The following is a 111,208-nucleotide window of genomic DNA, read 5'->3' as shown; positions in this document are numbered from 1 at the left end:
GTAGGTGCCGTTGGCACCGCTATAGGCGACGCGATCGCCCTCGGCGAAACCCTCGACGCCACTTCCGACTGCAACGACGACACCCGCCCCTTCCTTGCCTGGCACGAAAGGAAACGACGGCGCCTTGTAGGTCCCATTGCGGAAGTAGACGTCAATGAAATTCAGACCCGCCGCGCTCTGCCGCACGCGAAGCTCGCCCGCCTTTGGCGCCCCGGGATCGTGCGGGCGCCACTGCATGGCGTCCGGCCCCCCGATGGCGTCGATCACCATGGCATGGGTCATGCGTAGGGCTCCTGTTCCGGTGATCGACCGCGCACACGATCGAGAAGCTGGAGAACGGCACCGATGGAGAAGAGGTAGATCGCCGACAGGAGGATGCCGGCGCGGACCCAGACTGGCGAATCGAACGCGTGGAAGAGGGCCAGAATGCCAAAGCCGCACCAAAGGCCGAGCACGGTCAGATTGAGGGCGCGCAGACGCGCGACGCGAACGGGATGCAGGAATTTGATCGGCAGGAACGTCGTGGCCGAGCAGAGGACCACGAAGAGAAACGCCATCCATTCGTTCGGCGTCGCCGCGAACAGGGTGAAGACCACCATGTTCCAGGTGACCGGGAAACCTCGAAAGAAGTTGTCCTTCGTCTTCATGCGCGTGTCGGCATAGTACACGGCGCTGGTGATGACGATCAGCGCCGCGGCGACGAACGACAGCGGCCGTCCGATCATGCCGGACTGGTAGAGCGCGAAGGCCGGGATCAGCACGTAGGTGGAATAGTCGATGATGGCGTCGAGCATGTCGCCCGACCAGTTCGGCAGGCGCCGCTTGATGTCGACGCGCCGCGCGAGCGGACCATCGATCCCATCGACGAACAAGGCGAGGCCTAGCCAGGCGAACATGTCGACCCAGTGCCGCTCCGCCGCCGCGATGATCGCCATGAACGCCCAGAAAGCGCCGCTGGCGGTCAGCAGATGGACGGTGAACGGACGCCACTGCCTGAAATCAAAACCTGCCACGCGCTTCGCTTCTTCCATCGCCATTCACGTCAAGTAACGCAGCCACTCCGCCATTGCCATCCGCGCGGCAGCGCGTATCTCCAGAATGTGTTGAAAGACGCCGCACGCGGCAACACCGGATGATCATGCCGAACGTGATGCCGCGCTCGATCTGGCCGGTTGAGAGACATCGCCGGAGACGCAAGTCGATCAAGGCTTTTCGGCAAGTGGCCGGGAACTTCAGGAGGGCGACGTTTGACCCCATCGCGACACGAGATCGGCATCGTCGGTGGCGGGCTGGCAGGCGCCAGCGCCGCGCTGGCCTTCGCGCGAGCCGGCTTCGACACGGTGCATATTGCCGCACCGCATCGCCACGACGGACGCTCGACGGCTCTGATCGGGCCGTCCGTGCGGTTCCTGGAAACGCTCGGGATCATTCGCGCGCTCGAAGGACGGGCGCAGCCGATGTTCGCCATGCGGCTCGTCGACGACACCGGCCGCCTGTTGCGCGCGGCGCCGGTCGAGTTTCGCGCGGCCGAGATCGACCTGCCCTACTTCGGACTGAACGTCCTCAACAGAGACCTCCTCGACACGGTGACGGAGGAGAGCGAAACGATCGCAACCCGTCTCGTGCGGGTCGAGGAACCCGTCGTGTCCGTCGACCTCGATGACGAGCGCGCGGTCGTCCGAACGGAAAGCGGCCGGACCATTTCGGTTCGCCTTCTCGTCGGCTCGGATGGGCGCCATTCCGTCGTCCGCGAGGCGATGGGGGTGCCGGTTTGGACCTGGTCCTACCCGCAGGTCGCGCTGGTGCTGAATTTCCGTCACCAGCGAGATCACGAGGGCATCTCGACCGAATTCCACACGCCGACCGGACCTTTCACGCAGGTGCCGCTGCCGGGACGACGCTCGTCGCTGGTCTGGGTCGAAACGCCGGACGAGGCGATGCGGCTGAAGGCTCTGCCGGTCGAGCAACTGTCGCGCGAAGTCGAACGACGCCTACACTCGATTCTCGGAGCGGTCGAGGTCGAGGAGCCGATCCAGAGCTTCCCGTTGTCGGGGGCATCGGTATCCCGCCTCTCGGGCCGGCGCTGCGCACTGGTCGGCGAGGCGGCCCATGTCTTTCCGCCGATCGGCGCGCAGGGCCTCAATCTCGGCATACGCGACGTGGAGGCCCTTCTCGCGTCGGCTCTGGAAAACCGCGACGAGCCCGGCGGCGCGGCGATGCTGGCGGCCTATGAGGCACGTCGACGGACCGATGTCGCGACGCGGACGGCAGCCGTCGACCTTCTCAATCGTTCGCTGTTGACCGGCTTTCTCCCGGTTCAGGCAGCGCGCGCACTCGGCCTCGGCGCGCTCGCGTCGGTGCCCGTGCTGCGTCACGCATTGATGCGCGAAGGCGTGGAGCCCGGTTCGGCGCTGGCGGGAATCGCGTCGCGCGTTCGCTCGCTCTTGCCGGGGCAGCGCGCTTCTGGGTAAGGGGCGCTTATGAGCCCCCGCCAATCCAAGACCGCCCGCTTCTCCATCGGACAGATCGTCCGCCACCGGTTCTTCCCGTTCCGGGGCGTGATCTTCGACGTCGACCCCGAATTCGACAACACGGAGGAATGGTACCAGTCCATTCCCGAGGAGATGCGGCCGCGCAAGGACCAGCCGTTCTATCACCTGCTCGCCGAGAACACCGAGACGGAGTACGTCGCCTATGTCTCGGAGCAGAACCTTCTACCGGACAGCGAAGGCGGTCCCGTACGGCATCCCCAGATCGCCGAGATCTTCGATGGCCCCGTGGATGGCGCCTACATCCTGAAGGAGACCAACCTGAACTGAGGTTCTTCGCCGGACATGAAAACGGCGGCCCGAGAGGCCGCCGCTTTCGATCTGGGTTGACGGCCGCGACTTACTGCGCAGCGGTTTCCTTGGCCTTGGTCTGCGCATCCTCGAAGCGCTGGCGGCGTGCTTCGGCCTGGCTCTGCAGCGCCTCGTTCAGCTGCTGCTGGCGCTGGGCAAGCTCGGGCTCGGCGCGCGCCGGGCCGTCGTAGGCGCCGGTGAAGCCCGACAGGGTGATCGTGATCGGGTTGGGCTGGCGCTGGAAGTTCACCGAGGTGACCTTCAGGTTGGTGCCCTTCTTCATCGAGGCGACCACGGCGTCGGACAGCTCGACCTCGGCGATGCAGCGGTCCGGGAAGCAGACCGAGTAGTTCAGCGTCTGCGGCTTGTTGGCGTCGATCTGGAGCTGGACGCCCGCCGGGATCACGCGGCCGGTCGGCACCACGGCCTGCAGGACCTTCTGCTTCACCTTGCCGTTGACGTTGATGAGGTTCACGGCGGTGATCAGCTGACGCGTGTCGGCGATCATCGTGTACTGCGTGTTGCAGATCTCGTTGTCGCCCTGCTTCGAGCAGACCTTGAACCACTCGGCCGGGACCTGCTGGGCCTGGGCCATCGCGCCCGTTGCCGGCACGGCGGCCAGGAGAGCGAGGCCGGCGATCGTGGCGGCGCGCTGGCGGGCGGAAAAGCGGGTTCTCACGGGTTGTGCATCCTTCTTTGGCGGAATGGCTCTGTCCGGTCGGCGCCTTCCATAGCGACCTGTGCGGTCGTCTGCAAATACGGCCGTTTGAAGACCTGCGCGAAGCTTGCGTCGAGCCTGCGGGAGGTAGGCAAGGCTTTGTGCTTTCGGTAGTTTCCCGCTCGAAATGGATGGAGTGCCCGCGACCATGATCTTCGGCCGAATGGCTTCGAACCGCCGTCTCCGGCTGATTTCCGCAGCCCTGTGTTTTATCGCGCTCGGCTGCTCCGTGCGCGAGGCGGCAGCCGAGCCGCGCCATGCCATCGCCATGCAGGGCGAGCCGAAACTGCCGGATGGGTTCGACCACTTCCCCTATGCCGATCCATCGGCGCCGAAGGGCGGACGAATGGTCTACGGCGTCTTCGGCGATTTCGACAATCTCAACCCGGTCAGCGTCCGCAGCGCCCTGACGACGGCGCGAGGCATCTTCGGCGACCAGGAGTTCGGCAACCTCGTCTACGAGCCGCTGATGCAGCGCTCGATGGATGAGGCGTTCACGCTCTACCCGCTGATCGCAAAAACCGTCGAGACCGATGACGAGCGGACCTTCGTCGAGTTTCAGCTCGATCCCGCGGCCCGCTTCTCCGACGGACGCCGGATCCGCCCGCAAGACGTGATCGCGACCGCCGATCTCCTGAAGGTCCAGGGCAGCGTCCGGCCGCAATACTCCAACTGGCTTTCGAAGGTCGCGAAGGTGGAGCTCGCCGGACCGAACGGGGTCCGCTTCACCTTCAACGAGAAGGCCGACCGCGAACTGCCGCTCCTCCTCGCTGGCCTGCCGGTACTGCCTGCGGACGCGTTCGACGCGACGACCATCACCCAGACGACGACGAAGCCGCCGATCGGCTCGGGCCCCTACCTCGTTGACCGCGTCGAGCCGGGTCAACGTATCACCTACCGCCGCAACCCCGATTACTGGGCGAAGGACCTCGCGACCAAGCGCGGGCTCGACAACTACGACGAGATCGTCGTCGAGTACTATCGCGACCAGAACGCCCAGTTCGAGGCGTTCAAGAAGGGCCTGTCGTCGGTCTATCTCTACCAGCAGCCGAACCCGCGACACTGGCGTACGGCCTACAATTTCCCGGCCGTGGCCGAGGGGAAGGTCATCAAGGACGTCTTCCCGAACGGCCGTCCCGCGAACTTGAACGCCTTCTTTTTCAATGCCCGGCGTCCGATCTTCGCCGACCCGCAGGTGAGACGCGCGCTCGGCATGGTGTTCGACTTCGAGTGGGCGAACGCCAACCTCTTCTACGACGCCTATACGCGCATGAGCGGCTATTTCGACAACTCCGAGCTTTCCAGCATCGGACGGCCGGCCGACGCGCTGGAGCGCGAGTTGCTGGCGCCCTACGCGAGCCGCATCGATCCCGCCGTAATGGACGGCCGTTTCCGCCAGCCGGTCGCCGACGGCACGGGCGCCGACCGCACGGTGCTGCGCGAGGCGTTCGATCTCCTCCAGTCGCGCGGCTATCGTCTTGAGGGAACCCGCATGGTGACGCCGGACGGCGCGCCGGTGGCGTTCGAGATTCTCGTCCAGTCGACCGACCAGCAGCGGATTTCGCTCGCCTGGGCGCGCACCCTGTCGCGCATCGGCGTGTCAGCGACCGTCCGGCAGGTGGACGACGCGCAGTACCAAAAGCGCAAGCAGAGCTTCGACTACGATGTCCTGATCTCGGCCTTCTCGGGCACGCTGTCGCCCGGCGCCGAGCAGATCAACCGCTGGGGCTCGGCGGCGGAGGATCGGCCGGGCTCGTTCAACTACGCCGGCGTCGCCGATCCGGCGATAGACGCGCTGATCGCCAAGATGGTCGCGGCACGCTCGCGCGAGGACTTCGTCTCCTCGGTGCGGGCCTACGACCGGATGCTGATTTCCGGCTTCTACGTCGTGCCGCTCTACTACGTGCCGGAGCAATGGATGGCGCGGTGGTCGAACGTGCACCATCCCGACGTCACGCCGCTGACCGGCTACTATCTGCCGGCGTTCTGGATCGCCGAAGAGAAGAGTTGAAGGCGGCGGCTCACGCCGCCTTCTTGAGCGTCTCGTCGGCGAAGCGGGCAAGCTGCGTGGCGACGGACGCCGCGCCGTTCAACCGCTGCTCCGGCTTCGACCAGTCCCGCATCAGGACGATGGATTGGTCGGGACGGATCTTCGCCGAGACCCCCTGCTCCGAGATGTAGCGCACCAGAGCGGCCGGGTTGGAGAAGCTCTTGTCGCGGAAGTGGATGACGATGCCCTTCGGCCCCGCGTCCAGCTTCTCGATGTTGGCGCGCCGGCATAGCGCCTTGATGAAGACGACCTTCAGAAGGTGCTCGACCTCGACCGGCATCGGCCCGAAGCGATCGATGAGTTCGGCACCGAACGCATCGATCTCGCGCGCCTCCGTCAGGTCCGCCAGACGCCGGTAGAGCGTCATGCGAAGCTGGAGGTCCGGGACGTAGCCCTCTGGAATCATGACGGCCGTGCCGAGCGTGATCTGCGGCGACCACGACCCGTCGTTCTCGACCTCGACCCCCTTCATTTCGGCGACCGCCTCTTCCAGCATCTGCTGGTAGAGTTCGAAACCGACTTCCTTGATGTGGCCGCTCTGCTCGTCGCCGAGCAGGTTGCCGGCCCCGCGCTGGTCGAGATCGTGGCTGGCGAGCTGGAAGCCGGCACCCAGCGTATCGAGCGACTGCAGCACCTTCAGCCGCCGGTCGGCACCTGCCGTCGGCGTCTTGTTGGCCGGGATCGTCATCAACGCATAAGCGCGCTGCTTCGATCGACCCACACGCCCACGCAGCTGATAGAGCTGAGCCAAACCGAACATGTCGGCCCGGTGGACGATCATCGTGTTGGCGGAAGGGATGTCGAGGCCCGACTCGACGATCGTCGTCGAGAGCAGCACGTCGTACTGCCCCTCGTAGAAGGCGTTCATGATGTCGTCGAGCTCGCCGGACGGCATCTGCCCGTGAGCGATCGCAACCTTCAGCTCCGGCACCTGCTCGTCGAGAAACTCCTTGATGCCCGCAAGGTCCGCCAGACGCGGCGCGACGTAGAAGCTCTGGCCGCCGCGATAGCGCTCGCGCAGCAGCGTCTCGCGCACCACCAGCGGGTCGAACGGGGCGATGAAGGTGCGAACGGCCATGCGGTCGACCGGCGCCGTCGTGATCAGCGAGAGTTCCCGCACGCCCGTCAGCGCCAATTGCAGCGTGCGCGGGATCGGCGTCGCCGAGAGCGTCAGGACGTGGATGTCGGACTTCAGCTCCTTCAGCCGCTCCTTGTGCTTGACGCCGAAGTGCTGCTCCTCGTCGATGATGAGGAGGCCGAGCTGCTTGAAGTCGACCGCCTTGCCGAGAAGGGCGTGGGTGCCGACGACGATATCGATCTGCCCTTCCTTCAGGCCCTTCTTCGTCTCGTTGAGCTCCTTCGTCGTCACCAGCCGCGAGGCCTGCGCGAGGTTCAGCGGCAGGCCGCGGAAGCGCTCGGAGAAGGTCTTGAAGTGCTGGCGCGCCAGAAGCGTCGTCGGCACGACGACGGCGACCTGCAGCCCGTTCATCGCGGCGATGAAGGCAGCCCGCAGCGCGACCTCCGTCTTGCCGAAGCCGACATCGCCGCAGACCAGCCGGTCCATCGGCTTGCCGGCCGACAGGTCGTCGGCCACCGCGTCGATCGCGTTCTGCTGGTCCTCGGTTTCCTCGTAGGGGAAGCGCGCCTGGAACTCGCCCCACAGCCCTTCCGGCGGAACGAGCTTCGGCGCGCCGCGCATCTCGCGCTCGGCGGCGATGCGGATGAGACCGCCCGCCATGTCGAGAAGGCGCTTCTTGAGCTTCGCCTTGCGCGCCTGCCAGGCACCGCCGCCGAGCTTGTCGAGGACCGCATCGGACCCTTCGCCGCCATAGCGCGACAGAAGCTCGATGTTCTCGACCGGCAGGAACAGCCTGTCGTCGTTGGAGTAGCGCAGTTCCAGGCAGTCGTGCGGCGCGCCCGCCGCCTCGATCTTGCGAAGACCGACGAAGCGACCGATGCCGTGGTCAACGTGCACGACGATGTCGCCTTCGTCGAGACCTGTCGCTTCCGAGATGAAGTCCGCGCCACGCTTTCTCTTGCGCCCGCGCCGGACGAGACGATCGCCGAGAATGTCCTGCTCGCCGACGACGGCGATCCGATCGGTCTCGAAGCCCGCCTCGATGCCGAGGACCGCCGTCGCGATGATGTTCTTGCCGACTTCAAGAGCGCGTGCGTAGCTCTCGACCGGCTTGATGTTGCCGAGCCCGTGTTCCTCGACGACCTGCGTCAGTCGCTCGCGCGACCCCTCGGACCATGCGGCGAGGATGACCTGCTTGCCGGCGGCGCGCAGGCGCGAGATGTGGTCGACCGCGACCTTGAAGACGTTGACGTCCTCGGCCTGCCGTTCGGCCGCGAAATTGCGTCCGCGGTGGACGTCGAGATTGACGACCTCTGCCTGGAAGCCCGCGTCGGTGATGGCGTAGGCCGACAGGCGCACGGGATCGGCGCCGGCGATCCGGCCGTTCAGTTCGTCGTCGGTGAGGTAGAGTTCCTGCGGACCCAGCGGATTGTAAGGGACCGACCCTGCGCTCGCCTCGGCGATGCCACGGCGGCGCGCCTCGTAATAGTCGAGGATCAGCTTTCGCCGTTCGCCGATCGCCTCCACCACAAGATGGTCGAGAACCATCGGAAATCCGTCGACATAGTCGAACAGCGTCTCGACGCTCTCGTAGAAGAGCGGTAGCCAGTGCTCCATGCCGCTGAACCGTCGGCCGTCGCTGATCGACGTGTAGAGCGCATCGTCGCGCGAAGGCGCGCCGAACCGCCGGACATAGTTAGTGCGGAAGCGCGAGATGGTCTCTTCCGTCAGCGTCACCTCGGAGACCGGAGCCAACTCGAAGCTCTTGCGCTGGCCGGTCGTACGCTGGCTGGCCGGATCGAAGCTGCGGATCGACTCCAGCGTGTCGCCGAAGAAATCGAGGCGAAGCGGCTCGTCGTCGCCGGGCGCGAACAGATCGAGGATGCCGCCGCGCACCGCGAAGTCGCCGCGCTCGCGCACTGTCGTCTGCCGCTCGAACCCGCCGCGCTGCAGAACGCGCACGATGTGGTCCATCGAGATGCGCCCGCTGGCCTTGGCCGAGATCGTCTCGTCCTGCAGGACCTGGAGCGGCGGCATCTTCTGGAGGAGCGCGTTGGCGCTGGTCAGGATGATGGCGCGGTGCGGATCCCGCCGCAGGGCACCGATCGCCGACATCGCCGACAGGCGACGCGCTGCGGCCTCGGACGACGGGCCGACGCGATCGTAGGGCAGACAGTCCCAGGCCGGCAGCGTCAGCACGGGAAGGTCTGGCGCGACGAAGCGCAGCGCGTCTTCCAGCTCACCCATCCGGTTGCCGTCGCGCATCACGAAGACGATGGGCTTTGAGCCGCCACGGTGGCGCGCGATCTCGGCCAGCAGGAACGGCTCGTAACCGTCCAGCACATTGCCGATGCGCAGGCCGCCGCCCTTCTTCAGCTGCTTCTGAAGGATCGCCGCCGAACTCACGCCTGCGCCTCGTCGTTCAGTTCGTAATACGATCGGATACGGCGGAAGACCGGCGTATCGTAGTTCGCCGGCGTGTCGGACGAGCCGGTCAGCCACGAGAAGAGATCGCGGTCGGGCGCTTCCATCAGGTGCTCGAACACGCCGAGCTCCTCGTCGTCGAGCTTGTCGATCTCGGCATCGGCGAAACGGCCGAGCACCAGATCCATTTCGCGCGTGCCCCGATGCCAGGACCGGAACAGCGCCTTGCGGCGGCGCGGGTCGAGGTCGGAAGAGGATCGCGTCGTGCCGGTCATCGCATCAGCCCGTCTTGTGAACACAGATCGGGCCGGACGCCTGTCGCACCCTTCCCGCTGCGACCCGATATAGGCGCCGGAGCGGGCGGTGTCAGCCTATGCGAGCGGGAGAACAGACGATAAACACCGCCCATGCGTCCTGCCGAACTCGATCCGCTCTTTGCCTCGGTCGCCACCGTGCCCGGTGTCGGACCCAAACTGTCGAAGCTCCTCGACGGGCTCGTCTCGCCGCCGGGAGCGCAGGACGGCGCCAAGGTGCGCGACCTCCTGTTCCACCTGCCAAGCGGCGTCATCGATCGTCGCCGGCGCGAGACCATCCGAGACGCGCCGGACGGCACGCTGGTGACGCTCGAGGTGCGGATCGACCGCTACCAGTTCCCCTCGCGCGAGGCGCGCAACCATCCGACGCGCGTCATCGCCTTCGACGCGACGGACGAGATCGCCCTCACCTATTTCCGCGCCCAGCCTCAGTGGCTGGAGAAGCTTCTGCCGCTCGGGGAGACGCTGCTCGTCTCGGGCAAGGTCGAGCGCTTCAACGGGCGCGCCTCGATGGTGCATCCCGACTTCGTCGGGCGGGCGGAGGATGCGGCCTCCCTGCCCTTGGTCGAGCCGGTCTACCCGCTCACTGCAGGTCTGTCGGGCAAGGTGCTGCGCCGGAGCGTCGACAGCGCGCTGGAGCGGCTGCCGTCGCTGCCCGAATGGATCGAGCCCGGTGTCTTCGCTCGCGAGAGGTTTCCGGGGTTCGCCGAAGCGCTGACGCAACTCCACCGCCCGGCCGATCCGAGCGACCTTCAACCCGATAAGCCGGCTTACAGACGCTTGGCCTACGATGAACTTCTCGCCAGCCAGATGGCTCTGGCGCTCGCCCGCGAACGGGCACGGCGCAAGCCCGGCCGCTCTCTCGGCGAAAACGGTGCGGTTCGGGCCAAGGCGGAAGCGGCACTTCCGTTCGCCCTGACCGACGGCCAGCGGCAGGTGCTCGGCGAAATCCATGCCGACATGGCCAAGCCCGTTCGCATGCTCCGCCTGCTGCAGGGTGACGTCGGCGCCGGCAAGACGGTCGTCGCGCTGCTCGCCATGGCAGCAGCCAAGGAGTCCGGCGCGCAGTCCGCGCTTCTCGCGCCCACCGAAATCCTTGCGCGTCAGCATTTCGCCGGCCTCGCCCGCTTTTGCGAGGCGGCCGGCCTGTCGATCGTGCTCCTGACGGGTCGCGACAACGGGCGCGTGCGCACGGCCAAGCTGAACGCGATCGCCAACGGCGAGGCCGATATCGTCGTCGGCACGCACGCTCTGTTCCAGGACGATGTCGCGTACCACGATCTCGGGCTAGTGGTGGTGGACGAGCAGCACCGCTTCGGCGTCCACCAGCGCCTCAGCCTGACGCGAAAGGGCCGCGCGCCGGACCTACTCGTCATGACCGCCACCCCCATCCCCCGCACGCTCGTGCTCGCCGCCTTCGGCGACATGGACGTGTCGCGCCTCCACGGGAAACCGGCCGGCCGCAAGCCGATCACCACGGTCGCCATCCCGTTCGAGCGTCTGGATGAGATCGTGTCGCGCGCCCGGCAGGCGATCGAGGAGGGCGACAAGCTCTACTGGGTCTGCCCGCTGATCGAGGAGAGCGACAAGAGCGAACTCACGGCGGCCGAAGAGCGCGCCGAGGTCCTGCGCCAGTTCTTCGGAGACCGGGTGGGCCTCGTTCATGGCCGGATGAACGCCGAGGAGAAGGACCGGGTGATGGCGGACTTCAAGTCCGGCGCAACGCGCATCGTCGTCGCGACGACGGTCATCGAGGTCGGCGTCGACGTTCCCGACGCCTCGATCATCGTCATCGAACACGCCGAGCGCTTCGGCCTGTCGCAGCTCCACCAGTTGCGTGGCCGAGTGGGGCGCGGCGACAAGGCGTCGTCCTGCGTGCTTCTCTACAAGGCGCCGCTCGGCGAAACGGCCAAGGCGCGTCTCGCCGTCATGCGCGAGAGCAACGATGGCTTCCGCATCGCGGAGGAAGACCTGCGCCTGCGCGGCGAAGGCGACCTTCTCGGCACCCGCCAGTCGGGCGTCCAGAGCTTTCGCATCGCCCGGCTCGAGGAGCACGCCGATCTGCTTGAGATCGCACGCGACGACGCGCGGCTGCTTCTCGCGACCGACAAGGAGCTCGCCTCGCCCCGCGGCCAGGCGATCCGCAACCTCCTCTACCTCTTCGGCAAGGACGATGCGATCCGCCTTTTGCGCGCGGGGTGAGCGCTACTCGACGGTGACGGACTTGGCGAGATTGCGCGGCTGATCGACGTCCGTCCCCATCTGCACGGCCGTGTGGTAGGCGAGAAGCTGAAGCGGCACGCTGTAGACGATCGGCGTCAGGATCTCCGGCATCTCGGGCAGCAGGATCGTGTGAGCGTTGACGCCTTTGCCGGCGTCCGCTCCGCGCTCGTCGGTGAAGAGGATGATCCGCCCGCCGCGCGCGGCGACCTCCTGCATGTTCGACACCGTCTTTTCGAAGACGCGGTCGTGGGGCGCCACGACGATCACCGGCATCGTCTCGTCGATCAACGCGATCGGACCATGCTTCAGCTCACCCGCCGCATAACCTTCGGCGTGAATGTAGCTGATTTCCTTGAGCTTCAGCGCACCCTCCATCGCTAGCGGGAAGGAGAAGCCCCGGCCGAGGAACAGCGCATGGCGATAGGTCGCCATCTCGCGCGCCAGCGCCTCGATTTCCTGCTCGACGTGGAGCGCGGCGTTGACCATGCGCGGCGCCTCCGCCAGCGCCTGCGTCAGTTCTGCTTCCTGCTCGGCGGACAGCACGCCGCGCTGAACGCCTGCGCGAACCGACAGGGCAGCCAGCGCGGTCAGCTGGCAGGTGAAGGCCTTGGTCGAAGCGACGCCGATCTCCGGGCCGGCGAGCGTCGGCAGCGCGGCGTCGGCCTCGCGCGCGATCGTCGACCCTTGCACGTTGACGATCGCCGCCGTCTTCAGCCCTTCGCCCTTGGCATAACGCAGCGAGGCCAGCGTATCGGCCGTTTCGCCGGACTGCGAGACGAAGAGCGACAGGTCGACGTCGCCAAGCGGGCTTTCGCGGTAGCGGAACTCGGAGGCCACATCGAGGTCGCAGGCGATCCGCCCGTAGCGCTCGAAATAGTATCGGCCGACCATGCCGGCATAAAAGCCGGTGCCGCAGGCGGAAATGGCCATCCGGCGGACGTCGGTGAAGTCGAGCTCGGCGCCGGCGGGTATGCGCGTGCGCCCCGTCGTCATGTCGACGAAGGCTCCGAGCGTATGCCCGATCACCTCGGGCTGCTCGTAGATTTCCTTCTGCATGAAATGGCGATGATTGCCCTTGTCGACATAGTGCTGCTTGCCGACCGATCGGCGTCGCGGGCGCTCCACCGGGCGGTTGTCGGCGTCGAAGACCTGGGCGCCCTCGCGGCCGATGACGGCCCAGTCGCCGTCCTCGAGATAGCTCACCTCGTCGGTGAAGGGCGAAAGCGCGATGGCGTCCGAGCCGAGGAACATCTCGCCCTCGCCGTAGCCGATCGCGAGCGGCGGCCCCGAGCGGGCGGCCATGACGGTGGACGGATCGTCCTCGAACATCACGGCGAGCGCATAGGCGCCGGTGATGGACTTCAGAAGCCTTTCCATCGCCTCGCGGCGACCCGCGCCCTCGCGGCGGTAGCGCGCCAGGAGATGGGCGACGACCTCCGTGTCGGTCTGGCTGGCGAAATGCGCCCCATCCGCCTGAAGGTCGCGCTTCAGCTCGGCGAAGTTCTCGATGATGCCGTTGTGGACGACGGCGACACCGTCGGCGAAATGCGGATGAGCGTTGGGCTCGTTGGGCACGCCATGCGTCGCCCAACGGGTGTGGCCGATGCCGATGGTGCCGCCGAGCGGCTCGTCGGCCAATCGAGCCTCGAGATTGCGCAACTTGCCTTCGGCGCGTCGCCGGTCGAGCCGGCCGCCGTCGAGAGTGGCGACGCCGGCCGAATCGTAGCCCCGGTATTCCAGCCGCTTCAGCGCCTCGACGAGGCGCTGCGCCACCGGCTCCCGACTGACGATCCCGATGATGCCGCACATAGCAAAAGCCCTCGCTTCGATCCGCCCCGAGCCCTAGCACGGCCGGGCCAAGTGGCACGTTAACGTGCCAGTGAAACCCCGATCCGGAAAGTCAGGACCGACCAGCCTTGCGAGCCGCGTTGCGCGCGTTGATCTCGGCGCCGCGACCAGCCTTCGTCACCTGCCGGCCGCGACCGATGGCCAGTGCCTCGTCCGGCACGTCCTCCGTGACCACGCTGCCCGACCCCACATAGGCGCCGTCGCCGATCACGAGAGGCGCCACCAGCGACGAGTTCGAGCCGATGAACGCGTCCGCGCCGATCGCGGTGCGGTATTTGTTGAAGCCGTCGTAGTTGCAGGTGATCGTGCCGGCGCCGATGTTCGAACGCGGACCGACGGACGCGTCGCCGAGATAGGTCAGGTGGTTCACCTTCGCGCCGGCCGCGAGCTTGGTGTTCTTGGTCTCGACGAAGTTGCCGACGCGCGCCTTGGTCTCGATCTCCGTGCCCGGCCGCAGGCGCGCGAACGGTCCGACCGAGACATCCGCGCCGATCCGTGCCCCTTCGACATGCGAGAAGGCATGGATCACCGTGCCGGCGGCGATCGAGACGCCCGGGCCGAAGACGACGTTCGGCTCCACGACGACATCGGCCTCGATCTGCGTATCCGCCGAAAAGAACACCGTGTGCGGCGCGACCAGCGTGACGCCGGCCGCCATCATCTCGGCGCGGCGTCGTTCCTGAAAGAGGTGTTCGATCCGGGCGAGATCGGCGCGGGTGTTGACGCCGAGCGTCTCGATCTCATCGGCCAGCACCACGCGAACGCCGAGGCCATCGGCCCGCGCGATCTCGACGACGTCGGTCAGATAGAATTCGCCCTTGGCATTCGCGTTGCCGACGCGCTCCAGGAGCGAGAGCGCGTGGCGGCCGTCGAGCGCCATCACGCCGCTGTTGCACAGCCGCACGCGCCGCTCTTCGGCGCTCGCATCCTTGTCCTCGCGGATGGCGAGAAGCTGCCCGCCGTCGAGTAGGAGACGCCCGTAGCCGGTCGGGTCGGCGGCCTCGAAACCGACGACGCAAACGGCGGCACCATCGGCGAGCTGGATGCGCGCGCGGCGCAGCGTCTCCGCCGACAGGAGCGGCGTGTCGCCGAAGAGGACGAGAATGTCGTCGTAGCCTTCCGCGATTGCCGCGCGCGCCGCGAGCACCGCATGGGCGGTGCCGAGACGCTCCGTCTGCTCGAAGCTCTCAGCTGGATGGCCGAGCGCCTGCCCCAAGGCTGTGACAGCCTCTGCGTCGCGTCCGACGACGAGCGCCACGGCGTCGGATCCCGCTTCCGCTGCGCTCGCCAGCACATGGGCGACCAGTGCCCGCCCGGCGACCTCGTGCAGGACCTTGGTCCGGCGCGACTTCATGCGGGTGCCCTCGCCAGCCGCCAGGACCACGGAAAGACAGGTTCTCGTCATCGATCGTTCTCCGGCCGGCCGAAGGGGGCCGACGTCGATTGGGTCAGCCGATTCGCTGAAAAGCGGGGAAGGTTTCGAGAAGCCAGAAGGCCATGGCCTGCATGCCCCCGGTCAGAAACAGGATGCCGGTGAGGACGAGGAGACCGCCCATCACCTTTTCGACGGTACCGAGATGGGACCGGAACCCCTGCAGCGCGCGCAGGAACGTGCCCGAGAAGACTGCTGCGAGAAGGAACGGGATGCCGAGCCCCAGCGAATAGACGGCCAGCAGCCCCGCACCGCTGCCGACGGTCTGCGTCGAGCCCGCGACCCCGAGGATCGCGCCGAGGACGGGCCCGATGCAGGGTGTCCAGCCGAAGGCGAAGGCAAGGCCCATCGCATAGGCGCCCAGAAGGCTCCCGCGCTCCGAAGGCGCCTGAAAACGCGCCTCGCGCGACAGGAAGGCGATGCGGAAGACGCCGAGGAAATTCAGGCCCATCGCGATGATCGCGAGCCCGGCCACGAAGCTCAACCAGTCGAGGTTGGTGCGCAGCAGATAGCCGATCGAACTCGCTCCGGCACCGAGCGCCACGAACACGGTCGAGAAGCCGAGGACGAAGAGGACCGCCGCCGCGACGATCCGTCCCTGCCCTCGCACGGACGCGCGCGACGTCTGCCGCAGATCGTCCACCGAGACGCCCGCCATGTAGCAGAGATACGGCGGCACGAGTGGCAGGACGCAGGGAGACAGGAACGACAGGGCGCCTGCCACGAGCGCGGCCGAGAATGTCGGATCGGGAAGCAAGGTCGTCGGCACTCGTCTCGTGTTGCGGCGGCGATTTGTCCTGTCCTATCGTAGCGGCGAAATGCGGGCAAATGCGGGTTCGGCCGGTTGACCCGCCGGGTCCACCTTTCTATGGTCCGCCAGCTTTCAGCCGCGATCTCGCATCGCGAGCGAGCGCGTAGCTCAGTTGGTAGAGCAACGGACTTTTAATCTGTAGGTCCTGGGTTCGAGTCCCAGCGCGCTCACCATTCCCCTCTCGGAAACATAGTCGCAGTCGACCACGCGTTCGTCACGCCGCATCGACGCCGGCGGCGGGCGCTGCCGAAGCCCGCGCCTCGGCCCGGCGCAGCGGCGCACGCTTTTTCCAGCGCTTGTAGGACGAACGCTTCAGCGGATGCGTCAGCTGGCCGAACGCGCCGGGCGCCATCGTGTCGGTCACGCCGAGCGGCGCGTCGCAGGGACCGGGAACGCGGTGGGTCCCGAACCAGACGTCGAAGAGCGAAAAGACGGTGGCGTAGTTCGTGTGGAACGCCTGCCGATCGAGCGCATGATGCCATCGGTGCATCGCCGGCGAGACGAAGATGCGTCCGAGCGGCCCGTAGGTCCACGGGAGATCGGCATGGACGAAATGCCCGTAGTAGTGTCGCACGAGCGCGTTGGCGACGACCGCATAGGGCGGGAAGCCCAGCATGGTGAGGAACGCGCCGTCGATGACCGTCGTCGTCACGCGATTGATCGGATGGAAACGCGACAGCGTCGTCCATGTCATTTCCGTATCGCTGTGGTGGACGGCATGAGAGGGCCAGAGCAGCCAGGAATGCTCCAGTCGATGACGCCAGTATCCGATGAAATCGCCGCAAAAGACGGCTAGGAACGCGACGACGAACGGCAGGCCGATCGCATCCCAGGCTCTGGCCGGAACGAGTTGCAGGCCATGGTTCGGTGCGAAATCGTGAAACCACACGACGAAGAAGGCCAAGAGCGGGCCGATCGTCAGCGCATCGAACAGATGGATGACGAGGTTGGTGCCCATTTCCGGACTGGCGCGAAATGCGTCCGCGACGGCTCTCCGCCGCTTGACCGCGAGGGATATCGCGGCGAACGCGAGCGTCGGCGGGATCAGGACGATCATCGAATCGAGAATGGCCGACGTGGCGGCGTCGATGAGATAACGTAAGGTGTCCATCAGCGTGCCCCGACAGCTTCGAACCTGCGCGCCAAGATGCGCTCGCGAGATTGCGGACTTGCTAAAGTGCCGTCGCCGGCCGCTCGATGGCCGAAGGCTTGGCTTGCTACACGAAGTGGTTCAGGAACAGGTCGTCATCGCTTCGCAACCCGGTACGTCCCCATGCAGCCTTCCCGCGACATCGCCCGGCTCGTCGAGATCATGGCGGCCCTCAGACAACCGGAGACGGGTTGCCCGTGGGATGTCGAGCAGACTTTCGATTCGATCATCCCCTACACGATCGAGGAAACCTACGAGGTCGTCGACGCGATCGAACGCCGAGATGCGCATGACCTGCGTGAAGAGCTCGGCGACCTTCTGCTTCAGGTCGTCTACTACGCACAGATGGCCGGCGAGCTTGGTCTCTTCACCTTCGAGGACGTGGTCGAGGGCATCACCGCGAAGATGATCCGGCGCCACCCGCATGTCTTCGGCGACGCCGAAGCCCGCTCCGCGCGGTCGGCCAAGGGTCAGTGGGAACGGATCAAGATGGAAGAGAAGCGAGAGCGGCGCGAAGCCCGGGAGAGGGCTCGTGCGGCGGCCGCGGCCGAGGGCGCGTCCGGCGAGTGGACGTCGAGCCGGGACGAGGCAGGCAGCGGTCTGCTTGATTCCGTGCCCGGCGCCCTGCCCGCCCTGACGCTCTCGCGCAAGATCCAGGAGAAGGCGGCAACCGTCGGTTTCGACTGGACGAAGCCCGAGCCGATCCTCGCCAAGCTGCGGGAGGAGACCGACGAGTTCGAGGCGGTGGCGCGGTCGGAAGATCGCGACGCGCAGGAGGCCGAACTCGGCGACATCCTCTTCACCGTGGTCAATCTCGCGCGCCGCTACGAGATCGATCCCGACGCCGCGCTGCGCCGCACGACCGTGAAATTCCGATCGCGGTTTGCCGCGATGGAAGTGCAGGCGGCGACCGAAGGCCGGACGCTCGCCGGCATGAGTCTCGACGATCAGGAAGCCCTCTGGCAGCGCGCCAAGGGCGTAGAAAACCGCTCGCTACGATGAAGGCGGGAGGCGCCAGGCGCTCTCCCGCCCGCGCCTGTCAGTCGTCGACCTCTTCCAGCGCCGGCAAACCCTCGATCTGCATGGTGGGATGCCGGTGCTTGAGCCGAAGAAGGTCGGAGCGCGCCGCCCGTGTCAGGTCGATGGACAACTGGACGCTGCCGTCCTCGAGATCCTCGCGCTCGCGCACGACGCTATTGTCGTAGACCCAAGGCAGGATGCCGAGGGCATCGGCCGGCACCGTCAGCGACACCGGCTCGGCAAGGCCCGCGATCCGCCCTTCGATATCGGCCAGGAGCGCCGGCACGTTCTCACCGGTCAGCGCCGAGACGATGTGGACCGCCTGCCCCCGCGGATGCGAAGCGGCCGAGAGTTCCACTTGCGCGCGCGCCTGCTCGTCCAGTCGGTCGGCCTTGTTCCAGACCTCGATGACGTGTTCCGGGTCGTCCGCGTCGATCTCGAGATCGGCGAGGATCTTGCGCACGTCCGCCGCCTGCGCCGCCGTGTCCGGGTTGGCGATGTCGCGCACGTGCAGCACGATGTCGGCCTCGACCACCTCCTCCAACGTGGCGCGGAAGGCGGCGACGAGGTGCGTGGGCAGGTCGGAAATGAAGCCGACCGTATCGGAGAAGATGACCTCGGTGCCGTGCGGCAGGTTGATCCGACGCAGGGTCGGATCGAGCGTCGCGAACAGAAGATCCTTCGCCAGGACCTCCGCGCCCGTGACCTTGTTGAACAGCGTCGACTTGCCGGCATTGGTGTAGCCGACGAGCGCGACGATCGGGTGCGGCGCCTTCTTGCGCTTGGCTCGGTGCAGGGAGCGCGTGCGGCGAACCTGATCCAGCTCCTTCTCCAGGCGCTTGATCTTCTCCTGCAGCTGACGCCTGTCGGACTCGATCTGCGTTTCACCGGGACCGCCGAGGAAGCCCGCACCGCCGCGCTGACGCTCAAGGTGGGTCCACGAGCGGACCAGACGGCCGCGCTGGTAGTTGAGATGGGCGAGTTCGACCTGAAGCCGGCCCTCCTTCGTGCGTGCGCGACGCCCGAAGATCTCGAGGATCAGGCCGGTCCGATCGAGAACCTTGGCATTCAGCTCTTTTTCGAGGTTGCGCTGCTGCACGGGCGTCAGCGGGTGATCGACGATGACGAGGCCGATCTTCTCGGCCGCAATCAGCCCGGCGAGTTCCTCGACCTTGCCCGAGCCGATCAATGTCGCAGGCTGGATTTTCGAGACCGGAATGATGCCGCGAGCGACCACGTCGAGTTCGATCGCGAGCGCCAGACCTTCCGCCTCGACCAGCCGCTCCTCGTCTCCGCGCCGGACGGCCTCCGACACGTCGTCGGCCGGATTGCGCTGGCGGACGACCGGCACGAAGACTGCGGCGCGCGTGGGAACGCGCTCGTGCTCGATCGGCGTACGGGGCTCGTGCTCGTGTTCTTCGGTATATTCGGTCAATCAGACCTTCCTGTCCTCGTCCCCGCCGTCGTTCATGTTGACGGGCTGGGACGGCATGATCGTGGAAATGGCGTGCTTGTAGACGAGCTGCGAATGGCCGTCGCGACGCAGGAGCACGCAGAAATTGTCAAACGAGGTCACGACCCCGGTCAGCTTGACCCCGTTCACGAGGAAGATCGTCAGCGAGATCTTCTGCTTGCGGACGGTGTTGAGAAAGAGATCCTGAAGGTTCTGCGCACGTTCGGCCATCGGGCTGTCCTGTTCTTGTTCTTGCCGTGCCCGCGCCACCAAGGCGCGAACGGACGGAAATCGCGGTCCACGAGGACGCGCCGCCGCCGAAGGTTGTCCTTCAGCGGGACGACGCGTTCAATACGGCTTGATCGTTCGGGTGAACCAAGCCGGAGATAGGTATCGCGGCGTTGCATCGCCACATCAGAAGAACTCGAGGCTGACGCGAAAAAACTGTTCCACCTGTCGCACGGTGTCGGATCGCACGAACAGCACGACCCGATCCTTCGGCCGGATGCGCGTCTGTCCCGTCGGACGGATGAAGACGCCGTTGCGGGTGATCGCACCGATTCGCATGCCGTCGGGGATATCGAGGTCGCGCAGCGGCTGCCCGACCAGCGGAGACGTCTCGAGCGCCTCGGCCTCGATCGCCTCGGCCATGCCGTTCTGGACCGAGTGAACGGCCCGGATGCGGCCCCGTCGGACGTGCTGGAGAATACGCGAGGTCGTCACCGATCGCGGATTCAGCACCGCATCGATGCCGAGGTGCTTGGCGAGATCCTGAAAGGTCGGACTGTTGATGAGGGCGAGATTCGACTTGGCCCCGAGCCGTTTGGCCATCGCCGAGCTCAGCACGTTGATCTGGTCGTCATTGGTCAGCGACACCATGAGGTCGGCGTCGCCGATCTCCGCCTCGCGCAGGATCGCAGGATCAAGCGCGCTGCCTTGAAGGACGATCGTGCGCTTCAGCTTGTCCGCGACGTTCAGCGCCCGCCCTGCATCCGCTTCGACGAGGCGCAGGCGCGACGCGAGATTGCGGCTCTCCATCTCCATCGCGACCGTCATGCCGACATTGCCGCCACCGGCGATGACGATCCGGCCGACCTCCGGCTCCTCGTGGCCGAAGATCGTCAGCGTCCGTCGAACCTGGGACTGCTCGACGATGACGTAGGCGAGATCACCCGCGTAAAGCATGTCGACAGCGTTGGGGATGAAGATCGCCCCGTCGCGTAGAATGCCGACCACGGTCGCACCGAGATCGGGGAAGAGTTCGGACAGCTGGCCGAGCGGCGTGCCCAGCACCGGACAATCCTCGCCGCATTCGATGGCGATGAGTGAGATCGCCCCTTCCGAAAACCGCACCGTGTCGACCGCGCCCGGCAGGGCGATACGCCGTAGGACCATCTGCGCGACCTCGACCTCGGGCGAGATCACGACGTCGATCGGCATGTGATCGGTCGAGAACAGGTCCTGCCAGTGCGGCTGGAGATAGGCCTGGCTACGGATGCGCGCGATCTTCGTCGGCACGTTGAATAGCGAATGGGCCACCTGGCAGGCGACCATATTCACCTCGTCGTGCAGCGTCACGGCGATCAGCATGTCGGCTTCCGCCGCGCCGGCCTCGGCCAGCGTATCGGGAAAGGCGCCATGGCCGACGATACCCTTGGCGTCGAGGTTTTCGCGGATATTGGCGATCAAGGTCTGCGAGGTGTCGATCACCGACACGTCGTTCTTCTCCGCCGAGAGACTTTCGGCGATGCCGTAGCCCACCTGACCGGCACCGCAGATCACGATCTTCATGGGCATGGCCGGCGCCGCCTAGATGCCGAGAGACTTCAGCTTCCGATGCAGCGCGGAGCGCTCCATGCCGACGAATTCGGCCGTGCGAGAGATGTTGCCGCCGAAGCGGTTGATCTGGGCGACGAGATATTCCTTCTCGAAGACCTCGCGCGCGTCCCGCAGCGGCAGCGCGAGAATGCGCCCGTCCGACTGGCTCGGCGTGCGCGGCAGCATGTCGCTGACCTCGTGCGGCAGCATGTCCGCCGAGATCGCCTCGGCGCCGTCCTGCCGCGACAGGATCATCAGCCGCTCGATGTTGTTGCGAAGTTGCCGGATGTTGCCCGGCCAGTCGCTCGACTGGAGAACCGCCAGCGCCTCGGCGCTCAGCGCCTTCGGGCGGATGCCCGTCTGCTCGCCGATCTGCTTCATGAAGGCATCGATCAGGATCGGAATGTCCGAGCGCCGGTCCGCCAGCGGCGGCACGGAAATCGGCACGACCGCGAGACGGTGGAACAGATCCTCGCGGAACGAGCCTTCCGCCATCAGCGATTCGAGGTTCTGCGACGTCGAGGAGATGATGCGCACGTCGACCTTGACGCGCTTGGCGCCGCCGACGCGCTCGAACGTCTGTTCGGTGAGGACGCGCAGAATCTTGTTCTGCGTCTCGCGCGGCATGTCGCCGACCTCGTCGAGATAGAGGACGCCGCCATGCGCCTCTTCCAGCGCGCCGACCTTGCGCTCCATGCCGGGCGGCGTCTCGGTGCCGAAGAGTTCGACCTCCATGCGATCCGGCGTGATGGCGGCCGCGTTCAGCGCGATGAACGGACCCTTGGCGCGCGCGGAGGCCGCGTGGATCGCGCGCGCGACCATCTCCTTGCCGGAGCCGGAGGGCCCGAGGATCATGACGCGGCTGTTGGTCGGCGCGACGCGCTCGATCGTGGCGCGAAGCTGGTTCATCGGGTGCGACTTGCCGAGAAGGTCCGGCGAGTCGCTCGAGCGGCGTTTCAGCTCCGACACCTCGCGCTTGAGCTTCGATGTCTCCAAAGCACGCTCGGCGATCAGGACCAGGCGATCGGCCTTGAACGGCTTCTCGATGTAGTCGTAGGCACCGCGCCGGATGGCCGAGACGGCGGTCTCGATGTTGCCGTGGCCGGAGATCATGACGACCGGAACTTCCGGGTGCTGGGCACGGATCGCGTCGAGGACGTCCAGCCCGTCGAGACGGCTGCCCTGCAACCAGATGTCGAGGAAGATCAGGCGGGGCACGCGGTCGGCGATCGCCTGCAGCGCTGCGTCCGAGTTGCTCGCCATGCGCGTCTCGTAGCCCTCGTCGTCGAGAAGGCCGGCGACGAGCTCGCGGATGTCGGCTTCGTCGTCAACGATGAGGATATCCGCTGCCATCAGTGTTCACCGTGTTCTTCTGAGTTCGTCGTCGGGGCGGTCTGGGATGTGTCGTCTGCCGGAAGGCGGATGCGGACCAGCGCGCCGTGGTCGAAGCCCGGCGCATCGTCGAGCGCGATCGTGCCACCGTGCTCCTCCACGATCTTTCGCACGATCGCGAGACCAAGCCCCGTCCCCTTTTCGCGGGTCGTCATATAGGGCTCGAGCAGGCGATCGCGATCCTCCTTGGGGAAGCCGAGACCATTATCTTCGATCTCGACGACGTTCATGCCGTCGCTTTGGAATGCGCGGACGATGATGCGGCCCGCATGGTTCTCCATCGGCTCCATTGCCTCGACCGCGTTCTTCACGAGGTTGCCGAAGGCCTGCGACAGGAGACGAAGGTCGTAGGAACCCATCAGCGGCTTGTCGCCGAACTCGCCCTCGATCGTGATACCCTGCGCGGCGAGCTCTCGCATGAAGACGGCCTCCCGCAGCGCCTCGCGCAGGTCCCGATCTTCCAGAGTCGGCTTGGGCATGCGCGCGAACTGCGAGAATTCGTCGACCATGCGCCCGATGTCGGCGACCTGCCGGATGATGGTATCGACGCATCGGTCGAAGATTTCGCGGTCGGTCTCGATGAACTTGCCGTAGCGGCGACGGATGCGCTCGGCCGATAGCTGGATCGGCGTCAGCGGGTTCTTGATCTCGTGCGCGATGCGACGCGCGACGTCGGCCCAGGCTGAGGAGCGCTGGGCATCGACGAGATCCGTGATGTCGTCGATGGTCACCACGCTCGCGCTGACGCCGGCCTCCTCCTCCTCCGAGGTCACTCGCACGTCGAGCGTCCGCTCACGGTCGCGCACCCGCTGCTTGATCTGCTCCTGATGCTCGCGGCGGCGCGAATGGCGGGCCGCGGCATAGACCTCGTTGAGGGCCGGCAGCACCTCCTCCAGCGGCCGCCCGACCACGTCGGCGCCGCGGATCGACAGGATATGCTCGGCGGACGGGTTCAGCATCGAGATCTCGCCGCGCCGGTCGACACCCATGACGCCCGCCGTGACGCCCGACAGCACGGCCTCGGTAAAGCGGCGCCGCTCATCGATCACGTCCTTCGCGTTGACGAGTTCGTGCCGCTGGCTGCGAAGCTGGCGGATCATGTTGTTGAACGTGTTGGAAAGGGAGCCGACGTCGCCATCCGACACGCGCACCGGCACCGAGACGCCGAGATTGCCCTCGCTGACCTCGTCGGCCGCCGAGATGAGAAGACGGATCGGCCGCACCAGACGGTCGGCCACGCCGATGCCGGTCCAGATGGCAGACAGGAGCACGATCAGTGTGATGCCGAGATAGAGAAGCGCAAACGCGATCTGAAGTCCGAAGCGGTTGTCGGCAAGGCTCGAATATTCCGCCGTGCGCTCGCGCATCAGACGCAGCGCGCCGATGACCTCGGGGTCCACGACCCGGATCGTGTAGAGGTAGACGTCGCCGAACTCGCGCAGGCGCATCACCGCACCGACGAGGTTCGTCACGCCCGGAGGAATGAAGACGAGATTTCCTTCGGCCGCCTGCTGCAGGGCATCGACCGGCGGCACCGGCAGCGGACGCTCGACGGGAATATCGGCCCGCAGGAACGGAGAGCCATCGGCATTGAGAAGCTGCGCCCCAAGCAGCGAGCGCCCCCTCGCCTGCTCCGTCAAGAGATCCTGAAAACCCGTCCGGTCGAGACTGAAGAGCTGACGCTGACCTCGCAGTTCCTGAGCCATCGACAGGGTCGAGCTTTGGAGGTTCCGCGCGTTCTCGTTGACGTAGGCTTCGGCGACGTTGATCGACGAGTCGATGATGGTTCGGGTCCGGATCTCGAACCAGCGGTCGAGACCGAGATCGAGCGTGATGCCGGCTACGATCGCCACAAGTAGAGCGGGCAGCGCGGCAACGATCGAGAAGAGAAGCACGATGCGAACGTGAAGGCGCGATGCAGCCTTCCCGTGGCGCCGGGCTTTCGTCATCCGCACGACCTCGCGTGCGATCAGGACGCACAGGAGCAGGACAAAGACGCCATTGACGAGCGTCGCGGTCTTCACCACCGCCCCGGTCGGCGCGATCGGTGTCAGGCCCATCAGCACGACGAAGGAGATCGCACCCGTCACCAAAGCGCCGATCACCGCTAGGATGCCCGGTACGAGCATGAACCGCCGGCGTTCGCCGAGTGCGGGAATCTCCCCGTCCATCATGGTCGTCTGCGCTGCCATCAGCCACCCGTGATCAGATCACGTGGCACTCTTGCAACGCAATGTGTCTAGAATGCAACGAGCATTTGCAGAAAATTAGCGGATCGACCGGACGATCGAAATGTCGAGATCGCGGATCTTCTTGCGGAGGGTATTGCGATTCACGCCGAGAAGATCGGCCGCCTTGACCTGATTGCCGCGTGTGGCGGCCAGTGCGGCGGCGATCAACGGATACTCCACCTCGCGCAGGATGCGGCCGTGCAGTCCCGGCGGGGGCAACTCGTTGCCGAACGAGCCGAAGTACTCGAACAGGTAGCGCTCGACAGCGGCCGAAAGGTCGATCGGCTTCGAACTGTCCCCGTCGCCGCCGATCGGCCTCGCTTGCTCGCTGGCCAGCTCGTGCTCGATGATCTCGGCGGTGATCTCGTCCTGCGGATACAGGGCGCTGAGGCGTCGAACGAGATTTTCCAGCTCGCGCACGTTGCCCGGCCAGGGGTAGCGACGCATCACGTCGAGAGCCCCGGAAGTCAGCGTCTTGCGCGAAAGACCTTCCTTCTGGACGAGGCCGAAGAAGTGGTTCGTCAGATCGACGAGGTCCTCGATGCGCTCGCGCAGCGGCGGCAGACGGAGCGGAACCACGTTCAGGCGGTAGAACAGGTCCTCGCGGAACAGGCCGCGCTGGATCAGCTGGCGAAGGTCCTTGTTCGTCGCCGAGACGATGCGAACGTCCGTTGCGATCGGCGTGCGTCCGCCGACGACCGTGTATTCGCCCTGCTGCAGCACGCGCAGTAGCCGCGTCTGCGCTTCCATCGGCATGTCGCCGATCTCGTCGAGGAAGAGCGTGCCGCCCTCCGCCTGCTCGAAGCGCCCGCTCGCCCTCGCCTGCGCCCCGGTGAAGGCGCCCTTCTCGTGCCCGAAGAGTTCGGACTCAATCAGATCGCGCGGGATCGCCGCCATGTTGATCGCGACGAAGGGCCCCTTACGACGCCGGCCGTAATCGTGAAGCGCGCGGGCGACGAGTTCCTTGCCGGTTCCGGACTCGCCGGTGATCGTCACCGTCAGATCCGTCTGCATCATGCGCGCGAGTGCGCGATAGATGTCCTGCATCGCCGGCGAGCGTCCGATCAGCGGGATCGTTTCGCCGCCGTCGTCCATCGCCTTGTTGCGCGCCTCGGCCTTCGGCTCGGCCAGCGCCCGGCGCACGATGCTGACGAGTTCGGTGAGGTCGAACGGCTTCGGAATGTAGTCGTAGGCGCCCTTTTCCGACGCCTGGATCGCCGTCATGAACGTGTTCTGCGCGCTCATGACGATGACCGGAAGATCGGGCCGGGTGTTGCGGATCTTCGGAAGAACGTCGAACACGTTGCCATCGGGCATCAGGACGTCGGTCACGACGAGGTCGCCGTCCCCCGCGCTGATCCAGCGCCAGAGCGTTGCGATGTTCGACGTGACGCGCACCTCGAAACCCGCCCGCATCAGGGCCTGCGAGATGACCGTGCGGATCGCCGCATCGTCGTCTGCAACGAGAATCTGGGAGGTGGCCATCAGCGCGTTCGCCTGCGTTTCGGGGTCGTTCCGTCCGTGTCGGGAGCGTCCGGCTCCGTCCAGGCCGGCATCAGCACACGGAAGATCGTATGGCCGGGATAGGAGTCGCACTCGATCACGCCGCCGTGGTCGCGCACGATCTTGGCGACCAGCGCGAGGCCGAGACCGGTGCCGTTCGGCTTGGTCGTGATGAACGGATCGAAGATGTTCTCGCGGATGTCGTCCGGCACGCCGCCGCCGTTGTCCTCGACGACGAACTCCAGCGGCAGTGTCATGCGCGTCCGCGCGCCCGGCACCGACAGGCGCACGCCCGGTTTGTAGGCCGTCGACAGCTTGATCTCGCCATCCGGCCGGCCACCGACCGCCTCGCTCGCGTTCTTCACCAGATTGATGAAGACCTGAACCAGCTGATCGCGATTGGCGAACACCGACGGTAGCGATGGATCGTAGGCTTCGGTGATGCGGATGTCGCGCGCGAAGCCGCTCTTGGCCAGCGTCTTCACATGCTCCAGAACGGAGTGGATGTTGACGGCTGAGCGCTCGACCGGGCGCTCGTCCGAGAACACCTCCATGCGGTCGACGAGCTTTACGATCCGCTCGCTCTCGTCCTGGATGAGCTGCGTGAGGATCCGATCGTCGTCGCTCGCCTCGGCTTCCAGAAGCTGCGCCGCGCCCTTGATACCCGACAGCGGGTTGCGGATCTCGTGCGCGAGCATGGCGGCGAGCCCCGTCACCGTGCGGGCCGCTGAGCGATGGGTCAGTTGCCGGTCCATCTTGTCCGCCATCGACCGCAGCTGGAACATGACGAGCACATGGCCGGGCGGATCGCTGAGACCCGAGACGTAGACATCGACCAGCCGATCCATGCCGAGACGCGGCGAGGACACGTCGACGCGATACTCGCTGATCCGCGAATTCTCGCTTTTTACCTGCTCGATCAGACCGAGCACCGGGCTGTCGTGCGGAACGAAGTCGGCGAGCCGCCGCTTGGCGAGATGCGAAGCGCTGGCCGAGAAGAACTGTTCGGCGTCGGAATTGGCGAACGTGAAGCGGCCGCTCTCGTCCAGCGCGACGACCGGATGCGGCAGCGCATTCAGAAGCGCGAACTGATCGAGAGGCGGCGTGGATGCAGAGGACGTCATCGATCAGGCAGCCTGGCGCAGGGACGTGGAAAGGTCCGGCTCGACGTCGCTCAGGGTCGCCGCCCCGAGAAGGCTTCGCAGGCGAGCACGGACGAGGGCGGGATCGGCCGCTCGCATCAGTTCGGCCCGGTCGCCCGCGAGGCGCGAGCCTGTGGCCGCCTCCCATCGATCGAGGTACCAGCCGAGATGCTTGCGGGCCTGACGCAGTCCGGCCTGCTGCCCATAGAACTCGAGCATCGAATCGTAATGTGCGACCACGAGATCGCCGAAGGATTGTCGCATCCGGTCGCGGTCGAGGTGACCACCGACGAGGGCCGGGAACCACGGCCGGCCGCAGGCGCCCCGCCCGATCATCGCGGCATCGGCCTCGCTCGCCTGCAGCATCGTGGCGAGATCGGCGACGGACTGGAGATCACCATTCGCGACCACCGGGATCGAGACGGCACGTGAGACGGCGGCGATCGCGGCCCAGTCCGCCGCGCCCTCATAGAATTGGTCCCGTGTCCGCCCGTGGACCGTGACAAGCCTGATACCCGCCCCCTCGGCCCGCACGGCGAGGTCGGGCGCGTTGAGGCTCGACCGGTCCCAGCCGAGGCGCATCTTAAGGGTCACCGGCACCGAGCCGGCGCCAGCCACCGTCGCCTCGATCAGACGCAGCGCCTGATCCAGATCGCGCATCAGCGCCGAACCCGACAACCCGCCGACGACCTTCTTCGCCGGGCACCCCATGTTGATATCGATGACGTCGGCCCCTTCGGCCGCCACGATCTCGGCCGCCCGGCGCATCGCGACCGCCTCACGACCCGCCAGCTGAACGGCGTGAAGGCCGAGCCCATCCGCGCCCGCCCGCTGCCGGCTCTCGGCGTCGTTGCGGATCAACTCTCCGCTGGCCACCATCTCGGAATAGACCACCTCCGTTCCGAACGACCGGACGAGACGTCGAAATGGCACGTCCGTGATTCCGGAGAGTGGCGCGAGGAAAACGCGCGAGCGGATGGCAAGACTGCCCAGCGACAGGTCATCGGGACGCGCCGAAAGGCGACCGTCGAATGTCGGGAGATCATCCAGAGAGCACATTGAAACAGCATATCGCCATGTGCTCAAAAGACAATCAAAATGAGTGTGCAAAGCAACGCCATGCTGCATTGCACTTGGAGCGGGGCTACGCTCTTGCCCCTTGCAGTCGGATGTGCTGACCACTGTCGGTGGAACGGTTCGAAATCGGGTGGTGAATGAAAGTCGCAGCGATCCTTGTCGCCGCTGGCCGCGGGTCGCGCGCGGGGCTCACGCCCTATGGACCGAAGCAATATTTCGACCTCGGCGGACGTCCGGTCCTCTGGCGAACGGTCGAGCGTTTTCTCGCGACGCCGGGGGTCGGCCCGGTGATCGTCGTGATCCATCCCGACGATCATGCCATCGCCGGCCGGGCGCTCGACGGACTGCTCGATCGCGTGCAACTGGTCGAGGGCGGCGCGACCCGACAGGCGTCGGTGCGCTGCGGCCTCGAGGCTCTCGCGGCGCTTAACCCCGAGATCGTCCTCATTCATGACGCCGTGCGCCCGTTCGTGTCGTCCGACGCGATCCTGCGGGTCGTTGCGGACATCGATCCCCAAACGGGGGCGATCCTTGCCCTCCCGGTCGCCGATACCTTGAAGCGTTCGGACGGCGATCGCATCGACGCGACGGTCGATCGGTCGGGTCTCTTCGGGGCCCAGACACCACAGGGATTTCCCTACGGCCTGATTCGCGAGGCGCATGCGAAGGCCTCGCGTGAGACGAGGACGGCCTTCACGGACGATGCCTCGATCGCCGAATGGGCCGGCATCCCGGTTCGGTTGGTCGCTGGCGATCCGGAGAACGTCAAACTGACGCTGGCGCGTGAACTGACCCTCGCTGCCGAACGCTTTCGAGGAGAACCGGCGATGATCGACGTGCGCACCGGTAACGGATACGACGTGCACAAGCTGGTGCCGGGCGACGGGGTCACGCTTTGCGGCGTCTGGATCGAACACGATCAGGCCCTTCTCGGCCATTCCGATGCCGATGTCGGCTTCCATGCTCTGACCGACGCGCTGCTTGCCACATGCGGCGCCGGCGACATCGGCACCCATTTTCCGCCCAGTGATCCGCAGTGGCGCGGCGTGGCCTCCCGCATCTTTCTGAAGCGCGCGGTCGAGATCGTCGAGGCGCACAGGGGGCGCATCTGCAATGTCGACGTCACCCTCATCTGCGAGGCGCCGAAGGTCGGCCCCCACCGCAGCGCCATGGTCGAGGTCATCGCCGATGTGACGGGCCTCGAGGCCGAACGAATCTCGATCAAGGCAACCACCAACGAGACGATCGGCTTCATCGGCCGGCGCGAGGGGATCGCGGCGATCGCTACGGCGAGTGTGGTCTATGGCGGGTGAGAGCGAGAACCGGGATCGGTCGGGCGCCATCGCCCGACGCGTCGTCGAGAAGGCGCTGGCGCAGAGCCTGACGATCGCGACGGCCGAATCGTGCACCGGCGGGCTGGTCTCCGCGGCGATCACCGACATCGCCGGATCGTCCGCCGTCTTCGGAACGGGCTTCGTCACCTACTCGAACGCCGCGAAGGCGCGCCTCCTGAAGGTGCCGACCGATCGACTGGAGCGGTTCGGCGCCGTTTCCCGCGAAGTCGCCGAGGCCATGGCGGAAGGCGCCCGCAGCGAGGCCGGGTGCGATATCGCCGTCTCGATCACCGGCATCGCCGGACCAGGCGGCGGTACCGACCTCAAGCCGGTCGGGCTGGTCCATTTCGCCTGCGCATCGAAGCTCGGAACGGTCCACGTCGAACGGCGGTTCGGGGCGCTCGGTCGCAGCGCGGTGCGCGAGGCCAGCGCGGCCACGGCGTTGGAACTGGTCGAGGAAGCCCTCGACCGCCTATCTCATGCCGAAGCCGGATAGACCTTGTTCGCCCGCTCCTCGAAGGCCGTGGCGAAGCGCCGAAAAGCGTAGTCGAACATCGAGCCCATCAGGAGACCGAGGGTGCGGCTCTTGAACTCGTAGTCGATGAAGAAACGCACCTCGCAGCCGTCGGGGTGCGGCTCGAAGTTCCAGCGGTTTTCGAGATAGCGGAACGGGCCGTCGACATACTTCACGTCGATCTGGCGCTCGGCCGGCTTCAGGAGAACCTGTGAGGCGAAGGTCTCGCGGATCAGCTTGTAGGCGACGGTCATGTCGGCGATCAGCAGCGTCTTGCCGTCTCGCTCGCGGCGCGAGCGGACGACGAGGCTCTGGCAGAGCGGCAGAAACTCGGGATAGCGTTCGACGTCCGCAACGAGTGCGAACATCTCGTCGGGCGAATGCCGAACGACACGTGCGTTTTCGAACTTCGGCATCGTTCAGGCTGCGACCTTCGCGAAACGCGCGGCCTTCAGGCGCTCGAAGTCCTCGCCCGCATGATGCGACGAGCGGGTCAGCGGGCTCGACGCCACCACGAGAAACCCTTTCGTCAAACCGACGGTCTCGAACGACTTGAACTCCTCCGGCGTCACGTAGCGGATCACCGGGTGATGCTTGCGGGTCGGCTGCAGGTACTGGCCGATGGTCATGAAATCGACGTCCGCGGACCGCAGGTCGTCCATCAGCTGCAGCACCTCGTTCCGTTCCTCCCCGAGGCCCACCATAATGCCGGACTTCGTGAAGATCGTCGGATCGAGCTCCTTGACGCGCTGCAGAAGCCGGATCGAGTGGAAATAGCGTGCGCCGGGACGAACCGTCAGATAGTTCGACGGCACGGTCTCGAGATTGTGGTTGAAGACGTCCGGTCGTGCCGCCACGACCTTTTCCAGCGCGCCGGGTTTGCGGAGGAAGTCGGGCGTCAGGATCTCGATCGTCGTGCCAGGCGCCGCGGCGCGGATCGCCTCGATCGTCTCGACGAAATGCTGCGCACCGCCATCGGCCAGATCGTCACGATCGACCGACGTGATGACGACATGGGAGAGACCCATGCTGGCGACCGCGCGGCCGACGCTGGCCGGCTCGCCCTTGTCGAGAGCGTGCGGCAGGCCGGTGGCGACGTTGCAGAACGCGCAGGCGCGCGTGCAGATGCCGCCCATGATCATGAAGGTCGCGTGCTTCTTCTCCCAGCATCCGCCGATGTTGGGACACCCCGCCTCCTCACACACGGTGACGAGGCGGTTGGATTTCACGATCTCGCGCGTCTCCTGGTAGCCGGCCGACACCGGCGCCTTGACGCGGATCCAGTCAGGTTTGGGGAGCACCGCCGTATCCGGGCGGTGCGCCTTTTCGGGATGCCGGGGCCTTGCGGCGCCGGCAGGGCTACGTGCGTCGAGGATCGTGACCATTGACCGTCATTTAAGCTCGGTTCGACGGTCACGCAATCGCGCTCGTTAGACGCGACGGCCGCGGACCGCCCGGAAGATAAAGATCAGCAGGCAGGCACCGATAAAGCCGACGATCAGGTACTGGATCGAGAAGCTCGCACCAGCCTGAAGGTCGAAAGCGCCGAGAATACCCAGCAGGAAGTTCAGGAAGACGGCACCGACGATCCCGAGGATGATGTTCAGGAAGACGCCCATGTTGCTCTTCATGACCATCTCTGCGAGCCATCCGGCGATACCGCCAACGATAATTGCAGCGAGCCAACCCATACGTATCTCCTACGGTACAAATACCGAGACCTGAGATAGTGCGGCGAAAATGTGGACAAGACCTCTTGTCGCAGCCCGCTGCAATTTTCGCGTGCCTACATGTGGATGACCTTTCCATAGGCATCCAGCACGCTCTCGTGCATCATTTCCGAGAGCGTCGGGTGCGGGAACACGGTGTGCATCAGCTCCTCTTCCGTGGTCTCAAGACCCATCGCGATCACGAAGCCCTGGATGAGTTCGGTCACTTCGGCGCCCACCATGTGCGCGCCCAGGAGTTCGCCGGTCTTGGCGTCGAACACGGTCTTCACCATGCCGTCCGGCTCACCGAGCGCGATCGCTTTGCCGTTGGCGAGAAAGCGGAACCGGCCGACCTTGACCTCGCGTCCCTCCTCCTTCGCCTTCGCCTCCGTCAAGCCCACCGAGGCGATCTGTGGCTGGCAGTACGTGCAGCCGGGAATCTGCGTGCGCTTCATCGGATGCGCGTCCATCCCCTTGATCTTCTCGATGCAGATCGTGCCCTCGTGCTCAGCCTTGTGGGCGAGCATCGGCGCGCCGGCGACATCGCCGATCGCGTAGACGCCTTCGACATTGGTCCGACCATAAGGATCGGTCTTGATGAGGCCGCGCTCCACGGTGACGCCGACGCCCTCGAGGTTCAGCCCTTCAGTGTTGCCCTGCACGCCGACCGCCGAGATCAACTTTTCGGCCTTGAGCACCTGGCTCTTGCCGCCCTGCTCGACCGTTACCTCGACCCCGTCCGCGGTCTTGGCGACCTTCGCCACCTTGGCGTCGGACAGGATCTTCATGCCCTGCTTCTCGAACTGCTTGCGTGCCACAGCCGCAATCTCGGCATCTTCGACCGGAAGGATTTGCGGCAGCAGCTCGACCACCGTCACGTCGGCGCCCATCGTGCGATAGAAGGACGCGAACTCGATGCCGATGGCGCCCGACCCCATGACGATCAGGGACTTCGGCATTGCCTGCGGCTTCATCGCCTCGAAATAGGTCCAGATGCGGTCGCCGTCGGCCTCGATGCCCGGCAGCACGCGCGGACGGGCGCCGGTCGCGACGATCACGTGCCTGGCCTTGTAGGTGCCGTGCCCGAGAACGCCCTTCGGCACCGGGTTCTGCGGCTGGACAGCGGGCTTCGTCGGCTCGCCGACCTCCACCTCGACCGGGCCACCCTTGCCAGCCTTCGTGAGCTTGGCCTGACCCCAGATCACGTCGACCTTGTTCTTCTTCATCAACCCGGCGACGCCGCCGTTCAGCTGAGCCGAAACGCCGCGCGAGCGCTTGACCACCGCCGCGATGTCGAAGTCGGGCTTCTGGATCTTCAGGCCGTAGTTGTCGCCGTGTTCGGCATAGTGAAACACCTCGGCCGATCGCAGCAGCGCCTTGGTCGGGATGCAGCCCCAGTTAAGGCAGATGCCGCCGAGGTGCTCTCGCTCGACGACGGCCGTCTTGAAGCCCAGCTGCGCGGCACGGATCGCCGCCACGTAACCGCCCGGCCCACCGCCGATGATCAGGATGTCATAGGTATCGGCCATCGTGGTTCTCCGTCGAAAAGGTTGGCGCTAGAGCAGCGATGTGAGGGTTTGCGCGATCGCGTCGCCAAGCGCTCGGGTGTTGGCGGCGTCGAGATGCACCCCGTCGAGCGGGGTCGCGACGCAATGATTGGATGCGGCCATGTGGTGGCAGCCGGTCGCCGACGCGACACGGGCATAGGCGTCCTTGAAACGGCGCGACTCGTCGATCGCATGTCCGAACATCGCGTCGAAGTCGGCGTCCGGCGTCGCAACCAGTGCTGGCGGCGAGACCAGGAGGATCTGGGGAGCGCGAAAGCTGAACGACGACGGAAAGCTGCGGGCGATCTCGACCAGCCGTTCGATGCCGAACGCGGCCTCCGCTGCCCGGCCGCCGCCCGTATGCTTCTTCAGATCGTTCGAGCCGAGCGCGATCACCAGAATGTCGACCGGCTCATGCGTTGCAAGGATCGTCGGCAGGATCCGGGCGCCATTTCGATCCGCCGGCGCCAGGTGGTCGTCATAGGCCGTCGTGCGACCGTTCAGGCCCTCGGCGATCACCCGAACCCCTTCGCCCAGCCGCGCGCCGACGACGCTTGGCCAGCGGTCTTCGAACCGATGGCGGCCGGGACCGGCCGCATCGTAGCCCCACGTGAGGCTGTCGCCGTAGCAGAGGATCGTCTTCACGAGCGCGGCTCCGAAGCCACGCTCAGACGAGCATGCTCATCGGGTTCTCGATGAAGCGCTTGAACGCCGAGATGAGCTCGGCCCCGAGTGCGCCGTCCACCGCACGATGGTCGGTCGAGAGGGTCACGGTCATGACGTTGGCGACGGTGACGGCGCCGTTCTTGACGACCGCCCGCTCCTCGCCGGCACCGACCGCGAGGATCGTCGCGTGCGGCGGATTGATCACCGCCGAGAAGTCCTTGATGCCGAACATGCCGAGGTTCGATACGGCGGTCGTGCCGCCCTGGTACTCCTCGGGCTTGAGCTTGCGGGCGCGAGCGCGCTTGGCAAGGTCCTTCATCTCGTTCGAGATGGTCGACAGCGTCTTCTCGTCGGCCTTGCGGATGATCGGGGTGATCAGGCCGCCTTCGATCGACACGGCGACACCGACATCGGCGTTGCGGTGCTTCAGCATGGCGCTCTCGGTCCAGGAGACGTTGGCGTCGGGCACGGCGACGAGCGCGCAGGCCATCGCCTTGATCACCATGTCGTTGACCGACAGCTTGTAGGCCGGGCGCTCGCCAGCCTCGGTCTTCACGTTCGGCGCGGCGCCGTTCAGCTGCTTGCGCAGCGCGAGAAGCGCGTCGAGTTCGCAGTCCACCGACAGGTAGAAGTGCGGCACGGTCTGCTTCGATTCCACCAGCCGCTTGGCGATGGTCTTGCGCATGCCGTCGTGCGGGATCTTCTCGTAGGAACCCTCGGCAAAGAGCTTGAGGATCGCGTCGTCGCTCGCCGGCTTCGGCGCGGGCTGAGCGGGTGCCGGGGCGGCGGCGGACGCCGATGTGGTCTGCGCTGCTGGCGGCTTCTGCGCACCGCCCTTTGCGGCGCCTTCGATATCGGCCTTCACGATCCGGCCATGCGGGCCGCTGCCCTGCACGGAGGAGAGCTCGACGCCCTGCTCCTTGGCGAGACGCCGCGCCAGCGGCGACGCGAACACGCGGCCGCCCTGCGACGCGCCGGAACTGCCGGACGACTGGGCGGACGATCCGCCTTCGCTCGCCGATGCGGTCTCGGCCGCGCGCTCGTAGCCGCGCTTGTCCGCGTCCTTGGCCTCGTCCGTCGAGCCCTTCACGGCGGCATCGGCCGCAGGCGAACCGGAGGCCGGGGTGCTCTGCCCGCCCGAGGCGGCGGCCGAGGCATCCTCGCCCTCGGCCGCGAGGATCGCGATGACCGCGTTGACCTTCACGCCCTCGGTACCCGCCGGCACCACGATCTTGGCGACCGTGCCCTCGTCGACCGCCTCGACTTCCATCGTGGCCTTGTCGGTCTCGATCTCCGCGATGACGTCGCCGGAGGAGACCTTATCGCCCTCCTTCACAAGCCACTTCGCGAGGTTGCCCTCTTCCATCGTCGGCGAGAGGGCCGGCATCGTGACGTTGATCGGCATCGGCGAACGTCTCCTCAGTCGCCCATTCGACGGGCATCGACAGGTCTATCAGCAACGATCCACTCGGCGATGGATCGTTCGGCAGGCATCAGGGTTGCCTAAGCGGCCGCCACGTCAAGCGGCCATCGTTGCCGCAACGCGGCAGAGGGGACGGGCCACGGGTCCGTCCCGATGGGCGGAAAGCCCGGCAACTCAGGCCGAGCTTCGACCGCCTCAACGGTAGCAGACGGCCTTCACGGCCTCGACGACTTCCTTGGCCGACGGCAGCGCGAGCTTCTCGAGGTTCGCGGCGTACGGCATCGGCACGTCCTTGCCGCAGACCTTGAGCACCGGCGCGTCGAGGTGGTCGAACGCACGCACCATCAGCTCCGATGCGATGTGCGAGCCGACCGAGCCCTGCGGCCAGCCTTCCTCGACCGTGACGCAGCGGTTGGTCTTCTTCACCGAGCGGACGATCGCGTCGATATCCATCGGACGGATCGTGCGGAGGTCGATGACCTCGGCGTCGATGCCGTCCTTTGCCAGCTGTTCGGCCGCCGCGACGGCATAGGTCATGCCGATGCCGAAGGAGACGATCGTGACGTCCTTGCCCTTGCGGTGAACGCGGGCCTTGCCGATCGGAACGGTCCAGTCGTCGGTGTCCGGCACCTCGAACGAGTGACCGTAGAGGATCTCGTTCTCGAGGAAGACGATCGGATTGGGATCACGGATCGCCGACTTCATCAGACCCTTGGCGTCGGCCGCCGAATAGGGCTGGATGACCTTGAGGCCCGGGATCTGGCTGTACCAGGCCGCGTAGTCCTGGCTGTGCTGGGCGGCGACACGCGCCGCCGCGCCGTTCGGGCCACGGAAGACGATCGGGCATCCCATCTGGCCGCCCGCCATATAGAGCGTCTTGGCGGCCGAGTTGATGATCTGGTCGATCGCCTGCATGGCGAAGTTGAACGTCATGAACTCGACGATCGGCTTCAGGCCGGCGAACGCGGCGCCGACGCCCATGCCGGCGAAGCCGTGCTCGGTGATCGGCGTGTCGACGATGCGGCGCGCGCCGAACTCGTCGAGGAGGCCCTGGCTGATCTTGTAGGCGCCCTGATACTCGGCGACCTCTTCACCCATCAGGAAGACGGTGTCGTCGCGGCGCATCTCCTCGGCCATCGCCTCGCGGAGGGCCTCGCGCACGGTCTTCGTCACCGTCTTGGTGCCGGCCGGGATTTCCTCGGCGAACTCCCCGTCGACATCCTCGGGCTCGGGGTGCGACATGCCCTGCGCGGGCACCGGGGCCGGCTTCGACTTGTCGCCGTCGGACGATTCCGGCTTCGCCTCCGCGGGCGCGGCATCGGCGGCCGGTGCGGCCTTCGGCGCGGACGCCACGGCGTGGTCGGCGCTCTCGCCGTCGGCCAGAAGGATCGCGATCGGGGTGTTGACCTTTACGCCCTCGGTTCCAGCCGCGATCAGGATCTTCCCGATCTTGCCCTCGTCGATGGCCTCGACCTCCATGGTCGCCTTGTCGGTCTCGATCTCGGCGATCACGTCACCGGGGGCGACGCTGTCGCCCTCCTGCTTGACCCACTTCGAAAGGGTGCCCTCCTCCATGGTCGGAGACAGGGCGGGCATCAGGATTTCGGTCGGCATGCGCCCCTCCCCTTACTTCGAAGCCTGCGGAACGGCGTCCGCATAGATGTCGGTCCACAGTTCCGAGACATCCGGCTCGGGATCGTTCTGGGCGAACTCGGCGGCATCGGCCACGATGTCTCGCACCTCGCGATCGACCGCCTTCAGATCGTCCTCCGAGGCGTTGTGCGCCTCCATCAGACGCTGCCGGACCTGCTCGATCGGATCGGACTCGGCGCGCATCTTCTGCACCTCGTCGCGGGTGCGATACTTCGCGGGGTCCGACATCGAGTGGCCACGATAGCGGTAGGTCAGCATCTCGAGGATCATCGGACCCTCGCCGCTGCGGCAATGCTGGATCGCGAGATCGCCGGCCGCCTTCACGGCGCGAACGTCCATGCCGTCGACCTGGATGCCCGGAATCTTGAACGACAGGCCACGGTGCGCGAAGTTGGTTTCGGCCGAAGCGCGGTTGACCGACGTGCCCATCGCGTAGCGGTTGTTCTCGATCACGTAGATGACCGGGAGCTTCCAGAGCGAGGCCATGTTAAAGCTCTCGTAGACCTGGCCCTGGTTGGCCGCACCGTCGCCGAAATAGGCGATCGCGACCGAATCGTTGCCGCGGTAGCGGTTGGCGAAGGCGAGGCCCGTCCCGAGGGAAACCTGCGCGCCGACGATGCCATGGCCACCGTAGAAGTGCTTCTCCTTCGAGAACATGTGCATCGAGCCGCCTTTGCCCTTCGAGTAGCCGGAGCGGCGACCCGTGAGCTCGGCCATGACGCCGCGAGATTCCATGCCCGTGGCCAGCATATGGCCGTGGTCGCGGTAACCGGTGATGACCTGGTCGCCTTCTTTCATCGACATCTGCATGCCGATGACCACGGCTTCCTGGCCGATGTAGAGATGGCAGAAGCCGCCGATGAGGCCCATGCCGTAAAGCTGGCCGGCCTTCTCTTCGAAACGGCGGATCAGGAGCATGTCGCGATAGGCGCGAACGTCCTCGTCCTTGGTGAAGTCGACGGGCGCCGGTGCGGTGTACTGCTTCAGCGTCTTCTCGATCTCGCCAGCGCCGGGAGCCTTCGCTTCGCCGTCGCCGCCGATCCCTGATTTCTTGAGTGCGGCCATTTCGACTCCCATCCCTTGACGCCCCGAGTCCGGCGGGCAAGTTTTGGGCAAGTATATGGACAAGATGCAGGCACGCAAGCCGCTGCCCGCGCCTTAACCGCAGTCGAGTTAATCGTGGCAAACCCCGCGCAATTAACCTGTTGCCGGTTAATCGACGCCGCTCGGCTTTAGCAGGATCGTGACCTCATCGTCGTTTGACAGGTTGAGAGAGCGCCGCGCCCGTTCGTCGATCATGTCGCGCTCCAGCGTGCCGTCGCTAAGGAGGCGAACCCGCGTTTCCAGCGCTTCCCGCGTGCCGACGATCTCGGCGTAGACGGCCTGCTTGCGAGCGAGTTCCTCTTTCAGCGCGACGCTGGCTTCCGTTCCGTAACGTCCGCTTTGCGCGTGGAACACGAAATAGGCTAGGCACGGCAGGGTGATGGCGGGGACGACCAACTGGGACAGACGCGATCTGCGCTTTTGCTTCGTATGCATGACGAGGGTCTCCGGAACGAAGTGAACCTAGACCTCAGCGATTTACATCTCGTTAAGCGTAACGTCCCCAAATGCGAAGAGGGGCGCCGGAGCGCCCCTCGATGGTCGGTCAGCGGCGCCGCAGGATCGAGCGGCCGGCGTAGACCGCCTGGTCACCCAGCTCTTCCTCGATGCGCAGCAGCTGGTTGTACTTGGCGAGCCGGTCGGAACGCGCCAGCGACCCGGTCTTGATCTGCCCGCAGTTGGTCGCGACCGCGAGGTCGGCGATCGTCGAATCCTCGGTCTCGCCCGAACGGTGGGACATGACCGCCGTGTAGCCGGCGCGATGGGCGACGCTGACGGCATCGAGCGTCTCGGTGAGCGTGCCGATCTGGTTGACCTTCACCAGGATCGAGTTCGCGACGCGCTTCTCGATGCCCTCGCGCAGGCGCGCCGAATTGGTGACGAACAGATCGTCGCCGACCAGCTGGACGCTGCCGCCCACCTTGTCGGTCAGGCTCTTCCAGCCCGCCCAGTCGTCCTCCGCCATGCCGTCCTCGATCGAGATGATCGGATAGGCTGCCGAGAGTTCAGCGAGGTAGCCGGCCATCTCGTCGGCCGACAGCTTCCGCTTCTCGCCTTCGAGGTCGTAGACGCCGTTCTTGAAGAACTCGGTCGAGGCGCAGTCGAGGGCGAGATAGATGTCCTCGCCCGGCCGGAAACCGGCCTTCTCGATCGAGGCCATCACGAAGTCGAGGCCGGCCTTTGCCGACTCGAGGTTCGGCGCGAAGCCGCCTTCGTCGCCCACATTCGTGTTGTGACCGGCCGACTTCAGCGCCTTCTTCAGCGTGTGGAACACCTCGGCGCCCATGCGCAGGCCTTCGGCGAAGGTCTCCGCGCCGACCGGCATGATCATGAATTCCTGGAAGTCGATCGGGTTGTCGGCATGCGCGCCGCCGTTGATGATGTTCATCATCGGAACCGGCAGGACGTGGGCGCTGGCACCGCCGACATAGCGGTAAAGCGGCAGGCCGGCGGCGTCCGCGGCGGCCTTGGCCGTGGCGAGCGACACGCCGAGGATGGCGTTGGCGCCGAGACGGCTCTTGTTCGGCGTGCCGTCGAGCGACTTCAGGACGGCGTCGATGCGGATCTGGTTCTCGGCCTCGAAGCCGACCAGCGCCTCGAGAATGTCCGTGTTGACGGCCTGAACGGCCTGCTGCACGCCCTTGCCGCCATAGCGCTCGTCGCCGTCGCGCAGCTCGACCGCCTCGTGCGCGCCCGTCGAGGCGCCGGAGGGAACCGCCGCGCGGCCCATCGAACCGTCTTCCAGCACCACGTCGACCTCGACGGTCGGGTTGCCGCGGCTGTCGAGGATCTCGCGCGCGATGATATCGATGATGGCGGTCATGTTCCGTCCCTTGGCTCTGGCAAAACGCCGGGTTTAAACGGCCGGCCCGAACAGGCGCCGGCCGGAATGCACTGCGTCAGAAGCCCTTGGCGACCGCGTCGAGATCGCGCAGGCGCTTCAGAAGCTCGGACATGTCGTCGAGCGCGACCATGTTCGGCCCGTCGGACGGCGCGTTGTCGGGGTCCTCGTGCGTCTCGATGAAGAGACCGCCGACGCCGACGGCGACAGCCGCGCGCGCCAGGGTCGCCACGAAGCGACGCTCGCCGCCCGACGAGCCGCCCTGCCCGCCCGGCTGCTGCACCGAATGTGTCGCGTCGAAGACGACGGGCGCCCCGGTCTCGGCCATGATCGGCAGTGCGCGGAAGTCGCTGACGAGCGTGTTGTAGCCGAACGACGATCCCCGCTCGGTCAGGAGCACGTTGGCGTTGCCGCTGCCCGTCACCTTGTCGATCGCGTGACGCATGTCCCAGGGCGCGAGGAACTGGCCCTTCTTGATGTTCACGACGCGGCCGGTGTGGGCCGCCGCCACGAGAAGGTCGGTCTGGCGCGACAGGAAGGCGGGAATCTGCAGAACATCGCAGATCTCGCCGACCGGTTCGCACTGCTCGGCCGTGTGGACGTCGGTGAGGACCGCGACGTCGAACTGCGCCTGGATCTCCTCGAACACCGGTAGCGCCCCTTCGAGGCCGATGCCGCGCCGACCCTCCCGGCTCGTCCGGTTCGCCTTGTCGAAGCTCGCCTTGAACACGTAGCCGATCCCGAGATCGCCCGTGATCCGCTTCATGCGTTCGGCGATCATCACCGCATGATCGCGGCTTTCCATCTGGCAGGGACCGGCGATCAACGAGAACGGCTTGTCTTGCGCGAACTCGGCGCCCCGAAGACGGATAGTGGAGTTCGGAGCCAGCATGGTCGGCCTTTCGATCGGGGTCAGAGCAGGCGCGAGCGTTCTATCGCCGCGGCGATGAACGAGGCGAACAGCGGGTGCGGCTCGAACGGCCGCGACTTCAGCTCGGGGTGATACTGCACGCCGATGAACCACGGATGATCGGGCAGTTCCACCGTCTCCGGCAGCAGTCCGTCCGGCGACATGCCCGCGAAGATCATGCCCGCATCCTCCAGACGGTCGCGATAGGTGCGGTTGACCTCGTAGCGGTGACGATGGCGCTCAGTGATCGTGGTTGCGCCGTAGATGTCGGCGATGCGCGAACCGGGTGCCAGCGACGCCTCGTAGGCGCCGAGACGCATGGTGCCGCCGAGGTCGCCCTCGGACGCCCGCTGCTCCAGTTCATTGCCGCGCATCCATTCGGTCATGATGCCCACGACCGGCTCCGAGGTCGGGCCGAACTCGGTCGATCCGGCCTCGGTGACGCCGGCCAGCGAACGCGCCGCCTCGATCACCGCCATCTGCATGCCGAAGCAGATGCCGAAATAGGGAACGTCGCGCTCGCGCGCGAACCGCGCCGCGCTGATCTTGCCTTCCGAACCGCGCTCGCCGAAGCCGCCGGGCACGAGGATACCGCCGACCTTCTCCAGATACGGCGTCGGGTCTTCCTTCTCGAAGACCTCTGATTCGATCCAGTCGAGATTGACCTTCACGCGGTTGGCGATGCCGCCGTGCTGAAGCGCCTCGATCAGCGACTTGTAGGCGTCCTTCAGCCCCGTGTACTTGCCGACCACGGCGATCGTCACCTCGCCCTCGGGGCGCGCGACGTTCTCGACCACCTGCAGCCAGCGCTCGAGCTTCGGCTTGGGCGCCGGGTCGATGCCGAAGGCGGCCAGCACCTCGGTGTCGAGGCCTTCGTTGTGATAGGCGATCGGCACGTCGTAGATGGTCGCGACGTCCAGCGCCTGGATCACGGCGCTCTCCCGGACGTTGCAGAAGAGGCTCATCTTGCGACGCTCCTCCTTCGGGATCGGGCGATCGGCCCGCACGAGGAGAATGTCCGGCTGGATGCCGATCGAGCGCAGCTCCTTGACCGAATGCTGCGTCGGCTTGGTCTTCAGTTCGCCCGCCGTCGGAATGTAGGGCATCAACGTCAGGTGAACGTAGACGGCGCCGTTGCGCGGCAGGTCGTTGCCGAGCTGGCGGATCGCCTCCATGAACGGCATCGCCTCGATATCGCCGACCGTGCCGCCGATCTCGCAAAGCACGAAATCGTACTCCTCGTTGCCTTCGAGGACGAAGTTCTTGATCGCGTCCGTGACGTGGGGAATCACCTGGACGGTGGCGCCGAGGTAGTCGCCGCGGCGCTCCTTGGCGATGATCTCCTGGTAGATCCGGCCCGTCGTGATGTTGTCCATCCGGTTCGCGGAGCGGCCGGTGAAGCGCTCGTAGTGACCGAGGTCGAGGTCCGTCTCCGCGCCGTCGTCGGTCACGAAGACCTCGCCGTGCTGCGTCGGGCTCATCGTGCCCGGATCGACGTTCAGGTAGGGGTCGAGCTTGCGGAGCCGGACCCTGTAGCCGCGTGCCTGCAGCAACGCGCCGAGGGCCGCCGATGCGATCCCCTTCCCCAAGGATGAAACCACGCCGCCGGTGATGAAAATGTATCGCGCCATGGGCCTTCCCGATACTCGCTCAAGCAGGATTCGACCAGTCCCCTTGTGGTCGAAATGAAAAAGGGGCGCCGCAGCGCCCCTCGGGGTTGTTGCCGTGCGGAGCCCAGCGCTACTGCGCGGGCTGGGCCGGTGCCGTCGTCGCAGGGGCCGACTGGTCGGTCGCGGTCGCGCCGGCCGGCGGCGTTTCGACGGGCGGAACCGTCGGCACGTCGGCGGCAGCCGGCGACTGCGGCGCCGGGTTGGCAGGGATCGTCGCCGAAGCCGCGCCGGTCGGCACGCCCTCAGTGCTGGCCGGGGCGGCCGGTGTCGTGGCGGGAGCGGTCGTCGCCGGCACAGTCTGCGAGGCGCCCGACGGCACGTCGACCGGGGCGCTGCCCTGCTGTTCCGGCAATCCGCCGAGCTGGTCGAGAAGCGATCCGCCGGCGGCACCACCAGCAGCCCCCGGGACGGCCGGAGCGGTCTGCGACGGGACGCGGTCGAGAATATCGAGGCCGTTCGAGCCGTAGCGAGCCAGGAGCGCCAGCGCCAGCGACGTGATGAAGAAGCCGGTCGCCAGAATCGCGGTCGTGCGCGTCAGCATGTTGGCCGCGCCGCGCGCCGTCATCAGACCGCCACCGCCGCCCCCCATGCCAAGCGCGCCACCTTCGGAGCGCTGGAGCAGGACGACGACCACGAGGGCCAAAACGATCAGGAGGTGGATGACGATCAGAACGGTCTGCATGGCCTCAAGGCGCAATCTCTCACAAGTTGCGCGTCTTCTATAGGAGGCTTTCGCGTATTCCAACCGCTTTCGGCAGCGACGAGAGTTCAGCCTCGCGCGGCGCGGCAGATCGGCAGGAAGTCGGTGGCCTTCAGGCTGGCGCCGCCCACCAGCGCGCCGTCGACATCGCCAAGCGCCAGAAGCTCGGCCGCGTTGGACGCCTTGACCGACCCACCGTAGAGAATCCGCATGCCATCCGCTGCCTCGGCGCCGAAGCGATCGGCGATCCGGCCGCGGATGAAGGCATGGGTCTCGCCGACCTCGGCCGCGGTCGGCGTCCGGCCGGTGCCAATCGCCCAGACCGGCTCGTAGGCGACGACGGTGTTGGCCGGCGTCGCGCCGGCCAACAGCGAGCGCTCGATCTGGTCGGCGAGGACGTCGAGGGTCCGGCCGGCATTCTTCTCCGCTTCGGTCTCGCCGATGCAGATGACCGCAACGAGGCCTGCAGCCCAGGCGGCTTCCGCCTTGTGCGCCACGAGTTCGCTCGCCTCGCCATGGTCGGTCCGGCGCTCGGAGTGGCCGAGGATGACGTGGCTGGCGCCCGCGTCCTTCAGCATGGCCGCCGACACGTCGCCGGTATGGGCTCCGCTTTCCTTCGCATGCGCGTCCTGGCCGCCGATCGCGATCGTCCCGCCGGCGAGTTCCGCAGCCCTCGCGACGAGAATCGTCGGCGGGCAGATCACGACCTGTGTCCCGTCGACCGGGTTGGCGCGGAGATCAGCCACCATCGCCGAGAGTTCCTCAAGCGCCCCGCGCGAGCCGTTCATCTTCCAGTTTCCGGCGATCAGCGAAGTGCGGCTCATGAAACGGTCCTCGATCCGGCGGCGCAGGAAGGCGGCCGCGATGTCTACGCCTTGGTGCTAGCGGCTCGCGCGCGACGAAATCAAGCGTCACGTCGCGCGCGCCGCGCTTTCCTTCCACGGCCAAAATGCCTATTGCCCTGACCCAACGAGCAAATCCGGGAGACGGGTGATGATGAATCAGATGCGGCGCGGCGCGTCGAGCTGGGTGGCCAGGATCTTTCTGGGCGCGTTGGCCGTCAGCTTCGTCGGCTGGGGCATCGCCGACGTCCTGCGCAACCGCGACGGCGGCAGCACGATCCTCAGCGCGGGCGAGACGCGCGTCTCGGTTCCCGAGTTCCAGCTCGCCTACCGGCAAGGGCTGAACCGCTTGTCGCAGCAGTTGCAGCGCCGGCCGAGCACCGAAGAGGCCGAGGCGTTCGGTCTCGACCAAGCCGTGCTGTCGCAGCTGACAGCAGGCGCGCTCCTCGACGAGCAGGCCCGCCGGCTCGGCGTCGGCGTCTCCGACGACGGTCTGATCCAGCTCATCCAGAACGAGCCCGCCTTCAAGGACCAGTCGGGCAACTTCTCGCGCAACACGATGCGCGCCGTCCTGGCGAACGCCCAGATCACCGAGCAGTCCTACCTCGAGGACCTTCGCGGAAGTGCGACGCGCAATCAGCTGATCGCCCCGTTGTCCGACGGCGCCTCGGTTCCCGCCGTCTTCGTCGAAGCGCTCGGCGCCTACAACGGCGAGCGCCGCACCGTGAATTACATGCGATTGACCCCGCCCTCGGTCGACAGCGTGGAGGCGCCGACGGACGAGGCGCTCGACGACTTCTACACCCAGGGTCAGGACGGCTACCGCGCGCCCGAATATCGCGGCTTCTCCTACCTGTCGCTCTCGCCGGCGGCGCTCGCCGATCCGGCCGCGGTCACCGAGAATGCGATCGCGGCGAGCTACGAGGCGAACCGCGCGCGCTACACGACCCCGGAGCGCCGTCAGGTCGCTCAGATCGTGTTCGCCGACCGCGCCTCCGCCGACCGTGCCGCGCAGGCGATGGCGGCCGGCACGAGCTTCGCCGATGCGGCCGCAGCCGAAGGGCGCCAGGTCGCCGACCTCGGCCTCGTTCCCCGCTCGGCCATTCCGAACGCGACACTGGCCGATGCCGCGTTCTCGGCCGCGATGAACCAGCCGACCGCAGTGGTCGACGGCCCGTTCGGACCCGTGATCATGCTGGTCCAGCAGATCGCGCCCGAAGTCGTCCGTCCCCTCGACGAGGTGCGCGACGAGGTGCGCAACAGTCTGGCGCTGGAAGCCGCGAACGCGAAGGTCACGGACGCCTACAACGCGATCTCGGAAGCGATGCAGAACGGCGCGCCCCTCGCCGAAGCCGCCCAGCAGGCCGGCTACCCGTTGCAGACGGTGGCGCCCGTCGACGCCTCCGGCAACCCGGCCGACGCGTCGGCGGCTCCGGACCTCCCGGCCAAACCGCAGCTTCTGGCAGCGGTCTTCGCGGCCCAGCCCGGCACGCCGCCGCAGCCGGTGAACTATCAGGGCAACAACTACGTCTTCTTCGAACTCGGCGACATCGTGCCCGCTCGCGATCGGCCGCTGGCCGAGGTGCGCGACCGCGTCGTGGCGGACTGGAAGGTCGACGAGGCGGAGCGTCTGATGACGGAACGCGCCGAGGCTCTGGCGGAGCGCGTGCGGGGCGGTCAGAGCCTTGCCGACGTGGCCGCGGCGGAGGGCCTGACCGTCCAGACGGTGGCTGCAATCACCCGCGAGAGCGGTCGTGCGGAGATCGGCGAGGCCGCGACGCGCGCGGCCTTCTCGGGACCGCAGGGCACGGTGGCAGAAGCGCCGGCGCTCGAATCCGGGCAGGCCGTCGTGCTTCAAGTGACCGAGGTCGCCGACGCCGCCGATCCTGCCGCCAACGTCCCGGCCCAGGCGCGCCAGTCGCTGGACGAGGCGATGCGCGAGGACCTCTTCCAGAGCTACGTCGCCTACCTCCAGGGATCGATCCCGGTGTCGCTCAACAACGCCGCGCTCCAGCAGGCGAAGGTAGCGGTGCGATGAGCGCCGGCCTGAAACCCCTGATCGGAAAGGTCGCGGGTGGCCAGTCGCTTTCGCGGGACGAGGCGCGCGAGGCGTTCGGCATCCTGATGTCCGGCGAGGCGACGCCCTCGCAGATCGGCGGTTTCCTGATGGCCCTGCGGGTTCGCGGCGAGACCGTGGATGAGATCGCCGGCGCGGTGGACGTCATGCGCGCCAACATGGCGCGGGTGCGCGCGCCGGCCGAGGCGGTCGACATCGTCGGCACCGGCGGCGATCATGCGGGGACCTACAACGTCTCGACCTGTGCGGCCTTCGTCGTCGCCGGATGCGGCGTGCCGGTCGCCAAGCATGGCAATCGGGCCCTGTCGTCGCGCTCGGGTTCGGCCGACGTCCTGGGGGCTCTCGGCGTCGACGTCGATCTGACGCCGGAGGCGATCTCGGAGGTCGCCGAGCGCACGAACCTCTGTTTCATGTTCGCGCCGACCCATCACGCGGCGATGCGCTTCGTCGGCCCGTCGCGCGTTGAACTCGGCACGCGCACCATCTTCAACATTCTCGGACCGCTCGCCAATCCCGCGGGCGTCCGCCGTTTGCTGGTGGGGGTCTACGCTGCCGAGTGGGTTCGCCCGATCGCCGAGGCTCTTCTGGCGCTCGGCGCGGAGGCCGCCTGGGTCGTGCATGGCGACGGACTCGACGAGATCACCAATTGCGGTCCGACGACCGTCTGCGAAATCCGTGACGGCGCGATCCGCGAATACACGATCGAACCGGAAGCGTTCGGCTTCGAACGCCGCCGCCTTGCCGATATCGTCGGTGGCGACGCCGTGCAGAACGCGGCGGCTCTTCGGTCCGTGCTGGCCGGCGAAGCCAGCGCCTATCGCGACATCGTGGTCCTCAACGCGGGCGCGACGCTCGTGGTGGCGGGGCGGGCTAAAGACTTGGCCGAGGGCGTTTCCATGGCGTCCGATTCGATCGACAGCGGACGCGCGGGGGAAGCGCTGGACCGGCTCGTCGTCGCCACAAGACGTTCAGGGGGTGCCTGAGAATGTCCGATATTCTCGCGAAGATCGAACTCTACAAGCGCGAGGAAATTGCAGCCGCAAAGGCCGCGGTTTCGGTCGCAGACCTGCAACGTCGGATCGCGGACGGCGCGCCGCCGCGCGATTTCACGGCGGCGATCCGGCGAAAGCAGGAGGCCAGCCAGTTCGCCCTCATCGCCGAGGTCAAGAAGGCCAGCCCGTCGAAGGGGCTGATCCGTCCGGACTTCGAGCCGGTCGCTCTCGCGCAGGCGTACGAGCGCGCCGGTGCGGCGTGCCTCTCGGTGCTGACCGACACGCCCTCCTTTCAGGGCGCCCCGGAGTTCCTGACGGCAGCCCGCAACGCCACCGCCCTACCTGCGTTGCGGAAGGACTTTCTCTTCGACACGTATCAGGTCCTCGAAGCTCGGGCCTGGGGCGCGGACGCCATCCTCATCATCATGGCGTCGGTCGACGATGCGCTTGCGGCCGATCTGGAAGCGGCGGCCGTGGATCTCGGCATGGCCGCATTGATCGAGGTTCACGACGAACCGGAGATGGAGCGCGCGCTGAAGCTTCGTTCTCCCCTGATCGGCGTGAACAACCGCAATCTGCGGACCTTCGCGGTCGACCTCGCCGTCAGCGAGCGTCTGGCCTCCATGGTTGGCGACGACCGGATCCTCGTGGGCGAAAGCGGCATCACGAGCCATGACGACTGCCGGCGGCTCCATCGTTCCGGCATTTCTACATTCCTGGTCGGCGAGAGCCTGATGCGCCAGACGGACGTCGAAGCCGCGACGCGGATGCTTCTCGCGGGCGAGGCCGCATGAGCGGCGATCGGCTGACGCATCTCGACGAAGCCGGCAACGCCGCGATGGTGGATGTCGGCGGGAAGGACGCGACGGTGCGGCAGGCGAGCGCTGAGGGACTGGTGCTGATGGCGCCGGAAACGCTCGACATGATCCGCACGGGATCGGCCAAGAAGGGCGACGTCCTCTCGATCGCGCGTATCGCCGGCATCATGGCCGCCAAGCGCACGCACGAACTCATTCCTCTTTGCCATCAGCTCCTGCTCGAGAAGGTCTCGGTCGATCTCGACATCGAGCCGGCCCTGCCCGGCATCCGGGTTTCCGCCAGCGCGCGGGTGACGGGAAAGACGGGGATCGAGATGGAGGCGTTGACGGCCGTCTCCGTCGCCTGCCTGACGATCTACGACATGGCCAAGGCCGTGGATCGCGGCATGTCGATCACCGGGATTCGCCTCCTGAAGAAGACGGGGGGCCGTTCGGGACACTGGTCGGCACCATGACCCTGGTTCCGTTCGAGGACGCTCTGGCCCGTCTTCTGCAGGGTGCGACACCGGTCGAAGGAACGGAGACCGTGGCCGTCGGCGAGGCCGGCGGGCGCGTCCTGTCGGCCGATCTGCTCGCCCGCCGGACCCAACCGGCATTCGACGCGTCGGCGATGGACGGCTACGCGATCCGCTCGGCCGACCTCGCCGACTTGCCTACCGGTCTGCGCGTCGTCGGCGAATCGGCAGCAGGGCACGCGTTCTCGGGCGAGGTGTCGTCCGGCGAAGCGGTCCGTATCTTCACCGGCGCACCGCTGCCGCCGGGAGCCGACGCGGTGGTGATCCAGGAGAATACCGAGCGCCCGTCCGAGACCATCGTTCGCGTGCTGGAACCGGTCGAGCCGGGCGCCAACATCCGGCGCGCGGGAAACGACTTTCGCAGCGGCGAAGCGCTGTTTCCCGCCGGCTTGCGGCTGACGCCGGCCGCTTGTGCGCTCGCGGCGAGCGGAGGCTACGGCCGCCTCGCCGTGCGTCGCCGCGTGCGGGTCGCGATCGCGGCCACGGGCGACGAACTCGTGCCGCCGGGGGTCGATCCCGGCCCCTCACAGACGGTGGCCTCGAACACGCTCGCGATCGCGATGATCGTGCGTGCGGCCGGCGGAACCGTGATCGACCTCGGCATCGTGCCGGACCGCCGCGCCGCTCTCGCCGATGCGATCGCGCAGGCGCAGGCCGCCGAGACAGACATTCTCGTGACGGTCGGTGGTGCGTCGGTCGGCGACCACGATCTCGTCGGGCCGACCCTAAAGGAGGCTGGCGCCTCGCTCGATTTCTGGCGGGTCGCGATGAGGCCGGGCAAACCGCTGATGGCCGGTTCGCTCGGTCCGATGCGGATCCTCGGCCTGCCCGGCAACCCCGCCTCCAGTCTCGTCACGGCCGAGCTCTTCCTGCGCCCGTCGGTAGAAGCGCTGTCGGGGATGCCGTCGACGGAACGCCGCCGACGCGGCGTTCTCGGCGCCGACGTCAAAGCCAACGACAAGCGAACGGATTTCCTGCGGGCTCGCATCGAGCAGAGCGAAGGCGGCGGCCCGGCGCGCGTCGTCCCCCTCGCTCGTCAGGATTCGTCACTCCTGTCGATCTTCGCCCAGGCGGACGCCCTGCTCCTTCGCCCGGCCCACGCGCCGGCCGCAGTCGCGGGAGATCCTTGCGAGTACGTTCTCCTCACCATCGGATGATCCTTGCAGAACACAAGCGGAACAGCTAGGTTTGTTCAGGTTTTGTTTCGAGGAATCGCCCCATGCTGACGCGCAAGCAGCACGAACTCCTGATGTTCATTCACGAGCGTCTGCAATCGGTGGGCGTTCCTCCGTCGTTCGACGAGATGAAGGACGCACTGGATCTGCGTTCGAAATCGGGCATCCACCGGCTGATCACGGCGCTCGAGGAGCGCGGCTTCATCCGGCGTCTTCCGAACCGCGCGCGCGCGCTCGAGGTGTTGAAGTTGCCGGAATCGGCCAGCAAATCGCCGGCGACCCCTGCTGCGTCGCGGCCGTCCAACGTCGAGCCTCTGTTCAAGACGCCTCGATCGGTCGAGCGCGACGTGTCGTCCGTTCCGGTCATGGGGCGCATCGCCGCCGGCGTGCCGATCTCGGCGATCCAGCAGAACACCCACGACATCGTCGTACCGCCGGAGATGCTCGGTTCGGGCGAGCATTACGCCCTCGAGGTGAAGGGCGATTCGATGATCGAGGCCGGCATCCTCGATGGCGATACCGTGGTGATTCAGCGCAGCGATTCGGCCAGTGCCGGGGAGATCGTCGTCGCCCTCGTGGACGACGAGGAAGCGACCCTGAAGCGCTTCCGGCGCAAGGGCGGCATGGTCGCGCTGGAGGCCGCCAACCCGGCCTATGAGACGCGGCTTCTCGGTGCCGACCGCGTCAAGGTTCAGGGGAAGCTGGTCGGCCTGATCCGTCGCTATCACTGACGGTCTCTGTCGGGGCGCTCGACGCCTCCTCCGTGTCCTTCGGCGCCTTGCGCCAGAATTCGGGCCACGCCGCCCAGCGGTGGAGGTTCCACGGCTGAGGCTGACGCGGGATCGAGGTGCGCACCTCGATCGCTCCGTCGGCGGATCGATGGACGCCCAGCGACCCCGACCGCCGCAGCGTCCTTAGCGTAACAAGTTCGGCCGAACCGCTCCTGCATGTTTGGGCCCTTACTGCGCGCGCCATGATGGCGAGATCGCTGTCGCGGCAGATCTCGTCGAGCTTCTCGTAGTCGTCGCTCCAGGCGATACGGATGCCCGATCTCGTGAGGCTTCGGCATACGGCGTCGGCGCATCGAAAGGTCTTTGCGGGAGGCTCCGAAACCGACGGGTCGGCGCCCGCCCTTCTCGTTTCTGCTGTGTCCGGTTGCGTTTGGGGATCGCTCTTGGCGTTCGGATCGCTGGTCACGGCGCGCTGCCACTGATCCCAGACGAAGGATGACGGTCGATCCCGGATCGAGTGAAGTCGTCCGCTCGCGTCGACAGATGCGACCTCGCGTCCGTCCTCGAAAACGAGGAGCTCCGGGGTGGGGCCGGGTCGCAGCAGGATCAATCCCAGCACGAACGGACCGAGCGCAAGCCAGCGAAGGCCGCTGGCGCTGAACGAGACGAGAAGGATCGCGGCCGAGAAGCAGACCAGCGCCGTTCCGCTCATCAGGCCGGTCGGATAGTCCGGAAAGGCGTCGGCGAACGACGCGGCGAGCGCGAAGACGAGATCGAGGCCCCATCCCACGGCCTTCAACGGGAGAGCGTGCCAGCCGAACGGCATCAGGAGAACGGCCAACATCGCGAAAGGCATGATCCAGAAGCTGAACATCGGCGTCGCGATGATATTGGCGAGAAGCGAGAACGGCGCGCCCCGCTGGAGCTGATAGATGGCGAAGGGGGCCGTGGCGGCGCCCGCGATCAGTGACGACAGCGCCATGCCGAGGAGTACGACGGTCAGGGCGCGCAGGGAGAGCATGCCGCCTCGCGCAGCGCCGCGACGCGACTGCCATCGCGCGTAGGCACCGTACGCACCGATCAGCGCGGCGGTCGCCGCGAACGACATCTGGAATGTCGCCGTGACCACGACGTGCGGCGAGAGCGCCACGACGACGACCGCGGCGATGGCGACATTTCGAAGCGTCAGCGCCGGCCGATCGAGGAGGACCGCACCCAGCATCACGGCGATCATGACGAAGGATCGCTCCGTCGCCGCGTTGTCGCCGGCGAGGAGAAAATAGAAGCCGGTGGCGGCCAACGCGACCAGCGCGGCCAGCTTCTTGATGGGCCACCGCAAGGCGAGCGGCGCAACGGCCGCGAGGCTCATCCGGGTGGCAATGAGGAAGAAGCCGGCGACCAGCGCCATGTGGAAGCCGCTGATCGACAGGACATGGGCGAGGCCTGTCACGCGCAGGTCTTCGTTGATGTCCTCCGGAATGCCCGCCCGCTCGCCCGTAATGAGCGCGGACGCGACGGCCCCGGTCGCGCCCGGCAGGACCGCGCGGATGGCTTCGCCCATCGCAAGACGCAACGTGGCGATGCGGTCGGTGAAGGTCGGCTCGCGCAGCGCCCCGGGCGCCTCCGGCGCCCCGAGGGAGAAGCCGTAGGCGCCGAGCCCCCCGTAGTAGGAGGCGAAGGCGAAGTCGTGCGCGCCGGGAAAGGCGGGACCGGACGGCGGGCGCAGGCGGACGAGGCCCCGATAGGTCGAGCCGATCGGCAGCGGGTCGTGGCGGCTCGACACGACGATTCGCGCGCACTCCGGGGGGCGCGAGAGAACGGGCCGCTCGGTCGACGCGATCTCGACGATGTAGCGGTATCGCCCGCGGTCGTCTTCCTCCCGCGCGACGACGGTGCCCGTGATGCGTACCGTCGCCTCGCCGGAAAACAGCGTCGTATCGGTGCGTGCCTCCTCGACCAGGCTGGCGGCAAAGCCAGATGCGAAGCCCAGAAGAACGATGCCGCCGGCGCGCAACGGACGCGGGATGGCAGCGAAAACGAGAAGCGCGATTCCACTCACCGCCAACAGGCCGACGAGGAACAGGTTCGGCTGGATGGGCCACCGATAGACCAGGGCGGCCGCAGTCATCATCGCGATCGGAAAGAGGGCGAAGGCGGAGCGCGAACGCGCCTCGATCTCGATCTGGCGGGAGAACCAATTTCCCCATTGCTGGAGGAGCCGCGCCGGCGCTCTTGCCGGTGCGCGGGGCGCCACCCTCCCTGCTGCGACGCTCTGATCCCCTGTCGACACGTCGGTTCGCTTCGCTTGTCTCGCCTCCGGGCTATGCTACACCACGCTCGGAAAAAGACAGGCATCGTCTCGCCCGCTCTGCACAGACCATTGCAGTCTCGCCGAAACCGGCGGCAGGCGGCGCTATGCCACCTTTGAGGACGTCCCATGACCGACCGCGTCGTAACCCGGTTCGCACCGTCGCCGACAGGCTATCTTCACATCGGCGGCGCGCGCACGGCGCTCTTCAACTGGCTGTATGCGCGCAAGACGGGCGGCAAGATGCTGCTACGGATCGAGGATACGGACCGCGAGCGCTCGACCGAACCAGCGGTCAAGGCGATCATTGAGGGCCTTCACTGGCTGGGCCTCGACGCCGACGAGCCGCCGGTCTCGCAGTTCGAGCGCGCCCCGCGCCATCGCGAGGTCGCCGAGGAGCTCGTCGCCGCCGGCAAGGCCTATTACTGCTACGCCTCGCCCGCCGAACTCGACGAGATGCGCGAGAAGGCCAAGGCCGAGAAGCGGCCGCCGCGCTACGACGGCCGCTGGCGCGACCGCGATCCGTCGGAGGCGCCGGCCGGGGTCAAGCCGGTGATCCGCATCAAGGCGCCGCTCGACGGCGAGACCGTGGTTCAGGACCGTGTCCAGGGCGAAGTTCGCTTCCCCAACAAGGATCTCGACGATTTCATTCTGCTGCGGTCCGACGGCACGCCGACCTATATGCACGCGGTGGTCGTCGACGATCACGATATGGGTGTCACGCACATCATCCGCGGCGACGACCACCTGACGAATGCAGGCCGCCAGACGCTGATCTACCGGGCGATGGGCTGGGACGTGCCGGTCTTCGCGCATATCCCGCTGATTCACGGTGCGGACGGCGCCAAGCTTTCGAAGCGTCACGGCGCGCTGGGCGTCGAGGCCTATCGCGAAATGGGCTATCTGCCGGTCGGCCTGAAGAACTATCTTGTGCGTCTCGGCTGGAGCCACGGCGACGAGGAGATCATCTCGCCAGAGGACATGATCGCCTGGTTCGACATCGATGACGTCAATCGGGGCGCGGCCCGATTCGACTTCGCCAAGCTCGATGCGGTCAACGGACACTGGATCCGCATGAGCGGCGACGGCGAGCTCGTCGACCAGTTGATGGACGTGCGCGACCATCTTCCCAACGGTGCCATCCTGCGGTCCGCACCGGACGACGTCGTGCGCGATCGCCTCCTGCGCGCCATGCCCGGCCTGAAGGAGCGCGCCAAGACGCTGGTCGAACTGACCGAGAGCGCGGCGTACCTCTTCGCCGCCCGTCCGCTTCCGATCGACCCGAAGGCCGAGGAAATCCTGGGGGGCGGCGGCCGCGAGGTCGTTTCCGGCCTGCTTCCGGGGTTGGAATCGCTGCCGGAGTGGAACGCAGCCACGATCGAGGCGGCGGTGCGCGACTACGCCGAACGCGAGGGGCTGAAGCTCGGCAAGGCTGCACAGCCGCTGCGCGCAGCCCTCACCGGCAAGACCACCTCGCCCGGCGTCTTCGACGTGCTCGACGTGCTGGGACGTGATGAAACATTGGCCAGGCTGCGCGATCAGGCTGCATGAACCCATGGCCTGCACTGGCGCTTAAGGGAGTGCGGTGCAATAATTCCGTACGACATCGGCATCGAACGTGCGCTCGGCGCATTCCCTGCCGATCGGCTCCCGCCGGGCATGGCCCGGCGGACATCCAGAAGGGGAACGAATGACCGATTCGGCGAAACTGACCTTGGGCCCGAAGGAAACCGAGCTGAAGCTGCGCCACGGGACGATCGGTCCCGATGTTGTCGACATCGCGGCGCTCTACAAGGATACTGGGCTCTTCACCTACGATCCCGGTTTCACGTCCACCGCTTCCTGCGAGTCGAAGATCACCTTCATCGACGGCGACGAAGGCGTCCTCCTCCATCGGGGCTATCCGATCGACCAGCTCGCCGAGCGCGGCAACTTCCTCGAGACCTGCTATCTCCTGCTCTACGGCGAACTGCCGACCGCGGCTGAGATGAACGACTTCACCTACCGCGTGACGCGCCACACCATGGTGCATGAGCAGATGTCGCGCTTCTACACCGGCTTCCGCCGCGACGCGCATCCGATGGCCGTGATGGTCGGCTCGGTCGGCGCCCTGTCGGCCTTCTACCACGACTCGACCGACATCGCGGACCCGCACCAGCGCATGGTTGCCTCGATCCGGATGATCGCGAAGACGCCGACGCTGGCCGCCATGGCCTACAAGTACCACATCGGTCAGCCGTTCGTTTACCCGCGCAACGACCTCTCCTACGCGGAAAACTTCCTGCATATGTGCTTCGCGGTGCCCTGCGAGCCCTACCAGATCAACCCGGTGCTCGCGCGCGCCATGGACCGCATCTTCACGCTCCATGCCGACCACGAGCAGAACGCCTCGACCTCGACCGTGCGTCTCGCCGGTTCGTCGGGCGCCAATCCGTTCGCGTGCATCGCGGCCGGCATCGCCTGCCTGTGGGGTCCGGCCCATGGCGGCGCCAACGAGGCGGCGCTCAACATGCTGGCGGAAATCGGCACCAAGGACCGCATTCCGGAATTCATCGCGCGCGCCAAGGACAAGAACGATCCGTTCCGCCTGATGGGCTTCGGTCACCGGGTCTACAAGAACTACGACCCGCGCGCCAAGATCATGCAGCAGACCTGTCACGAGGTGCTGACGGAGCTCGGCATCAAGGACGATCCGCTGCTCGAAGTCGCGATGGAACTAGAGCAGATCGCGCTGCACGATCCGTACTTCGTCGAGAAGAAGCTCTACCCGAATGTCGACTTCTATTCGGGCATCACGCTGAAGGCGCTCGGCTTCCCGACGGAAATGTTCACCGTGCTCTTCGCGGTGGCGCGCACGGTCGGCTGGATCGCGCAGTGGAAGGAGATGATCGAGGATCCTCACCAGCGCATCGGTCGCCCGCGCCAGCTCTACACGGGCGCCGCACAGCGCGATTACACGCCGGTGGACGCCCGCGGCTGAACGGGTTCTTCCCGAAAATGATCAGACGGGCGCTTCGGCGCCCGTCTTCTTTTGGGCGACCAGATCAAGAATGATCCGGGCCGCCGCTGCCCCGGGCGGCTCCGGCACGGTCATGGCCGATCGGATCGCCTCGAAGCCCGCCATCTGCGCGGCGCGCTCGGGCGTCGGCGTCATCAACCGTTCCAGACGACGCGCAAGGTGCTCCGGCTGGATCGTCTCGTGAAAATGCTCGGGAACGAGAGGATGCCCGGCCACGAAGTTCGGCAGTGCGGCAGTCCACCCGGTCATCAAATGGCGCAGACGATAGGACACGGGGTCGAGCCGATAGGCGAGGACCATCGGCACGGCGGCCAGCGACAGCTCCAGCGCGACCGTGCCCGAGGCGGCCAGCGCCGCGTCGGCCGCGGCGAAGGCGCGCCATTTGGCCTCCTCGCCCTCCACGACCTCTGGCCGAACGGACCAGGTTTGCAGTTTCTCCTCAATCAGAGGCCGGACGCGGGAGACCGCCGGCAGCACGCCGCGCAGGTTCGGCAGTCGCCGGGAGAGATCGGCGAAGGTGCGACCGAAGTCGTCCATCAGCCGCGTGATCTCGCCGCGTCGCGACCCCGGCAGGATCACAAGCGTCAGAGATGTGGACGGCGTCCGCAATCCGTTGGTCCGATCCCGTTCGAGAATGTCGGCGATATGGGGATCGGCCATGATCGGATGGCCGATGTAGGTCGCCGGCGGTCCACCATGACGCTGCACGGCTTCGGGCTCGAAGGGAAACAGACACAGGGTCCTGTCGACAGCCTTCGACAGCTTGGCCGCGCGATCCGGGCGATAGGCCCAGATGGCCGGGGGCACGACATTGACGAAGACCGTATCCGGCAGCGAGGGACGAAGTTTCGCGGCGACCCGATTGGTGAAGGTAAAGCTGTCGATCGTCACGATCACATCGGGGCGCTCGGCGCGAAGGAAGGCGATCGTCTGATTGAGACGGCCGAGAAGCTTCGGCAGACGGGCGAGGATCGCGCCGACCCCGATGATCGAAAGTTCCTCGATGTCGAAGAGCGACTGGAGTCCTTCGCCGCGCATCGCCGGTCCGCCGAGCCCGATCGCGACGACCTCGCCCGGCGCCTGCCGTTTCAGATGACGCAGGAGATCGGCGCCGATTCGGTCCGCCGAGTCTTCTCCGAGAACGAAGGCCACCTTCATGACGACTGAACCTGGGCCGAGGTGGACAGACCGGTCACGAACAGGCTCTTCGCATCGGCCGCCTCGACGACGCGTCCGGCCTCCAGGATGAGCGACCGGCCCGCCGTCAGACCGATACCGCGCAGGCCGGCGGCGGCCGCCTGGTCGATCGTTTCCGTTCCGATGCTCGGAAGGTCGAAGCGCTCGTCCTGCTGCGGCTTGAAGGCCTTGAAGAGCACGCAGGGTTCGCCGCGTCCGATGCGCCCGCGCGCCTTCAGGTCTCCGACGCGCGCCAGCATGGCTTGCGTGCCCTCGATCCCCTCGACGGCGATGATCCGATCCGGCGATGCGACCACGGCCTGACCGATATCGAGCCGGCCGATTTCCGTAGCCGCTGCTTCGGCGCGTCGCAGGGCAAGCTGTTCCGCCTCACCGGGAGATTGCCGCGTCAACGTTCCGTCCGGGGTCAGAACATCGTGCAGGATCGAGTGCACCGACACGACCTCGATCCCGCGGCGCTCGAACAGGCTCGCGACCGCCCGCAGCAGGCTGTCATCGCCTCCCCGCACCATGCGCAGAAGCTCGGGCATGAGCATGAGGGTTCGAAGGCTCGGAATCATCGAGCGGTAGTCGGGCCGGACCGAAATCGTGCCGCAGAACACGACGCGTCGAACCGAATATCCGGCGAGGCATCGAAAGACATCGCCGGTCTTCGACCACGGCAACCGGACGACGGGAAGGCCTGGCCAGTCCTGCCGCAAGCCATCGGCGATCGCGATGATCACGGGGGAGAGACCCGCGCCAAGCGCCGCCTCCACCACCAGCCGCGGAAGGACTCCGCCCGCCGCGATGATCCCGATGGGCGATCCCCTTGGTCCGGCGCTCACTGCGTTCAATTCGGCCGAACGCTGCGCGGGAAGCAGATGGCCCGATCGCCGCCGGCCCGAATGAAACCCAGAAGATCCTGCACGAGCGGATCGTTCGGATACTCGGTCTCCACCTCGTCGAGATTCTCGCGGAACGTGAGATCGTCGGAGAACAGCATCCGGTACGCCTTACGAACGTTGCGGATCGCGTCGCGGTTGAAGCCGGCGCGCTTCATGCCGATGACGTTCAGGCCGCTGAGATAGGCGCGGTTGCCCAGCACCATGCCGAACGGAATGACGTCGCCCTCGACGGCGGCCAGACCGCCGACATAGGCGTGGTGCCCGATGCGGGTGAACTGGTGGATGCCCGAACCGCCCGCGATCGTCGCGAAGTCGCCGACCACGCAATGGCCCGCCAGCATGACGTTGTTGATCAGCGTCACATTGTCGCCGATCACGCAGTCATGCGCGACATGCGCGCCGGTGAAGAAGGCACAATTGTCGCCGACGCGGGTTTCGGACAGTCCCTGAACCGTTCCGGGATTCATGGTGACCTGTTCACGGATCAGGCAGTTCTTGCCGATCACGAGGCGCGTGTCCTCGCCCATATACTTCAGGTGCTGCGGCTCGTTGCCGATCGAGGCGAACGGGTGGATGCGCGCGCCCTCTCCGATGGTGGTGTTACCCGCGAGAACGACATGCGACTTCAGCCGCGCGCCGGCCCCGAGCACCACATTCGGCCCGATCGTGCAGAACGGACCGATCTCGCAGCCCTCGCCGATCTCAGCCCCGTCCTCGACGATCGAAGACGGATGGATGGTGTAGGGGCCGCTCACTTCGCGTCGCCGGGAACCAGCATCGCGCTGATCGTGGCTTCCGCCACCTTCGAGCCGTTGACGATGCCGGCGCAGTCGAACTTCCAGATGTTGCCGCGCTTCTTCGTCTGGGTGACGTGGTATTCGAGAAGGTCGCCAGGCACCACGGGCTTGCGGAACTTCGCACCGTCGATCGTCATGAAGTAGACGATCGAATTCGCGTCGCCGCCGGTCGCCTTCTGGCAGATGGCGCCGGCCGTCTGCGCCATGCCCTCGATGATCAGAACGCCGGGCATGACCGGGTAATCCGGGAAGTGGCCCTGGAAATGGGGTTCGTTGGCCGTCACGTTCTTCAGCCCGCGCGCACTGCGATCCGCATCGATGTCGACGATCCGGTCGACGAGCAGGAACGGGTAGCGGTGCGGAAGAAGCTTCAGGATGCCCAGGATATCGAGGCTTTCAAGCGTCGTCGTTTCCGTCATCTCCACCCGCCGTCTTCTGCTTTTCCCTCGGCGACCCACGCAATGATGCCATGTGCCGCAACCAATCCTTGACGGGCCGCGCCGGTACGCCGCCCCAGCGCGCGCCGGCTGGAACATCACCTGTAACGACGCTCACTCCGGCAATCTGCGCGCCGTCGCCCACCGTGACATGACCGTTGAAGCCTGTCTGGCCACCGATCGACACACCGTTTCCGATGGTCACGCTGCCGGCAATGCCGACCTGCCCCACGATCACGCAATGCCGCCCGATCACCACGTTGTGGGCGACCTGGACGAGATTGTCGATCTTCGTTCCCTCGCCCACAACCGTATCACGAACCGCGCCCCGATCGATCGTCGTGTTGGCGCCGACCTCGACGTGATCCTGCAGGATGACGCGACCGATCTGGACTTGCTTGAGCAACCCCTCCGGACCCGGAACGTAGCCGAAACCGTCCTGCCCAATCCGCACGCCCGGATGCAGGATGACGTTGTTGCCCACCAGCGCATGCTGGATGCTGACGTGCGGGCCGATGCTGCAGTTTCGTCCGATCTGACAGCCGGTCGCGATCACCGCCCCACTGCCGATCACCGTACCGGCGCCGATGGCGACATCGGGTCCGATGACGGCGAACGGTTCCACCGTGACCTCGGCTTCCAGACGAGCCGAGGGGTGAACGCTGGCCTGATCGGACACGGCACCCGAAGAGAAACTCGTGCCCGGCTTCAGGGCGCCCGGGTAGAGCGCCCTGCCCGCCAGTGCGAATGCGATAGCCGGACGTTTGGCGATGATCGCGATGACACCGTCCGGCACCTGCGCGGCAAAGCGCGGGGCGGTGATGACCGCTGCGGCCCGCGTCCCCCTTAACGCCGCTTCGTACCGAAGCGTATCGAAGAAGCTGACGTCCTCAGGTCCCGCCTGATCCAGCGACGCGATGCTGCGAACGGTCCGGTCGGCGAACTGGGGATCGACCGCCGCCGCGCAGACAGAGGAAAGCTCGGCAAGGGTCATGCCCCTGCCGAGCTGAAAGAACGAACTGGCCATCCGAGCCTTGTCTTTCGCCGCTCAGAAGCGCGACGAGAAGCCGAACGAGAACTCCTGCGTACGATCGTAGTCTTCCTTCGCCAGCGGAATGGCGTAGTTGACCCGCAGCGGACCGAAAGGCGAAGCCCAGATGAGGCCGACACCGGCCGACGCGCGCAGAGCGAAGTCGTCGCCCTCGATGCCCAACTGGCTGCCGACGTTGTCCACACCCCAAAGCGAACCGGCATCCGCGAAGGCGGCACCGCGGAACCCGAAGTCGCGCGAGACCAGCGGCAGCGGGAAGGTCGCTTCGGCGGAGGCGTTCACGTAATTCGTGCCGCCGATCGCCACCCCGTTCTGGCGCGGGCCGAGGCCCTGGTACTTGAACCCGCGGACGATGTCCTGGCCCTTGAAGAAGTTGTCGAACACCCGCAGATCGTCGCCGAGCGCCGAGACGTTACCGGCGCCGCCGCTCAACTGACCGACGACATCGTACTCTTCCGACAGGAGGCTGAACCAGGACCCGCGGCCGGTGGTGCGGATGAACTGTGCGTCTCCGCCAAGACCCGCCACTTCCTGACCGACCTGCGCGAAGATGCCGTTGCGCGGGTCCTGCTGGTTGTCCAGCGTGTTGTAGGTCAGAGCGTAGGAGATCGACGACGTGGTGTAGGGGCTGTCGCAGATCGCCTGGTTGATGATCGGCGATAGCGTATAGAGCGGCGCCGTGACGGAGTTGGCGCAGGTCGCATACTGGAAGGCGCCGTTGGCGACGATTGGGTTGCCGAAGGCGTCGCGCTGCAGGATGCCCTGCTTATCGCCGAACGTCTCTTCCTTGTAGTTGTAGGCGATCTGAGCCGTCAGATCCTGCGTGATCGGGGCGGCCAGACGCAGGGCACCGCCCGTGCGCGTGATGTCGTAGGCCGTCGAGGACGAATTCTCGGTGCGGTAGATGTCGAAGCCTGCCGCAAGGCGGCGACCGAGGAAGTAGGGCTCCGTGAACGAGAGGTTGTAGCTGCGGGTCTCCTCGCCGAAGCCCGCAGACACCTTCACGAACTGGCCGCGACCGAGGAAGTTGCGCTCGGTGATACTGACCTCGGCCACCGGACCTGCGTTCTCGCCGCCCGTCGTGTAGCCGCCGCCGACCGAGAACTCGCCGGTCGACTGCTCGTCGACCTGCACGATCACGACGACGCGGTCTGGCTGGCTGCCCGGGGCGGTCGAGACGTTCACCGTCTTGAAGAAGCGCAGGCCTTCGAGGCGCTTCTTGGCGCGCTGCACCAGAACCTGGTTGAAGGCGTCGCCTTCGGACACGTCGAACTCGCGCCGGATGACGTAGTCGCGCGTCTTCGTGTTGCCCCGGACCTCGATTCGCTCGACATAGGCGCGAGGACCCTGGTCGATGACGTAGTCGATCGAGATCGTGTTGTTGGCGAAGTCGCGGTCGCCGCGCGGGGTGACCTGCGCGAAGGCATAGCCGCGATTGGCGACGGCGTTGGTCAGCGAGACGAGCGACTCTTCGATCTGCTCGGCGCTGTAGACGTCACCGGTCTTGGTCTTGAGTTCGCTGCGGAGCGTCTCGCCATCGATGCCCGGAACGGTCGAATCGATGTTGATGTTGCCGTAGGCGTAGCGCTCGCCTTCGTCGACCGTGATGGTGATGAAGTACTGGTTCTTCGTCGCATCGAGCTCGGCCACCGAGGAGACGATGCGGAAGTCGGCGTAGCCGCGGTTGAAGTAGAAGCGACGCAGCGCCTCCTCGTCGGCGCGCAGGCGGTCCTCGTCGTAGATGTCGTTGCGCTGCAGGAAGCTGAAGATGCCCGACTCACGCAGCGAGATCACTTCCTTCAGGCGGCCGTCACCGAAGGCGTTGTTGCCGACGAAGTTGATGCTCTCGACGCGAGTGCGATCGCCTTCCTGAATGTCGAACACGACGTTCACGCGGTTGCCGTCGGCCGGAACCGTGCGAACCGAGACGGCGGCGTCGGAGCGGCCGATGCGGGTGTAGGCGGCGCGGATCGCGTCGACGTCGGCCTGCGCCGTCGAGGCGTTGTACGGCTCGCGCGTCGCGGTCTGGACGGTCGCGGCGAGCTGCTCGTTCTTGATCTTGTTGTTGCCCTGGAAGATCACCTCGCCGACGATCTGGTTCTCGTCGACCTCGATGATCAGGGAGCCTCCGGACTGGCGGGCGCGCACGTCGGAGAAGAGGCCGGTGCCGAAGAGGCGGGTCACTGCGGCGTCGACATCGGCGTCGGAGACGTTCTGCCCGGCCTTGATCTGCGCCACGTTGCGAACGGTTTCGGCGTCGACGCGCTGATTGCCGCGCACCTCGATTCGGTTGACCACAGCGGCGAAAGCTTGGGGCATGGTCCCAAGCTCAAGGGTGATGACCGAAGCTGCCAGAACCGTGGACGAAAGAGCCGCCGCCGACAGGGCGTTCAAAAGCTTCGATCCAGCCTGCATAGGGCTACTACCTTTTCTCATTCCGCCGATGGCACGAGTGCGAGACTCGGCATGCCCGTGCGTTTCTATCGGCTTTACGGAGCCGTTCAACCAAACTGGACGGATTCCGTTTAGGAATCACAAAACCGTTGCACGGTCGCCACGCCGGCCACCGTTATGGTTAACGAACCGCAAACCCCCTCGAATGTCCCCAAGTCGACCTCAGCCGAGGCTGGATAGGTCGTTCCAGAATGCGAATACCATAAGCATCAGCACCAGCGCGAGACCTATCCTGAAGCCGAACTCCTGAACGCGCTCGCTGAGCGGCCGCCCCCGCACCGCCTCGGCCGCGTAGAACATGAGGTGGCCGCCGTCGAGCATCGGGATCGGCAGGAGATTGAGGAGGCCGATCGACACGGACAGGAGGGCCGCCAGATTGAGGAGCGGCGCGATACCCAGCGTCGCCACTTGGCTGGAGACCTGCGCGATGCGGATCGGACCGCCGATCTGGTCGCTCGACTGCGATCCCCTGAAGATGCCACCGATGAACGAGACGGTCTGTTCCGTCACGAACCATGTCTGCGACACCCCGTACTTCAGTGCCTCGACGGGTCCGAGTTCGCGGGTGCGGAAGCCGCTCTGCTCGGCGTTGGCCACGACGCCGATGACGGCCGTCTTGAACTCGTTGCCGAAGCCGTCCGTCTGCGCCTGCTCCTGCGGGGTGACGGTGAGCGTGACCGCCTGTCCCCCGCGGTCGATCCCAAGTTGGACCGGCACGCCGGCGCGCGTCGAGACGTAGCGCTGGAGATCGCCGAAGTACTCGATCGTCTCGCCGTCCGCGCGCACGATGCGGTCGCCCGGCTGAAGGCCAGCCGCGTGCGCCGGTGAGCCGGGACGCACCTCGGAGACGACCGGATCGCCGACGACGATGCCTGTGGAAAACGCCGTCAGCGCAAAGATCGCAATGGCCAGGATGAAGTTGGCGATCGGCCCCGCGGCGACGGTCGCGGCCCGGCGGCCGACGCCGGCCGTATGGAACGCCCCGCCCCGCTCCTCGACGCTCATGCGTCCGATCGCTGCACGGTCGGGCACGCTTGCCGCATTCTCGTCGCCGAAGAACTTGACGTATCCGCCGAGCGGGATCGCACAGAGCTTCCAGCGCGTGCCGTGCCGATCGTTGAAACCGATCAGTTCCGGACCGAACCCGACGGAGAACGCGAGGATGCGAATGCCGGACCAGCGGCCGACGAGATAGTGGCCGAGTTCGTGAAAGAAGACGATCACGGTCAGGACGAACAGGAACGGTACGACGCGGATCAGCGCGGTATCCCAGATCGTCGTCCACCAGCCTTCGAGGCCCATTCCACTCACCTACGTCGTTCCGGGGCGCGTTCGCGCACCTCGCCGGGAAATGCGCATCCTGTACGAGCGGAATTGACGCCGGCTCACCGGAATGGACGCAACTATCCGTATCACTGGACTCGGCGGCGTTGTCACGCCGTCCATGAGCCGGGACCGGGTCTAGAGACGGAATATGGCTCTTGCGGGATGTTCTGCGCCTGCGACCAACATGCCGAACACCCAGGCGGCACCCGCCGCGAAGATCAGGGCGTCGATGCGGTCCATCAGCCCGCCATGCCCGGGAATGAGACGCCCCGAATCCTTCACGCCGAACCGTCGCTTGACCCAGGACTCATAGAGATCGCCCGCCTGTCCGACGATCGACAGGATGATGCTGAGCACGACGACCAGCGCCCCGACCGAACCGACCAGCCAGGTGGCATAGAGCGCGCCGAACCCGACGCCGGCCACCAGCCCGCCGAGGGCGCCGGAAATGGTCTTCTTCGGCGAGACCATCGGCAGGAGCTTCGGCCCGCCGATCATGCGCCCCGTGAAATAGGCGAACACGTCGGTCGCCCAGACGACGCAGATGATGAGGCCGAGGACCGCCAGGCCTTCGGCGCCGTCGTCGCGCAGGAGCCCCGGCGCCAGCCCCGCAAGCGCTGCATAGCCGAGGCCGGTCATCACCCAGTCGGCCTTGCGTTCCCCGCGGTCGACGAGCGCGATGAACCCGATCGACAGGAGGATGATCGCCACGGCAACTGCGTGAAACCCGAAGAAGAAGGCCACGAGGCTGACGAACAATGCGCGGCGCGCGAAGAGATAGATATCCCCGGCGCGCTTGCCGCGCGTCATCCGCATCCATTCGTCGAACACGATGATGGAGGTGGCGACGCACAGAATCCGGAACGCGGCCCCACCTGCGAAGGTCAGGAGGAGAATCGCGATGCCGAGGATCAGCGCGGAGATCAGCCGAGATTTGAGATCGGTCCAGGTCGCGTTGGCGACGAGTCGTCCGAGGCCCAATCCCATCGCGTCAGGACGCGATCTCTTGCGAGAGGCCGCCGAAGCGGCGATCCCTCAAGGAATATTCGCGCACGGTCTCCGAGAAGATCGTCTCGTCGAAATCCGGCCAGTAGCAGGGCAGGAACGCGAACTCGGAATAGGCCGCCTGCCAGAGCAGGAAGTTCGACAGTCGAAGCTCGCCGCTGGTGCGGATGATGAGGTCGGGGTCCGGGATGCCGGCGGTGTCGAGATGCGCGTCTAGCAACTCGGGCGTCACCGCATCCACAGTCGTCTCGCCGGCGACGAGCTTTTCGGCGATCCGCCGCATGGCCCGCGCGATCTCGTCCCGCGCACCGTAGTTGAAGGCGACGAGCAGCGTGTTGCGATCGTTGTCGACGGTTAACTCTTCCGCCTCCTCGAGGAGGCCCCGCACGTCCGGCGGCAGGTTGTCCCGCTCACCGATGACGCGCACGCGCACGCCCTCGCGGTGGAGCTCGGCGAGGTCGCGGCGGATGAAGAACTTGAGGAGGCGAAGGATTTCACCCACCTCTTCCTGCGGTCGCTTCCAGTTCTCCGAGGAGAAGGCGAACAGGGTCAGGTACTCGATGCCGAGTTCGCGGGCCGTGCGGACGGCTTGGCGGACGGCTTCCACGCCGCGCCTGTGTCCCATGGTTCGCGGCAGGCCGCGAGCCTTCGCCCAGCGACCGTTGCCGTCCATGATGATGGCGACATGCCTGGGATGCCGCACCTGATCAGCCATCGTCTCCGCCTGTCCTGAATCCGCCGCCGCCGAATCCGGACAGCCTAGACCTGCATGATTTCCGCTTCCTTCACCGAAAGCGCCTTGTCGATCTCGACGATGGTTTCGTCGGTCATCTTCTGGATCTTTTCGGCGATGACGCGGCTGTCGTCCTGGCTGGTATCGCCGTCCTTCTCCGACTTCTTCAGCGTGTCCATGCCATCGCGGCGCACGTGACGGGCCGCCACGCGGGCGTTCTCGCCGTAGGTGTGCGCCACCTTGACCAGCTCCTTGCGGCGCTGCTCGTTCAGCTCGGGCAGCGGAATGCGCAGCGTGGTGCCGTCGGTGATCGGGTTGAGGCCGAGGCTCGATTCGCGGATCGCACGCTCCACGGCGCCGACCATCGACTTGTCCCAGACCGAGACGGAGACCATGCGCGGCTCTGGCACCGACACGTTGGCGACCTGCGTCAGCGGCATCGACGAGCCGTAGGCCTGCACGACGATCGGATCCAGAAGGTTCGCCGACGCGCGGCCGGTGCGAAGGCCCGCGAGATCGCCCTTGAACGAGGTGATCGCGCCATCCATGCGGCGCTTCAGTTCGTTGAGGTCGGGAGCGGCCATTGCGGTTCCTTTCTGAGGGTCTTCGTCTTGTCGGGGCGGATCAGTCGGTGACGATGGTCGAGCGCCCGCCACCAGTGAGAATGCGCGCGAACTCGCCCTTTTCGTGGAGCGAGAACACGACGATGGGAATATGGTTCTCGCGGGCCAATGCGACAGCGGTCACATCCATCACGGCAAGGCCCTTCGACAGGACCTCATCGTGCGTCAGCTGGTCGAAGCGGGTCGCGTCGGGCACGAGCTTGGGGTCGGCGCTGTAGATGCCGTCGACCTGGGTGCCCTTGAAGAGCGCCGTGGCCCCCATTTCGGCGGCACGCAGCGCCGCGGCGGAATCGGTGGTGAAGAACGGGTTGCCGGTGCCGCCCGCGAAGATCACGACGCGCCCGGCGCTGGCGTGAGCGAGCGCCGCTCGCTGCGAGAAGCTTTCGCACAGTTCCGGCATCGCGATCGCCGACAGCACGATCGCATCGACGCCGAGCTTCGTCAGCGACGTGCGCAGCGCCATCGCGTTGATGACGGTCGCCAGCATGCCCATGTGGTCGCCGGTCACCCGGTCGCCGCCCTTCGACGCGACGGCGACGCCGCGGAAGATGTTGCCGCCGCCGATGACGACCGAGATCTCGACGCCGAGGTCGCGGGCTTCCTTGATGTCGGCGGCGATGCGATCGGCCACCGCGACATCGATGCCGAACCCCTGCCCGCCCATCAGCGCTTCGCCGGAAACCTTCAGAAGAACGCGCGTGAAACGGATCGCCATGGAATGTCCTTCGGATGATGCCGGCTTGCGATACAGGAAGGGCGCCCGCTTCTCAAGCGGACGCCCTTTCCCAGTTCCATGAAGGAAGAAAGCTTAGGAAACGCTTACTTCTTGCCGGCTGCCGCCGCGACTTCCGCCGCGAAGTCGCTCTGCTCGCGCTCGATGCCCTCGCCGAGGGCGAAGCGCACGAAGCCGACGATCTTCGCCGGAGCGCCGAAGTCCTTGGCGCCGGCCTCGAGGGCCTTCTCGACCGTGAAGTCGGGGTTGATGACGAAGTTCTGCTTCAGGAGGACGACCTCCTCGTAGAACTTGCGCATGCGGCCCTCGACCATCTTCTCGATGATCGCTTCCGGCTTGCCGGACTCGCGCGCCTGCTCCGAGAAGATCGCCTTCTCGCGCTCGGCAGTGGCCGGGTCGACTTCGCCGTCGGTCAGCGCCAGCGGGTTGGTTGCAGCGACGTGCATGGCGACCTGACGGCCGAACGCGGTCAGGGCAGCCTTGTCGCCCGTCGACTCGATGGCGACCAGCACGCCCAGCTTGCCGAGGCCCTCGGCGACCTGGTTGTGGATGTAGGTCGCGACCACGCCGTTGGAGACCGTGAGCTTGGCCGAGCGGCGCAGGTTCATGTTCTCGCCAATCGTGGCGACCGCGTCCTTGATCGAGTCGACGACGCTCTTGCCGGTATCAGCGAGAGTCGCGGCACCGGTCGCGTCGGTCGAACCGTCGGTGCCGAGGGCGGCCTGCGCGACGTTGCGCACGAGCGCCTGGAACGCGTCGTTGCGGGCCACGAAGTCGGTCTCGGAGTTCACCTCGACGACGACCGCGCTGTTGTCGCCGCTGGCGACGCCCACGAGACCCTCGGCCGCCGTGCGGCTCGACTTCTTGTCGGCCTTGGCGATGCCCTTGGCGCGCAGCCAGTCGATCGCGGCTTCCATGTCTCCGTTGGTCTCGGCCAGGGCGGCCTTGCAGTCCATCATGCCTGCGCCGGTCTTCTCGCGCAGTTCCTTCACCATCGAAGCGGAGATCGTCATGAATTGGCCTCTATCAGAAAAAGAAACGGCGCACGGCTTCTGCGGGAAGGAGTGCGCCAGTCCTGTGACGGCGCGGTGACGCCGTCACAACGATGGTGGGTCGGATCAGGCGGCCGAAGCAGCCTGCTCCTCGGAAGCCGCCGCGGGCTCGTCGAGCGTCTCTTCCATCGGCGCCTCTTCCATGGCGCCGAGATCGACGCCCATGGAGCCCTGCTGACGGGCGATGCCGTCGACCGCCGAACGGGCGATCAGGTCGCAGTAGAGCGAGATGGCGCGAGCCGCATCGTCATTGCCCGGGATCGGGTAGTCGATGCGGGAAGGATCGCAGTTCGAATCGACGATGGCGACGACCGGGATACCGAGACGCTTGGCCTCGTCGATCGCGATCGCTTCCTTGTTGGTGTCGATGATGAAGATCATGTCCGGCACGCCGCCCATGTCCTTGATGCCGCCCAGCGCGCGGTCGAGCTTGTCGCGCTCGCGCTGCAGGGTGAGGCGCTCCTTCTTGGTGAAGCCGTGGGCTTCGCCGGCCAGGAGCTCGTCCAGCTTGCGCAGGCGCTGGATCGAGTTGGAGATGGTCTTCCAGTTCGTCAGCATGCCGCCGAGCCAGCGGGCGTTGACGTAGTACTGGGCCGAGCGGTTGGCAGCGTCGGCGATGATCTCCGAAGCCTGGCGCTTGGTGCCGACGAAGAGAACGCGGCCGCCCTTGGCGACGGTGTCCGACACCGCCTGCAGGGCGCGGTGCAGCATCGGCACCGTCTGCGCGAGGTCGATGATGTGGATGTTGTTGCGCGCGCCGAAGATGAACGGCGCCATCTTCGGGTTCCAGCGGTGGGTCTGGTGACCGAAGTGAACGCCCGCCTCGAGCAGCTGACGCATGGAGTAGTCTGGCAGAGCCATGATCGTTTTCCTTGACCGGTTTATGCCTCCACGGAAAGAAGCGGCCGGCGGCCGCCACCGGAGGGAAGAAAGAACTCACGCTCTTCCGATGCCCAACTTCCGTGTGTGGAATGTCGGCGCGCATACACCATATGCGCCGCCCCGGCAAGTCTGACCCTCGCGCGGCGTCAGTTCGCCGGGCACCCAGTCGGGCGGTCATAGTAGGTCAACCGCGCCAGTCCGCCTTCCAGCGTGTAATCGCCGAAGTCCAGCTTCAAGCGGTCGGTGACGCCGTTCTCGTAGAGGCGATAGCTCGTCTCGAAGATCGGCATGCCGTCTCCGTCGCTGTCGCTGTTGTAATAGGATTCCGTGACGTTCCAGGACCGCAGGCCGTCGAGCGTCCTGGCGACCTCGGGCTTCGCCGGCGTCTCGTCCTTCTTCGCGGGAAGGATCAGCGAGGTGGTCGTCAGGTGCTTGTCGGCGTCGTCGTCCCCGTCGAAGAGATTGGCCTCCACCAGCCGCTCCCCCGCCAGCGCCCGGTCGATGAGCCTCGCGGTATGGCCGAGCGGGAACACCGACAGGGGCAGCTTGGTCTCGCGCTTGACCGGCGAGGTATAGGACACCGCCGTCGCATCGCCCCCGTTGGTCGCGACGCCCTCGACGACGCCCTGCTCCGCTCCGTCGACGACTGTCCGGGTGCGGAACTCGTAGCGCTTGCCGTCGCGCGTCTCCTTCGCGAGCGTCTGCTGGTCGGTCACCGTCAGCTCGTCATCCTCGTGGAACCGGGCGACGAACCGGTAATCCAGCGAGAGCGCGTCACACGCATCCGGCTTCAGCTGCAGGGCGATCCGCCCGTCGACGCTGTTGAAGTTCGAGGTCTGGGACGCCAGTGTCAGGTCGTAGACCGCCTCGTGCGGCTGGAGGTCCGCCGCCCGCGCGGCGCAGGGCAAGGCGAGAGCCAGGACGATCGCCGGAAGGGCCATGCCATATTGCATCAAAGCGCGTGCGTCCCATCATGAAGGCTTCTGGGTTCGACGATCGAACCGGCCGATAAAACCTGATAGCCGTGTGCGGCGCAAATTCCCATCCGGAGTGAACCATGACCGAATCGATCGCAGACCGCCTCGCCGCCGCTGGCGTGACCGTGCCGGACGCTGCGGCGCCTGCGGCCAACTATGTCTCGTTCGTCCGTTTCGGCTCGATCCTGCAGACGTCGGGCCAGCTTCCCATGGAAGGCGGCAAGGTCGCGGTGACCGGCAAGCTCGGTGGGGGCGTATCGCTCGAAGACGGCCAGCGCGCGGCGCGGCTCTGCGCGATCAACATCCTGGCGCAGGTGAAAGCCGCGCTCGGCGATTTGGAGACGATCGGGCGCCTCCTCAAGCTGACGGTTTTCGTGGCAAGCGCGCCGAAGTTCACCGAGCAGCACAAGGTCGCCAACGGCGCGTCCGACTTTCTGGCCGAGATCCTCGGAGAGCGCGGTCGCCATGCCCGCTCGGCGGTCGGCGTTCCGGCGCTGCCGATGGACGCGGCGGTGGAAATCGAGGCGATGTTCGAGATCGCGTGATCCCATGAGCGGCGCGGCATCCGACCTTGGCTGGCTGACGGCCCGCCCGATCGCCCATCGCGGCCTGCACGACCGGACCCGCGGTATCCCGGAAAACTCGTTGGCGGCGTTCCGCGCCGCCGTCGAGGGGGGCTATGCGATCGAGTGCGACATCCACCGCACCCGCGACGGCGTCCCCGTCGTCTTCCACGACCACGACCTCGAACGGCTGACAGGCCGGACGGGGACGATCGATGCGCTGTCCGCCGCCGAGGTCGCGGATCTTCGCCTCTTCGACACCGAGGAGGCACCGCCGACGCTCGCCGAGCTTCTGGAACTCGTGGACGGACGCGTTCCGCTGGTCGTCGAGGCCAAGGGGATCGATGCCGCGACCGACGCCGGGTTCATGGCGGACGTGGCGCCCGTCATCGAAGGTTACCACAGGCCGCTGGCGCTGATGTCCTTCGACGAGTGGCTGCTCGACCAGACCGATGGGATCGGGGTCCCGATCGGCCTGACGGCAGAAGGCACGCGCGCCGACGTTCTGGAGCGGCATCGTGCCGTGTTCGAGAGACGGTGCGCCTTTGTGTCCTATAACGTCCACCATCTTCCCAACGCATTCGTGACGTGGGCTCGGGAGGAGCGTGGCGCCCCTGTCATCACCTGGACCGTCCGCACCCCGGCCGATTTCGCGCAGACCGAAGCCCATGCCGACCAGATGACGTTCGAGGGCTTCACGCCCTAGCGTCGCCACAGAGCAGGACACACCGCATGATCGATGAACCATCCGGCGACGACGGGGCGGACTTCATCGTGCGGGTGGCGGAGGGCCTGAAGGACATCGAGCCCGCCGTCTGGGACGCGCTGGCCGATCCCGACGGCACGAAGGACGCGTTGCCGCATCCGTTCACGCGGCATGCGTTCCTGTCGTCGCTGGAGGATTCAGGCAGCGTCGGCGGGCGCACCGGATGGCTGCCGCAGCATCTCCTGCTGGAGGACGCGGACGGACAACTCCTCGCCGCCGTGCCCGCCTATCTCAAGGGGCACAGCCAGGGCGAATACGTCTTCGACCACGGCTGGGCGGATGCGTTCGAGCGCGCGGGCGGGCGTTACTACCCCAAGCTGCAGGTGAGCGTCCCGTTCACGCCCGCGACCGGGCCCCGCCTGCTTGTCGGCGGGGGCGCAGACGCGACCGTTCTGCGCGGCGCGATGGTCTCGGCCCTATCCGGCTATGTCCGGCAGACGGGAGTGTCGTCGGCTCACGCGACCTTCCTCCAAGAGGCGGACCTCGAGCCCATGCTGGAGGCAGGTTTCCTGCACCGCACCGACCAGCAGTTCCACTTCGTCAATCGCGGCTACGCCTCTTACGACGACTTCCTCGACACGCTCGCCTCGCGCAAGCGCAAGGGCCTGCGGAAAGAGCGCCGCGAGGCGCTGGCCGCCGGCATCACGATCGAACGCCTGTCGGGCTCGGACATCAGCGAGGAAGCACTCGACGCCTTCTTCGCCTTCTACATGGATACGGGCAACCGCAAGTGGGGCCGGCCGTACCTCAACCGCGCCTTCTTCCGGCTCGTCACCGAGCGCATGGCCGCGGCGATCGTCCTCGTCATGGCCCGGCGCGACGGGCGCTATATCGCCGGGGCGCTCAACTTCGTCGGCGGCGACCGGATCTTCGGGCGCTACTGGGGCTGCACGGAGGACCACCCGTTCCTGCATTTCGAGGTCTGCTACCATCAGGCCATCGACTACGCGATCGAGCACAAGCTCTCGATCGTCGAGGCGGGCGCGCAGGGCGAGCACAAGCTCGCGCGCGGCTACGAGCCGGTGATCACCCATTCGGCGCATGACATCGCGCATCCCGGCCTCCGCTCGGCGATCGAAGACTACCTCGAGCGCGAGCGACGCCACGTTCTCCTCGCGCAGCCGGAACTCGCGGCCGCCACACCTTTTCGCCGAGGCGAGGTCGAGTAGACGCGTCGGGGCGTTCGACGCTAGATCGGGTCCGTCAGAATCGGCATCACCTTGGGACGGGCAGCATGAGCGGCTACGACGACGGCAACATCTTCGCCAAGATCCTGCGCGGCGACATTCCAGCCGCGAAGATTTTCGAGACCGACGATTTCCTGGCGATCATGGACGTGATGCCGCAGTCGAAGGGTCATTGTCTGCTGCTGCCGAAGACGCCCTCCCGCAATCTGCTCGATGCGGACGACACGACGCTGGCGAAGGCGCTGCCGGAACTCGCGCGTCTGGCGCGCGCGGCCAAGACCGCCTTCGATGCCGATGGCGTGGTGATCAACCAGTTTAACGAGGAAGCCGGCGGGCAGACGGTGTTCCACCTGCATTTCCACGTCGTGCCGCATTACGAGGGCGTGCCGCTCAAGCGCCACGTTGGCGCGATGGCGGACCCTGCCGAACTGCGAGAGCATGCCGAGGCGATCCGCGCCGCGCTCGCCTGATCGCTACAGGATACCAAGCGCCCACGGCACGCCGAGGAGCACCACTTCGGCGAACAGGATGGCGACGAGGGTCTGTCGCCCCAGCCAGAAATAGGCGGCGAAGCCCGTCGCGAGGGCGGCGATGCGAATCTCCAGCGGGATCGCCTCCAGCGAGCCGCCGGGCGCCAGCACCAGCCGCCCGATCACGGCGGCGACCAGCGAGGTCGCGATCGTCCTCGCGAGCGCCACCGCGGGCGATCGCTCGTCGAGGCGGCCGGCTGACAGGACGCCCAGCCAGCGCCAGATATCGGTCGGCAGCCAGCCCGTCAGCAGGATGAAGACATAGGGCCACCACCAGGCGCCGATCGCGTCGTAGGTCCAGCCGTTCACCCGACATCTCCCGCCGCCGCGCGCCAGCGCCCGATTGCGAAGGCGATCACCCCGCCGACGACGCCCGCCACGAGAATGTCGAAGCCGGGCGTCAGCCAGTTCGCGACCGGGATCGCGAGAAGCCCCGTCAGGAGCGCCAGACGCCCGGACAGTTCGCGCGCCGACCCATAGAGCGAGGTCAGGAAGTAGACCGGCGTGAAGAAGGCGAGCGCGCCGGTCGCCAACGCCGGCAGCTGCCCCATCAGGTTGAAGGCGAAGGCGACGGCCGTCGTGTTGACCACCGTCAAGGTGATCGCGAAGCCTGCGAAGAACTGCGTGCGGTGGGCGCGCGGCACGGTCGGCAGTTTGTCCAGCGCCACCACCCAGGCCGTTACGGCAACGAAATGCGACAGGAACAGAAGCGTCGAGCGCCGTGTGCCCGGCCCGCGGAGGTCGGGCAGAAGCGCGATGACCATCGGCATCATGCGCAGCGACGACAGGCAGACTGCAAGCGCCGTCGCCGCCAGCGACAGCCCGGCCGTGACCGCCCCGAGAAGGATGAGGTTGGCCGGCAGCGCCCAGATCGTAGCGACCATGAAGGTCGCCTCCGTCCAGGTGACGCCGGCCTCGCGCGCCAAACCCGCGAAGCCAAGGTGGGCGACGACGAGAATCAGCGCCGGAGCGCTGACGACCTGCCGCATCCCGAGGAGGATCCATTTGGCGGCCGGGTCGGGCGAGGCCTCGGTCGGTTCGTTCATGAGCCTGCGTGCCCGCCTGTGCGTCGAGTCAAAGAAAAAGGGCCGCTCCGGAGAGCGGCCCCTTCTAGATCATTCGGCGGGCTTTCTGGGAACCTTTGGAACGGCCCCTGCCCGCTTTTCCGCCTTGTCCCGGGCGGCGGCGGGCTCCTTGACCGGCTGAGCCTCGGGCGCGTCGTCCTCCGGCTCGTCGTCGTCATACGACGTCGGCTCGTCCTCGATCTCCTCGCCGTCCGGCCCGACGCGCACCTTCCCGCGCGCCTCGTCGGCCTTGCGCGGCTTGGCGTAGGTCTCCTCGGGGATCGATTCGAGATGCAGCTTGCGGCCGTCCTCGCCGTCGACCACCGTCACCTTGACCGTGCCGCCGCGCTTCAGCTTGCCGAAGAGAACCTCGTCGGCCAGCGGCTTCTTGACGTATTCCTGGATCACGCGGCCGAGCGGACGCGCACCCATGTGCTCGTCGTAGCCCTTCTCCGCGAGCCAGGCGATCGCCTCCTGATCGAGGTCGAAGGTCACGCCACGCTCCGACAGCTGAGCCTCGAGCTGCATCACGAACTTCTGCACCACCTCGTGGATCACCGGCGTCGGCAGCGCGCCGAACGGGATGATGGCGTCGAGACGGTTGCGGAACTCCGGCGTGAACAGGCGGTTGATCGCCTCCACGTCGTCACCCGTTCGCTTGCTCGAGCCGAAGCCGATCGCGGCACGCTGCGACTCCGACGCACCGGCGTTGGTCGTCATGATCAGGATCACGTTCCGGAAGTCGATCCGCTTGCCGTTGTGATCCGTCAGCTTCCCATGGTCCATCACCTGCAGGAGGATGTTGAACAGATCGGGATGCGCCTTCTCGATCTCGTCGAGCAGCAGCACGCAATGCGGGTGCTGGTCGACGCCGTCGGTCAGGAGACCGCCCTGGTCGAAGCCGACATAGCCCGGAGGCGCGCCGATCAGCCGCGAAACGGTATGCCGTTCCATGTACTCCGACATGTCGAAGCGCAGGAGTTCGATGCCGAGCGCGGAGGCGAGCTGCTTGGCAACCTCGGTCTTGCCGACGCCGGTCGGACCCGAGAACAGGTAGGAACCGATCGGCTTCTCCGGCTCGCGCAGGCCGGCACGCGCCAGCTTGATCGCGGTCGTCAGGTTCTCGATCGCCGCGTCCTGTCCGTAGACCACACGCTTCAGCTGCTCCGAGAGGTTCGACAGAACCTCCTCGTCGTCCTTCGACACGGACTTCGGCGGGATGCGGGCCATCGTGGCGACGGTCGCCTCGATCTCCTTGACGCCGATGCTCTTCTTACGCTTGGCCTCGGGCAGCAGCATCTGCGAAGCGCCCGTCTCGTCGATCACGTCGATCGCCTTGTCCGGCAGCTTGCGGTCGTTGATGTAGCGCGCCGACAGTTCGACCGCCGACTTGATCGCGTCGTTCGAGAACTTCACGTGGTGGAAGTCCTCGAAATAGGGCTTGAGACCCTTGAGGATCGCGATCGCGTCCTCGATCGTCGGCTCGGCAACGTCGATCTTCTGGAAGCGTCGGACCAGCGCCCGGTCCTTCTCGAAGAACTGGCGGTACTCCTTGTAGGTGGTCGAGCCGATGCACCGGATCGCGCCCGACGAGAGCGCCGGCTTGAGAAGGTTCGAGGCATCCATCGCCCCGCCCGACGTCGCGCCGGCACCGATCACGGTGTGAATCTCGTCGATGAACAGGACCGCGCCCGGATATTCCTCGAGTTCCTTGACGACCTGCTTCAGGCGTTCCTCGAAATCGCCGCGATAACGGGTGCCGGCGAGCAGCGTGCCCATGTCCAGCGAGAAGATCGTGGCGTCCGCCAGGACCTCCGGCACGTCGCCCTCGACGATGCGCTTGGCCAGTCCTTCGGCGATCGCCGTCTTGCCGACGCCTGGATCGCCGACGTAGAGCGGGTTGTTCTTCGACCGCCGGCACAGCACCTGGATCGTGCGGTTGATCTCGCTCGCACGGCCGATCAGCGGGTCGATCCGACCGGTCTTGGCCTTTTCGTTCAGATTGACGCAGTACGCGGTGAGCGCGTCCTGGGTCGTCTTGCGGCGCCCTTCCTCCTCGTTGCCCATGACAGACTGCTCGTCCTCCGCTCCGCGCACGGTGCGGCTTTCCGAGCCGCCCGGACGCTTCGAGATCCCATGGGAAAGGAAGTTCACGGCGTCGTAGCGGGTCATCTCCTGCTCCTGCAGGAAGAAAGCCGCGTGACTTTCGCGCTCGGCGAAGATGGCGACGAGCACGTTGGCGCCCGTCACTTCCTCGCGGCCCGAGGACTGGACGTGGATCACCGCGCGCTGGATCACCCGATGGAATCCGGCGGTCGGCTTGGAGTCCTCGTCGTGGCCCGTCACGAGGTTGGCAAGTTCGGTGTCGATATACTCCGTCAGCGACGAACGCAGGACGTCGATGTCGACGCTGCACCCCCGCATGACCGCGGAGGCATCCTTGTCTTCAAGCAGCGCGAGGAGCAGGTGCTCCAGCGTGGCGAATTCCTGGTGCCGTTCGTTGGCGAAGGTGAGCGCCTGATGGAGAGACTTCTCCAGGCTTTGCGAAAATGTCGGCAAGCTTCACCTCAATTCTTTTCCATCACGCACTGAAGCGGATGCTGGTGCTGGCGTGCGAAATCCATCACTTGGGTCACCTTCGTCTCGGCCACTTCATAGGTGTAGACCCCGCACTCCCCCACTCCGTGTTGATGCACATGGAGCATGATGCGCGTGGCTGCCTCCCGGTCCTTCTGGAAGAAGCGTTCGAGGACGTGGATGACGAATTCCATCGGCGTGTAATCGTCGTTCAGAAGCAGGACCCTGTAAAGGCTCGGCTTCTTGGTCTTGGGCTTGGTCCGGGTGATCACGGAGGTACCGCGATCGGGCCCGTTCGGACGGTCGTCGTCCGGCCCCTGCGACCGGGTCGCCATCGCTCGGGCCCCATGCGGAGCCGCCCGTTCGTTCAAGGAGTTCACGTTCGCCATCGCTCGATATGTATGTGCGCCGATCGACAATTTAAGACGCCTTCAGGATGCGGCAAAATTTCGTCCCGCCGAAAATGCCGGACGCCGCGGTGCCGCCGCGGAATCGCTGGACCAGCGCCGACATAGTGGCTCCGACTGGACGCCACGCAACGAAAAAAGGCCCGGCGTCGAGCCGGGCCTTTCCAGAAGCATCGCGCAGGACGCTCCCGATCGTGAGATCGGATCAGTTCGTGTGGTTGGCGGCCTGGTTCGCCATGTTCTGGGCGAACTGCTGGTTCTGCTGAGCCGAGGACTCGAGCGGGCGATAGGCCTCGCGCGCGATGTCCTGGTAGATCTCGCCCATCTTGGTCGCCTGCGACACCCAGGCCTCGTAGGCCGAACGGGCGTACTCGGACTGAACCTCGATCGCCTTGTCGAGCGTGCGGACCTGGGCGAGACGCTCCAGCATCTGCGCCGACTGCTCGTAGGACTTCTTGGTGAACTCGGTCGTCTCAGCGGCGATCTGCTGGAAGCCCTTGGTCATGGCCGACATGGAGCGAAGCGCGTTGTCCATGTTGTCCTTACCAACCTTGTTGGCGTCGGTGTATGCGTTCATCGAACTCTCCCTTGCATGGTTGGGTGACGGCGGGCAGCGTCCAGCGCCGTCTTCGGTCAGCATATATTGCACTGCACAAAACTCTGCAAGGGGATGGTGCGGCGCGGCATGCTGAATGTCGTTTCACGCCGATCACGACAATTCGAGGCGAATGCCACAAACCGATCACAAGGTTCCGGCAACCATAAACGGATTGGTAAGACCGCCCTGCGTATCTTTCCCACAAGAAGAGATCGCGAAGACACAGTCTTTAGGACCTGGACAGGCGCTTGGCGTCGCGACCGGGGGCAGCATCTCGACACACGAACACGAGAGTGCCGCCCATGCCGCTGACCATGTCGACGATCACCGCCGCAGCGAAGCGCATGTCCCACGGCCTGATGGCGGCCACCCTGATCGGCGGCGCGGTTCTCGCGATCGTGCCGGCGCAGGCTCAGGAATCGCCGGACCGCTACTCCGCAGTCGTGATCGACGCCAACAACGGCAAGGTCTTGTTTGCGCGGAGCGCCGACGACCGTCGCTATCCCGCCTCGCTCACCAAGATGATGACGCTCTACATGCTCTTCGACGCGCTGGAGAGCGGGCGGGCGACGCTGTCGACGCCGATGAAGGTCTCGGCCTATGCCGCAGCCCGTCCGCCGTCCAAGCTCGGCCTGAAGATCGGCTCGACGCTCTCGGTCGAGGAAGGCATCATGGGCCTCGTCACGCGTTCGGCCAACGACGCGGCGGTCGTGATCGGCGAATTCCTCGGCGGCAGCGAGGGCCGTTTCGCCGAGATGATGACCGCCAAGGCGCGCAAGCTCGGCATGTCGCGCACCACGTTCCAGAACGCCAACGGCCTGCCGAACGACGCGCAGATGACCACCGCGCGCGACATGGCAACGCTCGGCATCGCCCTGCGCGAGCATTTTCCGCAGTATTATAAGTACTTCAGCACCCGCAGCTTCAACTTCCGCGGCCAGACGATCGGCAACCACAACCGGCTGCTCGGGCGCGTCGAAGGCGTCGACGGCATCAAGACCGGCTTCATCAACAAGTCCGGCTTCAATCTCGTGACCTCGGTCGTGCGTGGCGATCGCAAGCTGGTCGCCGTCGTGATGGGCGGGCGCACCGCCCGCTCGCGCGACGATCACATGGCCGACCTCGTCAAGCAGTACCTGCCGCAGACGAGCACCCGCGCCTCGACCGCGCTGATCGCCGCCTACAATCCGAGCGCCCGCGGCCCTGCCGTGACCGCCCACACGGAAACCGTCGCGCAAGCGGTCCTGCCGAGCGCCGTGCCGGTGCCGACCCGCCGCACCTCGAACATCAACCAGCGTGTCGCCGAAGCCTATGGATCCAACGCCACAGGTGCGATGAACGCGATCACCGCGCCTGAGCGTCGCTCCGTGGTCGGCCGCGACGCGATCCGCGAAGCGCTGGAAGCCAACGACCGCGCCGCGCCGAACGTGGCGACCGCGCTGGCCGCGGCCCCCGTGCCCCGCGCCTCGATCCCCAACGTCATCACCCAGGCCTCGGCGGCGACGCCGATGCCGACCGCAGGCCGCGAGGTCGTATCGGGCTGGGTCGTCCAGATCGCCGCGACCCCGGCCGAGGCCACCGCCTACGACATCCTGTCGGAAGCCAAGCAGCGTGCCGGTTCCGCCTTGGCCGACGCCCAGGCCTTTACCCAGGCCGTCGCGAACGGTTCGCAGACGCTCTACCGGGCCCGGTTCTCCGGCTTTGCCGACAAGGCTGCCGCGAACGCCGCCTGCGACGCGCTGAAGAGCAAAGCCTACGCCTGCTACGCCATCGCGGCGAACTGACCGCCCGCCTTACCCCATCCATACCGTCGTTCTTCGCGCGGAGCCACCAAGCTCCGAACGGTCTCTCTTTGCCCGCAGTTTTCCGAGCGTAACCGAGGTTCCCATGTCGTTCGAAACCGAAAGCGCCCTCCTGCCGAACGCCGAGCAGAAGTCGACCGTGATCGGGCTGCACCCCTTGCAGCAGGCGGCCGCCCGGCTGACCGACTACCGCGACGGCCGCTCGCGCGTGCGTGCCAAGGATCTCGTGGGCATGCTCCTGTGCCACGGCGCGCGCGCCTGGCGTGCGTCGCAGCCCCGCTCCAACACCCGTCTCGTCGTCCGCTCCGCGTCCGGCAACCCGGCCGTCCGCATCGCGTTCGGCCGCTCGATCTAGAGAAGTCCGAGTTCCGCCAGTTCCCGTCGAAGGGTGGGCGGAAGCTCGGCGAGATCCGCCCCATCCCCGAGATCGGCCGGCGCATCCTCGGGTGTCAGGTAGCGCCATCCCTGGAACGGTCGCCTCGGCAACGGCCAGGTCCGGATGAAGTCCGGCTTCAGGACGATCCGGCACCGCTCGATCCCGTCCTCGGTCCGGATGGCGTCGAAACGCAGGATCGGCTGGCGCACCTGAACCTGCCCCTTGATCACCCAGAACAGCGAGCCCGCGCCGATCATCTCGTCGGCGCGTTTGGGCATGACGCGGGTGACATGCGTCTGCTCGGCGCCGGGTCCGGCGGACAGGCGGGCGCGAACATGGGCCTCCAGGTCCTCGACACTGTCGACACCCACACAAAGCTTGATCATATGGAGCGGCATGCGCGGTGTTTGCTCGCGCCTTCGGGCGCCGTCAAGGCAAGGCCGCATGTGACGGATCGGCGCCGCGGCGTCGGCCGTCGAACATTGTCCCGCCGCCGTCACGAGCCGTCATGCGCATCGCCGACATCTTCGACTTCCCCAACCTCCTCGCCTTTGGCGCCTTTCTCGGTGGCTGGATCGCCTACTCCTTCGTGGTCGAGTTTCCGGTCTTCGCGCGCCACGGCCTCAGCCGCCAGATGAACCGGCAGCGGGAGGTCTGGATGCAGACGCTCCTGAAGCGCGATCTTCGGATGATCGACACCGCGATCATGACCGGGCTCCAGCAGGGCACGGGCTTCTTCGCCTCGGCCTGCATCTTCGCCATCGGCGGCTGCTTCGCGCTGATCGGTTCGGCCGAGCAGATCGCGCTGATCGTCACCGACCTGCCGCTCGAAGGCCGCTTCGATCGCGGGCTGGTCGAAGCGAAGCTCCTCGGCCTCGTGACGATCTTCGCTTTCGCCTTCTTCAAGTTCGGCTGGTCGTACCGGCTGTTCAACTACTGCTCGATCCTCATCGGCGCGATCCCGATGCGCCAGGAGGCCGACGCCAATCCGGAAGCGGCGGAGGCGGCCGTGCGCCGCGCGCTGACCATGAACCGGATCGCGGCGCGGCACTTCAACGCCGGCCTGCGCGGGATCTTCTTCGGGCTGGCCTATCTCGGCTGGTTCGTCGGCCCGCTGGTCCTGGTCGGCACCACCGTTCTGGTGATCCTCATCCTAGGCCACCGCCAGTTCTTTTCCGACGCCAACGTCTCGCTGCGAGAGCCATGATGCCCGAAACGACCAGCCAAGCCGCGCTGCGCGACGAGATCCTGCGAGCCGTGCACGAGCGCGGCGCGGGCAAGACGGTCTGTCCGTCCGAGATCGCGCGAAACCTCGCTGGCTCCGACGAGAAGGTTTGGCGGCTCCTGATGCAGCCGATCCGGCGGGCGGCGATCGAGCTGTCGGACGAAGGGCTCGTCGTCATCAAGCGCAAGGGCCGCCCCGTGGCAGCGGCCGATCTCAAGGGGATCTATCGCCTGTCGCTTCCCGACGAGGCCTGATCGTCAGGAGCGCGGCGCCGGAAACAGGGCGTCGATCTTGCCGGTCATCCGGTAAACCGCGAGACCGAGATACTCGCGGATCGCGAAATGCACCTTCTCGAGATTGCGGACACTCGCCGTGGAGGGCCAATACAGAGCGCTGCCGGACGGCGTCTGGTAATCCGTCGGATAGGGCAGCACGTCGAAGCCGGCGACGCGGAAGCAGCCGACGGCGCGCGGCATGTGGGCGGCGGAGGTGACCAGCAGCCAGGTCTCCCCCGGCTTGGGCTCGGCGATCTCCCGGGTGTAGACGGCGTTCTCCACCGTGTTGCGCGAACGGTCCTCGAGCTCCAGCCGCTCCGGCGGAAGGCCGAGCGCCGCGAACAGCTTCTCGGCCATGGAGGATTCGGTGATGTCCTCGGTTAACATTGCCGCGGCGCCACCGCTGAAGACGACGCGCGCCTGCGGGAACCGGCGGGCGAGCGCCATGGTCGTCGTGATCCGGTCGGCGGCGTCGTTCAGCTCCAGTTCGCCGCGCGTGCGGCCGATGCGCGTGTCGAAGGAGCCGCCGAGCACGATGATCCCCGCGACGTTGGCGGGCAGCTGCGGCTTGGGAAACCGGTTCTCCAGAACGCTGAGCATCAGGAGCCCGAGAGGTGTCAGGCTGACGATCGCAAGGACGAACAACGACGTTCCGACGAGGCCGAGCCCGAGCTTGGGCATCTTGAGGAGGAAGGCCAGGATGCCGGCCGTCCCGATCAGCAGAATGATCACGAGCGGCTGGACGAGGAACCAGAGTATCTTGGACGCGGCGAAGAACATGGATCCGATCGTTTCTGGCTGACGAAGCCGCATCGTATGCGCCGGTGTCAGCGATCGTCCCAGCGAGGCGCGAAGGACGGGTTCACCAGGCGTTGGCGACTCCGCGACATCTCGTGCAGGCGGCGACGGTCCTCGTCCTGGAGCTCGAAGTCGAAGACGTCAAGGTTCTCGGCGAGGCGCTCCGGCTTCGACGTGCGCGGGATGGCGCCCACCATCGGCTGCTCGATCTCCCACCGGAGCACGACCTGCGCCGGCGTCTTGCCGTAGCGTTTCGCCATCTCGGTAACGGCGGGATCGGCGAGGAGGTCCTTGCCCTGGCCGATCGGAGAATAGGCGATCATCGCCATGCCGAGACGCTGGCAGGCCTCGTGCACCTTCTCCTGCGATAGGCGCGGATGGTACTCGACCTGATTGCAGACGAGTGGATGGCGGCTGAGCTTGGCGGCCCGCTCCAGCAGCGCAGAATCGAAGTTCGCCACGCCGATGTGGCGGGTCAGGCCGTCCTCCCGCGCCCGGTTCAGGGCATCGATCGTCCCTTCCAACGGGATCGAGGCATTCGGCCAGTGAATCAGCAGAAGGTCCACCGCGCCGACATCGAGCGCGCGGACCGCCGCCTCGGCCGAGCGGCGGAAATCGCTTGGCGCGAGGTCGTCCGTCCAGACCTTGGTGGTGACGAAGAGTTCGTCGCGGTCGATCCCGCTCGCGCGAATGCCCTGCCCGACCTCCGCCTCGTTTCCGTACATGCGGGCCGTGTCGAGGTGCCGGTAGCCGGCGCCGATCGCCTTTCCGACCATCTCGACGCAGGTCTCGCCCTCCAGGCGGTAGGTCCCGAGACCGATCGCGGGGATGCGGGCGCCGTTGGCCTCGATGATCTTCATGGCATCCATCCCCGTCTCGCTCCTGTGCGGTGGCCTAACTGGTCGCCATCGATAGCGATTTCAGATAGGCGGGATGCCGCCAGGACCAGAGGAGTTCACCATGAGCGCAACCCAGCCCGCCCGGTTCGGCTCGCGCGTCGAGTTGCTCGATGTCCTGCGCGGCGTCGCGCTACTCGCGATGCTGATCTACCACTTCACCTGGGATCTCGAGTTCTTCGGCTACCTGCCGCCCGGCACCGCGCAGATCGGCGGCTGGCGTCTTTTCGCGCGCTCGATCGCGATCAGCTTCCTTGTTCTCGTCGGTCTCAGCCTGTTCCTCGCCAACCGGCACGAAATCCGCTGGCCATCCTTCGGTAAGCGGCTCGCGCAGATCGTCGCCGGCGCCGCCGTGATCTCCGTCGCGACCTACGCCTTCACCCCGGACTCGTTCGTCTTCTTCGGCATCCTCCACCTGATCGCCGTGGCCAGCGTGATCGGCCTCCTGGCGATTCGCCTGCCGTTCGTTCTCAACCTGGCGCTGGCCGCCGTCCTGATCGCGCTGCCGATCACCGTCTCGACGCCGCTCACGGACTCGCGCTGGCTGGCCTGGATCGGCCTGTCGGACCGCCCGCCCATCTCCAACGATTTCGTGCCGCTGATCCCGTGGCTCGCGCCGGTCCTCGCCGGCATCGCACTGGCGCAGATGGCAGAACGCTTCGAGGTTTGGCAGCGCCTGCGACGACTGAACGGCCGGTTCGGTCCCGCGCGACACCTTGGCCGCCTCGGACAGCATTCGCTGCTGTTCTACCTCGTCCACCAGCCGATCTCGATCGGCCTTGTCGCCGCCTTCGCGTGGATCTCGCCGCCCGACCAGACCGCGGCTTTCAACCAAAGCTGTCGACAGTCGTGCCTTCAGTCGCGCGACGAAGGCTTTTGCCAGCGATATTGCGGATGCGTGCTGCAGGATCTGACCAGCCAAGATCTTCTCGCCGACCTTCTGGCCGGCCGCCTGGACGAGCCGAAGCAGCAGATGGTCCGCCGGAGCGTCGATCAGTGCTCGTTCTCGGCCGAGCCCTGAGGCGTCAGCTCGTGGGCGAGATGCCGAGCTCGGCCATGCGCGTGAGGCAGGCTTCCTCGGCCTGATCGAGTTCCGACAGGAGATCCTCGATGTCGCGACGCTTCTGCTCGAGTTCGGCGCGGCGCTCGCTGACGCGGCGGATGATCGTCCGCAACTGACCCGCCTCGCCCGGCGGCGTGCGATACATGCCCATGATCTCGCGGATTTCGGCGATCGAGAACCCGAGGCGCTTGCCGCGCAGAATCATCTTCAGGAGCTGGCGGTCGGAATGCCGGAACAGCCGGGTGCGACCGCGGCGAATCGGGGCGATCAGCCCCTCGTCCTCGTAGAAGCGAATCGTGCGCGTGGAGATGTCGAATTCCCGCGTCAGTTCGGTGATCGTATAGTAGTCGCGCATCCGGCAGCCCCTCTTCGGGCGAGACAAACCAGATTGACGTAGAAGTCAATCGCGACGCAATCAAGCAGCCCCGCTGCGATGCAAGGCTGATGTCAGATCATGAATGTGAGGGAATTCAAGCAAGGCTGGTGCGGTCGAGAAGACTCGAACTTCCACGGGTTGCCCCACAGCGACCTCAACGCTGCGCGTCTACCAATTCCGCCACGACCGCACGCCGTGTTCCGGTCCGAAGGCCGGCCCGGTCTGTCTCGACCGGTGGCGGCGATGTAACAAACGCCCCGGAGGCACACAAGCCTTTTCGCAGCGCCGCCCGTATTCTTTTTTCATGACGGCGGCTCGGAACGCGCAAGCCCTTTGCGCACCGGCCTTTGCGGCGCTATCTCAGCCGCATGGACAACCCGACTCCACGCGACGCGCTCGACACCGGAAGCTTTTTTGCTCGATCGGACAGCCCTCCGGTCGAGTGGACCGTGGTCGACGGGAGAATCGACTACCCCGCGGCGGTGGCGCTGATGGAGGATCGGGCCGCTCTCGTGGCGGACGGCACGGCGCCGGAGGCAGTGTTCCTGGTGGAGCATCCCCCGCTCTATACGAGCGGCACCAGCGCACAGGAGAGCGATCTTCTCGACGCGGCTCGCTTCCCGGTCTTTCGCTCCGGGCGCGGCGGCGAGTTCACCTACCACGGACCGGGACAGCGGGTGGCCTACGTCGTTCTTGACCTGAAGCGTCGTCGGCAGGACATCCGGGCCTTCGTTGCCGCACTCGAGGAATGGGTGATCTCCGCGCTCGGAGAGTTCCAGGTCCGCGGGGAACGCCGTGAGGACCGGGTCGGCGTCTGGGTGCGGCGACCCGAGCGCCCGCCCCTTCCCGGCGGCGAGCCGGCCGAGGACAAGATCGCCGCGATCGGCATCCGCGTTCGCAAGTGGGTGACCTTCCACGGGATCAGCCTCAACGTTGATCCCGACCTTTCCCACTTCGACGGCATCGTTCCCTGCGGCATCCGCGGCTACGGCGTGACCAGCCTTCTCGACCTCGGCCTCGTCGTCTCCATGCCCGAAGTCGACGTCATCCTGCGCGGTCGTTTCGAGACGATCTTCGGCGCGACCGTCACGCCCGTCCTCGATCGGAGCGCGCCATGACCGCTCGGGTTATCGTCGACGCCGACGCCTGCCCGGTGAAGGACGAGGTGATGGACGTCGCGGACAGGCTCGGAGCCGGCGTCGTGCTCGTGTCGAACGGCGGGATGCGCCCATCGCGCTATCCCGGCGCCCGCATCGTCAGCGTCTCCAGCGGCTTCGACGCGGCCGACGACTGGATCGCGGAAGAAGCGACCGCCGACGACGTGGTGATCACGGCGGACATTCCGCTGGCGTCCCGGGCTCTGGAAAAGGGCGCGGTCGTCCTCGGCCCCGACGGGCGGCCGTTCACGCCGGCCAACATCGGTGCGGCCCTGTCCTTCCGCTCGTTCAACCAGCATCTTCGCGAAACCGGCGCATCGAGCGGCTACAACAAGCCGTTCACGCCGGCCGACCGCTCGCGCTTTCGCCAGGAACTCGACAAAGCTCTGCGCCGCGTCATCATCGCACCGTGATGCGTCCGCGCGCCTCGTCTAGACGTAGCTTGGCACACGGCTTTTGATGGACGGCTTATGAAGCTTCTCGCCAAACGCGACGGCCCGCTGGTGTATCGGCAGCGATTCTTCACTCGCCTCACCCACTGGATCTGGGTCGTCTGCCTGTTCTTCCTGCTCCTCTCGGGGTTGCAGATTTTCATGGCGAGGCCCGATCTCTATATCGGACAGCAGTCGGGCTTCGATTTCGAGAACCGCGTGCTCAGCATCGGTGCCGCCTTCGACGAGGGCGAACTCGGCGGCGTGACGACGGTCTTCGGAAAGAGCTTCGACACGACCGGCGCCCTCGGTGTGATCGAGGACGAGAACGGCGACTTCCGGCCGCAGACCTTTCCCGGCTGGATGACGATCCCCTCCTACCGCGATCTGGCGACCGGGCGCGTCGTTCATTTCTTCTTCGCATGGGCGCTGGTCGGCACGCTGCTGGTCTGGCTGGTGGGGAGCCTTCTCAACCGCCACCTGACGCGGGAGATCCTGCCGCGCGGTCGCGATTGGGCGGCCCTGCCCCGCGACATCGCCGACCATGCCCGGCTTCGGCTCCACCACAAGCGCACCTACGGCCCGCTGCAGAAGCTCTCCTACTTCGCGATCCTCATCGTGGTTCTGCCGCTGATGGTGGCGACCGGGCTGACGATGTCTCCGGGAATGAACGCCTGGGCGCCCTGGACGCTCGATCTCTTCGGCGGGCGGCAGACGGCCCGCACCATCCACTTCGTGCTGATGCTCACGCTCGTCGGCTTCTTCGTGGTGCACATCGCGATGGTATTGCTGGCTGGCCCGATCAACGAGATGCGATCGATGATCACCGGCTGGATGCGGGTAGACGGCAAGGAGGACGCCCGATGAAGACGTTCCTCGACCGACGCCGCTTTCTCGGCGGCATGGCCGCCGCGTCGACGCTGCCGCTGTCCGGCTGCTTCGATCCGCTGGTCGCCAGCGACTCCGAGGTCCGGGGCATCCTCGAAAGCGCCAACACGCTGACCTACAAGGCGCAGCGGCTGCTTCTCGGATCCGATCACCTCGCGCGCGAGTTCGATCGCTCGGAAATTCGCCAGCCGATGCGACCCAATGGGTCGACGAACCCGCAGGACGAGCCGTACCTCGCCCTCGCCCGCAACGGCTTTCAGGACTACCGTCTGTCCGTTACTGGCGCCGTGCGTACCCCGCTCTCCCTGTCGCTCGCCGACCTTCAGGCCATGCCGTCGCGCACGCAGATCACCCGGCATGACTGCGTCGAGGGCTGGAGCTGCATTGCGGAATGGACCGGCACGCCGCTGGGTCTCGTGCTCGATCAGGCGGGCGTCGCCCCTTCGGCACGATACGTCGTGTTCCTCTGCTTCGATACGCTCGACAACGGGTTCAACGGTCCGATTCGCTATTACGAATCGATCGACCTCCTCGACGCGCGGCATCCGCAGACGATCCTCGCCTACGGGATGAACGGCTCGGCGCTGCCGGTCGCCAACGGAGCGCCCGTGCGCGTGCGGGTCGAGCGGCAGCTCGGCTACAAGATGGCCAAATACATCCGGGCGATCGTCGTGACCGATTCCCTCGTCGCCTATGGCGAGGGCAAGGGCGGCTTCTGGGAAGACCGCGGCTACGAGTGGTTCGCCGGGATCTGATCAGCGGCGCAGGAAGAGGTCGGCCGCGCGCATGTCGGTGAACCGGGATGCGCGGCGCGCCTGCGCTTCCTCGTCTTCGCCCCAGAGCGAGATGTTCCAATCCTCGTCGACATGCGCGAGCCGCCAAGCCTCCGCGACGTCGAGCCGCCCCTCGGCGACGGCGAGCGCCAGAATCAGCGAGCCCGTCAACGTCGTCATCTGGTGGAGGCCGGCCAGTCGGAACGGATCGATTTCCTCGGCAAGGCGAGCACGCAGCGCCGTGACCGTCGCGGGATTCTGAGCGACGTGCATGACGCCGGCCGCCGTCGCCAGCCGGGCGCCGAACCGCTCCTCGACCCAGTCGGCAAGCGGGTCCCAGGCTTCGGCCTGCCGGGCGACCAGTCGCTCGGGTTCGTCCGCCCGGTAGGCGATGAGGTCGGTCTCCGCGTAGCGAGCCAGATCGTCGCGCGTGGCGGCGGGATCGTTGGCGACACCGTCGAGAACCGTGTTGGCCAAGCGCGTGACCGGCATCGTCGCCGGGTCGATATGGGTCTTCTGCCCCTCCCATTCCGCCGCGACCGCTTCGGCGATCGTGCGGTCGGGCAGCGCCAGAAGGGTGCGGATGGGTGTGCGGACCGGACGGCCGTCGAGACGGATCTCGAAACCGCCCGCGGTCTCCTCGACCGTGACGTCTTTATAGAAGCGTTTTGGCAGTTCCGGCTTCAGGATCGGGTTCGACATGGCGGGAAGGCCCTGCTGCAGTTCGTCTCTCATGCGGACATCACCAGCGATGGCTTTTCGCCCAGCCAGTCGTCCAGTGTCGCCTCGAGCTCGGCCACCGTCGCGGAAACCCCGCTCGCGCCCGCGCTTCGAAGGGCGTCCTCCAACTGGGCGCCCCACGCCACGCCCCAGCCGACCGCGCCGGCCGCAACGGCCATCTGCATGTCGTAGACGGCGTCGCCCACCACAAGCGTGTCCTCCGGCCTGACGCCAAGGGCGTCGCAACACTCGCTGACCATCGCGGGGTGCGGTTTCGAAGGGCAGTCGTCGGCCGTGCGCACCGCCGGGAAGATCCCGTGCAGGTCATGCGCCTCGACGACGTGGGACACGCCGCGACGCGATTTGCCGGTCACCATGCCGAGGAGAACGTCCTCGCGGCGGGCCAGGCGGCGGAGCATCGGCTCGATGCCGGGAAACAGGCGCTCGGGAAAGCTGCCCTCTGCCCGGATTTCGTGGAACGCCTCGCGATAGGTATCGACCAGCGCCGGCAGGTCGGCGGGTGCGATCGTCGGCGCCAGGCGATGGATCGCCAGATCGAGCGACAGCCCGATGATGCCGCGGGTCGCAGCGTCATCGGGTTCCGGCAGCCCCGCCTTCTCGAAGCAGCGGCGCATCGTCTCGCAGATCAGGCCGAAGCTGTTGGCCAGCGTCCCGTCGCAGTCGAAGAGGATCGCACGCATCAGTCGTTCTCGGCTGCCTCGTCGAAGCCGAACAGGTTCCAGGTCTGAACCATGTGCGGCGGCAGAGGCGCGATCTGGTCGATGCGGCGCCCGCCGTCGGGGTGCGGAATGATGATCCGCCGGGCGTGGAGGTGTAGCCTCTGCTGAACGCCGCCCGGAAACTCCCAGTTGGTGTCGTGCTCGAAATACTTCGGGTCGCCGAGGATGGGATGGCCGATATGGGCCGCGTGGACGCGCAGCTGGTGCGTGCGTCCGGTATAGGGCTCCATCTCGATCCAGGCGAAAGCCTGCGCCACCTGATCCACGACGCGATAATGCGAGAGCGCATGGTCGGCGCCCTCCTCGCCGTGCTTGGCGATCCGCATCCGGTCGCCGTCGAGGGTCGGCTCCTTCACGAGATAGGTGGAGATCCGACCTTCGTGCGGGGCGGGTACCCCCTTCACAAGCGCCCAATAAAATTTCTTGGTGTCGCGCTCGCGGAACGCCTTGGTCAGCGAGACGGCCGCCCCGCGGGTCCGAGCCACCACCAGGATGCCGGACGTGTCGCGGTCGATACGGTGAACGAGGCGCGGTTTCTCGCCCTTCTTGCTGCGCCAAGCCTCCAGCATCCCGTCGACGTGCCGGTTGACGCCCGATCCGCCCTGCACGGCCAACCCGGCCGGCTTGTTGAAGACGTAGACCTTCTCGTCCTCGTAGATCAGCATCTGGGCGAGGACATCGCCGTCATGCTTGTCACGCATCGTGTTGGGTGTGAGGACGGCCGTCCGCGGCCGTCCGGCATCGACGCCCATCGGCGGCACGCGGATCATCTGTCCGGCCTCGAGCCGCGTGTCGGTCTTGGCGCGGCCGCCGTCGATGCGCACCTGCCCCGACCGCAGAAGCTTCTGGAGGTGTCCGAACCCAAGGCCCGGATAATGAATCTTGAACCAACGATCGAGGCGCAGGCCCGTCTCGTCCGCCTCCACCCTGATCTGCTCGACTACCGACATTTTCTTTTCCTATCGCTCTTGCCAAGGGCGATACAGCATTCGGCGCGCGGCCGGAACACCGGCGGCGATCTTCAGCCGAACTGACGGACGAGGGCCAGCCCGGCTGCAAGCGCCAGAAGCCCGACGATCGTCGACAGCCCGACGTAGAGCAACGCCATCCCTTGGGCGCCGCCCTCCCAAAGGCCAACGGCATCGAGGCTGAAGGAGGAGAAGGTCGTGTAGCCACCGAGCACGCCCACCGCGAGAAAGAGACGCCACTCCGGCGGCATCTCCACATGACGGCCGAGCCAGGCCATCAGCGCGCCCATCGCGAACGATCCGGTGACGTTGACGAACAATGTCCCGTACGGGAATCCAAGCCCCAGCCAGCGACCGGCCGCCAGCGACACGCTGTAACGCGCGACGCTGCCCAGCGCCCCGCCGATCGCGACCAGGACGACGTTCAGCACCGGCCTACCTCCGCCGTTCCTGCCGGAGGCGGGCCCAGCGCTCCATCCGCTCGGCGATCCGCGCTTCCTCGCCGCGCCCGGTCGGCTTGTAGAAGTCGACGCGGCCCATCGCCTCCGGAAAATAGTCCTGTCCGGAAAAGGCGTCGGGCGCGTCGTGGTCGTAGGCGTAGCCCGACCCGTAGCCTTCGTCCTTCATCAGCTTGGTCGGCGCATTCAGGATATGGCGTGGCGGCAGCAGCGATCCATGCTCCTTGGCCGCCCGCATCGCCGCCTTGTAGGCGACATAGACGGCGTTTGATTTCGGCGCGGACGCGAGATAGACGACCGCCTGCGCCAGCGCCAGTTCGCCCTCGGGCGAGCCCAGATAATCGTAGGCGTCCTTGGCCGCGTTCGCGACGAGAAGCGCCCGCGGATCGGCGAGGCCGATGTCCTCGGACGCCATGCGCACGATGCGTCGGCCGAGATAGAGCGGATCTTCGCCCGCATCGAGCATCCGGCAGAGATAGTAGAGCGCCGCATCGGGATCGGACCCACGGACCGACTTGTGAAGCGCCGAAATCAGGTTGTAATGGCCGTCCTGGCCTTTGTCGTAGATCGGCGCCCGCCGTTGCACGACGGACCGCAGCCCCTCGCCGTCGAGCATCTCGCCCGGTCGTGCTGCGCGCCAGACCTCTTCGGCGAGCGTCAGCACGGCGCGCCCGTCGCCATCGGCCATTCGCACCAGCATCTCGCGCGCCGCCTCGTCCAGCGGCAGCGGACGCTTCATCGCCTCTTGCGCGCGATCGAGAAGCTGCCCGAGGCTTTCGGCATCGTGCGCCCGGAAGGTCAGGACGCGCGCACGCGACAGAAGCGCCGCATTCAGTTCGAACGACGGGTTGTCCGTGGTCGCGCCGACCAGCACGATGGTTCCGTCTTCCATCACCGGCAGGAAGGAATCCTGCTGGGCCCGGTTGAAGCGATGGATCTCGTCCACGAACAGAAGCGTCTGCCGGCCAGTCGTGCGCCGCAGGCGCGCCGCCTCGAAGACCTTCTTGAGGTCGGCGACGCCCGTGAAGATCGCGGAGATCTGCTCGAACGCGTAGTCCACCTCCCGCGCGAGAAGCCGGGCCACGGTGGTCTTGCCCGAGCCCGGCGGACCCCACAGGATCACCGAGCCGAGCGACCCGCTTTCCAGCATGCGCGTCAGCGCGCCCTCGGGACCGGTCAGGTGCTCCTGGCCCACGACGTCGGCAAGACGCCCCGGCCGCAGGCGTTCGGCGAGCGGCCCGCCGATGGGCGCGGCCCTGCTCTCGCTGGGCCTCGATGGCTGGGGGGTGGGATCGGCGAAGAGGTCGGTCACGTCGGATCAGCGCACGGTCTGGACGAGCCGCTGCCCGTTCCGGTCGACCTCGATACGCCAGCCGGCCCGCTCGTTCGCCGCATCCTCCTCCAGTTCCTCGGTGGAGACGACGTCCCGGCCATTCAGGCTCGCGATGATGTCCTTCGGCCGCAGGCCGAGGCGTGCTGCGGGCGAATTGCGGTCGACTTCCGTCACCACGACGCCATCGGCCGTCTGCGGCATGTCCAGTTCGCCCGCAAGGCGTGGCGACAGGTTGGCAATCGTCGCACCGGCGAAGGGCGTGCGTCCATCCAGCTTTCGCTGGTCGCGGGCGGGCGTCTCGGGTGCCGCCTCCAGGGCGAGCCGTACCCGTTCCCGCTTTCCATCGCCCGCCATGACCTCCAGCTCCGCCTCGCGGCCGAGCCCTGCCGTCGCGAGCCGATAGCCGAGCGTGTCGGGATTATCGACGGGAAAGCCGTTCATCGAGAGAACGACGTCGCCCTCGCGCAGGCCGGCCTCGTCGGCCGGCGTCCCGCGTCGAACCATCTGCACCAAGGCTCCGGTCGGCCGATCGAGGCCCAGCGCTTCCGCCATGTCGGCCGTCACCACAACGAAGCCGGCGCCGATGTAGGGCCGCTCGAACGGACGCCCCTCGCGGGCCGCATGCGCGAAGGCACGGACCATGTTCGAGGGAATGGCAAAGCCGATTCCATTGGAGCCGCCCGTCCGCGAGAAGATCGCCGTGTTCACGCCGACGAGTTCGCCGCGCATGTCGACCAGCGCCCCGCCGGAGTTGCCGGGATTGATCGCGGCATCGGTCTGGATGAAATAGCCGACGTCGTTGACGCCGACATGCGTACGCGCAAGCGCCGACACGATCCCGTTCGTCACCGTCTGCCCAATCCCGAACGGATTGCCGATGGCGAGCACCAGGTCACCAATCTGGGTCGTATCCGAATCGGCGATCGCAATGCTCGGGAACGGCTCATCGTCCTCGATCTTCAGGACGGCGAGGTCGGCCTGCTCGTCCTTCGACAGAATACGCGCATCGTATTCCCGCCCGTCCGCCAGCGCGACGCGGACCTCCTCGGCATCCGCGATGACGTGATGGTTGGTCACGACCAACCCGGCGGGATCGACGATGACCCCGGACCCGAGCGAGGATTCGCGCCGGGTGCGCCCTTCCCCGCGACCGAAGAACTGCTCGAAGAACGGATCGCCCGCGAAGGGCGTGCGGACCGGCACCTGACGCGCCGCGTAGACATTGACGACGGCCGGCGCGCTCTTTCGCACCAAGGGTGCGAAACTGAGCTTCACCTCCGCGTCCGATGCCGGGACGCGTTCGGCGGACGCCGCCGGCGCGATCGGTGCCGGGGCGGTGGGAGACTGGGCGGCTGCGGCGGCGGACAGTGCGATGAGAGCCAGGGCCCCGACGCCATTTCCGAGGATCAGTTCGCGTAGCTTCATGGTCACCCGCCTCGACAATCGAATCATGCGCTCGGTATCGCGCTCAGTTCGAACGAAAAAAGGGCCTCGCGGCCCTTTTTCCATCATTATCATTGGTGGCACTCAGTGCGCGGTGACATCCTGCTGGATGTCGACCGATGCCGTCACCGGCAACTCTGCCGTCGCATAGCTTGCGGTCAGGATGCCGAAAGCAAAGACGGCGCCCAGAAGGGTCAGCATAGTACGACGCATCGAGAACTCGCTCGTGTGGGTGGAAGCGGTCCTATTTTCCATGATATCCGTAAAATCCGTCTAAACTCGCCGCAGAGCCCCTCGGCGGTCGCCCCATTCGCCTGAAAAATGCCGCAGACCACCAAAGGTTGCGTGCCGTTCTTCCAAACTTGTGCGGAGCTACCGTCGTCGCCCTCATCGCACGCTCGCAGGCAAGGCGCTATCGCGGCCGGGCAACACCCACAGGATATGCATTGCATCGGTTAGAGGGGCTGCGGTCGGATCTCAGACGCAGCGATGTCGGACGAGGCTCTCGCCGAGCGCCACCACAGCCTCGCGCACGGGGGTGAAGCGGATCCCGAGACGGTCGCGCGCCGGCGACGTGTCCACCGTTTTCGCTCGCCCGAGGTCATCCGCCAGCATCGCCGCTCCCGGTGAAATCAGCGCGCCGAGGCGGATCAGCGTCGACGGAAGCTTGTGGCGCGGCAGGCGCCGGCTGCGATCGGGAAAGGCTTCGGCGAGAAAAGCAGCCAGTTGCAACAGCGACGGCGTTTCGGGTGCTGCGAGCAGAAACCGCCGCTTGGCCTCCGGGGCCAGCATCGCTCGAACATGCGCCCGTGCCACGTCCCGAACGTCGACCGACGGAATCGCGATATCGGGCAGCAGCGGCAGCCGCCCCTTCATCATCGACGCGACGAGTTGCGCCGACGTGCCGAGCCGCTGGTCGAGAACGGGCCCGAGGACGAGACCCGGATTGATCGTGGACAGCTGAAGGCCCGTTTCGCGCGACACGTCCCAAGCCGCGAGTTCAGCGACGGTCTTCGATCGCGCGTAAGGCGATACGGCGCGGCTCGAAAGATCGGTGAAATCGCCTTCGTCGAACGGGCGGACACGATCACGCGGGTGACCGTAGAAGACGGCGGCCACGGACGACGTGACCACGGCCCGCTCGGCGCCAGCTCGGGCGGCCGCCCGCAGGACGGTCTCGGTCCCATGTCTCGCAAGTTCAACAAGCCGCTCCGGCCGGCGCGGCTGCACCAACGGAAAAGGCGAAGCCGTATGGAGAACATACCGGCAGCCGGCGACGGCCTCGGCCCAGCCCGTGTCTGATCCGAGATCGGCCTCGACAAACTCGCAGCGTTCGGGATCGCTGCCCTCGGCACGGACCACGGCCCGCACCTCGTCGGCGCGGCGCTGCCCGCGCACCGTCCCGCGCACGTCGAACCCTTCGCCGAGAAGACTGAGGACGATGTGTTTCGCGATGAAGCCGGATGCTCCGGTCACCAGAACCCTGCCGCGCGCCATCCGTCATCTCCGCTGAAGTCAGGACAGCAAAAAGGGGCCCGCGGGCCCCTTTTCAATGGCGATCGGGTCGCGATGCGACGAAGCGTCAGGCCGCTTCGTTCTGCGCCTCGGCCTCGAGGCGCGCGCGGTCGACGGCGCCACGGGCGTTAACGTCGCGCTCGACGAACTCGATGACCGCCAGCGGGGCGTTGTCGCCACGGCGGAAGCCGGCCTTTAGAACGCGGCAGTAGCCACCGTTGCGATCGGCGTAACGCGAGGCGATCGTGTCGAAGAGCTTGCGCACGGCAGCCTCGTCGCGGATCTGGCTGATCGCCTGACGACGTGCGTGCAGGTCGCCGCGCTTGCCGAGGGTGATCAACTTCTCGACGATCGGACGCAGGTCCTTCGCCTTGGGAAGAGTGGTGACGATCTGCTCGTGCACGATCAGCGACGCCGCCATGTTGGCGAACATCGCCTTGCGGTGCTCGTGGGTGCGGTTGAGCTTACGACCGGAATTGCCGTGGCGCATGGGTGTTTCTCCTCAGTCAGGTCCGGCTTGTCGCCGGGGACGGCATCCTCGCAACCCGGCTTGATGCCGGCGCATGTGCCTTTGAATCTTTGGGATATGCGAGGCGCCCGCCGCTGATGCGGCGAGCACCATGTTCGGGCCGGATCAGTACTGATCCTCGTAGCGCTTGGCCAGATCGTCGATGTTCTCCGGCGGCCAGGCGCTGACTTCCATGCCGAGGTGCAGGCCCATCGAGGCCAACACTTCCTTGATCTCGTTCAGCGACTTGCGTCCGAAGTTGGGAGTGCGGAGCATTTCCGCCTCGGTCTTCTGGATCAGGTCGCCGATATAGACGATGTTGTCGTTCTTCAGGCAGTTCGCCGAACGGACGGACAGCTCGAGCTCGTCCACCTTCTTCAGCAGGGCTGGGTTGAAGGCGAGCTCGGCGATCTGCTCCTCGGCGCCGCGCACCTCGCGCTGCGGCTCCTCGAAGTTGACGAACACCGAGAGCTGGTCCTGCAGGATGCGCGCGGCATAGGCCACGGCGTCCTCGCCGCTGATGGAGCCGTCGGTGACGATCTCCATCGTCAGCTTGTCCTTGTTCAGGTCCTGCCCCTCGCGGGTATTCTCGACCTTGTAGGACACCTTCTTCACCGGCGAGAACAGGGCGTCGACGGGGATGAGCCCGATCGGCGCATCCTCGGCGCGGTTCTGGTCGGCCGGTACGTAGCCCTTGCCGGTATTGACCGTGAACTCCATGCGGATCTCGGCGCCCTCGTCGAGGGTGCAGATCTCGTGCTCGGGGTTCAGGATCTCGATGTCGCCGACGGTCTGGATGTCACCGGCCGTGACGACGCCGGGGCCCGACTTGCGAAGCACCATGCGCTTCGGACCGTCGCCCTGCATGCCGATCGAGACTTCCTTCACGTTCAGGACGATGTCCGTCACGTCCTCGCGCACGCCGGCGATCGAGGAGAATTCATGCAGCACACCGTCGATCTGGATCGCGGTGACGGCCGCGCCCTGGAGCGACGACAGAAGAACGCGGCGAAGCGCGTTGCCGAGCGTCAGGCCGAAGCCGCGCTCAAGGGGTTCCGCCACGAGCGACGCCTTCGTGCGGCTTCCGCCGCTCTTGAAGACGACCTGGTTCGGCTTCGTGAGGTTCTGCCAGTTGCTGGCGATCATGTCGCTTGCCTTTCAGCTACCTCGCCACCATCCAATCGTGGCGATAGGTCCCTTGGGAAGGATCGGCTTCCCGAATACGGCGAAAGCCGCGCAGTCCATGGCGGACTGCGCGGCATAGTCTCGAAACTGCGCTCGCTTAGACGCGGCGCTTCTTGCGCGGGCGAACGCCGTTGTGCGGGATCGGGGTCACGTCGCGGATCGACGTGATCGTGAAGCCAGCAGCCTGCAGAGCGCGCAGAGCCGACTCGCGGCCGGAACCCGGACCCGACACCTCAACCTCGAGGGTCCGCATGCCGTGCTCCTGAGCCTTCTTGGCGGCATCCTCAGCGGCGATCTGCGCGGCGAAAGGCGTCGACTTGCGCGACCCCTTGAAGCCCTGCGCGCCGGCCGAAGACCAGGCGATGGTGTTGCCCTGCGCATCCGTGATGGTGATCAGGGTGTTGTTGAACGAGGAGTTCACGTGGGCGACGCCCGACGTGATGTTCTTGCGTTCGCGACGACGGATGCGCTGTGCGTCCTTGGCCATTTTCTTATCCTTGGATCTCGACACCGCCGTAATGCCGGCGGCTCCACCGGCCGGAAAGCACATGGCTTCCGGCCATCAAACACGACCGACCCGGACGATCCGGGTCGACCCGATTACTTCTTCTTGCCGGCGATCGCCTTGGCCGGACCCTTGCGGGTGCGGGCATTCGTGTGCGTGCGCTGGCCGCGAACCGGCAGCCCGCGACGATGACGCAGGCCACGGTAGCAGCCGAGGTCCATGAGGCGCTTGATGTTCATCGACGTCTCGCGACGCAGATCACCCTCGACGCGGTAGTCGCGGTCGATGAGTTCGCGAATCTGAAGCACCTCGGCGTCGGACAGCTCGTTCACGCGGCGCTCGGCCGAGAGATTCGCCTTGTCCATGATCTCCTGCGCGAAGCGCGGGCCGATGCCATGGATGTACTGAAGCGCGATGAGAACGCGCTTGTTGGTCGGAATATTGACGCCTGCAATACGGGCCAAGTGAGCCTCCTTTGGTCGCGGATCCGCCACGACACTGATCTGCACGACCCGTCAGGGCCGCTCCTAAACGCCAAGCGACCGTACGCAACGCTTCCGCGTATGCGCCGATCGCCTGATGATGCGCGAATTGGACCGGTCCTTATAAGATTCCCCGGCCCTTAGTCAACCGTCAGGCCGAAACCTGCGTGGTCAGCAGCGTCTCGATCTCATCGGTGACGTGATCGACCGGCGCCATGCCGTCGATCTCCCGCAGGAGACCGCGTTCACGATAGTAGGGCGAGACGGCCGCCGTCGCCTGACGGAACTCGCGAAGACGCCGGTGAAACACCTCCGGCGTATCGTCCTTGCGAACCGGCAGGCCGGCTTCGGCGGTTTCCCGCGCGCGCTTCTCGATGCGCTCGACGAGCTTCTGCTCGTCGACACGGAACTCGAGAACGGCGTCGATGGCGAGCTTGCGCTCGTCCAGCATGTCGTCGAGCGCCCTCGCCTGCGCCACCGTCCGAGGGAAACCATCCAGAATGAAGCCCTTACGGGCGTCGTCCTGGTCGATGCGGTCCGCAACGATGCCGATAACGATCTCGTCCGAGACGAGCTGACCGGCATCCATCACGGCCTGGGCCCGACGCCCGACATCCGTCCCCTTGGCTACGGCTTCCCGCAGCATGTCGCCGGTCGAAAGCTGCGGTATCCCATGCCGCTCGACCAGACGATGCGCCTGAGTCCCCTTCCCCGCCCCGGGGGGGCCCAGCAGTATGACCCTCATCGAGCTCCTCGCCTTCCTCCGCGCAGCTTCGCCTTCTTGACGAGGCCTTCGTATTGGTGCGCCAGCAGGTGTCCCTGAACCTGCGCAACCGTATCCATCGTCACCGACACGACGATCAGCAGCGACGTACCGCCCAGATAGAACGGAATGCCGGCGGCCGAGATCAGGATCTCCGGGAGGAGGCAGATCACCACGAGGTAGATCGCGCCCACCACGGTGATGCGTGTGAGAACGTAGTCGATGTAATCGGCGGTCCTCTCGCCCGGGCGGATGCCCGGAATGAAGCCGCCATGCTTCTTCAGGTTGTCCGCCGTGTCCTTCGGATTGAAGACGATGGCGGTGTAGAAGAAGGCGAAGAATGCGATCATGCCAGCATACAGAAGCATGTAGAGCGGCCGACCGTGGCCGAGCGACGCGATGATCGCCGTCGCCCATCCCGGCAGGGTGCTCGTGTCGGCGAAGTTCGCGATCGTGACCGGCAGGAGCAGCAAGGACGAGGCGAAGATCGGCGGAATGACGCCGGCAGTGTTCAGCTTCAGCGGCAGATGCGACGTGTCGCCCTGGAACATCCGGTTGCCGACCTGGCGCTTCGGGTACTGGATCAGAAGCCGGCGCTGCGCCCGCTCGAAGAAGACGACACCGGCGATACAGGCGACGACCACCACGACGACGATCAGGATGATCGCGGTCGACAGCGCGCCCGTGCGGCCGAGTTCCAGAAGGTTGGCGAGCGCCGACGGCAGGTTCGCCGCGATGCCCGCGAAGATGATCAGCGAGATGCCGTTGCCGATGCCCCGCGCCGTGATCTGCTCGCCGATCCACATCAGGAACATCGTGCCACCCACCAGCGTGATGACGCTGGACAGGATGAAGAACGTGCCGGGATTGGTGACGATGCTGCTCGTCGACTGGAGACCCGCCGCGATTCCGTAGGCCTGGACAGTGGCGAGGAGAACCGTGCCGTAGCGGGTGTACTGGTTGATGATCTTGCGGCCGGATTCACCCTCCTTCTTGAGGGCTTCCAGCGAGGGAATGACCGAGGTCATCAGCTGAATGATGATCGACGCGGAGATGTACGGCATGATGCCGAGCGCGAAGATCGCCATGCGACCGACGGCCCCGCCGGCGAACATGTTGAACAGGCCGAGGATGCCCGTCGACTGCTGCTGGAACGCCTGCGCCAACGCGTGCGGATCGATGCCGGGCATCGGGATATAGGTGCCGAGCCGATAGACCAGGAGCGCCCCCAGCGTGAACCAGATGCGCTTCTTCAGGTCTTCCGCCTTCGAGAAGGCGGAGAAGTTCAGGTTTGCGGCAAGTTGTTCCGCGGCCGATGCCATGTCTGCGCTCTCTCCGGATGATCCGACACGGGCAGCCCGACGCAATGCGCAAGCCACGCGGACGATTCCGACACGTTCGTGACGTTATGTAGAACGGCCTAGCGATGCGAATTACAAGACAAATTCGGTCGTCGGGCGGTCCTGCAAGAAAAAAGCCGCCCTCGTGTGGGAGGGCGGCTTTCGAACTTCAACCGCAAGGCGGAGGTTCAGGCTTCCGCCGCGGCCTTCTGCGGAACGGTGAGCGTGCCACCGGCCTTCTCGACCTTCTCGATCGCGGAACGCGACGCGCCATCGGCCTGGATCGTCAGCTTGGCGGAGACTTCCCCGTCACCGAGGATCCGCACGCCATCCCGCGCACGGTTCACGAGACCGGCAGCCTGAAGGGCCGCCATGTCGATCGTCGCCTTCGCGTCGAGCTTGCCGGCCTCGATCGCCTGGGCGATCTTGTCCAGCGACACGATGTTGAACGACTTGGCGAAGATGTTCACGAAGCCGCGCTTCGGAAGGCGACGATAGAGCGGCATCTGGCCACCCTCGAAGCCGTTGATCGCAACGCCGGAGCGGGCCTTTTGGCCCTTGACGCCACGACCACCGGTCTTGCCGGAACCCGAACCGATGCCACGACCGAGACGCTTGCGCGAATGGGTGGCGCCGTCCTTATCGGCGATCTCGTTGAGCTTCATCTCGTTTACTCCCGGCTCACTGGCCGTCGACGACGCGGACGAGGTGGCTGACCTTGGCGATCATGCCACGGACCGAAGGCGTATCCTCCAGCGTCCGAACGCGGTGCAACTTGTTCAGCCCGAGGCCGATCAGCGTGGCACGCTGCTCGCTCGGACGGCGGATCGGGCTTCCGATCTGTTCGACGGTGATCGTCGAGCCCTGGACTTGGGTCTTGGACATCATTCGGCTCCTTGAAGGGGGACGACGGGCGGCAAGCGCATTGCTGCGCTCGCGCTGCTCCATCAGTCCTCAGCGCCGACCAGGTCGCGACGGCGCGCCTGGAGCGTGGAATACTTGATGCCGCGACGGGCAGCGACATCCTTCGGATGCATCTGACCCTTCAGGGCGTCGAACGTGGCACGAACCATGTTGTACGGGTTCGACGAGCCGAGCGACTTGGCGACGACGTCGTGCATGCCGACGGCCTCGAACACGGCGCGCATCGGACCACCGGCGATGATGCCGGTACCGGCCTCGGCGGTGCGCAGCAGGACCTTGCCGGCGCCGTGACGACCGGCCACGTCGTGGTGCAGCGTGCGACCGTCGCGCAGCGGCACGAAGATCAGGTCGCGCTTGGCGGCTTCCGTAGCCTTGCGGATGGCTTCCGGCACTTCGCGCGCCTTGCCATGGCCGAAACCCACGCGGCCCTTCAGGTCGCCGACGACGACGAGCGCGGCGAAGCCGAAGCGACGGCCACCCTTGACCACCTTGGCGACGCGGTTGATGTGGACGAGCTTGTCGACGAAGCCGTCATCCCGCTCTTCGCGGTCGTTACGTTCATTGCGAGGCGCCATATCCTGTCCTTGTTTTTTTCCGGAGGCGTCCTGGGAAAGGTGCCGATCGATGCGGCACCCGGCTTAAAGCATGACACGGCCGGCAGGAAAACCCACCGGACCGCAATCACACCGAAGATCGACGACCCTTGGGTCGAAGATCAGAAGTTCAGGCCACCCTCGCGGGCAGACTCGGCCAAAGCCTTGATGCGGCCGTGGTAGATGAACGCACCACGATCGAACACGACGTCGGTCACGCCCGCTTCCTTGGCGCGCTCGGCGACGAGCTTGCCAACGGCTGCAGCGGCGGCGGTGTCGGCGCCGGTCTTCAGATCGCCGCGCAGCCCGACATCAAGCGTCGAAGCGGCAGCGAGGGTACGGCCAGCGGCATCGTCGATGATCTGGGCGTAGATGTTCTTCGACGAGCGGTGGACCGAAAGGCGCGGACGCCCGTTCGCCACGGCCTTGATCGAACGGCGGACGCGGGATGCGCGGCGCCGGAGGAGTTCCTTCTGCGTTGCCATGTCCCGAGCCTTACTTCTTCTTGCCTTCCTTACGGACGATCTTCTCGCCCGCGTACTTCACGCCCTTGCCCTTGTAAGGCTCGGGACCGCGGTAATCGCGGATTTCGGCAGCCACCTGACCGACCTGCTGCTTGTCGATGCCGGTGATCACGATCTCGGTCGGCTTCGGAACGACAATCGAAATGCCCTCCGGAACCGGGTAGAGAACGTCGTGGCTGAAGCCGAGCGCCAGCTGCAGGTTCTTGCCCTGCATCGAAGCGCGATAGCCGACGCCGCTGATCTCGAGACGCTTCTCGAAACCATCCTTCACGCCCGACAGGATGTTCACGATCATCGTACGGGACATGCCCCACTTCGAACGCGCATCCTTCGAGTCGTCGCGCGGGTCGACCTTGATCGACCCGTCTTCCATCTTCACGAGCACTTCGTCGTTCACCACGAACGAGAGCTCGCCCTTCGGGCCCTTAGCCCGGACGGTCTGACCGTCGACCGAGGCGGTGACCCCGCCCGGGACGGCAACCGGCTTCTTGCCAATACGAGACATCTGAGAACCTGTCCGTTGATCGCTTGGGAGACCTCGACGCGGCGTCAGAAGACGCGGCAGAGGATCTCGCCACCGACGTTCTGTTCGCGAGCGGCGTGGTCCGCCATGACGCCCTTCGGGGTTGAGAGCACCGAAATGCCCAGGCCGTTGGCGACATGCGGGATCGTCTTCGCCGAAACGTAGACGCGACGGCCGGGCTTCGACACGCGGGAGATCTCCTTGATGACCGGAGCGCCCTCGTAGTACTTGAGCTCGATATTGAACTCAGCCGTACCGTTCTCGAACTTGGTCTCGGAGTAACCCCGGATGTAGCCCTCGTCCTTGAGCACGTCGAGGACGCGCGCGCGGAGCTTGGAGGCAGGGGTGGCGACCGACGTCTTGCTCCGCATCGTGGCGTTGCGGATGCGCGTCAGCATATCGCCGAGAGGATCGGAAAGTGCCATTGCAGTGCCTCCTTACCAGCTCGACTTGACGATGCCCGGGATCTGCCCGGTGTTGCCGAGGTCGCGCAGCGCGATACGGCTCATCTTCAGCTTGCGATAATAGGCGCGCGGACGACCCGTCACCTCACAACGGTTGCGGACGCGAACCTTGGAAGAGTTGCGCGGCAACTCGGCCAGCTGGAGCTGAGCGCGGAAACGCTCCTCCATCGAGGCCTCCTGGTTCGTCGTCACGGCCTTCAGCGCTTCGCGCTTGGCCGCGTACTTGGCGACCAGCTTCTGCCGGCGCTTGTTCTTCTCGATGGCGCTCTTCTTGGCCATAACTTTTCCTTTCGCCTGCCGTTACTGGCGGAACGGGAAGTTCAGCGCCTTCAGAAGGGCGCGGGCTTCTTCGTCAGTCTTCGCCGTCGTACACACGATGATGTCCATGCCCCACATCTGATCAACCTTGTCGTAGTTGATCTCGGGGAACACGATGTGCTCCTTCAAGCCCATGGCGAAGTTGCCACGACCGTCGAAGCTCTTCGGGTTGAGGCCGCGGAAGTCCCGCACGCGGGGCAGAGCGATCTGCACCAGGCGATCCACGAACTCGTACATGCGCTCCTTGCGAAGGGTGACCTTCGCGCCGATCGGCATGTTCTCGCGCACCTTGAACCCGGCGATCGAGTTCCGGGCACGCGTGATGACAGGCTTCTGACCGGCGATCTTCGCCAGGTCTTCCGCCGCGATCGTCGGCTTCTTGGAGTCGCCGGTGGCCTCACCGACGCCCATGTTGATCACGACCTTGTCGAGACGCGGAACTTCCATCTCGTTGGAGTACTTGAACTCCTCGAGAAGCTGCTTGCGGATCTCGTCGCGGTATACGGCCTTGAGCCGAGGCGTGTAGCTGGTCTCAGCCATCGATCTGTTCTCCCGAACGCTTGGCGACGCGCACCTTCTTTGCGTTCTCGCCCTCGCCGACAACCTTGAAACCGACGCGGGTCGGCTTGCCATCCTTCGGGTCGGCGACCGAGAGGTTCGAGAGGTGGATGGGGGCCTCCTTGGAGACGATCCCGGCTTCCTGGCTGGCGGACTGCTTCTGGTGGCGCTTCACCAGGTTGACGCCGGAGACGACCGCACGGTCCTCCTTCGGCATGACCTGGAGCACCTTGCCCGAGCGGCCCTTGTCCTTGCCGGCCAGCACGACGACGTTGTCGCCCTTCTTGATCTTCTGCATCGGTCCGGCTCCTTACAGCACTTCCGGGGCCAGGGAAATGATCTTCATGTGGTTCCGGCCGCGCAGCTCGCGCGGAACGGGTCCGAAGATACGAGTTCCGACAGGCTCCTTCTTGTTGTCGATCAGCACCGCCGCATTGCGGTCGAAGCGGATCACGGAACCGTCCGGGCGGCGGATGTCCTTGGCCGTGCGAACCACGACCGCCTTCATCACGTCACCCTTCTTCACGCGGCCGCGCGGAATGGCTTCCTTGATCGAAACGACGATAATGTCGCCGACCGAGGCATACTTCCGCTTCGAGCCGCCCAGCACCTTGATGCACATGACACGACGGGCGCCGGAATTGTCCGCCACATCGAGGTTTGTTTGCATCTGAATCATGTCAGGCCGCCTTCAAATCACGAGCAGCCGGGGAGCGCAGGATCATGCGCTGCACCCGAGCCTATATTCACTGAGCCGAAGCCTGGGAGGCAACGACGATCCAAGTCTTGTCCTTCGAGATCGGCTTGGTCTCCTCGATGGAGACGATGTCGCCGACCTTGTACTGGTTGGATTCGTCGTGCGCCTTGTACTTCTTCGACCGGCGAACGGTCTTCTTGAAGAGCGGATGCGTGAAGCGACGCTCCACGAGCACGACGACCGTCTTGTCATTCTTATCGGAGACCACGGTCCCCTGCAAAACGCGTTTCGGCATAGTTGACTACCTTCAGGCCTTGGCCGTGCCGGCCTTCTGGCGGGCAATGGTCTTGATCCGGGCGATGTCCCGACGGACTTCCTTGACACGAGACGTGTTCTCGAGCTGGCCCGTGGCACGCTGGAAGCGCAGGTTGAACTGCTCCTTCTTCAGCTTGCCGAGGTCGGCCGTCAGCTCGTCCTGCGTCTTCGTGGTGAGGTCGGAGGCTTTCATCGAATTTCTCCTTACTCGGCGATGCGCTGGATGAACCGCGTGCGGATCGGAAGCTTCGCCGCACCGAGGCGCAGGGCCTCGCGAGCGACGTCTTCCGCCACGCCGTCGATCTCGAACATGATACGACCGGGAGCGACGCGAGCCGCCCAGTACTCGATCGCACCCTTGCCCTTACCCATGCGGACTTCCGTCGGCTTGGCGGTGACCGGCAGGTCCGGGAAGATCCGGATCCAGACGCGGCCCTGGCGCTTCATCTGACGGGTGATCGCGCGGCGAGCCGCCTCGATCTGGCGGGCGGTGACGCGCTCCGGCTCGAGGGCCTTCAGACCGAAGGTCCCGAAGCTGAGCAACGAGCCGCCCTTGGAGTTGCCGTGAATGCGTCCCTTGAACGCCTTCCGGAACTTCGTGCGCTTTGGTTGCAACATTTCCTATTACTCCGAAACTTCGACTATCAGGCGTGCTCGCGCTCGCGCTCACGACGACGGTTGTTGCCGCCACCGGAGTTCGAGCCGTCGCCTTCGACCGCACGACGCTCGGAAGCCATCGGATCGTGCTCCAGGATCTCGCCCTTGAAGATCCAGACCTTCACGCCGCAGACACCGTACGCCGTATGGGCTTCCGCGGTGCCGTAGTCAACATCCGCGCGAAGCGTATGCAGCGGAACGCGGCCCTCGCGGTACCATTCCATGCGGGCGATCTCAGCGCCGCCGAGACGGCCGCCGCAATTGATGCGGATGCCTTCGGCGCCAAGGCGCATCGCCGACTGGACGGCGCGCTTCATCGCACGGCGGAACGCGATGCGGCGCTCCAGCTGCTGGGCGATCGACTGCGCCACCAGCGTCGCGTCGGTCTCGGGCTTCCGGACCTCGACGATGTTGATGTGCGTCTCGGCGTTGGTCATCGCCGCCAGCTTCTTGCGAAGCTTCTCGATGTCAGCGCCCTTCTTGCCAATGACGATGCCCGGACGCGCCGAGTGGATCGTGATGCGGCACTTCTTGTGCGGGCGTTCGATGACGATCTTGGAGACCGCCGCCTGCTTCAGCTCGGCGAGGAGGTACTTGCGGATCGCAAGATCCTCGTGGAGCAGCTGGCCGTACTCGCCGGTGTTGGCGAACCAGCGGGAGTCCCAGGTCCGGTTGATGCCGAGGCGCAGGCCGATCGGATTGACTTTCTGACCCATTACGCGGCCTCCTCTTCGGCCTTCTCGCGGACGATGATCGTCAGGTGCGAGAACGGCTTCTCGACCCGGCTCGCCCGACCGCGACCGCGGGCGTGGAAACGCTTCATCGTGATCGACTTGCCGACGAAAGCCTCGGCGACGACCAGCGTGTCGACGTCAAGATCGTGGTTGTTCTCGGCGTTCGCGATGGCGCTTTCCAGCGTCTTCTTCACCGTCTCGGCGATCCGCTTGCGCGAGAAGGTGAGGTCCGCGAGAGCGCGATCCACCTTCTTGCCGCGGATCATCTGCGCGACGAGGTTGAGTTTCTGCGGGCTCACGCGGATCGTACGGGCGACAGCCTTCGCCTCGTTGTCCTTGAGCACGCGCTCGGCCTTGGCCTTACCCATGTTACTTCCTCTTCGCCTTCTTGTCGGCGCCGTGGCCGTAATAGGTACGGGTCGGGGAGAACTCGCCGAACTTGTGTCCGACCATGTCCTCGTTGACCGAGACCGGGATGTGCTTGTTGCCGTTGTAGACGCCGAACGTCAGACCAACGAACTGCGGCAGGATCGTGGAGCGACGGCTCCAGATCTTGATGACTTCGCTGCGACCACCCGAGCGGACCTTTTCGGCCTTCTTCAGGAGGTAGCCATCAACGAACGGACCTTTCCAGACGGAACGTGTCATGGAGTGTTTCCCTTACTTCTTGCGCTGATGGCGCGAGCGCATGATGAACTTGTCGGTCGCCTTGTTCTGGCGCGTGCGCTTGCCCTTCGTGGGCTTGCCCCAAGGCGTCACCGGGTGACGGCCACCCGAGGTGCGACCCTCACCACCGCCGTGCGGGTGATCGACCGGGTTCATCGCGACGCCGCGAACGTGCGGGCGACGACCGAGCCAGACCGAACGGCCCGCCTTGCCGAGGTTGATGTTGCCGTGGTCCGGATTGGATACGGCACCGACCGTGGCGAAGCACGATCCCGACACCAGACGCTGCTCGCCCGAGTTCAGGCGCAGGATCGCCATGCCCTGGTCGCGACCGACGAGCTGAGCGTAGGCGCCAGCCGAACGGGCGATCTGACCGCCCTTCATCGGCTTCATCTCCACATTGTGGATGATGGTGCCGACCGGCATCGCCGACAGCGGCATCGCGTTGCCCGGCTTGACGTCGATGCCGGTGAGACCCGCCACGACCTTATCGCCGGCAGCCAGACGCTGCGGTGCCAAGATGTAGGACAGCTCGCCGTCCTCGTAGCGGATCAGCGCGATGAACGCGGTGCGGTTCGGATCGTACTCGAGACGCTCCACCGTCGCGACGACGTCAAGCTTGCGACGCTTGAAGTCGATCATGCGGTAGGTGCGCTTGTGTCCGCCGCCCTGATAGCGGGCGGTGATGCGACCCATGTTGTTGCGGCCGCCGCTCGAATGCAGGCCCTCGGTCAACTGCTTGACCGGCTTGCCCTTCCAGAGGCCCGAGCGGTCGACGAGCACCAGCTGGCGGGTGCTCGGGGTGACCGGCTTGAAGTTCTTCAGTGCCATGATCTTCTATCCTCGCAGCCAGCCGTCAGAGACCGGTCGAGACGTCGATGGACTGGCCCTCGGCCAGCGTCACGATCGCCTTCTTCTGGTCGCTCTGGCGGCCCGGACGGCCGCGGAAACGCCGCACCTTGCCCTTGCGGACGAGAGTGTTGACGGCAGTGACCTTGACACCGAACAGAGCCTCGACGGCCGCCTTGATCTGCGGCTTGGTCGCGGTCTTCGCAACGTTGAAGATCACCTGGTTGAACTCGGAGACCAGCGTCGACTTCTCAGTGATGACCGGGCTCGTGATGACGTCGTAATGGCGCAGATCGCTCATTTGAAGCGCTCCTCGAGGGCCTCGACGGCAGCCTTCGACAGGACAAGCGTCTGACGGCGCAGAATGTCGTAAACGTTGATGCCCTGAACCGGCAGAACGTCGATGTTCGGGATGTTGCGGGCCGAGCGAGCGAAGTTCTCGTTCAGCTGCGCGCCACCGATGATCAGCGCGTTCGTCAGGCCGAGGCCCGCGAACTGGGCCAGCACCGCCTTGGTCTTGCCGTCGGCCGAGGTCAGATCGTCGATGACGATCAGGCCGCCCGACTTGGCCTTGGCCGAGAGGGCATGCTTGAGGGCGAGCGCGCGGACCTTCTTGGGAAGATCGTGAGCGTGGCTGCGCGAGACCGGGCCGTGGGCCTTGCCACCGCCGCGGAACTGCGGAGCGCGGGCCGAGCCGTGACGGGCGCGACCGGTGCCCTTCTGCTTGTAGAGCTTGGCACCCGTACGGGCGATCTCGGCGCGGCCCAGCGACTGGTGCGTGCCCTGCTGGCGCTTGGCGAGCTGGTAGCGGACCATGCGCTGGAGGATGTCCTCGCGCGGCTCGAGACCGAAGATCTCGTCAGCGAGGGTCACCGAACCGGCTTCGGCGCCGGCGAGGGTCTTGATCTTGATGTCCATTACTCGGTTCCCTCGGAAGCGGCCGAAGCGCCGTTGTTGGCGGCCTGGCGCAGGGCAGCCGGCTTGGGGGCGTTCTCGGGGAGCTTCGCCTTGACCGCGTCACGGACGAGGATCCAGCCGCCCTTCGAGCCCGGCACGGCGCCGCGGATCAGGAGGAGGCCCTTCTCGGCGTCCGTGCGGACGACCTCGAGGTTCTGGGTCGTCACGCGGGTCTGACCCATGTGACCGGCCATCTTCTTGTTCTTGAAGACCTTGCCCGGATCCTGGCGCTGACCGGTCGAACCGTGCGAGCGGTGCGAGACCGACACGCCGTGCGTGGCGCGAAGACCACCGAAGTTGTGGCGCTTCATGACGCCGGCGAAACCCTTACCGATCGAGGTGCCGGTGACATCCACCAGCTGGCCCGCGACGAAGTGGTCGGCCGTGATTTCGGCGCCCACGTCGATGAGGTTGTCGTCCGACACGCGGAACTCGGCCATCTTGCGCTTCGGCTCGACGGAGGCCTGAGCGAACACGCCGCGCATCGCCTTCGAGGTGTTCTTCACCTTGGCAGTGCCGACACCGAGCTGAACGGCGGTGTAGCCATTCTTGTCCTGGGTGCGCTGACCCACGACCTGGAGGTTCTCGACCTTGAGAACCGTGACCGGCACATGCTCGCCCGCATCATTGTAGATGCGGGTCATGCCGACCTTCTGTGCAATCAAACCTGAACGCATTCTCGTTCTTTCTCCAGAGGAACCTTGAGACCCCGAAAGGTCCTGCCGGTTCTTGTCCGCTCGTTAGAGCTTGATCTCGACGTCGACGCCTGCGGCGAGGTCGAGCTTCATCAGCGCATCGACCGTCTGCGGCGTCGGGTCGACGATGTCGAGCAGCCGCTTGTGGGTGCGCATTTCGAACTGCTCGCGGGACTTCTTGTCCACGTGGGGCGAGCGGTTGACCGTAAACTTCTCGATACGGGTCGGCAGCGGGATGGGCCCGCGCACGTTGGCGCCGGTGCGCTTTGCCGTCGATACGATCTCGCGGGTGGAGGCGTCGAGCACGCGGTGGTCGAACGCCTTCAGGCGGATGCGAATATTCTGGCCGTTCATTGCATTCGTCCTTCCGTCGGAGCCATGCCGGAGTGCCGGCGCTTTCCGATCGCTAAACAGTCTTCAGCCAATCAAACCGGACGCCCGCACGGCGCCCGAACCGCCCCGAAGGGCAAAGAGAACGCGGCGGTGTAGACCGCCGCGCCCTTGATTTCAAGAGGCCAAGCCTTACTCGACGATCGAGGCGACGATACCGGCGCCGACGGTGCGGCCGCCCTCGCGGATGGCGAAGCGCAGCTTCTCTTCCATCGCGATCGGAACGATCAGCTTGACGTCCATCGNGGCGACGATACCGGCGCCGACGGTGCGGCCGCCCTCGCGGATGGCGAAGCGCAGCTTCTCTTCCATCGCGATCGGAACGATCAGCTTGACGTCCATCGTCACGTTGTCGCCCGGCATCACCATCTCGGTGCCCTCCGGCAGCGTCACCACGCCCGTCACGTCCGTCGTGCGGAAGTAGAACTGCGGGCGGTAGTTCGTGAAGAACGGCGTGTGGCGACCGCCCTCCTCCTTCGTCAGGATGTACGCCTCGGCCATGAAGCGCGTGTGCGGCTTCACCGAACCCGGCTTGCACAGGACCTGCCCGCGCTCCACGCCCTCACGGTCCACGCCGCGGATCAGCGCGCCGATGTTGTCGCCCGCCTGGCCCTGGTCCAGGAGCTTGCGGAACATCTCGACGCCCGTCACCGTCGTCTTCTTGTTGTCGCGGATGCCGACGATCTCGACTTCCTCGCCGACCTTCACGATGCCGCGCTCGACGCGACCCGTCACCACCGTGCCGCGGCCCGAGATCGAGAAAACGTCCTCGATCGGCATCAGGAACGGCATGTTGATCGGACGCTCCGGCGTCGGGATGTAGGCGTCGACCTGCTTCATCAGTTCGCGAACCGCGTCCTCGCCGATCTCCTTGTTGGAGTCCTCGAGAGCGGCCAGCGCCGAGCCCTTGACGATCGGAACGTCGTCGCCCGGGAAGTCGTAGGACGACAGGAGCTCGCGAACCTCGAGCTCGACGAGCTCGAGAAGCTCGGCGTCGTCGACCTGGTCCACCTTGTTCAGGAACACCACCAGCGCCGGAACGCCGACCTGGCGCGCCAGGAGGATGTGCTCGCGCGTCTGCGGCATCGGGCCGTCGGCCGCCGAGCAGACCAGGATCGCGCCGTCCATCTGCGCCGCGCCCGTGATCATGTTCTTCACGTAGTCGGCGTGTCCCGGGCAGTCGACGTGCGCGTAGTGACGGTTCTCCGTCTCGTACTCCACGTGCGCCGTCGAGATCGTGATGCCGCGCGCCTTCTCCTCCGGCGCCGCGTCGATCTGGTCGTACGCGCGGAACTCGCCGAAGTACTTCGTGATCGCCGCCGTCAGCGACGTCTTCCCGTGATCAACGTGACCAATCGTCCCGATGTTCACATGCGGCTTGTTACGCTCGAATTTGCTCTTCGCCAT

Annotated in this window: 117 protein-coding genes, 2 tRNA genes and 3 pseudogenes (1 of these 122 cut by a window edge); 29 read left to right on the top strand and 93 right to left on the bottom strand. The window is 66.2% G+C overall.

Translation table 11 applies throughout. The annotated features are described in order from the left end of the window. Positions 1-270: the beginning of a quinone oxidoreductase gene (locus tag ASF65_RS04485; protein WP_244486559.1), read on the bottom strand. It extends 696 nt beyond the left edge of the window; the window shows 270 of its 966 coding nt (coding positions 1-270); it begins with the start codon at positions 268-270; the stop codon falls past the left edge of the window. 8 nt (positions 271-278) lie between these two features. Beyond that, entirely contained in the window at positions 279-1,037 is a 759-nt protein-coding gene (gene pcsA / locus ASF65_RS04480) for a phosphatidylcholine synthase (protein ID WP_156369163.1), read from the bottom strand. A gap of 210 nt (positions 1,038-1,247) precedes the next feature. Between pcsA and ASF65_RS04475 the strand changes: the two genes are divergently transcribed. Together ASF65_RS04475 and hspQ are read left to right on the top strand one after the other, a co-directional pair. After that, on the top strand, positions 1,248-2,471 hold the full coding sequence (locus ASF65_RS04475; protein ID WP_082505171.1) for a UbiH/UbiF family hydroxylase: 1,224 nt from the start codon (positions 1,248-1,250) through the stop codon (positions 2,469-2,471). A gap of 9 nt (positions 2,472-2,480) precedes the next feature. Further along, on the top strand, positions 2,481-2,819 hold the full coding sequence (gene hspQ, locus ASF65_RS04470) for a heat shock protein HspQ (protein WP_055885738.1): 339 nt from the start codon (positions 2,481-2,483) through the stop codon (positions 2,817-2,819). Positions 2,820-2,889: 70 nt separating this feature from the next. Here the strand turns inward: hspQ and ASF65_RS04465 are convergent, their stop codons facing one another. Next, positions 2,890-3,435, bottom strand: coding sequence for an invasion associated locus B family protein (locus ASF65_RS04465; protein WP_082505174.1), 546 nt, complete (start codon positions 3,433-3,435; stop codon positions 2,890-2,892). 271 nt (positions 3,436-3,706) lie between these two features. On the opposite strand from ASF65_RS04465, the gene ASF65_RS04460 reads away from it, so the two are divergent. Then, entirely contained in the window at positions 3,707-5,569 is a 1,863-nt protein-coding gene (locus ASF65_RS04460) for an extracellular solute-binding protein (RefSeq protein ID WP_055885733.1), read from the top strand. A 10-nt stretch (positions 5,570-5,579) separates the two neighbouring features. On the opposite strand, the gene mfd is transcribed toward ASF65_RS04460, so the two are convergent. Together mfd and ASF65_RS04450 are read right to left on the bottom strand one after the other, a co-directional pair. Next, positions 5,580-8,951, bottom strand: coding sequence for a transcription-repair coupling factor (gene mfd, locus ASF65_RS04455; RefSeq protein WP_156369165.1), 3,372 nt, complete (start codon positions 8,949-8,951; stop codon positions 5,580-5,582). Positions 8,952-9,088: 137 nt separating this feature from the next. Further along, entirely contained in the window at positions 9,089-9,385 is a 297-nt protein-coding gene (locus ASF65_RS04450) for a succinate dehydrogenase assembly factor 2 (RefSeq protein WP_055885728.1), read from the bottom strand. A 132-nt stretch (positions 9,386-9,517) separates the two neighbouring features. On the opposite strand from ASF65_RS04450, the gene recG reads away from it, so the two are divergent. Then, positions 9,518-11,626, top strand: coding sequence for an ATP-dependent DNA helicase RecG (recG, locus tag ASF65_RS04445; protein WP_055885726.1), 2,109 nt, complete (start codon positions 9,518-9,520; stop codon positions 11,624-11,626). Between the two features lie 3 nt (positions 11,627-11,629). On the opposite strand, the gene glmS is transcribed toward recG, so the two are convergent. The 3 genes from glmS to ASF65_RS04430 all read right to left on the bottom strand — a co-directional run bounded on the left by glmS (position 11,630) and on the right by ASF65_RS04430 (position 15,696). Continuing rightward, positions 11,630-13,456, bottom strand: a complete 1,827-nt coding sequence (gene glmS, locus ASF65_RS04440) for a glutamine--fructose-6-phosphate transaminase (isomerizing) (protein ID WP_055885723.1) — start codon at positions 13,454-13,456, stop codon at positions 11,630-11,632. Between the two features lie 91 nt (positions 13,457-13,547). Beyond that, entirely contained in the window at positions 13,548-14,900 is a 1,353-nt protein-coding gene (gene glmU, locus ASF65_RS04435; RefSeq protein ID WP_055885721.1) for a bifunctional UDP-N-acetylglucosamine diphosphorylase/glucosamine-1-phosphate N-acetyltransferase GlmU, read from the bottom strand. A 43-nt stretch (positions 14,901-14,943) separates the two neighbouring features. Next, entirely contained in the window at positions 14,944-15,696 is a 753-nt protein-coding gene (locus ASF65_RS04430) for a cytochrome c biogenesis protein CcdA (RefSeq protein ID WP_156369162.1), read from the bottom strand. A gap of 139 nt (positions 15,697-15,835) precedes the next feature. Here ASF65_RS04430 and ASF65_RS04425 point away from each other — a divergent pair. Beyond that, positions 15,836-15,911, top strand: a tRNA-Lys gene (locus ASF65_RS04425). Between the two features lie 41 nt (positions 15,912-15,952). Here ASF65_RS04425 and ASF65_RS04420 read toward each other — a convergent pair. After that, a complete protein-coding gene (locus ASF65_RS04420) occupies positions 15,953-16,849 on the bottom strand; it encodes a sterol desaturase family protein (protein ID WP_082505170.1) in 897 nt (298 codons plus the stop codon). A gap of 162 nt (positions 16,850-17,011) precedes the next feature. Between ASF65_RS04420 and mazG the strand changes: the two genes are divergently transcribed. Beyond that, positions 17,012-17,890: a nucleoside triphosphate pyrophosphohydrolase gene (gene mazG / locus ASF65_RS04415; protein ID WP_055885718.1), complete on the top strand. Its 879-nt coding sequence runs from the start codon at positions 17,012-17,014 to the stop codon at positions 17,888-17,890. A 37-nt stretch (positions 17,891-17,927) separates the two neighbouring features. Here the strand turns inward: mazG and hflX are convergent, their stop codons facing one another. The 8 genes from hflX to ASF65_RS04375 form a co-directional block, all read right to left on the bottom strand. Next, complete coding sequence (gene hflX / locus ASF65_RS04410; protein WP_055885802.1) at positions 17,928-19,298, bottom strand: GTPase HflX; 1,371 nt, start codon at positions 19,296-19,298, stop codon at positions 17,928-17,930. A 45-nt stretch (positions 19,299-19,343) separates the two neighbouring features. Then, positions 19,344-19,592, bottom strand: coding sequence for an RNA chaperone Hfq (gene hfq, locus ASF65_RS04405; protein ID WP_055885716.1), 249 nt, complete (start codon positions 19,590-19,592; stop codon positions 19,344-19,346). A 183-nt stretch (positions 19,593-19,775) separates the two neighbouring features. Further along, positions 19,776-21,152 carry a Trk system potassium transporter TrkA gene (gene trkA / locus ASF65_RS04400; protein WP_055885799.1) on the bottom strand — a complete coding sequence of 459 codons (1,377 nt, stop codon included), beginning with the start codon at positions 21,150-21,152 and terminating at the stop codon, positions 19,776-19,778. Positions 21,153-21,170: 18 nt separating this feature from the next. Further along, entirely contained in the window at positions 21,171-22,532 is a 1,362-nt protein-coding gene (locus ASF65_RS04395) for a sigma-54 dependent transcriptional regulator (RefSeq protein ID WP_055885713.1), read from the bottom strand. Continuing rightward, entirely contained in the window at positions 22,532-24,763 is a 2,232-nt protein-coding gene (locus tag ASF65_RS04390; protein ID WP_156369161.1) for a PAS domain-containing sensor histidine kinase, read from the bottom strand. The genes ASF65_RS04395 and ASF65_RS04390 overlap by 1 nt, the downstream gene beginning before the upstream one ends. A gap of 75 nt (positions 24,764-24,838) precedes the next feature. Continuing rightward, positions 24,839-26,287 (bottom strand): nitrogen regulation protein NR(I), encoded by a 1,449-nt coding sequence (gene ntrC / locus ASF65_RS04385; protein ID WP_055885711.1) that lies wholly within the window; start codon positions 26,285-26,287, stop codon positions 24,839-24,841. After that, the gene (locus tag ASF65_RS04380) at positions 26,287-27,429 is read right to left on the bottom strand and encodes a nitrogen regulation protein NR(II) (RefSeq protein WP_055885708.1); all 1,143 of its coding nucleotides are present in this window, start codon (positions 27,427-27,429) and stop codon (positions 26,287-26,289) included. The genes ntrC and ASF65_RS04380 overlap by 1 nt, the downstream gene beginning before the upstream one ends. Positions 27,430-27,432: 3 nt before the next feature. Continuing rightward, positions 27,433-28,506 (bottom strand): tRNA-dihydrouridine synthase, encoded by a 1,074-nt coding sequence (locus ASF65_RS04375; protein WP_082505168.1) that lies wholly within the window; start codon positions 28,504-28,506, stop codon positions 27,433-27,435. 93 nt (positions 28,507-28,599) lie between these two features. Between ASF65_RS04375 and ASF65_RS04370 the strand changes: the two are divergent. Continuing rightward, a pseudogene (locus ASF65_RS04370) lies at positions 28,600-29,837 on the top strand (bifunctional 2-C-methyl-D-erythritol 4-phosphate cytidylyltransferase/2-C-methyl-D-erythritol 2,4-cyclodiphosphate synthase). Continuing rightward, positions 29,827-30,354 carry a CinA family protein gene (locus ASF65_RS04365; RefSeq protein WP_055885703.1) on the top strand — a complete coding sequence of 176 codons (528 nt, stop codon included), beginning with the start codon at positions 29,827-29,829 and terminating at the stop codon, positions 30,352-30,354. Before ASF65_RS04370 ends, ASF65_RS04365 begins: the two are co-directional and overlap by 11 nt. Here ASF65_RS04365 and ASF65_RS04360 read toward each other — a convergent pair. The 14 genes from ASF65_RS04360 to tpiA all read right to left on the bottom strand — a co-directional run bounded on the left by ASF65_RS04360 (position 30,336) and on the right by tpiA (position 44,418). Beyond that, a complete protein-coding gene (locus tag ASF65_RS04360) occupies positions 30,336-30,788 on the bottom strand; it encodes a type II toxin-antitoxin system RatA family toxin (RefSeq protein ID WP_055885700.1) in 453 nt (150 codons plus the stop codon). The genes ASF65_RS04365 and ASF65_RS04360 overlap by 19 nt on opposite strands. Positions 30,789-30,791: 3 nt before the next feature. After that, on the bottom strand, positions 30,792-31,757 hold the full coding sequence (gene lipA, locus ASF65_RS04355) for a lipoyl synthase (RefSeq protein WP_055885697.1): 966 nt from the start codon (positions 31,755-31,757) through the stop codon (positions 30,792-30,794). Between the two features lie 45 nt (positions 31,758-31,802). Next, positions 31,803-32,063: a GlsB/YeaQ/YmgE family stress response membrane protein gene (locus tag ASF65_RS04350; RefSeq protein ID WP_055885695.1), complete on the bottom strand. Its 261-nt coding sequence runs from the start codon at positions 32,061-32,063 to the stop codon at positions 31,803-31,805. Between the two features lie 95 nt (positions 32,064-32,158). Next, complete coding sequence (gene lpdA / locus ASF65_RS04345; RefSeq protein WP_055885692.1) at positions 32,159-33,610, bottom strand: dihydrolipoyl dehydrogenase; 1,452 nt, start codon at positions 33,608-33,610, stop codon at positions 32,159-32,161. Between the two features lie 27 nt (positions 33,611-33,637). Next, positions 33,638-34,273: an SGNH/GDSL hydrolase family protein gene (locus ASF65_RS04340; RefSeq protein ID WP_055885689.1), complete on the bottom strand. Its 636-nt coding sequence runs from the start codon at positions 34,271-34,273 to the stop codon at positions 33,638-33,640. A gap of 22 nt (positions 34,274-34,295) precedes the next feature. Continuing rightward, a complete protein-coding gene (locus ASF65_RS04335; RefSeq protein WP_055885687.1) occupies positions 34,296-35,699 on the bottom strand; it encodes a pyruvate dehydrogenase complex dihydrolipoamide acetyltransferase in 1,404 nt (467 codons plus the stop codon). Between the two features lie 213 nt (positions 35,700-35,912). After that, on the bottom strand, positions 35,913-37,331 hold the full coding sequence (locus tag ASF65_RS04330) for a pyruvate dehydrogenase complex E1 component subunit beta (protein WP_055885684.1): 1,419 nt from the start codon (positions 37,329-37,331) through the stop codon (positions 35,913-35,915). A 12-nt stretch (positions 37,332-37,343) separates the two neighbouring features. Further along, positions 37,344-38,288 (bottom strand): pyruvate dehydrogenase (acetyl-transferring) E1 component subunit alpha, encoded by a 945-nt coding sequence (pdhA, locus tag ASF65_RS04325; RefSeq protein WP_244486558.1) that lies wholly within the window; start codon positions 38,286-38,288, stop codon positions 37,344-37,346. 294 nt (positions 38,289-38,582) lie between these two features. Further along, a complete protein-coding gene (locus tag ASF65_RS04320; RefSeq protein ID WP_082505166.1) occupies positions 38,583-38,909 on the bottom strand; it encodes a septum formation initiator family protein in 327 nt (108 codons plus the stop codon). A 109-nt stretch (positions 38,910-39,018) separates the two neighbouring features. Further along, the gene (gene eno / locus ASF65_RS04315) at positions 39,019-40,296 is read right to left on the bottom strand and encodes a phosphopyruvate hydratase (RefSeq protein ID WP_055885680.1); all 1,278 of its coding nucleotides are present in this window, start codon (positions 40,294-40,296) and stop codon (positions 39,019-39,021) included. Positions 40,297-40,372: 76 nt separating this feature from the next. Further along, positions 40,373-41,206 carry a 3-deoxy-8-phosphooctulonate synthase gene (gene kdsA / locus ASF65_RS04310; RefSeq protein ID WP_200939998.1) on the bottom strand — a complete coding sequence of 278 codons (834 nt, stop codon included), beginning with the start codon at positions 41,204-41,206 and terminating at the stop codon, positions 40,373-40,375. Positions 41,207-41,226: 20 nt separating this feature from the next. Beyond that, the gene (locus ASF65_RS04305; RefSeq protein ID WP_055885678.1) at positions 41,227-42,855 is read right to left on the bottom strand and encodes a CTP synthase; all 1,629 of its coding nucleotides are present in this window, start codon (positions 42,853-42,855) and stop codon (positions 41,227-41,229) included. A gap of 109 nt (positions 42,856-42,964) precedes the next feature. Further along, on the bottom strand, positions 42,965-43,576 hold the full coding sequence (secG, locus tag ASF65_RS04300; protein WP_055885676.1) for a preprotein translocase subunit SecG: 612 nt from the start codon (positions 43,574-43,576) through the stop codon (positions 42,965-42,967). An 86-nt stretch (positions 43,577-43,662) separates the two neighbouring features. Beyond that, positions 43,663-44,418: a triose-phosphate isomerase gene (gene tpiA / locus ASF65_RS04295; RefSeq protein WP_055885673.1), complete on the bottom strand. Its 756-nt coding sequence runs from the start codon at positions 44,416-44,418 to the stop codon at positions 43,663-43,665. A 169-nt stretch (positions 44,419-44,587) separates the two neighbouring features. Here tpiA and ASF65_RS04290 point away from each other — a divergent pair, with 169 nt between their 5' ends. From ASF65_RS04290 to lexA, 6 genes are all read left to right on the top strand, one after another. After that, a complete protein-coding gene (locus ASF65_RS04290; protein WP_055885670.1) occupies positions 44,588-46,474 on the top strand; it encodes a SurA N-terminal domain-containing protein in 1,887 nt (628 codons plus the stop codon). Next, complete coding sequence (gene trpD, locus ASF65_RS04285) at positions 46,471-47,496, top strand: anthranilate phosphoribosyltransferase (RefSeq protein ID WP_055885667.1); 1,026 nt, start codon at positions 46,471-46,473, stop codon at positions 47,494-47,496. Before ASF65_RS04290 ends, trpD begins: the two co-directional genes overlap by 4 nt. 2 nt (positions 47,497-47,498) lie before the next feature. Then, entirely contained in the window at positions 47,499-48,299 is an 801-nt protein-coding gene (gene trpC / locus ASF65_RS04280; RefSeq protein ID WP_055885665.1) for an indole-3-glycerol phosphate synthase TrpC, read from the top strand. Then, positions 48,296-48,778, top strand: a complete 483-nt coding sequence (gene moaC / locus ASF65_RS04275; RefSeq protein ID WP_055885663.1) for a cyclic pyranopterin monophosphate synthase MoaC — start codon at positions 48,296-48,298, stop codon at positions 48,776-48,778. The genes trpC and moaC overlap by 4 nt, the downstream gene beginning before the upstream one ends. After that, complete coding sequence (gene glp / locus ASF65_RS04270; protein WP_055885660.1) at positions 48,775-49,995, top strand: gephyrin-like molybdotransferase Glp; 1,221 nt, start codon at positions 48,775-48,777, stop codon at positions 49,993-49,995. Before moaC ends, glp begins: the two co-directional genes overlap by 4 nt. A 62-nt stretch (positions 49,996-50,057) precedes the next feature. Continuing rightward, positions 50,058-50,744, top strand: coding sequence for a transcriptional repressor LexA (gene lexA / locus ASF65_RS04265; protein ID WP_055885656.1), 687 nt, complete (start codon positions 50,058-50,060; stop codon positions 50,742-50,744). On the opposite strand, the gene ASF65_RS04260 is transcribed toward lexA, so the two are convergent. After that, positions 50,698-52,998 (bottom strand): ComEC/Rec2 family competence protein, encoded by a 2,301-nt coding sequence (locus ASF65_RS04260; protein ID WP_055885653.1) that lies wholly within the window; start codon positions 52,996-52,998, stop codon positions 50,698-50,700. The genes lexA and ASF65_RS04260 overlap by 47 nt on opposite strands. 183 nt (positions 52,999-53,181) lie before the next feature. Here ASF65_RS04260 and gltX point away from each other — a divergent pair, with 183 nt between their 5' ends. Both gltX and gltA read left to right on the top strand, forming a co-directional pair. Further along, positions 53,182-54,603 carry a glutamate--tRNA ligase gene (gene gltX, locus ASF65_RS04255; RefSeq protein WP_055885650.1) on the top strand — a complete coding sequence of 474 codons (1,422 nt, stop codon included), beginning with the start codon at positions 53,182-53,184 and terminating at the stop codon, positions 54,601-54,603. 139 nt (positions 54,604-54,742) lie between these two features. After that, the gene (gene gltA / locus ASF65_RS04250; protein ID WP_055885647.1) at positions 54,743-56,032 is read left to right on the top strand and encodes a citrate synthase; all 1,290 of its coding nucleotides are present in this window, start codon (positions 54,743-54,745) and stop codon (positions 56,030-56,032) included. Between the two features lie 21 nt (positions 56,033-56,053). Here the strand turns inward: gltA and lpxB are convergent, their stop codons facing one another. The 14 genes and pseudogenes from lpxB to ASF65_RS04180 form a co-directional block, all read right to left on the bottom strand. Further along, entirely contained in the window at positions 56,054-57,229 is a 1,176-nt protein-coding gene (gene lpxB / locus ASF65_RS04245; protein WP_055885645.1) for a lipid-A-disaccharide synthase, read from the bottom strand. Continuing rightward, positions 57,226-58,095, bottom strand: a complete 870-nt coding sequence (lpxI, locus tag ASF65_RS04240) for a UDP-2,3-diacylglucosamine diphosphatase LpxI (RefSeq protein WP_244486555.1) — start codon at positions 58,093-58,095, stop codon at positions 57,226-57,228. Before lpxI ends, lpxB begins: the two co-directional genes overlap by 4 nt. Positions 58,096-58,100: 5 nt before the next feature. Further along, positions 58,101-58,910 carry an acyl-ACP--UDP-N-acetylglucosamine O-acyltransferase gene (lpxA, locus tag ASF65_RS04235; protein ID WP_055885639.1) on the bottom strand — a complete coding sequence of 270 codons (810 nt, stop codon included), beginning with the start codon at positions 58,908-58,910 and terminating at the stop codon, positions 58,101-58,103. Continuing rightward, a complete protein-coding gene (gene fabZ, locus ASF65_RS04230; protein ID WP_055885636.1) occupies positions 58,907-59,371 on the bottom strand; it encodes a 3-hydroxyacyl-ACP dehydratase FabZ in 465 nt (154 codons plus the stop codon). The genes lpxA and fabZ overlap by 4 nt, the downstream gene beginning before the upstream one ends. After that, entirely contained in the window at positions 59,349-60,416 is a 1,068-nt protein-coding gene (lpxD, locus tag ASF65_RS04225) for a UDP-3-O-(3-hydroxymyristoyl)glucosamine N-acyltransferase (RefSeq protein ID WP_055885634.1), read from the bottom strand. The genes fabZ and lpxD overlap by 23 nt, the downstream gene beginning before the upstream one ends. Positions 60,417-60,437: 21 nt before the next feature. Then, on the bottom strand, positions 60,438-62,855 hold the full coding sequence (gene bamA, locus ASF65_RS04220) for an outer membrane protein assembly factor BamA (RefSeq protein ID WP_055885630.1): 2,418 nt from the start codon (positions 62,853-62,855) through the stop codon (positions 60,438-60,440). Between the two features lie 201 nt (positions 62,856-63,056). Further along, positions 63,057-64,196 (bottom strand): RIP metalloprotease RseP, encoded by a 1,140-nt coding sequence (rseP, locus tag ASF65_RS04215; protein WP_055885627.1) that lies wholly within the window; start codon positions 64,194-64,196, stop codon positions 63,057-63,059. A 159-nt stretch (positions 64,197-64,355) separates the two neighbouring features. Then, positions 64,356-65,207 (bottom strand): phosphatidate cytidylyltransferase, encoded by an 852-nt coding sequence (locus ASF65_RS04210; protein ID WP_055885624.1) that lies wholly within the window; start codon positions 65,205-65,207, stop codon positions 64,356-64,358. A gap of 4 nt (positions 65,208-65,211) precedes the next feature. Continuing rightward, a pseudogene (locus tag ASF65_RS04205) lies at positions 65,212-65,943 on the bottom strand (isoprenyl transferase); the annotation flags it as partial. A gap of 41 nt (positions 65,944-65,984) precedes the next feature. Then, a complete protein-coding gene (frr, locus tag ASF65_RS04200; protein ID WP_055885618.1) occupies positions 65,985-66,542 on the bottom strand; it encodes a ribosome recycling factor in 558 nt (185 codons plus the stop codon). Between the two features lie 40 nt (positions 66,543-66,582). After that, a complete protein-coding gene (gene pyrH, locus ASF65_RS04195; RefSeq protein WP_055885615.1) occupies positions 66,583-67,296 on the bottom strand; it encodes a UMP kinase in 714 nt (237 codons plus the stop codon). 104 nt (positions 67,297-67,400) lie between these two features. Continuing rightward, entirely contained in the window at positions 67,401-68,327 is a 927-nt protein-coding gene (gene tsf, locus ASF65_RS04190) for a translation elongation factor Ts (protein WP_055885612.1), read from the bottom strand. A 105-nt stretch (positions 68,328-68,432) separates the two neighbouring features. Next, positions 68,433-69,227 carry a 30S ribosomal protein S2 gene (rpsB, locus tag ASF65_RS04185; protein WP_055885611.1) on the bottom strand — a complete coding sequence of 265 codons (795 nt, stop codon included), beginning with the start codon at positions 69,225-69,227 and terminating at the stop codon, positions 68,433-68,435. A gap of 167 nt (positions 69,228-69,394) precedes the next feature. Further along, the gene (locus tag ASF65_RS04180; RefSeq protein WP_055885608.1) at positions 69,395-70,189 is read right to left on the bottom strand and encodes a DUF1849 family protein; all 795 of its coding nucleotides are present in this window, start codon (positions 70,187-70,189) and stop codon (positions 69,395-69,397) included. Between the two features lie 116 nt (positions 70,190-70,305). On the opposite strand from ASF65_RS04180, the gene ASF65_RS04175 reads away from it, so the two are divergent. The 4 genes from ASF65_RS04175 (at position 70,306) to ASF65_RS04160 (ending at position 73,211) form a co-directional block, all read left to right on the top strand. Next, complete coding sequence (locus ASF65_RS04175; RefSeq protein ID WP_055885607.1) at positions 70,306-70,770, top strand: RidA family protein; 465 nt, start codon at positions 70,306-70,308, stop codon at positions 70,768-70,770. A gap of 4 nt (positions 70,771-70,774) precedes the next feature. Then, positions 70,775-71,494, top strand: a complete 720-nt coding sequence (locus ASF65_RS04170) for a glycerophosphodiester phosphodiesterase family protein (protein WP_055885604.1) — start codon at positions 70,775-70,777, stop codon at positions 71,492-71,494. 26 nt (positions 71,495-71,520) lie between these two features. Continuing rightward, positions 71,521-72,723, top strand: a complete 1,203-nt coding sequence (locus ASF65_RS04165) for a GNAT family N-acetyltransferase (protein WP_055885600.1) — start codon at positions 71,521-71,523, stop codon at positions 72,721-72,723. A gap of 65 nt (positions 72,724-72,788) precedes the next feature. After that, entirely contained in the window at positions 72,789-73,211 is a 423-nt protein-coding gene (locus tag ASF65_RS04160) for an HIT family protein (protein WP_055885598.1), read from the top strand. A 3-nt stretch (positions 73,212-73,214) separates the two neighbouring features. On the opposite strand, the gene ASF65_RS04155 is transcribed toward ASF65_RS04160, so the two are convergent. From ASF65_RS04155 to ASF65_RS04135, 5 genes are all read right to left on the bottom strand, one after another. Then, positions 73,215-73,580, bottom strand: coding sequence for an AzlD domain-containing protein (locus ASF65_RS04155; protein WP_055885595.1), 366 nt, complete (start codon positions 73,578-73,580; stop codon positions 73,215-73,217). Continuing rightward, entirely contained in the window at positions 73,577-74,317 is a 741-nt protein-coding gene (locus ASF65_RS04150) for an AzlC family ABC transporter permease (protein WP_055885592.1), read from the bottom strand. The genes ASF65_RS04155 and ASF65_RS04150 overlap by 4 nt, the downstream gene beginning before the upstream one ends. Before the next feature lie 69 nt (positions 74,318-74,386). Continuing rightward, positions 74,387-76,894: an ATP-dependent Clp protease ATP-binding subunit ClpA gene (gene clpA, locus ASF65_RS04145; protein WP_055885590.1), complete on the bottom strand. Its 2,508-nt coding sequence runs from the start codon at positions 76,892-76,894 to the stop codon at positions 74,387-74,389. Positions 76,895-76,902: 8 nt separating this feature from the next. Then, positions 76,903-77,247 carry an ATP-dependent Clp protease adapter ClpS gene (clpS, locus tag ASF65_RS04140; protein ID WP_055885587.1) on the bottom strand — a complete coding sequence of 115 codons (345 nt, stop codon included), beginning with the start codon at positions 77,245-77,247 and terminating at the stop codon, positions 76,903-76,905. Positions 77,248-77,524: 277 nt separating this feature from the next. Continuing rightward, positions 77,525-77,896 (bottom strand): phasin family protein, encoded by a 372-nt coding sequence (locus ASF65_RS04135; protein WP_055885586.1) that lies wholly within the window; start codon positions 77,894-77,896, stop codon positions 77,525-77,527. Positions 77,897-78,219: 323 nt separating this feature from the next. Here ASF65_RS04135 and ASF65_RS04130 point away from each other — a divergent pair, with 323 nt between their 5' ends. Then, positions 78,220-79,701 carry a D-alanyl-D-alanine carboxypeptidase family protein gene (locus ASF65_RS04130; RefSeq protein WP_082505163.1) on the top strand — a complete coding sequence of 494 codons (1,482 nt, stop codon included), beginning with the start codon at positions 78,220-78,222 and terminating at the stop codon, positions 79,699-79,701. A 103-nt stretch (positions 79,702-79,804) separates the two neighbouring features. After that, positions 79,805-80,074 carry a hypothetical protein gene (locus ASF65_RS04125; RefSeq protein ID WP_055885583.1) on the top strand — a complete coding sequence of 90 codons (270 nt, stop codon included), beginning with the start codon at positions 79,805-79,807 and terminating at the stop codon, positions 80,072-80,074. Here ASF65_RS04125 and ASF65_RS04120 read toward each other — a convergent pair. Continuing rightward, a complete protein-coding gene (locus ASF65_RS04120) occupies positions 80,071-80,493 on the bottom strand; it encodes a DUF1489 domain-containing protein (RefSeq protein ID WP_055885581.1) in 423 nt (140 codons plus the stop codon). The genes ASF65_RS04125 and ASF65_RS04120 overlap by 4 nt on opposite strands. A 110-nt stretch (positions 80,494-80,603) precedes the next feature. Here ASF65_RS04120 and ASF65_RS04115 point away from each other — a divergent pair, with 110 nt between their 5' ends. Next, positions 80,604-81,302 carry a DUF599 family protein gene (locus tag ASF65_RS04115; protein WP_055885576.1) on the top strand — a complete coding sequence of 233 codons (699 nt, stop codon included), beginning with the start codon at positions 80,604-80,606 and terminating at the stop codon, positions 81,300-81,302. Then, positions 81,299-81,574, top strand: a complete 276-nt coding sequence (locus ASF65_RS04110) for a DUF3253 domain-containing protein (protein ID WP_244486554.1) — start codon at positions 81,299-81,301, stop codon at positions 81,572-81,574. The genes ASF65_RS04115 and ASF65_RS04110 overlap by 4 nt, the downstream gene beginning before the upstream one ends. 3 nt (positions 81,575-81,577) lie before the next feature. On the opposite strand, the gene ASF65_RS04105 is transcribed toward ASF65_RS04110, so the two are convergent. Next, positions 81,578-82,375 carry a YdcF family protein gene (locus ASF65_RS04105; RefSeq protein ID WP_055885570.1) on the bottom strand — a complete coding sequence of 266 codons (798 nt, stop codon included), beginning with the start codon at positions 82,373-82,375 and terminating at the stop codon, positions 81,578-81,580. A 47-nt stretch (positions 82,376-82,422) separates the two neighbouring features. Next, positions 82,423-83,253 (bottom strand): aldo/keto reductase, encoded by an 831-nt coding sequence (locus ASF65_RS04100; RefSeq protein WP_055885782.1) that lies wholly within the window; start codon positions 83,251-83,253, stop codon positions 82,423-82,425. Between the two features lie 100 nt (positions 83,254-83,353). Between ASF65_RS04100 and ASF65_RS04095 the strand changes: the two genes are divergently transcribed. Beyond that, positions 83,354-84,310 (top strand): heparan-alpha-glucosaminide N-acetyltransferase, encoded by a 957-nt coding sequence (locus ASF65_RS04095; RefSeq protein WP_055885568.1) that lies wholly within the window; start codon positions 83,354-83,356, stop codon positions 84,308-84,310. A gap of 4 nt (positions 84,311-84,314) precedes the next feature. On the opposite strand, the gene ASF65_RS04090 is transcribed toward ASF65_RS04095, so the two are convergent. Together ASF65_RS04090 and ASF65_RS04085 are read right to left on the bottom strand one after the other, a co-directional pair. Next, on the bottom strand, positions 84,315-84,707 hold the full coding sequence (locus ASF65_RS04090) for a MerR family DNA-binding transcriptional regulator (RefSeq protein ID WP_055885566.1): 393 nt from the start codon (positions 84,705-84,707) through the stop codon (positions 84,315-84,317). A gap of 126 nt (positions 84,708-84,833) precedes the next feature. Continuing rightward, positions 84,834-84,918, bottom strand: a tRNA-Leu gene (locus tag ASF65_RS04085). 178 nt (positions 84,919-85,096) lie between these two features. On the opposite strand from ASF65_RS04085, the gene lipB reads away from it, so the two are divergent. Genes lipB through ASF65_RS04065 form a run of 4 tightly spaced genes read left to right on the top strand, consistent with a single transcriptional unit; the run spans position 85,097 to position 87,959 of the window. Beyond that, positions 85,097-85,846: a lipoyl(octanoyl) transferase LipB gene (gene lipB / locus ASF65_RS04080; protein ID WP_055885779.1), complete on the top strand. Its 750-nt coding sequence runs from the start codon at positions 85,097-85,099 to the stop codon at positions 85,844-85,846. Then, complete coding sequence (locus ASF65_RS04075; RefSeq protein WP_055885564.1) at positions 85,843-86,298, top strand: YaiI/YqxD family protein; 456 nt, start codon at positions 85,843-85,845, stop codon at positions 86,296-86,298. Before lipB ends, ASF65_RS04075 begins: the two co-directional genes overlap by 4 nt. Before the next feature lie 57 nt (positions 86,299-86,355). Further along, positions 86,356-87,183, top strand: a complete 828-nt coding sequence (locus ASF65_RS04070; RefSeq protein WP_055885562.1) for a cytochrome b/b6 domain-containing protein — start codon at positions 86,356-86,358, stop codon at positions 87,181-87,183. Beyond that, positions 87,180-87,959, top strand: coding sequence for a molybdopterin-dependent oxidoreductase (locus ASF65_RS04065; protein ID WP_055885560.1), 780 nt, complete (start codon positions 87,180-87,182; stop codon positions 87,957-87,959). Before ASF65_RS04070 ends, ASF65_RS04065 begins: the two co-directional genes overlap by 4 nt. On the opposite strand, the gene ASF65_RS04060 is transcribed toward ASF65_RS04065, so the two are convergent. The 37 genes and pseudogenes from ASF65_RS04060 to tuf form a co-directional block, all read right to left on the bottom strand. Beyond that, entirely contained in the window at positions 87,960-88,712 is a 753-nt protein-coding gene (locus tag ASF65_RS04060) for an ATP12 family protein (RefSeq protein WP_244486553.1), read from the bottom strand. Then, positions 88,709-89,398: an HAD-IA family hydrolase gene (locus ASF65_RS04055; RefSeq protein WP_055885559.1), complete on the bottom strand. Its 690-nt coding sequence runs from the start codon at positions 89,396-89,398 to the stop codon at positions 88,709-88,711. Before ASF65_RS04055 ends, ASF65_RS04060 begins: the two co-directional genes overlap by 4 nt. After that, positions 89,398-90,387, bottom strand: coding sequence for an RluA family pseudouridine synthase (locus ASF65_RS04050; RefSeq protein WP_055885557.1), 990 nt, complete (start codon positions 90,385-90,387; stop codon positions 89,398-89,400). The genes ASF65_RS04055 and ASF65_RS04050 overlap by 1 nt, the downstream gene beginning before the upstream one ends. Positions 90,388-90,458: 71 nt before the next feature. Then, a complete protein-coding gene (gene crcB / locus ASF65_RS04045) occupies positions 90,459-90,836 on the bottom strand; it encodes a fluoride efflux transporter CrcB (RefSeq protein ID WP_200939997.1) in 378 nt (125 codons plus the stop codon). A 4-nt stretch (positions 90,837-90,840) separates the two neighbouring features. Then, positions 90,841-92,109, bottom strand: a complete 1,269-nt coding sequence (locus tag ASF65_RS04040; protein WP_055885771.1) for a replication-associated recombination protein A — start codon at positions 92,107-92,109, stop codon at positions 90,841-90,843. Between the two features lie 72 nt (positions 92,110-92,181). Beyond that, the gene (locus ASF65_RS04035) at positions 92,182-93,621 is read right to left on the bottom strand and encodes a DegQ family serine endoprotease (protein WP_082505161.1); all 1,440 of its coding nucleotides are present in this window, start codon (positions 93,619-93,621) and stop codon (positions 92,182-92,184) included. 102 nt (positions 93,622-93,723) lie between these two features. Then, positions 93,724-93,894 (bottom strand): hypothetical protein, encoded by a 171-nt coding sequence (locus ASF65_RS21900; protein WP_156369159.1) that lies wholly within the window; start codon positions 93,892-93,894, stop codon positions 93,724-93,726. Between the two features lie 222 nt (positions 93,895-94,116). Further along, on the bottom strand, positions 94,117-95,136 hold the full coding sequence (locus tag ASF65_RS04030; RefSeq protein WP_055885555.1) for an NAD-dependent epimerase/dehydratase family protein: 1,020 nt from the start codon (positions 95,134-95,136) through the stop codon (positions 94,117-94,119). Positions 95,137-95,221: 85 nt separating this feature from the next. Continuing rightward, positions 95,222-95,644, bottom strand: coding sequence for a 50S ribosomal protein L17 (gene rplQ / locus ASF65_RS04025; protein ID WP_055885553.1), 423 nt, complete (start codon positions 95,642-95,644; stop codon positions 95,222-95,224). A 144-nt stretch (positions 95,645-95,788) separates the two neighbouring features. Then, the gene (locus ASF65_RS04020) at positions 95,789-96,808 is read right to left on the bottom strand and encodes a DNA-directed RNA polymerase subunit alpha (RefSeq protein WP_055885550.1); all 1,020 of its coding nucleotides are present in this window, start codon (positions 96,806-96,808) and stop codon (positions 95,789-95,791) included. A 136-nt stretch (positions 96,809-96,944) separates the two neighbouring features. Next, on the bottom strand, positions 96,945-97,334 hold the full coding sequence (rpsK, locus tag ASF65_RS04015; protein WP_055885547.1) for a 30S ribosomal protein S11: 390 nt from the start codon (positions 97,332-97,334) through the stop codon (positions 96,945-96,947). A gap of 113 nt (positions 97,335-97,447) precedes the next feature. Then, positions 97,448-97,816, bottom strand: a complete 369-nt coding sequence (rpsM, locus tag ASF65_RS04010; protein WP_055885544.1) for a 30S ribosomal protein S13 — start codon at positions 97,814-97,816, stop codon at positions 97,448-97,450. 169 nt (positions 97,817-97,985) lie between these two features. Continuing rightward, positions 97,986-98,579, bottom strand: a complete 594-nt coding sequence (locus ASF65_RS04005) for an adenylate kinase (RefSeq protein WP_055885542.1) — start codon at positions 98,577-98,579, stop codon at positions 97,986-97,988. After that, positions 98,576-99,919 carry a preprotein translocase subunit SecY gene (secY, locus tag ASF65_RS04000; RefSeq protein WP_055885539.1) on the bottom strand — a complete coding sequence of 448 codons (1,344 nt, stop codon included), beginning with the start codon at positions 99,917-99,919 and terminating at the stop codon, positions 98,576-98,578. The genes ASF65_RS04005 and secY overlap by 4 nt, the downstream gene beginning before the upstream one ends. 206 nt (positions 99,920-100,125) lie before the next feature. After that, a complete protein-coding gene (gene rplO / locus ASF65_RS03995) occupies positions 100,126-100,602 on the bottom strand; it encodes a 50S ribosomal protein L15 (protein ID WP_055885536.1) in 477 nt (158 codons plus the stop codon). Between the two features lie 16 nt (positions 100,603-100,618). Continuing rightward, positions 100,619-100,825: a 50S ribosomal protein L30 gene (rpmD, locus tag ASF65_RS03990; RefSeq protein WP_156369158.1), complete on the bottom strand. Its 207-nt coding sequence runs from the start codon at positions 100,823-100,825 to the stop codon at positions 100,619-100,621. A 59-nt stretch (positions 100,826-100,884) separates the two neighbouring features. Then, complete coding sequence (gene rpsE, locus ASF65_RS03985) at positions 100,885-101,436, bottom strand: 30S ribosomal protein S5 (protein WP_055885533.1); 552 nt, start codon at positions 101,434-101,436, stop codon at positions 100,885-100,887. A 140-nt stretch (positions 101,437-101,576) separates the two neighbouring features. Beyond that, positions 101,577-101,939 carry a 50S ribosomal protein L18 gene (gene rplR, locus ASF65_RS03980; RefSeq protein ID WP_055885530.1) on the bottom strand — a complete coding sequence of 121 codons (363 nt, stop codon included), beginning with the start codon at positions 101,937-101,939 and terminating at the stop codon, positions 101,577-101,579. 10 nt (positions 101,940-101,949) lie between these two features. Further along, positions 101,950-102,483 (bottom strand): 50S ribosomal protein L6, encoded by a 534-nt coding sequence (gene rplF, locus ASF65_RS03975; protein ID WP_055885528.1) that lies wholly within the window; start codon positions 102,481-102,483, stop codon positions 101,950-101,952. 44 nt (positions 102,484-102,527) lie between these two features. Then, complete coding sequence (gene rpsH, locus ASF65_RS03970; protein WP_055885525.1) at positions 102,528-102,926, bottom strand: 30S ribosomal protein S8; 399 nt, start codon at positions 102,924-102,926, stop codon at positions 102,528-102,530. A gap of 12 nt (positions 102,927-102,938) precedes the next feature. Then, the gene (gene rpsN / locus ASF65_RS03965; RefSeq protein ID WP_055885522.1) at positions 102,939-103,244 is read right to left on the bottom strand and encodes a 30S ribosomal protein S14; all 306 of its coding nucleotides are present in this window, start codon (positions 103,242-103,244) and stop codon (positions 102,939-102,941) included. 21 nt (positions 103,245-103,265) lie between these two features. Next, positions 103,266-103,823, bottom strand: coding sequence for a 50S ribosomal protein L5 (rplE, locus tag ASF65_RS03960; protein ID WP_055885520.1), 558 nt, complete (start codon positions 103,821-103,823; stop codon positions 103,266-103,268). Beyond that, positions 103,816-104,139, bottom strand: coding sequence for a 50S ribosomal protein L24 (gene rplX / locus ASF65_RS03955; RefSeq protein WP_055885517.1), 324 nt, complete (start codon positions 104,137-104,139; stop codon positions 103,816-103,818). The genes rplE and rplX overlap by 8 nt, the downstream gene beginning before the upstream one ends. A gap of 12 nt (positions 104,140-104,151) precedes the next feature. After that, positions 104,152-104,520: a 50S ribosomal protein L14 gene (gene rplN / locus ASF65_RS03950; RefSeq protein WP_055885514.1), complete on the bottom strand. Its 369-nt coding sequence runs from the start codon at positions 104,518-104,520 to the stop codon at positions 104,152-104,154. Positions 104,521-104,587: 67 nt separating this feature from the next. Continuing rightward, on the bottom strand, positions 104,588-104,833 hold the full coding sequence (gene rpsQ / locus ASF65_RS03945; RefSeq protein WP_055885512.1) for a 30S ribosomal protein S17: 246 nt from the start codon (positions 104,831-104,833) through the stop codon (positions 104,588-104,590). A gap of 12 nt (positions 104,834-104,845) precedes the next feature. Next, complete coding sequence (gene rpmC, locus ASF65_RS03940; protein ID WP_055885509.1) at positions 104,846-105,046, bottom strand: 50S ribosomal protein L29; 201 nt, start codon at positions 105,044-105,046, stop codon at positions 104,846-104,848. Positions 105,047-105,057: 11 nt separating this feature from the next. Then, positions 105,058-105,471, bottom strand: coding sequence for a 50S ribosomal protein L16 (rplP, locus tag ASF65_RS03935; protein ID WP_055885507.1), 414 nt, complete (start codon positions 105,469-105,471; stop codon positions 105,058-105,060). 26 nt (positions 105,472-105,497) lie between these two features. Then, complete coding sequence (rpsC, locus tag ASF65_RS03930; protein WP_055885504.1) at positions 105,498-106,226, bottom strand: 30S ribosomal protein S3; 729 nt, start codon at positions 106,224-106,226, stop codon at positions 105,498-105,500. Then, positions 106,226-106,612: a 50S ribosomal protein L22 gene (rplV, locus tag ASF65_RS03925; RefSeq protein ID WP_055885501.1), complete on the bottom strand. Its 387-nt coding sequence runs from the start codon at positions 106,610-106,612 to the stop codon at positions 106,226-106,228. The genes rpsC and rplV overlap by 1 nt, the downstream gene beginning before the upstream one ends. 1 nt (position 106,613) lies before the next feature. Continuing rightward, positions 106,614-106,892, bottom strand: coding sequence for a 30S ribosomal protein S19 (gene rpsS / locus ASF65_RS03920; RefSeq protein WP_055885498.1), 279 nt, complete (start codon positions 106,890-106,892; stop codon positions 106,614-106,616). Positions 106,893-106,904: 12 nt separating this feature from the next. Beyond that, positions 106,905-107,741 carry a 50S ribosomal protein L2 gene (gene rplB, locus ASF65_RS03915; protein WP_055885495.1) on the bottom strand — a complete coding sequence of 279 codons (837 nt, stop codon included), beginning with the start codon at positions 107,739-107,741 and terminating at the stop codon, positions 106,905-106,907. A 25-nt stretch (positions 107,742-107,766) separates the two neighbouring features. Continuing rightward, a complete protein-coding gene (locus tag ASF65_RS03910) occupies positions 107,767-108,060 on the bottom strand; it encodes a 50S ribosomal protein L23 (protein ID WP_055885492.1) in 294 nt (97 codons plus the stop codon). After that, entirely contained in the window at positions 108,057-108,677 is a 621-nt protein-coding gene (gene rplD, locus ASF65_RS03905; protein WP_055885488.1) for a 50S ribosomal protein L4, read from the bottom strand. The genes ASF65_RS03910 and rplD overlap by 4 nt, the downstream gene beginning before the upstream one ends. Continuing rightward, on the bottom strand, positions 108,677-109,393 hold the full coding sequence (gene rplC, locus ASF65_RS03900; RefSeq protein WP_055885486.1) for a 50S ribosomal protein L3: 717 nt from the start codon (positions 109,391-109,393) through the stop codon (positions 108,677-108,679). Before rplC ends, rplD begins: the two co-directional genes overlap by 1 nt. A gap of 63 nt (positions 109,394-109,456) precedes the next feature. Further along, positions 109,457-109,765: a 30S ribosomal protein S10 gene (rpsJ, locus tag ASF65_RS03895; RefSeq protein ID WP_006205468.1), complete on the bottom strand. Its 309-nt coding sequence runs from the start codon at positions 109,763-109,765 to the stop codon at positions 109,457-109,459. Positions 109,766-109,933: 168 nt separating this feature from the next. Beyond that, positions 109,934-110,046 (bottom strand): annotated as a pseudogene (locus ASF65_RS21965) (elongation factor Tu); the annotation flags it as partial. Between the two features lies 1 nt (position 110,047). Beyond that, positions 110,048-111,208, bottom strand: a 1,161-nt coding sequence (tuf, locus tag ASF65_RS21615) for an elongation factor Tu (protein ID WP_210166636.1), incomplete at both ends; no start/stop codon positions are given.

The sequence above is a fragment of the Aureimonas sp. Leaf324 genome (assembly GCF_001423245.1).
Classification (GTDB): domain Bacteria; phylum Pseudomonadota; class Alphaproteobacteria; order Rhizobiales; family Rhizobiaceae; genus Aureimonas.
Note: the sequence above shows the minus strand (reverse complement) of the source record. Positions and strands in the feature narration are given on the sequence as shown.

Coding starts and splice junctions, on each gene's coding strand:
- pcsA (WP_156369163.1), bottom strand. CDS start 1,037: ATGGCGATGGAAGAAGCGAAGCGCGTGGCAGGTTTTGATTTCAGGCAG.
- hspQ (WP_055885738.1), top strand. CDS start 2,481: ATGAGCCCCCGCCAATCCAAGACCGCCCGCTTCTCCATCGGACAGATC.
- ASF65_RS04465 (WP_082505174.1), bottom strand. CDS start 3,435: ATGGCCCAGGCCCAGCAGGTCCCGGCCGAGTGGTTCAAGGTCTGCTCG.
- ASF65_RS04460 (WP_055885733.1), top strand. CDS start 3,707: ATGATCTTCGGCCGAATGGCTTCGAACCGCCGTCTCCGGCTGATTTCC.
- mfd (WP_156369165.1), bottom strand. CDS start 8,951: ATGCGCGACGGCAACCGGATGGGTGAGCTGGAAGACGCGCTGCGCTTC.
- ASF65_RS04450 (WP_055885728.1), bottom strand. CDS start 9,385: ATGACCGGCACGACGCGATCCTCTTCCGACCTCGACCCGCGCCGCCGC.
- recG (WP_055885726.1), top strand. CDS start 9,518: ATGCGTCCTGCCGAACTCGATCCGCTCTTTGCCTCGGTCGCCACCGTG.
- glmS (WP_055885723.1), bottom strand. CDS start 13,456: ATGTGCGGCATCATCGGGATCGTCAGTCGGGAGCCGGTGGCGCAGCGC.
- glmU (WP_055885721.1), bottom strand. CDS start 14,900: ATGACGAGAACCTGTCTTTCCGTGGTCCTGGCGGCTGGCGAGGGCACC.
- ASF65_RS04420 (WP_082505170.1), bottom strand. CDS start 16,849: ATGGACACCTTACGTTATCTCATCGACGCCGCCACGTCGGCCATTCTC.
- mazG (WP_055885718.1), top strand. CDS start 17,012: ATGCAGCCTTCCCGCGACATCGCCCGGCTCGTCGAGATCATGGCGGCC.
- hfq (WP_055885716.1), bottom strand. CDS start 19,592: ATGGCCGAACGTGCGCAGAACCTTCAGGATCTCTTTCTCAACACCGTC.
- trkA (WP_055885799.1), bottom strand. CDS start 21,152: ATGAAGATCGTGATCTGCGGTGCCGGTCAGGTGGGCTACGGCATCGCC.
- ASF65_RS04395 (WP_055885713.1), bottom strand. CDS start 22,532: ATGGCAGCGGATATCCTCATCGTTGACGACGAAGCCGACATCCGCGAG.
- ASF65_RS04390 (WP_156369161.1), bottom strand. CDS start 24,763: ATGGCAGCGCAGACGACCATGATGGACGGGGAGATTCCCGCACTCGGC.
- ntrC (WP_055885711.1), bottom strand. CDS start 26,287: ATGGCCACCTCCCAGATTCTCGTTGCAGACGACGATGCGGCGATCCGC.
- ASF65_RS04380 (WP_055885708.1), bottom strand. CDS start 27,429: ATGACGTCCTCTGCATCCACGCCGCCTCTCGATCAGTTCGCGCTTCTG.
- ASF65_RS04375 (WP_082505168.1), bottom strand. CDS start 28,506: ATGTGCTCTCTGGATGATCTCCCGACATTCGACGGTCGCCTTTCGGCG.
- ASF65_RS04365 (WP_055885703.1), top strand. CDS start 29,827: ATGGCGGGTGAGAGCGAGAACCGGGATCGGTCGGGCGCCATCGCCCGA.
- ASF65_RS04360 (WP_055885700.1), bottom strand. CDS start 30,788: ATGCCGAAGTTCGAAAACGCACGTGTCGTTCGGCATTCGCCCGACGAG.
- lipA (WP_055885697.1), bottom strand. CDS start 31,757: ATGGTCACGATCCTCGACGCACGTAGCCCTGCCGGCGCCGCAAGGCCC.
- ASF65_RS04350 (WP_055885695.1), bottom strand. CDS start 32,063: ATGGGTTGGCTCGCTGCAATTATCGTTGGCGGTATCGCCGGATGGCTC.
- lpdA (WP_055885692.1), bottom strand. CDS start 33,610: ATGGCCGATACCTATGACATCCTGATCATCGGCGGTGGGCCGGGCGGT.
- ASF65_RS04335 (WP_055885687.1), bottom strand. CDS start 35,699: ATGCCGATCAACGTCACGATGCCGGCCCTCTCGCCGACGATGGAAGAG.
- ASF65_RS04330 (WP_055885684.1), bottom strand. CDS start 37,331: ATGCCGACCGAAATCCTGATGCCCGCCCTGTCTCCGACCATGGAGGAG.
- pdhA (WP_244486558.1), bottom strand. CDS start 38,288: ATGCTCCTGATCCGCCGTTTCGAAGAGAAGGCCGGCCAGCTTTACGGC.
- ASF65_RS04320 (WP_082505166.1), bottom strand. CDS start 38,909: ATGCATACGAAGCAAAAGCGCAGATCGCGTCTGTCCCAGTTGGTCGTC.
- eno (WP_055885680.1), bottom strand. CDS start 40,296: ATGACCGCCATCATCGATATCATCGCGCGCGAGATCCTCGACAGCCGC.
- kdsA (WP_200939998.1), bottom strand. CDS start 41,206: ATGCTGGCTCCGAACTCCACTATCCGTCTTCGGGGCGCCGAGTTCGCG.
- ASF65_RS04305 (WP_055885678.1), bottom strand. CDS start 42,855: ATGGCGCGATACATTTTCATCACCGGCGGCGTGGTTTCATCCTTGGGG.
- secG (WP_055885676.1), bottom strand. CDS start 43,576: ATGCAGACCGTTCTGATCGTCATCCACCTCCTGATCGTTTTGGCCCTC.
- tpiA (WP_055885673.1), bottom strand. CDS start 44,418: ATGAGCCGCACTTCGCTGATCGCCGGAAACTGGAAGATGAACGGCTCG.
- ASF65_RS04290 (WP_055885670.1), top strand. CDS start 44,588: ATGATGAATCAGATGCGGCGCGGCGCGTCGAGCTGGGTGGCCAGGATC.
- trpD (WP_055885667.1), top strand. CDS start 46,471: ATGAGCGCCGGCCTGAAACCCCTGATCGGAAAGGTCGCGGGTGGCCAG.
- trpC (WP_055885665.1), top strand. CDS start 47,499: ATGTCCGATATTCTCGCGAAGATCGAACTCTACAAGCGCGAGGAAATT.
- moaC (WP_055885663.1), top strand. CDS start 48,296: ATGAGCGGCGATCGGCTGACGCATCTCGACGAAGCCGGCAACGCCGCG.
- glp (WP_055885660.1), top strand. CDS start 48,775: ATGACCCTGGTTCCGTTCGAGGACGCTCTGGCCCGTCTTCTGCAGGGT.
- lexA (WP_055885656.1), top strand. CDS start 50,058: ATGCTGACGCGCAAGCAGCACGAACTCCTGATGTTCATTCACGAGCGT.
- gltX (WP_055885650.1), top strand. CDS start 53,182: ATGACCGACCGCGTCGTAACCCGGTTCGCACCGTCGCCGACAGGCTAT.
- gltA (WP_055885647.1), top strand. CDS start 54,743: ATGACCGATTCGGCGAAACTGACCTTGGGCCCGAAGGAAACCGAGCTG.
- lpxB (WP_055885645.1), bottom strand. CDS start 57,229: ATGAAGGTGGCCTTCGTTCTCGGAGAAGACTCGGCGGACCGAATCGGC.
- fabZ (WP_055885636.1), bottom strand. CDS start 59,371: ATGACGGAAACGACGACGCTTGAAAGCCTCGATATCCTGGGCATCCTG.
- lpxD (WP_055885634.1), bottom strand. CDS start 60,416: ATGGCCAGTTCGTTCTTTCAGCTCGGCAGGGGCATGACCCTTGCCGAG.
- bamA (WP_055885630.1), bottom strand. CDS start 62,855: ATGCAGGCTGGATCGAAGCTTTTGAACGCCCTGTCGGCGGCGGCTCTT.
- rseP (WP_055885627.1), bottom strand. CDS start 64,196: ATGGGCCTCGAAGGCTGGTGGACGACGATCTGGGATACCGCGCTGATC.
- ASF65_RS04210 (WP_055885624.1), bottom strand. CDS start 65,207: ATGGGATTGGGCCTCGGACGACTCGTCGCCAACGCGACCTGGACCGAT.
- frr (WP_055885618.1), bottom strand. CDS start 66,542: ATGGCCGCTCCCGACCTCAACGAACTGAAGCGCCGCATGGATGGCGCG.
- pyrH (WP_055885615.1), bottom strand. CDS start 67,296: ATGGCGATCCGTTTCACGCGCGTTCTTCTGAAGGTTTCCGGCGAAGCG.
- tsf (WP_055885612.1), bottom strand. CDS start 68,327: ATGACGATCTCCGCTTCGATGGTGAAGGAACTGCGCGAGAAGACCGGC.
- rpsB (WP_055885611.1), bottom strand. CDS start 69,227: ATGGCTCTGCCAGACTACTCCATGCGTCAGCTGCTCGAGGCGGGCGTT.
- ASF65_RS04180 (WP_055885608.1), bottom strand. CDS start 70,189: ATGGCCCTTCCGGCGATCGTCCTGGCTCTCGCCTTGCCCTGCGCCGCG.
- ASF65_RS04175 (WP_055885607.1), top strand. CDS start 70,306: ATGACCGAATCGATCGCAGACCGCCTCGCCGCCGCTGGCGTGACCGTG.
- ASF65_RS04170 (WP_055885604.1), top strand. CDS start 70,775: ATGAGCGGCGCGGCATCCGACCTTGGCTGGCTGACGGCCCGCCCGATC.
- ASF65_RS04165 (WP_055885600.1), top strand. CDS start 71,521: ATGATCGATGAACCATCCGGCGACGACGGGGCGGACTTCATCGTGCGG.
- ASF65_RS04160 (WP_055885598.1), top strand. CDS start 72,789: ATGAGCGGCTACGACGACGGCAACATCTTCGCCAAGATCCTGCGCGGC.
- ASF65_RS04150 (WP_055885592.1), bottom strand. CDS start 74,317: ATGAACGAACCGACCGAGGCCTCGCCCGACCCGGCCGCCAAATGGATC.
- clpS (WP_055885587.1), bottom strand. CDS start 77,247: ATGGCGACCCGGTCGCAGGGGCCGGACGACGACCGTCCGAACGGGCCC.
- ASF65_RS04135 (WP_055885586.1), bottom strand. CDS start 77,896: ATGAACGCATACACCGACGCCAACAAGGTTGGTAAGGACAACATGGAC.
- ASF65_RS04130 (WP_082505163.1), top strand. CDS start 78,220: ATGCCGCTGACCATGTCGACGATCACCGCCGCAGCGAAGCGCATGTCC.
- ASF65_RS04125 (WP_055885583.1), top strand. CDS start 79,805: ATGTCGTTCGAAACCGAAAGCGCCCTCCTGCCGAACGCCGAGCAGAAG.
- ASF65_RS04120 (WP_055885581.1), bottom strand. CDS start 80,493: ATGCCGCTCCATATGATCAAGCTTTGTGTGGGTGTCGACAGTGTCGAG.
- ASF65_RS04115 (WP_055885576.1), top strand. CDS start 80,604: ATGCGCATCGCCGACATCTTCGACTTCCCCAACCTCCTCGCCTTTGGC.
- ASF65_RS04110 (WP_244486554.1), top strand. CDS start 81,299: ATGATGCCCGAAACGACCAGCCAAGCCGCGCTGCGCGACGAGATCCTG.
- ASF65_RS04105 (WP_055885570.1), bottom strand. CDS start 82,375: ATGTTCTTCGCCGCGTCCAAGATACTCTGGTTCCTCGTCCAGCCGCTC.
- ASF65_RS04100 (WP_055885782.1), bottom strand. CDS start 83,253: ATGAAGATCATCGAGGCCAACGGCGCCCGCATCCCCGCGATCGGTCTC.
- ASF65_RS04095 (WP_055885568.1), top strand. CDS start 83,354: ATGAGCGCAACCCAGCCCGCCCGGTTCGGCTCGCGCGTCGAGTTGCTC.
- ASF65_RS04090 (WP_055885566.1), bottom strand. CDS start 84,707: ATGCGCGACTACTATACGATCACCGAACTGACGCGGGAATTCGACATC.
- lipB (WP_055885779.1), top strand. CDS start 85,097: ATGGACAACCCGACTCCACGCGACGCGCTCGACACCGGAAGCTTTTTT.
- ASF65_RS04075 (WP_055885564.1), top strand. CDS start 85,843: ATGACCGCTCGGGTTATCGTCGACGCCGACGCCTGCCCGGTGAAGGAC.
- ASF65_RS04070 (WP_055885562.1), top strand. CDS start 86,356: ATGAAGCTTCTCGCCAAACGCGACGGCCCGCTGGTGTATCGGCAGCGA.
- ASF65_RS04065 (WP_055885560.1), top strand. CDS start 87,180: ATGAAGACGTTCCTCGACCGACGCCGCTTTCTCGGCGGCATGGCCGCC.
- ASF65_RS04060 (WP_244486553.1), bottom strand. CDS start 88,712: ATGAGAGACGAACTGCAGCAGGGCCTTCCCGCCATGTCGAACCCGATC.
- ASF65_RS04055 (WP_055885559.1), bottom strand. CDS start 89,398: ATGCGTGCGATCCTCTTCGACTGCGACGGGACGCTGGCCAACAGCTTC.
- ASF65_RS04050 (WP_055885557.1), bottom strand. CDS start 90,387: ATGTCGGTAGTCGAGCAGATCAGGGTGGAGGCGGACGAGACGGGCCTG.
- ASF65_RS04035 (WP_082505161.1), bottom strand. CDS start 93,621: ATGAAGCTACGCGAACTGATCCTCGGAAATGGCGTCGGGGCCCTGGCT.
- ASF65_RS21900 (WP_156369159.1), bottom strand. CDS start 93,894: ATGGAAAATAGGACCGCTTCCACCCACACGAGCGAGTTCTCGATGCGT.
- ASF65_RS04030 (WP_055885555.1), bottom strand. CDS start 95,136: ATGGCGCGCGGCAGGGTTCTGGTGACCGGAGCATCCGGCTTCATCGCG.
- rplQ (WP_055885553.1), bottom strand. CDS start 95,644: ATGCGCCACGGCAATTCCGGTCGTAAGCTCAACCGCACCCACGAGCAC.
- ASF65_RS04020 (WP_055885550.1), bottom strand. CDS start 96,808: ATGATCGCCAGCAACTGGCAGAACCTCACGAAGCCGAACCAGGTCGTC.
- rpsK (WP_055885547.1), bottom strand. CDS start 97,334: ATGGCCAAGGACGCACAGCGCATCCGTCGTCGCGAACGCAAGAACATC.
- ASF65_RS04005 (WP_055885542.1), bottom strand. CDS start 98,579: ATGAGGGTCATACTGCTGGGCCCCCCCGGGGCGGGGAAGGGGACTCAG.
- secY (WP_055885539.1), bottom strand. CDS start 99,919: ATGGCATCGGCCGCGGAACAACTTGCCGCAAACCTGAACTTCTCCGCC.
- rplO (WP_055885536.1), bottom strand. CDS start 100,602: ATGAAGCTCAACGAGATCGCCGATAAGGACGGCGCCACCCATTCGCGC.
- rpmD (WP_156369158.1), bottom strand. CDS start 100,825: ATGATGTCCAAGACCCAAGTCCAGGGCTCGACGATCACCGTCGAACAG.
- rpsE (WP_055885533.1), bottom strand. CDS start 101,436: ATGGCGCCTCGCAATGAACGTAACGACCGCGAAGAGCGGGATGACGGC.
- rplR (WP_055885530.1), bottom strand. CDS start 101,939: ATGGCAACGCAGAAGGAACTCCTCCGGCGCCGCGCATCCCGCGTCCGC.
- rplF (WP_055885528.1), bottom strand. CDS start 102,483: ATGTCTCGTATTGGCAAGAAGCCGGTTGCCGTCCCGGGCGGGGTCACC.
- rpsH (WP_055885525.1), bottom strand. CDS start 102,926: ATGGCACTTTCCGATCCTCTCGGCGATATGCTGACGCGCATCCGCAAC.
- rpsN (WP_055885522.1), bottom strand. CDS start 103,244: ATGGCCAAGAAGAGCGCCATCGAGAAGAACAAGCGCCGGCAGAAGCTG.
- rplE (WP_055885520.1), bottom strand. CDS start 103,823: ATGGCTGAGACCAGCTACACGCCTCGGCTCAAGGCCGTATACCGCGAC.
- rplX (WP_055885517.1), bottom strand. CDS start 104,139: ATGCAGAAGATCAAGAAGGGCGACAACGTCGTCGTGCTGGCCGGCAAG.
- rplN (WP_055885514.1), bottom strand. CDS start 104,520: ATGATTCAGATGCAAACAAACCTCGATGTGGCGGACAATTCCGGCGCC.
- rpsQ (WP_055885512.1), bottom strand. CDS start 104,833: ATGCCGAAACGCGTTTTGCAGGGGACCGTGGTCTCCGATAAGAATGAC.
- rpmC (WP_055885509.1), bottom strand. CDS start 105,046: ATGAAAGCCTCCGACCTCACCACGAAGACGCAGGACGAGCTGACGGCC.
- rplP (WP_055885507.1), bottom strand. CDS start 105,471: ATGTTGCAACCAAAGCGCACGAAGTTCCGGAAGGCGTTCAAGGGACGC.
- rpsC (WP_055885504.1), bottom strand. CDS start 106,226: ATGGGTCAGAAAGTCAATCCGATCGGCCTGCGCCTCGGCATCAACCGG.
- rplV (WP_055885501.1), bottom strand. CDS start 106,612: ATGGGTAAGGCCAAGGCCGAGCGCGTGCTCAAGGACAACGAGGCGAAG.
- rpsS (WP_055885498.1), bottom strand. CDS start 106,892: ATGACACGTTCCGTCTGGAAAGGTCCGTTCGTTGATGGCTACCTCCTG.
- rplB (WP_055885495.1), bottom strand. CDS start 107,741: ATGGCACTGAAGAACTTCAAGCCGGTCACCCCGAGCACCCGCCAGCTG.
- ASF65_RS03910 (WP_055885492.1), bottom strand. CDS start 108,060: ATGAGCGATCTGCGCCATTACGACGTCATCACGAGCCCGGTCATCACT.
- rplD (WP_055885488.1), bottom strand. CDS start 108,677: ATGGACATCAAGATCAAGACCCTCGCCGGCGCCGAAGCCGGTTCGGTG.
- rplC (WP_055885486.1), bottom strand. CDS start 109,393: ATGCGTTCAGGTTTGATTGCACAGAAGGTCGGCATGACCCGCATCTAC.
- rpsJ (WP_006205468.1), bottom strand. CDS start 109,765: ATGAACGGCCAGAATATTCGCATCCGCCTGAAGGCGTTCGACCACCGC.